The following is a 109893-nucleotide window of genomic DNA, read 5'->3' on the forward strand; positions in this document are numbered from 1 at the left end:
TTGTAAAGGCAATCACCCGGCTCGGTCAGCATCGGTGCACGCCGACAGGCGACCATACCGTTTTCGGTGAACGAGACCGGTTCGGGCACTTGCCACGGCTGATCGATGGCATGGATGACACCAGCAAGCTGGCCGGCCTGGACGACAGCGCCCAGTTCCGCTGCCGGTTCAAACAGCCCTTTACGCATGGCATAGACAAAGGCCCCCCTGCCCCGAACGCGCATGAATCGCGTTGGCGAGGCAGGATCGGCGATTGCGCCTGACAACAGACCATAGCGTTGCAGGACGCGTCGCAGCCCCTGCTCCGCGATCGCCAGCCCCTCCCGTGACAGCGCGGCGCCGCCGCCAAGTTCGGCGGTAAGTACCGGCACTCCAGCCCCCTGCCCGACCGCCGAGAATGTGGTCCTGCCACCGCCGCCGGAGCCGTCGCTGATGGAGGTTATCGGAGCGCCGAACGAGACCGCGAGCTCGGCAAGCTCCCGTTGCTCCTTCTCGCTTCCCCCGCTTCTGATCAGGGCGCATGGCACGTAGTCGCATGAGCGTCCGCCGGCGTGAAGATCGATGGCAAGGTCCGCCATGGCGAGGAGCACGGTGGCGACGTAATGCGCGATCATCGCCGTCGGGCCGCCAACGGGATCACCTGGAAAGGACCGGTTGAGGTTGCCTGCGTCCAGCGGGGAGACGCGCCGGCCGGCCTCGACGGCAGGCGCGTTGAGGCTGGGCAGGATGATGATCCGGCCCCTCACATCGGCCAGATCGATGTCCCGCACCAGCCCGGCAAGCGCGACCTGCCCTTCATATTCGTCGCCATGGCTGCCAGCCATGAGCAGGGCCGTGGGACCTGCTCCGTTCCGGATGCAAACGATGGGGATCGGCACCACGCCATAACCGGACAAGTCGGTCGAATGCGGCACGCGCAGCCAGTCGCATTGCTTCCCATCCGCCTCGAAGTCGAGCGGGGTCCAGACCTGCGTGTAACCCGTCATCGACGTTCTCTCAGTGCTTCAGGATCGTTTCCAGGAAAAGTCGGGAGCGGGGGTGGCCCGACGTGCCGAAAAAGTCGCGCACGGGAGCGCGATCGATGATGCATCCCCCATCCATGAAGACGACCTGATCGGCGACTTCCCGGGCGAAGCCCATCTCGTGGGTGACGCAGATCATAGTCATGCCGTCGCGGGCCAACGCGACCATGACGTCGAGCACCTCCTTGATCATCTCCGGATCGAGCGCCGAGGTCGGTTCGTCAAAAAGCATGATGCGTGGGTTGAGGCAGAGTGCGCGGGCAATCGCCACGCGCTGCTGCTGCCCGCCGGAGAGCTGGCCGGGATAGGACATGGCCTTCTCTGGTATCCGGACCTTTTCCAGATGAGCCATGGCGATGTCTTCCGCCTCGCCGCGGCTCCGGCCGGCGACGCGCCGCAGCGCCAGCGTGCAGTTGGACAGCACCGTCAGATGTGGAAACAGGTTGAAGCTCTGGAATACCATGCCGGTCTGGCGGCGCGCCGCGGCCGTTTCGCGGGCATTGAGACCGAGTGTCGTTCCGGCGAGACGCAGCGTGCCTTTCTGATAGCTTCCCAGGCCGTTGATGCAGCGGATGAGGGTCGATTTGCCCGAACCCGACGGTCCGCACACCACGACGCGGGCGCCGCTCTCGACCGCAAGGTCAACGTCGTTCAGCACGTGCAGCGCGCCGAACCATTTGTTGAGGCCTTGGATATCGACGATGGATTCCAATTGCGTTCTCATGCTCGACTTGGCTTTCGGTGAGTTATCGCGCGCCGACTGCAAGCAGGCGCCGTTCCAGACGCTTGACGCCATGGGAAATGACCAATGCGAGCAGCAGGAAGATGAGGCCGGCCACGACCAGCGGCTCGGTGTAGCGATAGGTTTCCGAGGCGATGTCGAAGGCGCGCCCCAACATTTCGGGAACCGCCAGCACCGCCAGATAGGGCGTCGCCTTGAGGATCGAGACGAAATAGTTGCCGAGCGGGGCCACGATGTTGCGCAACATCTGCGGCGCGATCACGTAGATGACGGCGTCGCGCCGGCTGAGGGACAGCGCCCGGGCCGCCTCCGACTGGCCCTTCGGGATGGCATCGATCCCCGCCTTGAAGACCTCGGCCAGATAGCCGCTGTAATAGAGGCTGAGGCCCATGACGCCGACCGTCATCGAGCCGAGGCGGATGCCGTAGAATGGCAGGGCGAAGTAGAGGAAATAGAGCCAGGCCAGCACGGGTGTCGACCGGATAAAGTCGATCACGAAGCCGGTCATGAGGCCGGCGACGCCACCGACGCGTCGCACCATCTCGAAGAGAAAGCCGATGGCGGCGGCACCGATGCAGCTCAAGAGCGCCACGTAAAGGGTCGTGCCGATCGCGCCGAGAATTGTCGGCACGCTGGACAAGGCGAAGACCAGATCAAATCCCACCGGAGCGGCTCCCGGGTGCGGCGACACGCGCCTCCAGCCAGCGTCCGGCCAGGGCGATCGGGTAACAAACGACAAAGAAGGCGAGGAGCAGCGCGGTGTAGATCGCGACGGGATTGTATTCGACCTGGGCGATTTCCTTGGCGCGGAACGTCATGTCGGTCAGCGTTACGAGCGATACCAGCGCCGTCGCCTTCACCAACTGGATGACGGTGTTGACGAAGGTCGGACTCATCGCGACCAACGCCTGTGGCAGCTCGATCAAGAGGAGGATTGCCGGGCGTGACAGACCAAGCGCCGCACCTGCCTCCTTCTGGCCGGTCGGAATAGCCTGTAGACCCGCCCGCACTGCCTGACTGGCATATCCGCCAGCGTTGAGACCAAGAACCATGGCGCTCACCGTGAGAGCCGACAAGGTGATCCCGACGACCGGCAGCGCGTAGTAGAAAACGAACAGCAGGATGATGACCGCGGAGCTGCGCCAGAACTCGATGACGGCTGTGACCAGCAGACGGGCGGGGCCGTGCGTGAGATATTGGGCGGCGCCGAACACAAGCGCAAAGGGAACGGCAAAGACCAGGGCGTAGGCGGTGACGGCGGCCGTCGTGCCGAGCCCCTGGAGAATGCCCAGCCAGATGTTGAGCAGGCTCATCGGTTCCCCCTCTATGGCTGTCGGTTGCAGAGGTCGGCGGTGGCGATGCCCGGCGGCACGGCTTCCGGATCGCCGAAGCCGTATTTCTTCATGATCGCAGCGAAGGTGGTGGTGCCTTTCAGCTTGGCCAGTTGCTCGTCATAGGTGGTGCGCAGGTCGACATCCTGCTTTCGGAAGGCGATCGCCGCGAAGTTGGTATGCGCTTTACCCACGTCGAACGGCGCCACGCGTTCGAGGCCGTCCGCACCTTTTCCGGCCAGAAGACCGATGACCGTCGGCGACGCCATCAGTGCTGTGTCAATCCGGCCGGCACGCAGCGCGGCGAGATTGGATTCGATGTCCGGGAACAGCAGCATGCGGCTCTGGGGCACGCCGGCCGCCGCGGCGTTAGTGGTGACGACGCTGCCGCGTCCGGCTCCCATGATGATGTCTTTTTGCACGGCGATGTCGGCATAGCCGTGGATCTTCTTAGGATTGCCTGCGAGGACAATGGCCGCGTCCGGGGCCTGGAGGTCCGGCGCGCCGAAGGCGACCTGCTTGCAGCGTTCAGGGGTGATCGAGAGACCCGACGCCACAGCGTCGAAACGGCCCGCCAGAAGGCCCGGGATGAGCGCTCCGAACTCGGTCACCTGGAACTCCAGGTTCTTGACGCCCAGATCGGCGAAGGCGGCTTTGAGAATATCGGGATGCCATCCAGTGGGTTCGCCTGTCTTCTCGTCGCGAAAACCCCAGGGCGAGCGGTTGTGGATACCGACGACGATCCTGCCTTCGCGCAGTATCCGTTCCTTGGTCGTTTCGGCAAACGCGCCGTTTCCGTTCGAGGTCAACAGCAAGGCAGCCGCCATCCCGAATAGCCCCATTGTTTTCACAGCCTGTGCGGCCATTTCACCTCTCCCGTTGGATGACTTGACGTTGCGCACGGAAAAGGTCGGTTCCGCCGAGGTCTTCGCGGTCGTCCTCCGGAGCCGGACCTGAATTGACGATCGTTTGGCCCGTCAAACGCCGGAGATCCTCCAATGCGGACCGAACTTGCGAGACTGGAAAATCCGTCAGGTCCGTATTGTCCTCCGCTTCGATCGCGATGACCGAGAGCTTCGCGGCGATCCCTGCAAGCGAGTTCGCGGGCGTCCGGGCAAGGCGCTCCAGCAGCTCTTGTTCGTGCGCACTTGCCAGTGCCTCGGCCGCCTTTGCTTCTGCGTAGGCCCGCCTCATGCCATCGCGACGCCCTGCCCTGCTGGCATGTTTTCCGTGGACGTTCTCCGAGGAACTCCTTCGCTCTAACAGTGCGGTCTCGAGCCGCTGTTGCTTCCGACATTGCTCCGCCATCGCGGCATGGGCCTCCGTCCATGCCAGTGACAACGCCAAGGCCGGGTCAGCCAACGTCGTTGTGTGAATTGGCTCGCAATCCGCAGAGCGAACTATCGGCGTCGTCCGACTCTTCCGTCCACGCGTGACGAAAGGCAAAGTCGTGGTATTGTCGGAATCAGCCATGATCCGAGCTCCAGACAGCTTGGTTTTGGTTAGGTCGAGCATGAGTGTGCAACCACCCTGCTCGACCGCCCACACCTCCAAAGAAGGCAGTTGGAGCGTGTGACATTGAAAGCCTACGAGAACGCAGAACGAAAAACAAGCCCTATGGCATCAAATGATACCTTTAGCGTAAATATCACTGGAGCACAGCTCCGTGCCGCACGGGCCCTACTGCAGATGGACCAAAAGTCGCTCGCGAAATTGTCGAACGTCTCTATCGCTACGATAAAGCGATTGGAGCCTGCGGCTGAACCAATCAGAGCCAATAAAGTGACGATTGAAGCGCTTCGGCGTGCCCTTGAGGCTGCAGGGATCGAGTTCATTGCTGAGAACGGTGGCGGCGTTGGCGTGCGCTTAGCCAAACGGTCCGATCATACTCAAATCGGTTGAGGCTTTCCGCCGGAGGATGTCGGGCGAAGTGGATGGCGTCATTGCGACCTGTTTCGGCCGCCCGGCTGACTTGCGGTCGGCCTAAGGGGACCGCATAGCCAAGCTTCACGCGTCGCGATCGTGAAGCAAGCCAGTGTAGATTTCCACCGTCGATGGTTGATCCGCGACGATTGGCCTTTGGCAGCGCGGCTACGTCAGGCTCTGCTCGCGCCGGCGGCGCGGGCCTGGGCACCCGCGCCTGGACGGTGCGGCTTCATCATTCGGAGGCTTAGGCGAAGGCCTTGGTTTCGGCGAGCTCACGGGTTCGTCGAATCCACGTCGACTTTCAAGCCACGTTGGCAGCCGACCCACGATGCGTGGGCAAGGCGAACCTAACGCATATGGATGGCATTTGACCAATTGAGAACATCGGACTCGCCTGCCACCTTGGCGTAGCCGCTACGATGCAAGCGCTGAATTGCTAACCGACATCATCGTCGCCGAAACTCTGCGCAAGCCGCTCCAAAATCGAACGCGCGTTTGAGAGCTCGGCATCGTCTAAGCCGCTGGCGCTCAGGTTAGCCGCCATCTCGTCAAATCCTGTTCTCTGCGCGACCTCGGTTGCCGACAGAACATCGCGCAGCTTGAAGCTTTCAGCCGGGAATCCGGGCTTGCGGCTGCCCAACGACAATGGTTTTCGTGAGCGCGTCTGAGCTGCCATCGCAATCTGCGATGGTCGCTCGGCCATGCCTGTAAACTCAGTCCGTTGCTCCAGTTCGGAGCTTTCGAGCTGCCGATAGGAAGGTGGGGATGGCGCTTTGCTCCCGTTGTCAAAGAGGTTCTGATTCTCCCGACGCGAAGCGCCAACCGCGGGTGCGCACTGTCCTGCGGCGTCAGGCTTATCGATCCAGGCCATTACAGTCGGCAATGCCGGCGCGCTTGCGGCTGAACGCTGAAGCCGCCGATATGGCTGATCTCGATAATGCCGGATCTTCGTGACCTCGAACGACCTCGAATTCTTGACCATCAGGATCGCCGTCCGAGCCGACATTTCGCGCAGCTCAACGGGCGAGCGCAGCGGCCGGGAGGTGTAGTGCGGTGCCCAGGCACGGGGCGCGAACAGCCCCTGCCCCGGCCGTGTGACGGGCGTCTTGTAAACTTGGGTCGTGTCGCCCAGCATTTCGGAAACAAACTCCGACGTCTCGAGATCGTTGATCTGGATGAAGAGCTTGATCTGCGAGCCCGACACGGTCGTGATCCGGGTGTTCTTGCCATAGAGCTCGTCGAGCTGAGCGAGGTCCTGCAGGATCAGGCACATGCGGAAGCCATAGCCGGCGCTGATCGTGATTTTTGAGATCAGCGCGTCCATGCGCCCGACATGGTAGAACTCGTCGAGCATGAGCAGCACCTGATGCGGCTCGTCGGAGCCAGGCAGCCGCGCCATCAGCATGTCGTGGATCTGCTGGAACAGGATGCGGATCAGCGGCCGGAAGATGGCGAGCTCGGCGATGGTGCAGCCGATAAAGATCGTCATCGGCGTGCGGCGCAGCTCACGGATGTCGAAATCCGACGTCTCGGTCGCCGCAGCAATCAGCCCGTTGTTCCAGAGCGACATCGCCATATTGAGATTGAACACGGCCGAGTTTCGGGTTTCAGGCTCGAGCGCGATGTACTGGTTGAAGCTGTCTACGACCCAACTCGGCAGAAGCGATTTTTCGGTCTCGACGATCGCGCGCAGGACGGACGAAATATCCTTGCCGGTGGTGGTCATGCGCGCGACCGAGCGCATGTGCTCCGCCTGCGCGGTGAGCGGCGAACTCAGCACATAGCCGATCAGAGCTGAGAGCAGCAGGCGCCCTGCCCCGGCCCAGGTATCGTCGGCCTTTTCGGGCATGATGAAGGAGGCGACGACGAGGCAGTCGGTCGCCATCAACTCGTCGCGGCGGACGAAGTCGAGCGGATTGTAGCGATGGGTGTCGCGCGATCCCGGGGAGAACATGAAGACCTTGTTGCCCATCCGCTCGCGATGGCCGGCCAGCGCCTCGAAGTTTTCCCTCTTCGGATCGAAGAACACGGCCGAGCCTTGCCAGAGATAGCCGTTGGGCAGGACGAAGCCGGTGCCCTTGCCGGAGCGTGATGGCCCGACGACGAGAACATGGGCGGGCTCGTCGGATCGGATTGTGACGCCGCCCATCGTGCCGAGGATGATGCCTTGCTTTCCCGTCAGGCCCTGTTTTGCCGCCTCGATCAAGGTGCCGAAGCGGGCCGCGCCAAAGGGCATCTGGCGGCGATTGGTATGGCCAAACAGCCAGCCGCCGAGCCCGAGCGCGATGACGCCTCCGGCCGCGATCCCCGCACGAATAAGCGCTTCACCTTGCGTGGCCGGATAGTTGAGCCGCGCCTGAAAATGGTTCCAGGCGATCAGGGCGAAGCCGGCCGAGCGATCGGCGTTCTGCATCCGAAACAGCGCCCAGCGATTGCTGCCCTCACTTGGGAATCTGGATGGCGCCCAGCGCCAGGCGACTACGATTTCGTAGGCGAGGCTCCAAAGCAGGAAGAAGGCGAGCAGCGCGAATGCGGCGACGCCAGCCCTATAGAGATGGACGCGCAGCACGGGCGCCTCCCCGCTGCTTGCGCTTCGCCTGCCATTCCGCCATCCGCGAAAAGTAGATCGCCGACATGCCGCGCCAGCCGCCGATCTTGGTCTGCTGGATCACGATCGGCAGGACGGACTGGATATAGGCGACGATTTCGTCGCGCCTCAAACCCAGCCCTGCCTGCATCACCATCAGCGCGAGCTGCTCGAAGGCGCCCTGCGGACTATCGGCATGGACAGTGGTGATCGAGCCGGGATGGCCGGTGTTGATGGCGCGCAGGAAGGAATAGGCTTCCGGCCCGCGGATCTCGCCGAGGAAGATGCGATCAGGTCGCAGCCGCATCGAGGCTTGCAGCAAGGTCTCGACCGTGACGCGGGCCTCGCCCTGATCACCCTTGGAGGCGACGAGTGCGAGATGGTTGGCCTGGATCGGGCGAACTTCACGCGTATCCTCGATCGTGATGATCCGCTCGTCGACGGGCACCTCCTTCAGGATCGCGTTCAGGAAGGTGGTTTTGCCTGACGAGGTGCCGCCGGCGAGCAGAATCGAATAGCGACTGACGACCGCGAGCCGGATGAAATCTTCGATCTTGCCACCGTCGAGAAGTGCACAGAGCTCGCGATCTACGTCCGACAATTCGTTTGCCTTCGCGACCTTCACCCGGTCGAAGGAGCCGAGCTTGCGATAGTCGCCAAGCCCCATCTCCTTGATTACCTGCTTGCGGATGGCAAAGGCGCCGCCACCCGTCGTCGCCGGCGGCAGCACCCCTTGAAACCGCTCGCCGGTTGCCAGTGCCGCCGAGAGCAGTGGATGCTCCTCATTGACGCTCTGGCCGGAATGGCCGGCGACGCGTTCGTTGAGATGACGGATCGCGCCGGTCGTCAGCTCAGGCAGGGCGTGGCGCTCCATCGCGGCTTGCCCGAAACGCTCGACAAAGATTTCGCCGGGACCATTGGCGCAGATTTCGACGACCTGGTCGTCATCGAGCCAGGGACGTAGAGGCGCGAGCGCCCTATCGAGGAAGACGGGTCGATGCAGGCTGATTGCGTTCACGACGAAGCTCCCTCAGCGCCTCCTTGACCGGATCGGGGTAGAGCGCGGCAAAATCGAGATCGCGCCGCACGAACACGGTGATCCGCGTACCCTGGTCGAGATGGATCGTGGGTGGAATGTTGATCGAGTTCTTCAGTGCCTCCTGGGCGATGTTGGTCAGGGTCTGCGATACGTTTTGCGCCGCGATCTGGCGCGCCTGCAGCAGCTGGTTCGTGCCGCTCGCACCGATCTGCGTGGTGGTGGTGGCGCCCGTAAGGGGATCGGTCGTCGTGATCGTCGAGCCGTTGCCGTTGTTACTGTCGGACTGTCCGTAACCGCTGAGGAACTGGGAGACACCCCCGACGAGGCTCAGCACGACCGCGGCGCCGAAGCGCTCGAGATAGTGGTTGTCGACGAAGCCGGTGTTGCCGGCGCGGCCGAGCTCGTCGGCGCCGTTGGAGCCGAGCTGAACCGAGACGCCGTCGGAGCGCAGTAGTCGCGTCCAGACGATGAAGACGCGGGTCTGGCCTTGAGCGAGCCCGGATTTGTATTCTCCGACGAGCCGGCTGCCGGCCGGAATCAGGACGCGACGGCCGTCGAACGACCAGACATTTTCCGCCGTGACGGCGCGGACCATGCCTGGCAAATCGCTCTGCACGGCTGTCTCGAGTACGCCGCGAATGGTCGTCCCTTGCGCAATCAGCGCGTCGATGCGGTCGTTCTTCGTTGCCTTCGCAGTTTCGACGCCCGCGCTGGCGACGGAAGCCAGAAAGCGCCGGTTGGGATCAGTCTCCTGATCGGCGCCCGCCCGCCCACCGTTGCCGTCGGCTGCTGGACCTGTGGCGGCGTTGCCGCTTGCATCGGTAATGACCTGCGGCGCGCGCAGCCGCTCCCATTTGCGGCGCTCCTCCTCAAGGCGTTGGCGTTCGAGTTCTGCGAGGCGTCGGGCCTCGTCGTCATTGGCGATGCTGGGCGGAAGGAACTCCGGCGTCGGTGGCGCCGGCAGGGCCTGCGGCGGCGCGACCGGCGGGGGTGGGATCGACGGCTCCGGCGTCTCAGGTGCCTGCGGGATCACGATCGTTCCCTGCCCTGTCTGGGGCCGTGGCGTCTCGAGCGAGGGTGCTGGAAACTGCGTGGTCCGAAACTCTTCGGTGTCCGGCGCTGTCATGTTCCGGGGACCTTGCCGGAACGAGGACGAAATCATCCAGGCCGCCAGCACCAGGGCTCCAACCGGAACCCCGATTTTCAGGAGATTGCCGAGCGCGGTCGGGGCCCGTGCGACGGCGGTTGCGGCGGCGGCCTCCAGCTCGATCGAGCGATATTCATCGGGTCTCGGCATATCTCCTCCCCTTCACCGCCTGGCCTGGCCGACGCGCTGAGGCGCAAAGGGCTCGAGGCCCGTCGGTTCGCGGAGATTGCTGGTGCGGCGGTTGAACAGGCAGGTCGATTCCTGGCCATTGCGCAGGGTCCATTGCGCGGCGACCTTGTCGACGACCACGAACGGCCCTTCGATGCGATGATTGACCAGAGCTTCGTTGCGCTCGCCATCGACGCTGTAGATCGCCGGCGTCTCGCCCTCGAACCGGAACCAAGTTTTGTTGCCGTCGTCGAAGACCGCCAGCGGCTTGTTCACCGACGAGCCCTTATAGGCATAGTCGCTGTTGGCATTGGCGATGTTCAGATCCCTGAGGTTTGGATTGGCGGCGCGCTCCTTTGCGACTGAGAGCAAGCGCGCATCGGCCTCGTCATCGGGAAAGCGGAACCGGACTGTGTAGAGCTGGCCTTTTGGCGGCCGCTCGTTTGAGCGCAGCACGAAGGAATAGACCCGCTTGTCTGTAACGATATTGAGGTTCGACTGCGCGTTCTTCTCGACCGGCTTCAGGAAGATGATGTTGCCCTTGCGGTTGGGCTCGACCTTCCAGGCAATCGAGTCGCCGATCGCCAGGGTCTCGATCTTCTCGCTGTCCTGGAAGACGATCATGGTCGAGGTGCCATAGGTCGCGTCGATCGCCGTGACATTGTCGCGGCTGTAGACGATGTCGCGAATGCGCGGATCGGTTCGTCCGGGCGCCGGCACGGCCTCCGACCAGGCCGGAGCGTGCGAGGCGGACAGCCAGACCGCGGCCAGGAGGCCGCGCGAGATCACACGGAAGTCCATCACGATCGGGGCGATCCGACGGTTCCGGGCGACGGTGCGGTTTCCTGATCTCGGCGATATTCCAGCGCCTGGAAGCCGAGCGGATTGTCGAACCGGTACTCGTTGCGCATCGGCGACGCCGTGTAGCGGAAGCGAAGCAGCGAGACCCAGTTGCGGGTGGTGATCGAGGTGGCCGACTTTTCCTCGGTCGAAAAGCGCACCAGCGCGGTGCGGTTATTGGGAAACGTCACCGATTTGATCGCAACGTAGATCACCGTGTTGGTGCCAAGCAGCCGAACGGGATTTTGCGGGTTCGCCGGCGAATAGATCTCGGTCAGTTCGCGGGCGGCATCGCCTGTCGCCAGCAACTGCGCGAGGTCAAAGTTGTCCTTCAGGGCCTTTGGATCATAGGTCTCGCGCGCCTTCACGTAGCGCACGACGTTGAAGGTCGTGACGGCCTCGTCCTGGCTCAAGGGTCCTTCGGCCATCGGCCGCTTGACCTCGACAAAGCCGGTCGTCTTGTCGACGACGACCATATAGGGCTCATAGGTCTTGAGCGGCACAAGCAGTGCCAACGTGCCGAGCGAGGCCAGCGCGACAACGGTCATGATCGTCGCGACGATCCAGGCGATGGCGCGTGAATTGCGGTTGCGGCGAGCCAGATCATGTTCCCAGGTGATGCCATCCGCGAAATAACGCGGATCGAGCTTCGCTGCGGGTTCGTTGGAAGTCGGATCGCTCATGAATTGGCCTTCGTGCTTGGCCGAGCACCGTTCTCGGGATTGCTGATCTGCGCGGCCAGGCGCTGGAATTCAGGCGATTGCGCCCACTGGTTTGAGCGCAGGCCGACACGGGCGCGCTGACGGGCCGAGAGTTCCTCCCGCCGCGACAGCGAGGCCGGGTTGAACGGGTTACGGACAGCTGCGCCTTGGGCATGGGCCGCGCGCGCGGCGCGGTAGCCTGTTGCGTTGGCATAGAACGCGCCAATCCGTGGCGCTCCTATCGGAAACCCGCCCGCGATTGCAGCCGCGACATTGTTAATCTGGGCAAGCAGCAGGATGCCGATGATGGCCAGCAGCACGACGGGCCCGATCGTCGCCCAGGTCGCATTGCGCGAGGCCGCGACGCCGTTCAGCGCGTCGACCGATTGCTGGATCAGCGAGACGTAGAAGGCCAGAAACGCATAAACCAGCACCTGCACCACGAAATACTGCACCAGCGCGCTCATCCAGCCGCTAAAAAAGCGGCTCGTGACGCCAAACAACAAGAGCAGGATGAAGACCGGCGCCAAAGCCAGCAGCAGCCACATGAACAGCTTTGAGAGCACGATCAGGAAGAGCGCGAAGCCAATCAGGATCGCCATCACGACATAAAACACGGCGGCGAAGATGTAGGGGCCCCAGTTGGTAATGCCGGCATTCTGCAGGAAGGCTTCGGTCGCGTTGTTCGTGGTGTTCCACATGTTCTGCAGCGCGTTCTGGACGCCGTTGACCGAAGTGAGATTGGCGGACAGGCCCGTGCTGTTGGCGGAGGTCACGGCGCTCAAGAGCGCATTGCCGATTGCGGACGGGCCGTCGTTCATCAGCCGATAAGCCAGCGTTTGGAAATCGCTCCAGCTCGTCGCCATGGCGTAGATCAGGAAGGCGCGAAACAGCCGAAAGGCATGGTCGGCTGGACCGCCCGTCGCCGTACCCTGCCAGATACCGACACCCCACAGAATGACGTAGAGCGTCAGCAGGAGGCCTGCGACGCTGGTTGCGCCGCCTTGTGTCGCCGCGTTCGAGAGCGCCTGATAGGCGGTCGAGACGTAGTTCTGGCCGATCTGATCGACCTGCGACAGCAGCGTTGTGATCGAGAAATTGCCCATGCCGACGGCTCAGATCGGCCGCATCGGACCGCACGGGTCGCTCGATGCGAACGGCTCCGGCAGGGAGGGCGCGGCGGCGTAGGCCAAGGGCTGCCCGCCCTCGTCTGGACCGCATGGCGCCTTCAACGGCTTGTAGGCGCAGCCCGAGAGAGTAAGGCCCAGCGCAATTGCGCTAAGGATGACGGCCGGCCGCCGCTTCATCGCGAGCCATCTTTCGGGGTTGAGAACGTCATGGCGCGCGAGGCCGCCTCTGAATCGCCCTGCGGCGAGACCTGCGCGACAGGCTGCTGCGGCCTGACAAGCCGACCGATGGTCACTAGGCAAGCCAGCGCTACGACCGCCAGGCTCGATGCTACGACGAAATAAAACATGGGCCCGCGACCGAACATGGGGCTGCTCCCGCTCAGCGTTGCGAAAAGACCATCGCGCGGGCTGCTGCCGATTCCGACGCGATCCGATCGAGGTTTTGCTGGTTCGCGGCGGCCGCTGCGTTGTTCACCACGCCGGTGAGCTCGTTGATGGTCTGCCCGGTCTGGATCTGAATCTGCGTGTTCTGATCGACGCTGCCCTTCAAATCCTTGGCCTGGCCGATCTGCTGCCCGCCTTGAACGAAGGCGCTCGAGCGCGTTTGGATCGCGCCTTGGGTCGAGTCGATCAGTCCCGACAGTGTCGCTGCGACATTGACCGCATTGGAATAGGCCTTGTCGGAGGGATGCGACTGGCCGCCGGTCAAGCCGGTGATCGTCTTGACCAGTTGCAGTCCGTTGATCAGGCCCGAGACGATGTTCTGCGAGGTCGAGCCCATCCCTGTGAAAGAGAGCGCACCGCCCGAGATCACGGAGCCGAGCGAAGGCGCTTTCGCCATCGAGAAACCGCCGCCGAGCGCCATCTGGGCGAGACTGCCCTGAGCGTCCGACGTCTTGTCGCCTGTCACAGCCTCCAGGGTTTTCTTGGTGAACTGCAGGATGTCGCGATCGGCCTGCAGAATCTGCTGGGTGTGGGTCGCGATCTCCTGCGCCTTGGCGAGGTTCGCGTTGTCGATGACCGGCACCCCCTGGGCATGGCTCAGGCTCGGGCCGAGGATGACGATGCTCGCAAGAACTGCGATCCGCATGACAATCTCCTATCGGTTTGGGGAAACGATGGATTGGAGCGCTGCTGCGACGTCGCCGGCGGTTATGGCCGAGCCTGACGCGCCGCTGCCAGAAGGAGTCGCGCCAGCCGGGACGTCGATTTGGCCCGCGTTCTGCTCCTGGCTTTGCGCCAGGTAGAACAGGACGTTGCCGCTGCTATCGACAAAGCGCGCGCTGACGCAGGCCGGATCTGGCGTTGCACCGATCGGCGTCGTCGAGCAGGTCGAAGCGCTGCGGCAGGGATCGGCGACCGTGCCGCTGCCGATCATACCGACCGGGCAGACCTTAACGCTCGACGCGAGCCCACCGCCCATCTTCAGGCCGCCAGCACCGCGGCTGCGATCGCTGGTCCGCGCGAGATTGAGCGCGTTGATCGCCGTGACCCAAATGTTCGTGGCATTGGTCGCGCCTGTCCAGGCGAGGCCATTCTGGCTTCGAGCGGCACTGTTCATATCGATGGCAGCCATGACGGTCTTGGCTGTTCCGACCTCCTGACCGGCTTGCCGAAAAGCGCTTTGGGCGCTCGTCAGGCTGGTGCGGCTGGCCTCGAGCCCGCCGACGACATCGCCGGTCGTCTTGAAATGGTTTTGGCTCGCGAGCGTTCCGCCCTTGGCGTCGGCCGCTGGGGTCGCCGGCATCGTGGGCGCATAGGCCTGTATCGTCTTCGCGCCTGAGCCAGCCTCGGCCCTGCTCGCCGGATCCTTGACCTCTGCTTTCTTGCCGGAAGTGACGGCGCATTTGACGCCGTCATTGGTGGTTTTGCGCTGGGTCGTGATAGGGACGAGCTTGATCGTCGTGCCGGAGGTGGCAGCTTTCTCGTCGAGCTGCTTGGCGTCATTGGTCGGGATCGCGGCGAACGCCGGCGCAATGCCCAAGAGGCCGAAGACGATCAGGCATGGTCTGATGATCCCAATCATGCGTCGCTCCTCCCCATGAAAATCGGCAGCCAGTCGGCCGGATCGTCCCCGACGCGGGCGCGCAAAGCCGCGAGCTCGGCGACGGTCTCGGTACGACCCGACAGCACCTTGATCAGATCGGGCATGCCGGCGAGGTTGAGTTTCGCGACGACGCTGTCGCGGCCATGCTTGATCAGGAACGAGCGGCTTTCCGGGACCGTGTTACGGATCCAGGCGACCTCGCGCTCCGACAGCCGAAAGGCCTGGGCGTAGCTTTCGTCATCGGCTTTCGGGTTCGGGAAGAAGATGTTGGTGGCGGTTTGCTCGATGAGCGTGTTGGCGGATTTGGAGCGGACGATGTCGGCGGCCGATTGCGTGCCGAAGCCGATGATGCCGTTCTGCTTCCGGATGGTCTTGAGCTTGTCCTTGATGAAGAAGGCGAAGACCTCGTCGTCGAGCAACCGCCAACCCTCGTCGAGGAAGATCATGACGGGGTCGCCGTTCAACAGTTCTTCCGTCCGATGGAAAATATACATCAGCGCCGCAGTGCGGATGACCGGGTCATCGAGCACGCGCGTCATGTCGAAGCCAAAGATGCGCGACAGCGAGAACTGGTCCTGCTCGTTGTTGAAGAGCCAACCGCGTTGATCGGGCCGCATCCAGCTTTCGAGCCGCGCCAGCAAATCGCCTTCGCCAGCCCGGATGCGGCCGCGTAGAAGGGTCGAGAAGGCTTGCAGCGTGCGCCCGTCCGGTCCCGCTGCCAGCGCCGAGCCGATGGCGTTGCGGATTACCTGTTCTTCCGAGGCGCTCAGCGCGCCGCCATTGGCTGGCCGCAGCATGAAAGCGAAGAGCTGGAACAGGAATTCGCGGTTGGGCGCGGTGTCGGGCAGCGACAACGGATTGAAGCCGGTTGGTTCGCCCGGAGTCAGCACCTCGTATTGACCACCAAGCGCCCGGATAAAAATCTCGGCGCCGCGATCCTTGTCGACGAAGAGCAGTTTTGGCCGCGGCATGACGCGCTGCGACTGCGCCGAGATGAACGAGAGAAACACCGTCTTGCCCGATCCCGACGGGCCAACGACGGTGAAGTTGCCGAGGTCGCGGATGTGATGGTTGTAGTAGTAGGCGGTCTGCGAGGTCGTCTCGAACACCGAGATCGCCGGCCCCCAGTGATTATTGTCAGGCCGACCGCTTGGATAATTGTGGAGCGAGACGAAGCCCGCAAAATTCTTCGACGAGATAATCGACTTCCGCGCAATGTAGGGGAAGTTGCCGGGTAGCTGGGCCCAGAAGGCCGGCTCGCAATTGAGATCCTCGCGGGTCCAGATCACGGAGCGGTCGGTCAGAGCCGCGCCGACGGCGGTGACCGTCGCACCAACCTCGGCCATGCCGCGCCCAAGGCACATCACGCTCATATGGTGCTCGCCATAGATCGCCTCGGAAGCGAGGAGGTCGTCCCTGGCTTCGTCGAGCTGGTCGGCGACGATCGAGCCAGCCTCGTCGGACATGTCGACCTGGCGCGAGACGCGGTCGATCTGCTTGGCGGCTTCCGGCCGATCGACGATCGCGAAACTCTGGGTCGCGATGAACTCGTGGGGAACCCGCAGCAGGTTGTCGAAGGAGCCGGGGCCGGTCTGGGCGGGGTATTCGCGGATCGAGATCATCGCCCCAAAGCGCGTGTCGTCAGGCGATGCGCCACGGATCTCGACGGCATTGCGGCCGAAGAAGATGCGCTTGAGCGACAACGCCTCCGCGAGCTTCATCCGTGGCAGATGCATCGGCCGCGGCAGGCCGCCGTTGACGAGTTGGACCAGGAACTCCAAGGCTTCCGAGAACCAGACGCCATCGCGCGAGACGACGCCGAGCGGGCGGGCGCCGTAAGCCGACAGCGTTTCGCGGACGGCGGTGGATGCGTCGCGCAATTCGCTGAGCGCGGTCTGCATCGCCACCGTCTCGCCGCCGGCGTCCTTGCGGCCAAGCAGACGCGACAGCGAGCTCTCGAACGTGCCGGCCTGCCCCTGGAGCGGCCGGCGTACGATTGTCAGGTAGAGATCGTTGACGAACATGCGGCGCGTCGACAGCGCCGCCTGGTAGCGTTCGTCGATCTCCCGGCAGAGCGCGTTGTCGAAGGTCCAGGGGATCGAGGGTTCGACCTCGCGGCGGATGATGTGGCTGACGAGGGCGAAGCGGGAATTGGCGAGCGTGCGCACAACGTCGTTGCGCGCCAGCAGCCGCGAGTTGACCGCGCTCATATCGGCGGTCTCGAAGGAATAGCCCTCAAGCTTGAGGATCGTCATGACGAGGCCGTCGCGCGTCCTGATGACGTGATCGTCGACATGACGGGTATAGGGAATATGCGCCGCGACCGGCCGCTCCCGGCGGGAAACCGATCCATATGTCAACTCATCGAGGAGGGCGCGCGCGACCATTTTTTTTGGGCCTCACACGCGATAGCTGTCGGCGCCCCAGAAGGCGCGCGAGCGCGGCGGGCAGCGCGAGGATTTGACGAAGAGGATCTCGAAGATGCGGTCGTCGCGAAGCGTCAGCACATAGCCGAAGAGATGCAGCGGGATCGCGACCAGCAGCATGAGAAGGTTGTGCGAGACCAGGAAGCAGACCGACGAGGCGACGCCGTTGAACATGAAGTAGAGATACGGCACGCCCATCAATGTCGGCGCCCGCGTCAGGGCCTTGACCAGAGGGGTGATCAGCGGCTGTTCCAGATTGCGCCCGCTCATTGCCCGACCGCCGACTGGAAAAACTGGACGATCTGGGCCGAGCCGAAGACCAGTACGATGCCAAAGATCACCGAGCCGGCGACGCCCCAGGTCAGGCGGCCGGCCCAGGCGAAGAAGCCGCAGGCGATAACGGCGAGCGTCGCCAGAGCCGTCGAGATCGGACCAGTGAGCGCCTGAACGAGCTGGTTCAGGGTCGACTGGACCGGCTGCAGCGTGCCAGATTGCGCCTGCGCCTCAATGCTCACCAGCAGCGACAATGTCGCGCTGGCAGCGCGGAAAAGGTTTCTCGAAAGCAGCATCGGCAGCGTCCTCATTCGACATGCATGACAAAGTCGGCCGCCAACGCCGGCCGTTTGGCAGGCGTGGAACGACCTTGGGTAGGGAGAGTCTTGGAAGGCGGTCCATGGGAATCAGTGCTGCTGCGCGACCGGCTCTCATCACCCTCGACGCCGGGCCAACCCTGAAGGTCGTTCATGACCGCGGCGACGAAGCGCACGGTCTCCGGAAACGGCGGCACGCCGCGATGCGCGATAAGCGTCTGCTCGCCGGCGTTGTAGGCAGCGAGCACATAGAACGGATTGCCGTGGCGTGACTGGAGGTGCCGCAGAAAGCGTACGCCGCCGCGGACATTGCCCGCCGGATCGCAACGATCGACCTTGAAGCGCTCCCCCGTATCGAGCGTCAGCTGCATCAGGCCGTAGGCGCCTTTTTCGGAATGTGCTGTGGAGATCAGGCGGCTTTCCGCCTTGGCGACGGCCACGGCGAAAGCGGTGTCGAACTGCTCCTCCGCCGCGATCTTTCGCACGAGCGCCTCGGCCTCCCCTGCGGGCAGCTGGACGCCGGTATTGCAGGTTGGATCCGGGATGCGCTCGCCGATGACGTCGACGGCGGATGGCCGTTGCGAAAGCGGCAGGACTCGGCCCGACGCATCGAGTGTCGCCGTCGGCTGCGGCAGCTTGTCCTGGAACTTGGCAGGCGCCCTCGCCTCCTCCGCGAAAGCGCTTCCTGCCAGCATCACCATTATCACGCTCGTCGAAAGCGGCAGCCGCATCGCAAATCGCCTCTCGCCAAATTCGTCATTGGTCAGTATATTGACCTTCTGACAGTTGGCAACAGCCGGAAACACGATGTCACGATCAAAGCGTGCGAGGACGTCCCCGATAGCGCGCCGGCTGAGAGCCGTAAGCTTGGCAATTGGCCTCGGCGTCATCCCCACTGCGGGCGTGGCTCAGGAAGCCTCCTTCGGCTGCAAGGTTCTCCTCTGCGCTGCGGCGACCGCGCCGAGCTGGTCGGGCATCCCCTATTGCGTGCCGGTAATGCAGCAGCTCTTCCGCCAGCTGGCCAAGGGCGGCGGCTGGCCGGCATGCCCTGAAGGTCAGACCAGCGGCCTCGGGCACGAACCCTACCTCCCCTGCCCTGCCGGCTGGACGCAGTCTGACAATGCGACCCAACGCGAAACTTCGGCCGCAGCATCCTCGCAGAATGGCAGCCTCTGCGTCGATCTGTCGAAACCAACGCGTGATTGCAGCTCAGGCTCAGAGGGCGGCTGCGAAATCAGCTATCCCAGCCAGGCGCGGCAGGCTCGGGACGAGCCTTATTTCGTCGACATCACCACGGGCAATGGCCAGCAGCGCTTCTATTTCGCGCTACGAGGCTACTGATCATGCGGGCCGTCGGCATCCTGATCGCAGGCTTTGTCAGCGTTGGCGCCTCGAGCAGCATGGCGCAGGACGCTGCCACTGCGCGCTGGTTCGCGATCTCACCGAACTCTATATTTGAGACCGGCGACAGTTGGACGGACCGCAATGTGGTCCATCGCCTCTATGGCGTTCAGGCCTGTCTGCGTGGAACGAGCTTCACCAATGGCTCCGGTGTCCGACGCGACTGCGGCGAGGCATCGCTGGCGATGCTGGTCGCGCTGATCCGCGATCTACAGCCGCAATGTCATCAGGCGGCTGCACCATCACAATCTCGAACCGTCTTCGTCTTCTGCGTCGCAACGCGAATTGGAGGTTCGGGAGCCGGTTCTCGCATTGATCTCGGCACTGCCCTGATCGCGTCGGGCTTCGGCTTTGCCTCGCTCGCCACCGACGGTCGACCGGTGCATCAGCCCTACTTCGTCGCTCAGCTGGTCGCGGCGCGCGCGAAGGCAGGCCTATGGGCCTATCCCGACACGCCTGAGCCCAACGCCATCATCCTGCGCAGCTTGCGCGACGTCGGTTCGCCCGGCTCGCCGAATCTGGCGGTGCCGCGATGATGCGTACTGGTGGAGTGGGAAGGCGCACTCGCGAGACCAACCGCTTGTGGTGGACCGGCCGTTTGGGCGCTGCGGTGCTGATGACGGTCGCGGCTGATATGAGCGCCGCGGCTGGGGCTGATCAATCCACGACGCCGGAACAGCAGGGCTTCTATTCTCCCAAAGGATCCCAGCAATCGCCGCCCTTGCGGGTCGAGGTGATCGAGGGGGTCAGGTTCCGCGATATAGAAACGGGCGATGTCTACCGACTCTATGGGATCGACGCTTGTGCGCCGGCGCAGCGCGCGACGCTCGGCCGACAGCCCTGGCCTTGCGGGGTGATGGCGACAGCCTGGCTCGTCTCGGCGACGCTCGGCAAATGGGTCGCCTGCGCCAGGGTTCATGAAAGCGATGGTGTCGTCCATGCCCGTTGCGCCTCATCGCAGCACGGCGATCTGGGCGCCGCGATGCTGCGCGAGGGATTGGCCGTTGCCGTCCCCGTCGAGCCGCCACTCAGGACCTATGCGGCGCTCGAGCAGGATGCGCGAAAAGCCTATCGCGGGCTCTGGGCGAGCCGCTTCCAGATGCCGGGAGAGTTTCGGCGAAGTGCCCCGGCGTCCTCTGCCGAGGTCGAGGGTGGCCGGTGATGATTGGGTGTCGCATCGAGAGAGAGGATCGGATTGTCGGGCGCTGCGGCGTCGCCGTGGTGACAATCTTGCTGTCGGCTTGCAGCCAGGCGCAGCAGGGTGTCGTCCTGGAAAACCGACCGCCGACGACGGACGCACTCTACCGCGCCGATCCCGTGACACCGGGCCGCCTCGCCTATTCGCCCGATCGCGAAACCTTCGCTCCGGTGCTGACAGAGCCCTTCACCTATCCCACACAGAGGCAGGCCGATCATGCCTGGCGACGTGGCAGTTTCAGCCACATCGCTGTCGGGAAAGCAGGGACGAGCCCTCCCCCCATCCGACTGTTCGGATGCAAGCCCGGCGCGCTCGACAGCTTGACCGGACGCATCACGCGCTATCGCGGCCCAGTCGTGCATTGCGCGGTGGAATTTGAGCTGACGCTCGGACAACCGCTTCGGCGTGAGACGGTGAATTTCTATCACCACGGTGGCGTCTGGCGCCTGCTCAGGACCGAGCCACCGCGCGCGCCGGTTGCTTGGCTCAATCGCGAAGAATCACAGCGCGATCTCTGGCGGTTTCTGCCGTGGCGGGAACGCTACGAATGACGGCGACGCGGATCAAGAAAGCGCCGGCGGCAGCGCTCAGGTCGTGGAGTAAGCGCAGATGCCGAAGCGCGGCACTTCGTGTCGTGCCGACCGCGGCTTTCCTTTTCTGGCAAGGCTTTCACCTGGAGGTCAGCGCTCAGCAGCACACGCCAGATCCCGGCGCCTGGCGACCGGTCTCCTACTCAGATTTGACGAAGCCCTCGCCCTCGACCGCGACCTTTGCCGATATCTGGAAGGATGAGATCGAGGCCAACAACAAGGCCTATCGAGAGACAGGCGATTTTCGGTTCACTGGCGGCAATGCGCCCGCGACCGAGGCGCATTTCGTGATCTGGAGCCCGACGAAATCCGTCGTGCTCTCGATCCTCAACACCGCGACCGGGTGTACGTCGAAGCAGGTTGACGCCGGCGCGCGGGTAAAACTCTGCCCCATGCGTCTCGTGATCTATGAGGGCATCCGGGCCCGGGTTCTCGACGCCGATCGGGGCTGCTTTCTCGAGTTGGATCCCACAGTCGCTCAGGGCACAGCGACGGCTACGGCATATGCCGCGTACCACGTCCCCGCGCGCTCCGTGAAAACCGGAGTGGTGATCAAGGGCCAGGCGGTCGATGGCTGCTCCCATGGCATTCCGGTGCCGCCGTGACCGTGCCGCAGCTCATTGCCCAGCCCGGAGAGCCGGCATTTCCGGCCGCGCGATCGACTGCCCTCCCCCGTTTTTGTCAAAAAGGAGCAAGCCATGAAGACCGTTTTGCACCGAGCCATCGCGCTCTGTTCGATCGCCATCGCGGGCACCGCGGCTGCGCAGCCGGAGGCGGGTCCGACCTGGCGGGCGATGACGTTCCATGATTTTCGGCAGCCGTCGGCTAGCGATGTCCTGCAGTCTGTCGTCTGGCCCGATGTGATTGCGTCCGCAAATGCCTATGCCAAGAACGAGCTCAAGCGTCCCCTCGATGGTCGAAATGCTCTCGTCACGGCGTTGTCCTCAACCTATCAGCTCGGCGATCGCACCGTGATCATCAGCACGGCGCTGGTACGCGGCTGCGACAGCGGCGCGAACTCCAGCGGCGCCGAGATCGAGGCGTCGATCTGCCCGCTCCGCATCGTCGTGATGAAGGATGGAAAAGTCGTCTCCTCCAAGGCTGAGAGCGGCTGCTACGTCGATCATGCCGACAAGGATCTCCCCGCAAAGAACCGAGCGGACAGCTCCTACACGCAATTCGATCCAAAAACGGGAACGATCGCGTTTCGCACGATCGTCGGCGGTAAGGCGATTGCGGCCTGCCAGCGCACCTACGCCATCAACTAAGCGCGGGAGATGCAAATGCCAAAATCGACGAAAGCCTTCGTCGCCGTCGCTCTGGCCATCGGGCAAATTGTGACTTCCGACGCCTTCGCCCAGCGCGGGCAATATTGCGAGCGCACGAACTACTCGGCCCAGGACATTACCGACGCGGTCAGGAACTCGTCTTTGCGAGACGATCTGAAATCGACATCGTGCTCGCTCGGCGGACTCGGTCGCTACGAATCCGGTGGCAACAAGGGCGTCTATAACGGAAGCTGCTGCACGGGCATCTTCCAGCTTAACAACGCCAACGTCCGAAAATATGCGGGCACCGATCGCGAGGGCTATGGCTGCCTCTCGCTCCAGCAACAGGTCAATGCCTGGGCCAACCTGACCAATGACGGCTACAATGCCGGTGTGGTGCGGCAACTTGCTTCAATACAGACCTTCGACGGCCAGAAGGTCGATGCCGGCTTCCTGTCGTCCTGCATCCAGCTTGGCACTGGGAACTGCCAGAAGATGGTCAGCTCTGGCCGCTGCTCCGGCTTCGCCGACATCAACGGCACCACGATTTGCGACATGGCGCGTTCCGCACGCTCGATGGCCGATCCGAACTGCAAGGAAGGCGAGGCGTCGTGCACTCAGGGGCCGGGAGATTTCCCGACGAACATCGGCGTTGCTGCGAATCCACCGACGGCCGACATGGCGAACGTCGTCGTGGGACCAGCGGACGTCTGATGGTCTCGTCAGTGGTTTCCGTATGGATCCGGGATGACGATTCCGGAAAGCTGGGCGATTGGCGACGCGGCATCGCCATCGAATGCCGCGCCGCGATAGTGCGCATGAACGAAAGCCCAAAAAAGCACGACGGCCGAATTGCCTGCAAAAAGGGCCTTGGTCATGCATTGACCGATGAGCGTGATCGCCTGCAGTGGTTCGTCGTAGCGCTCATGCAGTTTTGCGGCCATTACCTTCGCGCTGGCCTCGCAAGCCATCATACCGTCTGCCCCACGTAATGGTTCTGTTCGCGAGTGGCGGGAGAAGTCCAGTGCTTGGATTTGGCATCTTGGATGGGGAGCAGTCCCGCTATCGCCATTGTTGAACCAATCCTACGAGGAGAGCCCAAGCGCGTGAGCGGCCAGTTGGCGCGGCGCAGGATCCGCTCCATACGTAAATCAGTTACGGTTGCGATGAACGCCAATCCCCTCGCCTCGCCCCAGTCTCGCATCGCTGCGAGCAGTAGCAGTGTCGCGCGGCGCAGTCCCCCGTCGCTGGTCGCGTCAGAAAGCTCGGTATCGACGCAAAAACGCGAGCTCTCGGCTATTTTGTCGGAGCGCGGCGCGGTTTTCCCGTCCAGCAGTTCTGGAAACGTGTCAGCCAGCATGTTCGGACCGGTCGTCGGCAACAACCTCACGCAACCCAGCACGTCACCGTGATCAACGATGACAAGATAGCTAGCGTCCAGCGTGTCGTACCGATCGATTTCAAGATCCCCCGTCGTCGACACCGACCAGTCCAGACGATCCTTGAAGACCTTCCGCCGCAGGCGATGCATGCCCATCAGAAGTGTGAAGTTGGCGCCATAAACGGCGCGGCTGATCTCGATAACCTGCATGTCCCGCTCCCCACCGCGTTGGTCTGAAGCCAATGAAGCAGGTACGGCTCTTTGTAGAACCTGTCAGATGTGACAGGGCGAATTCACTCCGAAGTTGCGGCCGTGATCTCAGCTCATCTTTCCGGCAGGCCTTTTGCATTCAACGAATAGGATTCTCAGGCGCGTGAAACCGGCGCCCCAACTTCGGAGGCCCCATGAGATTCGTAGAAATCGCCTATCAGGAACTGGTCGACGGCTTGCACTCATCAACGGTGGAAGCAGAGTTCGGGCGCGTCGGCCAACGAGCCGCCGAGAGCATGGGCTTCCGGTATTTTGCCTATCTCGGCTTTGGCGAGGCTGATCCGGTGTTGATCTCGTCGTATCCCAAACGCTGGAGCGAGCATTATTTCACGGAAAGCTACCAGGACGTCGATCCCGTCGTGGCCTTTGCCAAGAGCCAGCGCTCCACAATGCAGTGGACCCGGGAAGCCGCCCGTCAGTTTCCGCTGCGTGCCCAGAAGCGTCTCTTTGACGACGCCGACGAGTTTGGCATTCGCCATGGCATCTCGGTTGCGGTCGCCGGCGGCTTCAATCGGTTCGCCGCCTTCACCTTCGCGGTCGACGAGGTCAGTGCAGCCCATGGGAAGATGGTCACGGAAGCAAGCGACATTGTCCAGTTGATCGGATTGACATTCCACGCTCACGCCGATGCGAAATTGGGGCTGCATTCTCCGCGCTACGAGGCTGCGCCGCTGACCCAACGCGAACGGGAATGCCTTACATGGGCTTCACGCGGCAAATCAATGGAAGCCACAGCGATTATCTTGGGCATTACGCCTCGGGCGGTGAAGTTCCACCTCGATAATGCGCGGGCGAGCCTCGGCGCTGAGACGCTGCCGCAGGCGGTGGCGATTGCTCTTCGTGGAAGGACGATAACATGAGACTCGCTATGCCGCTGGGTTGCGGATCTGCACTGTCGGCGATCTGAGTCGGAATTGTTCCCGGAAAGCTCACGACTGTGAGCGCTCGGCCTGGTGACCCGCTTTCTCAACGACTTTTCATAGCATACTAGGAGCATCAAGGGGGATCAGCAGGCTCCTAGTATGCTGATTTTGCTAAAGGAACTCAAAAGCAATTTTGCGTTCGCGATGCCGCGTGGGCTCGTGTGTTAAGATTCTGTTAACCTCATTTTTGTTGTGCGAGCGAGAGAATCGGACATACTGGCGCCAAATCGGCAAAAGACGCCGAATTGGCGCTATTTGGTCCAGGCATCCGAAATATGAACGCTCTCGCTCCGTTCGAGTTTGACGACAAAATTCTCCAACAGGGCGCGGAGATCTCGCGCAAGCTTAATCAACTTCGCCAGGAGAAATTTCCGCCCAACGCCCAGAAGACGCTGAGGCGTTTTCCCATGGCGGAGGTCGCCCACTATCTCGGCGTCAGTCCCAACAATCTCAAGCGTCTGCATCTTGAAGGTAAGGGGCCGGAGCCTTCGACCGGGGCCGGCGGGCGTCGTTTCTATACCGCTGAGCAGATGCTCGAGCTGCGGCAATATCTCGACAAGAACGGCCGGTCCGAGGTCAAGAAATACGTCCCTCACCGCAAGCCAGGTGAGAAGCTGCAGGTCATCGCCGTGGTCAACTTCAAGGGAGGCTCGGGCAAGACCACAACGGCGGCGCATCTGGCGCAGCACCTTGCACTGACTGGGCATAGGGTCCTCGCCGTCGACCTTGATCCGCAGGCCTCACTGTCGGCGCTGTATGGATTTCAGCCGGAGCTCGACAAGAACCCCTCGCTTTATGACGCAATCCGGTACGACGATCAGCGCAAGTCCATCCGAGACGTTATCCTGCCGACGAACTTCCCGTCACTGGACGTCATTCCGGCAAATCTCGAGCTTCAGGAGTACGAATACGACACACCCTTGGCGATGCAGAACTCGGCGGAGGGCAAGCGCTTCTTTACGCGCTTCGGCAATGCGCTCAAGGAGGTCGATTCCTCCTATGATGTCGTCGTCGTCGATTGCCCGCCCCAGCTCGGCTACCTGACGCTGACGGCGCTGATCGCCGCGACATCGGTTCTCATCACAGTTCATCCGCAGATGCTGGATCTGATGTCTATGAGCCAATTCCTGCTGATGCTCGGGAATATCGCCAAGACCATCAAGGACGCCGGCGCCGAGGTTCGCATGGACTGGCTGCGCTATCTCATCACCCGCTTCGAGCCGACGGACGTGCCGCAGGTCGAGATGCTTGGCCTCATGCAGAGCATGCTCGCGGCGGAAATGCTCAAGGCCCAGATGGTGAAGTCGACCGCGATCTCGGATGCCGGTTTGACTAAGCAGACGCTCTATGAGGTGGAGCGCGCGAACTTCACGCGCGAGACCTATGATCGCGCGATCGAGTGCATGGATGCTGTCAATTTCGAAGTGCAAGGGCTCATTCATCAGGCATGGGGGCGGCTGTGATGTTGACCGCCGTAAAAACGGATGAAAACGGCTTCTATTTCAACGGCATGCGCCCGATGAGGAGGCTACGGAGTGGCTCGTAAAAATCCCTTCGCAAATCTGCTGGCCAACGATGCTCCGTCCGAGGAGCAGCCCGCGCTCGACTATGCGGTCAAGGGTGCGTCGAAATCCTTCCTGAATTCGCTCAACGAGATCACGGCGCGCGCCGACAGGCTCATGGAAGGCGAGCCCATAGTCGAGCTCGATCCCGATAGCGTCGATCCCTCTTTCGTCAAAGATCGTCTCGAGGAGAACGAGCAGGACTTTAACGAGATCCTGGAAGCTATCCGCGCGCGCGGACAGGACAGCCCGATTCTGGTGCGCCCTCACCCGGCTTCGAGCGAGCGCTATATGGTGGTCTTCGGCCATCGCCGCCTGAAAGTCGCCAAGCTCCTCGGCCGCAAGGTCCGGGCCGTCATCAAGGAGATGAAAGACCGGGAACATGTCGTTGCCCAGGGTCAGGAGAATTCGGCCCGCGCGAATCTCTCCTTCATCGAGAAGGCGTTGTATGCCTCCGAACTGGCGAAGCTGCGTTATGACGAAGACAACGCCATCGTCATGACCGCTCTTGCCCTGGACAGGTCGACCCTTTCGAAGATGCTCGCCGTTGCGGGCCTTCCAGAGAAGGTGCTGCGGGCAATCGGACCAGCGAAGGGCATCGGCCGCGATCGCTGGTATGAGCTGAAGCTGCTGCTTGAACGCCCATCGCATTACGATGCGGCTATCGCCGTGATCGAAGGCGAAGGCTTTGCAGAACTTCCCACCGAAGAGCGCTTCGCTGCGGTTGAACGCCGTCTGAAGGCGAAACAGAGCCGCAGCCGCAGCGAGCCCGACAGGCAAAGTTGGGCACCGCCCGACGGGGCCGTCGCGGCAGAGATGCTGGCCGAGGGGCGGAAATTCACTTTGGCCATCAAGGCCAAAGGACCGGATGCCAAGGCGTTCGGCCGTTATTTGTCCGATAATCTGGATCGTCTGTACGATGATTTCAGGCGTCGGGCGGGTGCAACCACAAACGGAGATTAGCCCGCAAAAGAAAAAGGCCCCCGAAACGACGTTCCGGAAGCCCTTCTCTGTGTCCTAAGCAAACACAGAATCGCACTTCCTCGAATCACCGTCAAGAGTCTCGTGTGAGATTCAGCGCCGTTTCGGCGAGCAGTTTTCCTTTGCCCAAAACAAGGCAGGGATCATGGAATCACGACTCTCGACGACGCCGTTCGGGCGGCGATCGCTGACGCTTGCCCATGTGGCAAGCCAGGCGAGCGCGAAAACACGGCCGCCGGAGAAAGCGGTCCACAAATGGAATGTCTTCCGCGCGATCTGCACGGCCAAGAACAGCCTCGGCGTACCCGAGCGCGCCTTGGCCGTCCTGGACGCGCTGCTGTCCTTCCACCCGGAAACCGTCCTGACGGGCGAGGGATTGATCGTCTTCCCCTCGAACCACCAACTTGGCCTGCGCGCCCACGGCATGCCGATGGCGACGCTTCGGCGCCATCTCGCGGCCCTGGTCGATGCCGGACTGATCGTCCGGCGCGACAGCCCCAATGGCAAGCGCTACGCCCGCAAGGGCAGGGCAGGGGAGATCGAGATCGCCTTCGGCTTCGACCTGGCCCCGCTCGTCGTGCGAGCCGAGGAATTCGTCGCCCTGGCGGAAGAGGTCGAGGCGGAAGCCCAGGCACTGCGCCTGGTCCGGGAGCGCATCTCGATCTGCCGGCGCGACATCGTCAAGATGATCGCGACGGGGCTCGAGGAGGGCGTCGCGACCCAGCAAGCAGGGCAGGGGCCGGCCGACTGGGCTGAGATCCACCAGCTCTATCGCGGCATCATGGCGCGGATTCCACGCAGCCCGACGCGCCTGGCGCTGCAGCCGATCGCCGACGAGCTCTCCCTGCTTGCCGACGAAATCCTCAACCTGCTGGAATCTCATATCAAAACTCAAAATATGAGCGGCAATGAGTCTCAGAATGAGCGTCACATACAGAATTCAAATCCAGACTCCCCTATTGATCTTGAACCTCGCTTTCCAGAAAGCAGGGGGGCTGGTTTGGAGATCATGCCGGAACTGAGGCGGATGCCGGAGGGGGCCTTCCCGCTCGGCATGGTTTTGGACGCCTGTCCCGACCTGATCGACTATTCAAAGGGCGGGATCACCAACTGGCGCGACTTCCTGGCGACGGTTTCGGTTGTTCGCCCCATGCTGGGGATTAGCCCGAGTGCCTGGGAGGAAGCGATCGGTGTCATGGACGAGGTCCAGGCCTCGATCGTCGTGGCGGCGATCCTGCAGCGGGGCGAGGCGATCAGCAGCGCGGGCGGCTATTTGCGGGAGCTGACGCGAAAGGCGCAAGCAGCCGAGTTCTCGCTCGGGCCGATGCTGATGGCGCTGATCGGCTGCCGACGGCGCGAGAAGAAGCGGGCCTGAGGGTGATGCAGCACGGCCACGCTCTGTCTGGATGTTCGGTTGAAGGAGATCATGGCCTTGCAAGAGACTTTGCGAGGGCTTGTGATGACCGGCATGGCAAAGCTGTCCCGCGCGATCCTCACCGTACTGCTCTCGGGACGCCACGCGGCCCTCGGCGGGCGGACTTCGCGTGACAGAGCAGCCAATCTGGCGCGGATCACGGCGGCCTATAGCCGTGTCGAGCTCGAGCAAGAGAAAGGCATTGGCCCGGCGCGCGCGGTGGAAATCGAGCGCTGGCTGCTCGGGCAGGGGTTGGCGCTGAGGTGTTCGGTGTCAGCGTTGGGTTTTGCCGAGGGAATGACGACGGGCGGCGCCGAGCGCGTGGCCGGTTCGGAATCCCGATGATGGATGCCACCTTCTGCCCGGCGACAATGTGTCCGCTGTTCGCTGTAGACGGGTCAAGGTTTAGCGGAGCGGTCAATGCGCCCTGCGAGCGTGAGGCGTGCCGCTGGTTCGATGGCACAATCTGTCAGGCCGGGCGCGTGGCAATCGGCGAGGTGGCGATGGCGTCAGCAGGCGCGAGTGGTTCCTGGCCGCGGTTGAATGATCCGATCCGTCGTCGCGCTTTTGATTGCCCGCGTGAACACGAATGCTCCTGGCAGCAGCAGTCGCCCGGCGGCTTGTGTGCTCCGCGTCGTGCCCTGGCGCATGGGCTCGATCCTCGGCACTGCCGATAGAGGCTACCGGAGAGGGTTCGGGGACCGCTGTTCCAGGCGCAACATGGCCGCGGCTCGCCGCGCCTTTTCCTCCTGCCAGCGCGCTCCGACCTGGTCGGCAATGAGATCCCGGTCGATGATGACGATGCGCAGCATTCCGAGCTTGAAGGAGACCTCCGACAGGAGCGACAGCTCGTCCTCCGACAGGTCATAGGCGCCGCCGTCGAACACTGGGGCCAAGGCCGCCTTGGCCGCGTCTCTCGTGGATTGTCGGGAAGCGTGCAGGCTGTCGGCCCCAAAAGGAAGCTCAGATCGCCAGCCGTGCGGCCTTGCCCAATGCCTGGTCGGCGTCGTTGTAGTAGCGCGCCGCCTGCTGGACCGAGCGATGCTGCGACTGGCGCATGGCGGCGGGCAGGGCGACCCCGTTGCGGGCCGCTTCCGTCAGATAGCCAGAGCGCAGGCCATGCGCGGAAAACTCGACGGGATCGAGCCCTGCCATGGCGCAGCGGCGCTTCAGGATCAGGTTGATCGCTTGGGGCGTCAGCGCGCGATCGTCGATCGCCTCCCAGCGGTCGATCGCCCGGAACACCGCCCCCTTCTTGATGTCGGCGCGCTCGATCCATTCGCGCAGCGCCGCCACGGGCGATCCGATCAGCAGCACCCGGGCGTCATCCTCGGCTTGAGCGGTTTTGGTGCGGCCGAGCGCGATCGCCAGGCAGGGCAGGCGCGGGGAGTCTTGATCATCAGGATCGAGCGGGACATCGGCCTCAATGCTGAGCTGCTCGAGGCGCAATTTTGCGACCTCGCTGCGCCGGCGCCCACCGGAGGCGAAGGCGACGAGCAGGATGGCGAGATCGCGGCTGTCGGCGAGGCGGTCGGTCTGGCAGGTCGCGATCAATCGGTCAAGGATGTCGCGCGTGACCGCGCGCCTGCTTTTGCGCCGGCGCGGCCGGGCGCTGGCTCGGACCGCTAGGCGCATACCGGTCCGGATCGCCGGCGTGCCGAGCGGGCTTTCTAGTCCCTTCCAGCGATGCAGTGTCGCCCAATGCGCCAGCCGGCGCTTTACGGTGGAGCTCGCATGAGGACCCTCACAGCGCAAATGGTCGCCGGCGCGCAGCGACGCCTCGACGTCGAGCGGCATGCCGTGGGCGGCATCCTCGGCCCGTCGCGCCGGATCCCAGAGATGATGGGCGACAAATTTCAACACCAAACCTTCGGGCGCCGGCCAGGGTAGGGCAGACCCGGTCGAAGCAACTGACCAAGCCTCAAGATAGGCCAGGTCTGAAGCGAGCGCGCGCAAGGAATTCTCCCCCATGCCCTCCTTGGCCAAATGCCGCAGCGTGGCGACATCGTCGTCGGTCAGGATTTGCGCCAGCTTGTCGCGGCGCTCCATTGGCAGGATCGAGGACAGCGCGTCGAGCTGCAGGGCCCGGCGGGTTTCGGACACGGCCGCGAGCAGGGAGGTCGAGGCCATGGTCGCTCCTGGTGCGGCTCGCAAGGACCGATTTCGTCGACCGGAGCCCATCTGGTGGCCGCTGCCGGCGTTTTGGAGCGCCAGAATCGCCGATTTCCGCGGGTATGTCCATCACTATCGATAAGAGGTAATTATCGATAGTGATTGGTGCATTCAAGGTGATGTCGATGTGAAACAAGCGAATGGCTATTTTGATTGGGTATGATAGATTTTTAGAGGTGAGTTCAATCCACTATGACCTTTCGCGCGGCGAGCGCCAAACCCTAGTTTCGGACTGCGCCGCAGCCGCCGAAACCGCGGCGATCGCGCTCGCCCGTTTTGACGAGCGTTTGGCCCGCGCAAATCCCGTCCTGGCCGAGGGCGCGCGCCAGCGCGGCCACGCTTTTGAGGCCCAGGCGCTGATCGGGCTCACGGGCGGCCTCTGTCCGCTCGAGGATCTGTGCCTGCACGACGCCGGCATGGATGTGCGCAGCCCGACGCGCGAGATCGCCCGGGCCGCCGCCATGCTGGACGAGCGCCGGCGCCTGGCGCGGCGCGAGCCGGCCGAGGTCCTGAGCGAGAGTGCCCTGCGGCAGCGGCTCGGCATCACGCCGCCGCCGGAACCCGGTCGGCCGGACAGGGTGACGACCTCGGTGCCCGCGAAACAGGTCGCGGCGCCCTGGGACCGGATCGGACGGGACGACGATGAGGACCAGGCTGGCGAGGAGGAGTTCGACATCGAGGAGGAGGACGATTCCGCTGACCCAGCCTTCGCCGAGATCGACGCGCTCTTGGTACGCACGCGAAAAAGGCTCGACGCCTGGAACGATTTTTCCTCCGACGAGGGACGGAAAAACCTGATTTTGCGCGATCCCGGCTATGACGCCGCCGGGCGGTTCGAACGCTGGCAACAAATCCTGAAGGAGGGCAGCGGCCTTCCGACGACCCTTGCGGCCGCCCTCGCGCTCGATGCCTGGCTTTGGCTCGAGCCGTCGGAACGGGCGGGCGAACTCGGGTTCGCGCTCGCGGCGACCCTGTTGCGGCAGCGCGGGGTGGCGGCGGCGCATCTGCCGGGCATCGGGCTGGGGTTGAGGCGGGGAAAGTTCCGGTGGAGCCCGCACCAGGCGCTCGGTACCCGGATTGAGGGACTGCTCGGCGCCTTTGCCGAGGCGGCCGCGTTTGGGCAGGGGGATCTTGACCGGTTGACCTTGGCTCGAGTTGTGATGTTGCGGAGGTGTGAGGGGAGGAGGGGGAATTCGAAGCTGGCCGAGCTGGTCGATCTGTTCGTATCGTCACCGCTTTTGACGGTGCAACTGGCGGCGGCGCGCCTGCAGGTCTCGCCGCAGGCGGTCGAGGCGATGCTGAAAGAGCTCGGCGGCAGCCTGCCGCGCGAGCTGACCGGCCGAAAGCGCTATCGGGCCTGGGGGGTGCTCTAGATTATCAAATAACGTTTAGGCTGCGCGTGCGCCGGCCCTGAAGGATCTAGAGAAGGCATTGCACTTTTTCGGCTTCCATGAGGAGCAGTCAGACTCGGCCCCTGCCTACAGGCTCGCGGCAAGGCCCATCGAACAGGCAACCTCGCAGTGAAGCTCCATGCGGAAAGGTAAGGAACTGCGCCCGTGCAGCAGACGTGTACCGATAGGTGGGGGCACAGGTGTGGACGGCCGCATCGATTTGCGTTCTTGTTTTGTTCTAATTTAAAGGCTATTTTTACTGCGATTTGGCATAGCGCGAGCGGGTGAGCCGCGCCTGCTGATTCGATTGTGTGGATAGCAAAACGAGACCGCATAGGCCTGCAAAGGCTGAGGGGATATAAGCGCAAGATAGAGAGAGTTTCAGTGACCAACACAAAGCAAATCCTGGCCCTGCTTCGTAGCCGTGCCGAAGGCGATGATGACGCCTTCTATTCGATTGCTTTGCAAGTCGCTGCCTCCGAAGCGCGTCAGGGTCACAAGACCACCGCCGAAGAGATGCGCGTTGAGATCGAACGTGCTCGCGCACGTCGTCCCCGTGGCCCATCCATCCCCATTGCGTTCAATCAGCCCAGGGGCAATCTCGAAGGCCTGATAGAGGTCCGTGAACCGAGATTCCGGATGAAGGACGTCGTGCTCGCGCCGAAACTGGTCGAGCGCATCGACGATGTCGTACTGCAGCAGCGCAAGCGTGAGTGGCTGCGCGAGCATGGCCGTGTTCCGGGGCGCAGGCTCTTGTTCGTGGGCCCGCCCGGTTCCGGCAAAACGATGTCGGCCGAGGCGCTCGCCGGCGAATTGCATCTGCCGCTGTATGTCATCCGCCTCGAAGGGCTCATCACGCGGTTCATGGGTGACACCGCGGCGAAACTGCGCCTCGTGTTCGATGAATCGGCAAAGCGGCGCGGCGTCTATCTGTTCGATGAGTTCGATGCGGTCGGGGGGCATCGCACGGCGCCCAACGACGTCGCTGAGATGCGCCGTGTGCTCAATTCCTTCCTGCAGTTCATGGAGGAAGAGAGTGCGACGGACAGTCTGATCGTCTGTGCGACCAATCATCCCGAGCTGCTCGATCGCGCCTTGCTGCGCCGCTACGACCAGGTGCTCGAGTTCGCAGCGCCGTCGCGCGAACAGATACGTGAGATCGTCACCAACCATTTGCGGCCGATGAAGGCTGCACGGGTCGTATGGACGAAGGTGGTCGAAGCGGCCCAACATCTCAGCCAATCGGAGATCGTCCGCGCGACCGATGATGCCGTAAAATCCGCCATCCTGGCGGAGCGTAAGTCGATATCGACCGATGATCTGGTCAAACGCCTGACGGAGCGGCAGGATATGCGCGTGAGCTTTACCGAGAGGCGAATCACCTAGCGCATGGCGTCCCGCTTCACCCTTCCCCACATCGACATTTCGAAATTCCGTTCCTCTGGAGAGTACACGGGGCAGGGGAGCGGGGGATCAAGTGCCGTTCGTATCCGCGAAGAGCACGGCGCCAAGCTACTGCACGAACTGGAAGCCGCCTTCGCTGCGGCAGATGCATCCCGCCTGACCGATGCAAGGCTGCCGGATCCAACGGGCAGCTATATCGAGGTGGAGTTGCGCCGGGGCACCGACGCCTACGATCTTGAGCGTAAGACAGAGGGCATTCGCCCGCGTGCGGTCAAGGAACATGCCGGCGGCCGTTCGGTCGCGCTATTCGTGCCGGATCATGCACGTATTGCGCTTCAGCAGATCCTTGAGGATTACCGGGCCGGGCCGCTATCGGCCAAGGGCAAGGCACCTCGGGAATCGATCGTAGGCCCCATTGAAGCCTTCCGGCGCGCACGGCTCGAGGTGCTATGGACGGATGATCCTGCGGCGTTGCCGACCGAGCCCCAGCACCAGATGTGGTGGTCGATCTGGACGTTCCGGGAGATGGAAGCTGAGCTTGAGGCGCGATGCCAGTCACTGGGACTGCGCACCGCCGGCGCGGATCGCCGGCTCTATTTCCCCGAGGCGGCTGTCGTCCCGGTGCTTGCGACGCGTGCTGCGATCGAACTTTTGATGTTCGCGACCGGCGTCATCAGTGAGCTCCGGCGCGCCTCCGACAATCCTGTGTTCTTCATCGAGGATGAGCGCGACACTCAGCATGCATGGAGCGACGATCTCGCTGAACGTATCGAATGGCCCGGCACGGACGTTCCCGCGGTGTGCCTGCTCGATACTGGCGTGAACCGTGCGCATGCCTTGCTGGAGCCTGCGGTCGCGCCGACGGACATGCATAGCTACGAGCGGGACTGGGGTACGGACGATCACGCCGGGCATGGCACCTCGATGGCAGGCATCGCACTGCATGGGGACCTGGTGGCCCCGCTTGCCGATACCGAACCGCGCAGGCTCACGCACCGGCTGGAATCGGTGAAGATACTGCCTCCGAAGCCGACCGACCCCAATTCGCCGAGTGCGTACGGTGCGATCACACAGGCTGCGGTTGCGTTGCCGGCGATCGAGCAGAGCGAACGGCAGCGCATCTTCTGCATGGCTGTTACCAACGGCGACGTTTCCGGCGCTCGCCCGACGACCTGGAGCGCGGCGATCGACCAGATCGCAGCGGGCACCATGCCAGGTGACGAGGAAGACGCGCCGCGTCGGCTGTTCGTAATATCGACCGGCAACTCAAGGCCGGTCATGAGGCTTGCCGAGTGGCCCGGGCCGGACGCCTATCCGGTCGAAGACCCTGCGCAGGCCTGGAATGCGCTGACGATCGGCGGGTACACCGACGCTATCCATGTGTCCGACCCCGGCTACGAAGACTGGACACCGTTATCCGGGGCGGGGGAGCTCAGCCCGCATAGCCGGACCAGCACGGGATGGGGTCCCGGGCGGTCGCCTTTCAAGCCTGAGTTGGTGATGGAGGCTGGCAACCGGGCGGTCTGTCCAGCAGGGCGAGATCTTCTCACGCTCGATTCCTTACGTTTGCTGAGCACCGGGCATGAGGTCGATCGCTTACCCCTGGTCGCGTTCGATGGCACCAGTGCAGCGGCGGCACAGGCGGCTCGGATGGCGGCGCGTATCTCGGCCGAACACCCCGACTACTGGCCGGAGCTCACACGCGCGCTGATGGTCCATAGCGCGGAATACACCTACCCCATGCAGGTCGCTTTCGCGGCACATCCGCATTTGAGGGACCGCTACGGTCTGGTGCGGCAGTTCGGCTATGGCGTGCCTGACTATGAGCGTGCTGCTGCGTCCGCTCGCGACCAACTGGCGTTGATCGCGCAGTCAGAGATCCAACCGTTCCGATTGAAGGGCAACCGGCAATTCAACGAGTGCCACTATTACCAGCTGCCTTTGCCCAACACGGTGCTGGAATCGCTTGGCAACGAGTTCGTCGACATGAAGGTGACGCTGTCCTATTTCGTCGATCCAAGCCCGGGCGTATCCGCGAATGTCGACCCGCAGCGTTACCAGTCTTTCGGTCTGCGCTTTGACCTGCGGCGCAAGGGCGAAGGGGTCAAGGCGTTCCGCCAGCGTGTGAACCCGTCCGAACGGGAGAACCCCCGTCAGGGTCCTCCGGCGCATCCCGATGATAACCGATGGCTGCTCGGACCGGACAGCATGTCGGCCGGATCGCTGCATTGCGATACGTGGAGCGGCCCAGCCGTCGATCTGCTGGGCAGGGACATGCTGTGCATACGCCCGATCGTTGGCTGGTGGCGCGAGCGGTCAAGCCCGGCGATCGTCAATCGCCAGACACGCTATGCGCTGGTCGTCACATTGAAGGCGCGCCGCACGGACATCGATCTTTATACGCCGATCTCGACGCTGGTGACGCCAGCGGTCGAGACGCCCATCGACCTATTTGGCGGGCTTTAGAGGTGGGTCGGACCAAGCGCGCGCTGGTTCAGCACCCAACAGCTACCGTGCGCGGGTTCTTTGCACGGAGTGATTGTCTGGACCGGATGGCGTTGCGCCCGCTCAGCCACATTGCGGGCGCGTGGGATGCATGTTGGGACGATGCGACGGGTCTGTATGAGCCGGAAGAGGACAGCTTCGCAGAGGATTTGAACTTCGTCATCGAAACCATCGCGAGCATGCCGCGCCCGGTAAAATACCATGACGACGAGGATGTGCTCGCGGAGAATCTGCTGCGGGAATTGCGCTGGCCCATCCAGAAGAAAGGGGGCCGCTGGATAGGCGGAGATTACGCCGCAATCCTCGAACAGGGCTCCTTCAGCGACTATGGCCAGAAACGTCTTCTGAGCGCGGCGACGGGCAGGGCCCATGCTGCGCTCGATTTCGGGCAGATTCATTTCGATGAGATGGAAGAGGGCCACATGAACATGCTGGCGCAACTCATCGTCATCATCCTTTATCACCGCTACAACACGATGACCTCGCTCTTCCGGGATGAAGCGTGGGCAGAGTCGACCTGAGCGCTCGCCGCAGGCGGCAGTTTTTCGGCCCCTCATAGGTGGCCGAAAAAATGGGCCGGACGATGGTCCGGCCCCAGTCGGCAAATAGCATTCGCTTGCGAGAACTGACGCTCACGCTGCTTCGGCGTGGGTTTCGGCAGGCGAGGGGGATGCGGTGCGCAGAGTCAGGGGGAACAGTCACGCGCCCTACAAGGACTATATCGACGACGCTGATCCCCGTTGATTTCTGGCGGGGCGCCCTTGGCCGGGAGCGCCCCGTCATCTCCACATGAGCCGCGTCCGCTGCGACAAAACCTGCATCAGGGATGGAAACGGCCTTGCCGCCGAAACCGCCCTCTGCGGGTCCGATCCATGACAGCCCGACCGGCCTCCTGGCTGGGTTGCCGTCGATTTCCCGCTTGCGAATGCCCCCACGCCGGCAATGATGATGGCGCTGGGGCAATGGAATGACGGATAGTTTCGACGATCGGACCCTTGAGAGGGATATTAGGCAGTTAGAGCAGGCGATCGAGGCCTGGGCCCTTACGCACGACATTTGGTCCGACTGCGGCTTCACGACCTATGCCAAGCACGTGAAGGCCGAACCCGGCGACGAACCGGTCGTGACCATCCTCTATTTGGGAAGCGATTTTGAGCCCGCTGTGATCGGGGATCTTGACCTCGAATTCTGGGAGCTCGTGCACTCCTACGGGTTTCACTACGAGCAATCCTGGGGAAGCCTGCATTTCTATCCGGCCGAGGGACCGCGCTGCGAAGCGTTCGCCCGCTACTTCCGCTGGCAGTGGATCTGCAGCCTGGTGCAGCAGGATTTCGCGGATGTGCATGAGGAGCTGTACGGGCATTTCGCCGCGCGTCCTGACGATCTGCACCGGTTGGACTGGCGCCAGTACGAAATCCTCATCTCGCGCATCTTGCAGACGCAGGGCTTCGAGACGGAGCTTGGCCCAGGCAGGGGCGATGGCGGGGTCGATATCCGCCTCTTGCAGCGTGATCCGCTCGGCGACATCCTGACGCTGGTGCAGTGCAAGAATTACGCACCGAAGAACCGGATCGGGCTCGATGCGGTACAGGCGCTGTTCGGTGCATCGACCGCCTATGGCGCGCAGCATAGCATGTTCGTCACGACCTCCTCCTATGAGCCGGTAGCGAGGCGCTTCGCCGCACGGGACACGGTGACGCTCGATCTCTATGAGTCGAGCCACGTCGCGGAATGGTGCCGCACCGCCGAGCACGGCATCATTCGGGACAAGTCTCGCCTAGTCGCGCCGGAAGCCGTTGAGCGACTCATCCGGGAGATAGGGCTGGGGGCGCATCCGCGGCTGCTACATGCCAACGCCGGCGCCACCATGATCATGAACGACTTCTCGCTCGTGCTGAAGGAGACGAAGCACGCAGCCTTGCTGATGAACGTGCCAGCCATGACGCTCTCCGACGATGGCTATGGGCAGCGCGGCGAAGAGATCCCTAAACTGGGCGCCAGCGCCATGGCGGGCTTGAAGGCGGACACGGTCAAACGCGTCATCCGATCGATCGATGAGGCCGGAAGGGTCTCCTATTGGGACGGCAACCATCTCCATTATGCCTGGGACGGCACGCCGCAGCATTTCGATCTATGTGACTAAACATATTCTGCTGGCCATTGCGTAACGGTATGGCAGTCTGGCTGCGCTGGGGCAGTTATGACGGACGCAAAACCGAAGACGAAAGAACCGAAGGGGCCGGATATCGGGCTGCGCCAGGCGCGCAAGCTATGCCAGCTGCCGCCCGGCGAACGTCTGGATTTTATCGCGGAAGGCCTGCCCATCATCCTCGCCAGCGCGCAGGGGTTTTGGCATGCTTCGCAACAACTCGGCGACCATCCGCGCGAGGCCCGCGTGTTGCAGGGCTATGCGGAGGAGGAGGCGGCGAAGATCCTCATCCTGATGGACGCGGTGCGCTGCCCGCCGAAGCTGCTGCAGGAGAAGCTGATCCGGATCATCGGCTGGTTCTATAACCATCTTGCGCGGCTCATTTACGCCGATGCGGTGGCCTGGAAACCGATGAACCTGTCGGACCTTCGGACCTATGTCGATAATCATCGTCGGGGCCATTACCTCGAAGGCAACGCCGGCGAGTACATCATGCCGAACTGGGCGGTCTATGAGCGCGAAAGCCGTCTCTACGCCGACATTGAGGCCCATGAAGGCGGCGTTCTGGGATGGAACGCACCACGCAATCCGTTCACGGGCGGAATCCCCACCTGGTCCTTCCAGCCTCCAGCCTTGAGGGTGGCAGAGGCGATGCAGCATTTCGGGCTGTTCACGCCAGCGGGACTGCGGGTGACATCGGAGATATGGGGCAGTGTCGAATACAGCGACACGGAGGACCATCACGATGCCTACCAGCTGACGGAACGCCTGCTCGAGCGGCTCCATACGGAAGGGCTGATCCTCGAAACGGCCACACGCGAGCACGCCTCGACGCTCTACCATCAGTGGCAAATCCCCATGTACAATCTCGATTTCAAGCTCATCCCGGTCACGATGGAGGAGCTGAAGGCGGAGCAGGAGAGGGAATACTGGGCGATGGTGGGGGACCCCTACTGACGATGGATCGCCTCACCCTCAACTATGTCTGGAAGCAGGAGCAAGTGCCTGTGATCCTTCGCCGGACAGGGGAGGGGGAAAAGCATCGCGTCCGGTTGCCATTCAAGGAGGGCAATCGCGCCTGGCTGCAGACGATCGGGAAATCCAAGCCGGTCTGGTTCGGCAACAAGGAATCCTATTGGGAGATCCCGAAATCCTGGTTCAACGATTTCGTCGAAGAGGCGCTTAGGCGGTACGGCAAGGTCTATATCATCCAACCATTTCGCGAGCAGGAGAAATGCTCGTCGTCGTGCCAGAATGCGGTCGGGCACGAATGCCAGTGCTCGTGCATGGGCGAACATCACGGTGCCGGCAACGACGGCAGCTGGTTCGAGGTATCGGACGCATTCTCTACGCGCTGGAAGAAGCGCGAGCTGGCCTGCCGCCTGCTCACGGCGACCTCATGAGCACCGGCGACGCAGTGGATCGGCCGACGACCATCATTGACGTCAACCTGTTTCGCCGCGGTGCCGCGGCGCTGCATGAGCTGCAAGGCCTCGATGAGGTCTATACCTTCTACTACGACGAGACGAACAACCATCGGCGCATCCGGATTCGCGATGATGGCCTGAACACCACAGGTCGGTCCGGTCGAACCATAAGCGCCTATTCGACCGAGGACTGCTACTGCCGCAGGGACACCTTCCGGCGAACCTGGAGATACTTCTCGTGCCTGGCATCGTCGCGTTCGTGAACGTGCATTTGCCCGTTGGAATACATGCGGTGCCTATCGGCGGCGTCGTCACGGACCAGAAGCGTCTCGCGCGCATAGCTGACCGACTCGCGCCGGGAGAAGCTGATGGCTGGGAAAGCCAATGGCTACCACCTACCATTGTCTAGTGAAGGCCGGGGCCTCTCGAGTTCGGCAGGCTTTGCGCATCTAACCTGGGGCGTTGGCATATTAGCCACCCCTGAACGTTGGGCCATCGGTCTAAAAGGAGGGGCGCAGCCTCTCCGCTACACGTGGGTCACCTGTCAACGGCAATTCTGCATGCAGTCTTCGGGCGTTGGTACCTGCCGTGGTCCGCGACTGCGCCGGCGCCGTAGGCGATCCGAAGCCTTGACTGAAGGCACTCGTCGGACGATGCGAACCGTGTTGGCAGACGCTTTGCGCTCCATCACCGATCCGCCTCGGCACAGAGCGTGATAAAGCAACTGAACACGATCGCCGGCACAAGCGTCTCGCAGTCGAACGCGACTCTTGTCGAGGTCGACCAGGGATGGCGCTGGGTATGCTGTCGATTAGAATGGAGCGTCGGGAACGGTCGCCATCGCAGGCACGTTCTGGTGCAGATCAACTTTGATCGGATTGGTCGTCTCGACGATCGTCTTGGCTTGCGCCATTTCGACAGCCGGCCCGTGCGCCACGATGAGCGATCCGTCAGCCTTCAGCGCATCGCCGTACTGAACGACACTCTTCATTGGCAAGCCGATGGCCTCGAAGGCCGACCCGAGCACGCCGAACCTGCCCGCCACGGCAGGGCCTTCGAAAGCTGCGAAGACAATGCCGGCCAAATGGCCCACGACGACAACAGGACCTATCGGCGAGATGCCGACTATCATGCCGCCGAAGAACACCCCCCAAAGATCGCCCCAAATAGACCCCTGATGCCCCCAAAATTGTATTAAACCACCTGCACTGTTGAAGCTGATAGCCGTCTCTTCCGTGTGATGGTCTTTCTCGACAATGCTGAAGTGCTTCATGTCTATTCTGGCCGCATCCAGTTTGCGGATGGCCACCTCGGTGTCGCAGTGACGGGAGAATGTGGCGACCAGGGCATCATTTTGCATCGGCATCTCAACTCTCCTCGCGCTCATGCCGTGGACGGAGAGACGTGCTTCATCGGCAACGTCCCTTGGCAGCGGTTTCTTCTCTTGTTGTGGTCGTTATCGGCAGCCACATTTTCAGATCGACGTCGCAGTCAATGAGAAACAGAATCAAAAATAAATTCTATTTTTCACTTTAATATCAGTTATCGCAAAAATACGTTTGGTATATAAATTTGCATATCTCAATATAAGCCGGATGTTGATTGAACAATTTGTGATTTGAACGTTACATCTTCGGCAATTTCTGGTAGATCGCCCGAACGAGATCCCCGACGTTCGACAGCTTCTCGATTTCGTTGCTGCCGAGCTGCACGCCAAAGCGGCTTTCCGCGGCAACGATCATGTTGATGTTATTGAACGAGTCCCATCCATCGACGTCTTCCGCCGTCGTTTGAGGTCCCAATACGATAGACTGGTCGCCGAACAGGTCGCGGAAGATGTCGGTCAGGCCATCGTAAACTGTTCGCTCGTCCATTCTGGTTTTCTCCCGATGATCGCGATCGGTATCGACCTCTGCTCGTAGGAGGTCACGTCCAGGCGCCAGCTTGTCGCCTCGCTGCCGCAATCTGGGCGAGGAGCGAAGCCCAGCTTGGAATAGTGATCTCGCACCATTCCGTTCTTCTCGGTCGGCACATATCGACCGATAAGGGCCTGAAAGCCGCGCAAACGCGCCTCACCAACCAGCACCTCGAGGACCGCGCGTTCGACCCCACGCCCCAGAACCCGGCAGCTCATCAGCCAATTCTCGATGACAAATTCGTCGTCTTCGGATTCACGCCCCATCACGACGGAGATGATCCCGTTGTCGCCGAATTTGTCGGCCAGACGGAAATGGAGCCCGAGACATGCGCGATCCTCCCCGTAACGCGCCACATCCCCCTCCGAGCAGCGCAGGGTCGTCAGATTGAATTGGTTGGTCTTGTTGATCAGCTGCACGACGCGCTGGAGGTTGACCTTGTCGAAGGGCGCCCAGACGAGCTTCATGTCCAGATCGCGGAGATAGCCCTCCATATCGGTGGCCATCGAAGCTGACTGCGCCCGGGCGCGATTGGCTTGATATTGTTCGGTCTTGCGCCGGTCCTCCTCCGTCACGATCACGCCCTCGAAGTACCCGGCATCGCTCAGGCAGCGCGGGATCAGGGCAGGGTCGGCCGGAATTTCGGGAACCGAGACCATCGGCAATCTCGAACGCACGAAATCCCGCTCAACCGGATTGTCATCAACGAAGACGATGCTATCCAACCCGATGTTGAGCTCATCTGCGATGGCCCGGATGTTGGTCGCCTTGTCCTCCCAGTTGGCGGAGAAGGCCGCGATATCGCCCATTCGCAACACCATCTCGGGGTGCCGCTCGAATGCGGCCACCGCAACCGCCTCGTCGTTCTTGGAGCAGACGGCCAAAATAACCCCTCGACGGCCGAGATCGCGCGCATAGCCCTGCATGGCCTGGAACGCTTCCCCCATGGCGCTTCCCGGCCCGAGAACGATACCGTCCAATCCGTCGTCCCCGATCACGCCACCCCATAGCGTGTTGTCCAGGTCGAGCACGAGGCACTTGGACGAACGGCCATGACGGGCGGCCAGCAGCCGTGCAACCAGGTCGCCGTAGATCGGCGCCGCCAGAGGGCTGATTTCCTGCTTCGCCTTGTTCCAGAGCACGGGGTCATGCCAGCTATGCAAGCCATCCTCCGCAGCGCGTGCATCAGTGGCCAGCAGGTCAAAACCTTCTTCCTCCGCCAGATCCCGCAGCCTGTTGTTCCAGTCCGCGATGGCCTGCCAAGGAGAGCCCGGCAGGCGATGCTCGTTGTTGCCGAGCCGGGCTGGAAAGACCGGCAGCGCGGTCTGCACGATGATCCGGCAGGACATGCGACTGGCGATGGTTCGGCAAATCCCTCTCAGGTCATCGATCGCGTCGCCAAGAACGGCATCGGCCTCGTCCCGCCCCGCGGCAATGTCCAGTCCGCGGACGACATGGCGTGCATCGAGGGCCAGGAGAACAAAGTCCGGCGCGAAGGCCCAAAGCTCCGACGCCTCGTCGGCCAACTCTTGCCGATATTGCCCGAAGTCAGGTTCGTAGGTTTCGACCCGCAAATTGCGTCGCAACGCCGCCACCCGGATGCCTGGGAGTAGATGTGTCGTCGTCGATGATCCCAGGAGCGCCAAGCGCAGCGACGCGCCCGCCGGCCTTACCGCCCCGCCCTTGCTTGAAAGCGCCTGGATCAATCGATCCAGTTGGATCGTTTGAACGAGGTCGAGATTCTGCCGGGCCAACGCCGCAAGGCGATCCCAGCTGCCGTCGTCGAGCGGTTCGCTGCTGATCGCCGCAAGTCTCGCTCGCCAATCGGCCGGCTCGGGAAGCCAGTGAAGTCCAGACCGGCCTGGACCACTCATGGCCGCCTCTCCGCCAAGCTGGGGGCGGAAGGAACCTTCCGCGACTTTCGATCCTGGCCGATCGCGTCTGGGGCTGTGCCCGGCTTCATGACACCATTGGGAACGCCGCGTCCGTTCGTCGCCTGGGATGTCAGCCGCTCGACCAGCGCCTTGACCGACGGATTGGAGGCGTTGTCGCGCGCAAGATCCCTGGCGAGCGCCAAGGCCTCCGGAATGCGTTGCTGGCGCGCAATCGCGGTGGCCAACTGGATCTTGGAGCCGATTTCGTTAGGAGAGAGCTCGACCGCCGACCGAAACGCCGTCTCGGCCTCCGCATATAGTCCGAAGCGCATGCGCAGCACGCCCAGCCCAGCCTGGGCATTCCCATCGCCCGGATTCGCGTCCGCCAGGGTCTTGTAGTTCGCAACGACATCGCGCCTCACTTGCAGTGTCAGGACGTCCGCCAGTTGCCAGTGCGGTTCGGCTGCCGCCGGCTTGACCGCGATCGCCTCCCTCAGCCTGCTCTCCGCTTCCTCCAGCAATCCCAGTTCGACAAGAATCTTTGCAGCCAGCAACAGCAGCGCAAGATCATGGGGGAAGCGCTCGAGGCCGTCCTGGACGACCTGACAGGCCTCCGGGAACCGCTCCTGGTCAACGAGCAAGCGCCCCAGCTCGAGGCTCGTATGCGGGGCGGACGGACCCAAATCCAACGCACGGCGGAAGGCTGCTTCGGCCTCAGCCGGATCTCCTGCCCGCGCCAGGCCGGCGCCCAGCGCGGCATGGCCATGATAATTCGCGGGTTCCAATGCGACCGCTGTTCTCGCCGCGGCCAGTGCGCCAGCGGCATCGCCGCTCCGAAGCGAGACATGGGAGAGAAATATATAGCCCGTAGCCGAGTTTGGCGCCGTCCGCAGACCCTCTGCCAGCCGGGAGCGTGCAAGCGCCGGATTCTGCCCGTGCGAGAGATAGATTCCCTCCGCCAGCGCCTCGTTCCAGTCGAAGGCCACGTAACGGCGTACGAACTCGGAGAATGTGAAGTCACCCTCGTGACGCAATGGATATCGTTGGTCCTCGGCAACCCACCGGAGGCCGAAATGGCGTGCGACAAAAGGGTGAACCGGCCGGCGGTCGGAAGCGAAGGGACTTGCCCGCAAGGTGGCGAGCACCCGATCGATCGTATCGCTCGAAAACCCCATTCGACCGAAAACCTGCCGCGCCAATGCGTTGAAAACCAAGAGGTTCGGGTGATGCGGGGTCAGAAAGACCTGTTCATCCCGGAAGCGGCTCGCGATAAGATCGACCATCTCGAACCCGGACGCTTGGTCGCGCCGCCGCTGCGCCTCGAACCAGAGTTCGAACAGGCGATCGAGGTTGGTGCGCTTCGAAAAGTCCAGGGTGAGATAGCGGTTGACGGCCTCATCGGGCTCCACGCCTTCCGCGATCAATCCGTTGAGGAACACGTCGCCCAGTTCGGGATCGAACGGCCCGTTAGGCGCATGCGGTAGTTTCTGGTTTTTGGGATGGGGTCTGCCCGCGAAGGGCCAGAGAAACATCGCGGAAATCAGCGGAACGACGATCACCTGAGTTGCGCTCGGAACGATTGACCGGTCGATCTTGTTGGTGGCGTCTGCGATCTGCCATATGACGCAGTCCGCCTCAGTCAGCGCCTGCTGATCCGCCGTCGTGAGTTCCAGTTGCGGATTGATGTAGTAGGCGGCGCCACGCAGTCCGGTCGTGAGTGCGCTTCGGTAAAGCGTGGACAGCTTGATGAACTGGCAATTGCCGACAAAGACAATCCGTTTCGTTGTCAGTTCCCGCTCAGCGCCCACTCGTTCCGAAATGTGCCGTAGGGCGGAGATGCGGGGCGCGGTATCGCCCTTTGGAGCTGGCAAAGTCGGCTGCATGGCGTGGCGCCTCGCGAATAGCCTAATGCGGAAACCGCATTCCTCCGAAGCCTAGGATAACCGCGACGGATTGCGAACACCCGCCGAGCCCAGCTTTTGTTACAAATTGTTACGGACCGGAACAGATACCGCTGTGCTCGCGTCTTCCTGGGATGGATCGACAACCGTTCCAGAGCGACCGGGAGAGTATGATGCAGCATAGCGATCCGAACATGCAGGCTTGCATCGACACCTGCCTACGCTGCTACCAATCCTGCCTCGGCATGAGCACTGGCCACTGCCTTGACTTGGGCGGCGAGCATGCCACGCCCGCTCATGTCAGGTTGATGCTCGCCTGCGCGGAAACCTGTCGCGCCACCGCCCATGTCATGATCATCGGCTCGCCGCATCACAAACATCTCTGTGCCGAATGCGTCGACATATGCGCAGACTGCGCCAAGGACTGCGAGCGTGTCGGCAACATGGACGATTGCGTCCGGGCCTGCCGCGCTTGCGCCGAAAGCTGCCGCAAGATGGCTGCGTAGCCCTCAGTCTCATCATTGCGTTCGATACAAGGCGACACCCGCTCTCGCACTCAAATTCCTGGAGATTTCACCATGAAACGTCTCGCACTGATTTCGTTCGCGTCCGCCCTCGCCATCGTGACTGCGGCGGCCCAACAGCCAGCTTCCAAGCCGGCGATGGACCCCGGCATGCAGATGAAGATGATGCAGCCCAACAGCGCCGATTCGACCTCCACCAAGGGCTATAAGGCCGCCATGATGAGCATGATGGGCGCCATGCCAATGAGCTACACCGGCGATGCGGACATCGATTTTATGATGCAGATGAAGGGGCATCATCAAGGCGCGATCGACATGGCCAAAGTTGTCTTGGCCAACGGCAAGGATCCCGAGGTCAAGACAATGGCCAAGGAGATCGTCGCCGCCCAAGAGAAAGAAATCACGATGATCAACAAGTGGCTGAAGTCGAAGGGAAAGTAGAACGCGCCCTGATATAACTCGATGGTCACTGGTAGCGCAAATCGCACTGATTGAATTTTCTCATGGACCATCACAGCGGCCACACGAAACAGGCAAGTTACATTAGATTTTGACTGGAGTTCGTGCTCGATTTTATCGTCATGTATCTTGTCATGTACACGATGATTGCGACACTGGCCCATTTCAGATTCAATCTGAACGACGCATACATGACGTTGATGATAGTTGCGCCGATGACGGTCATTATGCTCGTCTCAATGTTCCCGTCGCGCCGACTTAATGTGATCATCGGAGCGGCTGCCGTTGCGGTCTTCGTCATCAGCTTCGCCGGCATGCGCACTCAGGCCGGCGTCGGCACTGCCGAATTCCTCCGCTCAATGAGCCCGCATCCCTCCGGCGCGATTTTGATGTGCGAGCAAGCTTCCATAACCGATCCTGAGATCACGGCGCTCTGCCGCGAGATCGTTGCGGCACAGAAGAAGGAAATCGCCCAGATGGAAGCCATCCTCGCTCGTTACTAAAGGGCGGGCAGAAACTCCTCAGACCAGCGGCGTTCGGCGCAGCCGCAGGGCATTGGCGATGACGCTGACAGAAGACAGCGCCATCGCCGCTGCAGCAATGATTGGCGACAGCAGCAGCCCGAAGGCCGGGTACAGCACGCCGGCGGCGATCGGAACACCAGCCGCGTTGTAGATGAAGGCGAAGAACAGGTTCTGGCGGATATTGCTCATCGTCGCATGGCTGAGCTGGCGGGCCCGCACGATGCCTTGGAGATCGCCCTTCAGCAGGGTCACGCCAGCGCTCTCGATCGCCACATCCGTTCCTGTCCCCATGGCGATGCCGACATCGGCAGCTGCGAGCGCCGGAGCGTCGTTGACACCGTCGCCGGCCATGGCGACGATCCGCCCCTCGGCTCGAAGCTTGGCCACGACCCTGCTTTTGTCCTCCGGCAACACCTCCGCCTCGACTTCGTCAATGCCGAGCCGCCGCGCTACGGCCTGCGCCGTGGTCCTGTTATCTCCGGTCAGCATGACCACCCGCACGCCGGCCAGCTTGAGCGCCTTAACCGCCGAAGGCGTCGTCTGCTTGATTGGATCTGCGATCGCCAGCAGGCCACCGAGGCGGCCATCGACCGCAACGAAGATCACGGTCGCCCCCTCACCGCGAAAGGCCTCCGCCTCGCCCGTGAGAGCGGAGAGATCGATGCCGGCCTCGCCCATGATGCGGTAACTGCCGATGACGAGCGTACGGCCGTCGACCGTGCCGGTGACGCCCTTGCCAACCGGGCTGTCGAAGTCCTGGGCCTCGCCCAGCACCATGCCACGCTCCTTCGCCGCATCGACGATCGCCGCCGCGAGTGGGTGTTCGCTCGCCCGCTCCAACGTCGCCGCGAGCCGCAGCAGCTCTGCCTCATCGAATCCCCCAGCCGGCTTCAGCGTCGTCACCTTGGGTTTGCCTTCAGTGAGGGTGCCGGTCTTGTCGATGACAAGCGTGTTGACCTTCTCGAAGCGCTCCAGCGCCTCAGCGTTCTTGATCAACACGCCAAGACCGGCGCCACGGCCGACGCCCACCATGATCGACATCGGCGTCGCGAGGCCGAGCGCGCACGGGCAGGCGATGATCAGCACGGCGACAGCGGCGACGAGGCCATGGGCGAAGCGCGGCTCGGGACCGAAGATCATCCAGGCGGCGAAGGACAGGACCGCGATGGCGATGACGGCCGGGACGAACCAGCCGGAGACATCGTCGGCAAGGCGCTGGATCGGCGCGCGCGAGCGCTGCGCCTCGGCCACCATCTGCACGATCCGCGCGAGCATGGTGTCGCTGCCGACCTTGCCAGCTCGCATGACGAAGCCGCCGGTGCGGTTCAGCGTGCCGCCGATCAGCTTTGCGCCCATCTCCTTGGTGACTGGCATGGATTCGCCGGTGATCATGGATTCGTCGATCGAGCTGCGCCCCTCAACCAATTCTCCATCGACCGGCACCGTTTCGCCGGGGCGCACGCGTAGACGATCACCAACGGTCACAGCGTCGAGGCTGACATCCTCGTCGGTACCGTCGTCGCGAAGCCGGCGGGCCGTCTTCGGCGCGAGATCGAGCAAGGCGCGGATGGCGCCGCCTGTCTGCTCGCGGGCCCGCAGTTCCAAAACCTGACCGAGCAGGACCAGGACGGTGATCACCGCCGCCGCCTCGAAGTAGATCGCAACCGAGCCGTCGGCTGCCCGGAAGGTCGCCGGAAACATCCCCGGCGCGACCGTGGCGACGACGCTGTAGATCCAGGCGACACCGGTGCCCATGGCGATCAGGGTGAACATGTTGAGATGGCGGCTGACGAGCGAAGCCCAAGCCCGCTCGAAGAACGGCCAGCCGGCCCACAGAACCACCGGCGTCGCCAGCACGAGCTGGATCCAGTTCGAGCTCTGCGCGCCAAGCAGCATGTGCAGATTCGTGAGATGACCGCCCATCTCCAGCGCCAGCACCGGCAAGGTGAGGACGAGTCCGATCCAGAACCGCCGCGTCATATCGACAAGTTCGGCGCTGGGACCGGTCTCTGCCGTGGCGATCTCCGGTTCGAGCGTCATGCCGCAGATCGGACAGTTGCCCGGCCCAGGTTGGCGGATCTGCGGATGCATCGGGCAGGTGTAGATCGTGCCCTCCGCCGCCGGCGGTGGTGTGGGCGGGACGACCGCTTCCGCTACGTACGCAGCGGGGTTCGCCCCGAACTTGGCGTGACATGTCTCCGAGCAGAAATAATAGGTCTTCCCGTCACAATCGGCATGGTGCTCGGCCGTGGTCGGGTCGACAGACATGCCGCAGACCGGATCCTTGACCATCTGTGTTGGCGCGGGTCCGTCGCTAACGTGAGGATGTCCGGCATGGCCATGATGGTGGTGGCCGACATGGGCTTCTCGCTCAGCCATTGGCGGTATCTCCGGAATGGGCACTCGTGGCGCCGACGCGGTGATCGGGGGAGTTGGATTTCGGATCGATTGCCATCGTGTCGATCTCCTCAGGCGTCATAGCGACGAACGTCATCATGCCGGTCGCCATGTGGTAGAGGTGATGGCAGTGTAGCTGCCAGCGCCCAGGGTTGTCCGCGTCGAAGGCTAATGTCACGCTTGCCAGATCACCGCACTTTGCATGAGATCGTGACGTCCCAGGAAAAGGAAATCGCTCAGATGAAGGCTATCCTCGCTCGATACTGAATTCGGTCAGGCTCGTCTTCTGACGCGAGCGGCTGCTCGTTCCTTATATGCGAAATGAACTGCCTTGCGCGCGCGCAGCAGTCGCCGCCGAAGAAGGCCTGCGGAACCGCCGTTTCCTGGATCGCGCCGTCGGCCATGAAGACAATCCGGTCGGCCACGGCTCGCGCAAAACCCATCTCATGGGTCACGCAAATCATGGTCATGCCCTCATGGGCCAGGGACATCATCACGTCGAGCACCTCCTTGACCATCTCCGGGTCGAGGGCCGACGTCGGTTCGTCGAAGAGCATCAGCTTCGGGCTCATCGCCAGGGCGCGTGCGATCGCAACCCGCTGCTGCTGGCCGCCTGAGAGCTGTGAGGGGTACTTCCGCGCTTGATCGGCGAGCTTGACGCGCGACAAGAGATCCATCGCGCGATGCTCGACCTCCTCGCGGCCGACACGGAGAAGCTTGCGTGGGCCAAGAGTCACATTGTCGATCACCGAGAGATGCGGGAACAGGTTGAACGACTGGAACACCATTCCGACTTCGCGTCGGACAGAAAGCAAGCTGTCGCAATCGGCATTCACCAGGCGTCCTTGCAGTCTCACCTCACCTGTCTGATAGCGCTCCAGCGCGTTGATGCATCGAACCATCGTCGACTTGCCGGACCCCGACGGACCACAAACGACGATCCTCTCGCCGGCCGTGATGCTGAGATCGATGTCGCGCAGCGCATGCATGGCGCCGAACCATTTGTTCAGGCCCGCGATCTCGAGGATCGGCCGTTGCTCTGCCAACACCATCACGCGCGCTCCGCCGATCTCATGTCGCGCTCCAGCCGTTGACTGTACCGTGACATGCCAAAGCAGAGGGTCCAGAAGACGACCCCCACGAAGATGTAGCCTTCCGCATGCAGACCGAGCCAGTCGGGGTCGGCCGCGCCTGCCGCCACGATGTTCAAGACTTCGAAAAGGCCCAGGATCACCACCAAGGTCGTATTCTTGAGGAGAGCGATGGCATTGTTGACGATGCCGGGAACAACCACGCGCAGCATCTGAGGCAGCGCGATGTAGATCGCGGTCCGCCAGTATCCGAATCCGATGGCCGAGGCGGCTTCGACCTGGCCTTTGGGAATGGCCTGGAGCCCGCCGCGAAAGACCTCCGCCAGATAGGCGCTCTCGAACAGGATGATGCCGACCACGGCGAGTGCCAGAGGGTCAAATTCCGTGCCCGGCGGGAATGCGTAAGGAAGCAGGATACGCGCCATGAACAGCACGGCGATCAGAGGCAGACCGCGGCAGATCTCGATATAGCCGACGCTCGCCCATCGCAGCACCGGCATCTCGCTTTGGCGCCCGAGCGCCAGAACGATGGCGATCGGGAACGAGACCACGATCCCGGCAACGCCGAGAAGAATGGTCAGTGAAAGCCCACCCCATTTCTCGGTCGTCACGCGTGCCAGACCTCCGATACCGCCGTGTAGCAGCACGTAGGACAGGATCGGGAAGACGAGAATGAGGAAGATGGCCGCTGCCTGCTTGCCCGGTAGCCGCCGGTTCAAGAGCACCACGAGCGCCAACGCGAAGGCGAGAAAGACAAGATTGACGCGCCAGCGTTCGGCGGTCGGGTAAAAGCCATAGATGAATTGGCCCGAGCGATTGATGATGAAAGCCCAGCAGGCCGCGTCCGGCCGGCAATCGGCGCGGGTGGATCCCTGCCAGGTCGCATCGAGGATCGCCCATGGCAAAACGGCCCAGATCAGGGCGATGGCTGCGAGGGCAATTCCAGAGGTGAGGACGACGTCGATCGGGCGGGCGAACAGGTTGGTGCGCACCCACGTGACGAGCGAACGGGCGTGATAGCGGCTCGGGCCACTGTCAGGCGGGTTCGGATTTGTGATCGCGCTCATCGCTCGACGATCCTGATGCTATGGCCGTAGAGGTTGCTAAGGCCGGTGATGATCAGGCTCAGGCTGAGATAGACCAGCATGGTCATGGTCATGATCTCGATTGCCCGGCCCGTCTGGTTGAGACTCGTGCCGACGAAGACGTTGACGAGATCCGGGTACCCGATGACCGTTGCGAGCGACGACGCCTTGACCAGATGAAGGTACTGGTTCGTCAGCGGCGGCACGAGCACGCGCATGGCTTGGGGAATGATCACGAGTTTCAGAATTTTAGCGCGGTCGAGCCCGAGCGAGGCGGCCGCTTCGCGCTGGCCCTTGCCGATGGCTTCGATCGACCCGCGCACGAGTTCGGCGATGAAGGAGGCGTTGTAGATCGCAAGCGCGATCACCAGCGCCGCGAGCTCGGGCGAGAGCGCCATGCCACCCGAATAGCTGAAGCCCTGCAGCGTCGGCCAACTGATCCCGGCGCCGCCCCATGCCGCGATCCCGAGGCCGGCCGCGGCCAAGACCAGGGCGACCGGAACCGCAACAGCCGCACCCTGCCCGGTCTCGTCGCGACGGCGACGCGCATGGCGAAGGATGGCAACCACCGAGACGGTCGAGGCGCCCGCGACGATGGCGAGTGGCCCCCAACCCAGGCCGATTTGAAGCGACGGAACGAAGATCCCGCGGTTACTGAGGAAAATGCTGTCGAAAAAGCCGAGCGCCTGCCGGGCCGGCGGCAAGGATCGGATCGCGACGTTATACCAGATCAACACGTGCAGCAGGAGCGGCAGATTCCTGACCGTCTCGACATAGACCAAGGCAGCCTTGGCGACGGCCCAGTTGGGTGACAGGCGCGCGATGCCGATTACAAAGCCCAAGATCGTCGCCAGGACGATGCCGAGGATCGACGCCAGGATTGTGTTGGCGAGACCGACCAAAAAGACCCTGAGATAGGTGTCAGTCTCGGTATAGGGGACGATCGTGAAGGGGATGCCGAAGCCAGCCTCCTGCCCGAGGAAATCGAACCCCAGCGCAAGCTTGCGCGCGGCGAGATTGGTCTCGACATTCTGCCATGCGGCCCAGAGCAGCAGGCCGATCGCGAGTAGAAAAGCCACCTGGTAGGCGAAATGGCGACGCTGCCGTCCGGTCAAGGCCCGCGACGGAGCTGCCGGACGCTCGGTTACCCTTGAGGGAAACAGGCCTGTCAATGTCATGGCCGAAGGTCCCGGCTGGGCACCCGGCGAGGCCGGAGCCTCGCCGCTTCACCGTTCAGCGGAAAGGAGGGCTGTAAAGAAGCCCGCCATTGCTCCAGAGCGAATTCAGGCCGCGCGCCAGCTTGATCGGGCTGCCGTCCCCGAGATTGCGCTCATAGAGCTCGCCATAATTGCCCGTCGCGGCGATCACTTTGGCGGCCCAATCCTGTTCAAGGCCGAGCATCTTCCCGAACTCCCCGGTCTTGCCGAGCATGCGCTGCACTTCCGGGTTCGTCGATGTCTTCGCGAGGTCGGTGACGTTGGCCTTGGTGACGCCGAACTCTTCCGCCGCGATGATGATGTTCAAGGTCCAGGCGACGATGTCGCGGAAACGCGAATCGTCCTGGCGGACCGTTGGCCCAAGCGGCTCCTTCGAGAACACGTCCGGCAGGATAACCCAATCGTCCGGGTTCTTCATGGCGGTGCGACTTGCCGCAAGACCACCGCGCTCGTTGGAGTAGGCATCGCAACGGCCGGCTTCGAGGTTCTGCTGGTTCTGCTCGCGCGTCGATCCGGTGATCGCTGTGAATTTGAGGTTGTTCGCGCGAAAATAGTCCGCGAGATTCAGCTCGGAGGTCGTTCCGGCCGAGACGCAGACCGAGGCTCCGTTCAGATCCTTGCCGCTCTTGGCGCCCAACTTCTTGGCGACCATGAAACCTTGGCCGTCATACATATAAACGCCGGCCCAATCGAGGTTCAGCGACGTGTCGCGCGAATAGCTCCAGGTTGCGGTCCGCGCCAGGATATCGGCCGCGCCTGACTGGAGCGTGGTGAAGGCGACCCTGAATTCGAGCGGGACGAATTTGACCTTGGTCGCATCGCCGAGCACCGCCGCAGCCAGTCCGCGACAGAATTCAACCTCCATGCCCTTCCAGTTGCCCTGATTGTCGAGCGTCGACATCCCCGTCGAAACCCCTGTCGAGACGCCGCAAAGTATTTCGCCGCGGGCCTTGATAGCCTTGACCGTATCCCCATCGGCAGCGTCGGCGCTGTGACTGGCTGCACTGGCCAAAGCCAGTACAGCCAGACCGATCGTCAGCTTCTTCATCATTGATCCCCTCTGTTGTCCGAGCTGACGGTCTTTCAGGACAGAGAATGCCTGGCCCGCGCCGCCTTTACCCGCGTGAAGTCGATTAGGCTGAGGCAGGCGCAGCGCTCGGCGTGTAGCCGGCACTGAGGACGATCGACTTGATTGCGGCGTAGTCACCAAATCCCTGGACGGTCACCAGCTTGGAGGCGGGATCGGCATTCACCGTCGTCCCCGGCAAAGTGGTCTCGATCGCCTTCTTGATGGTGCCGGCGCAGTGACCGCAGGTCATGTCATCGACCCGGAAACTCACGCCATTATCCAGCGGCTTCACCGCGGTCTCGGTCGTGGAATTGGAATGTTCTTGGCACGAGCACATAGTTGCGGCCCTCCTGTTCAGTTGGCAGTGAACTGAGGCTGCAGCTTTCCACAGTGGTAAGGTCAAGAGCCTTTTTCGTGGCTCGACGCCCTTCGAAATTTCCCCTCTGATCGACGTGAAAGCTCTTGACCTTACCATTATGGGAAGGGGCATATCCGTTGCCATCACAGTTTGGAGAGACGTCATGTCGACTGCAACGATGGCAAGAAGCGCGGGCACGCCCGCTGCCCATCTCGATATTCCTGTGGCCGGAATGACCTGTGCCTCCTGCGTCGGCCGCGTCGAGCGCGCGGTGGCTGCGGTGGAGGGCGTGACATCGGTCGCGATCAACCTTGCTACCGAACGGGCCCGGGTCACGCTGTCGGACACAAAGGTCGATGTTGGCCCGATCGCTGAAGCGATCCGCAATGCGGGTTACGAGCCGGCCGAGAGCACGATCGAACTGAAGATAACCGGTATGACTTGCGCGTCTTGTGTCGGGCGGGTCGAGAAGGCGCTTAAGGCTGTGCCCGGCGTCATGGAGGCCAGCGTGAATCTGGCAACCGAGCGCGCGACAGTGCGCGCGCTGGGGAGCAGTGATCTGAAGGCACCCCTCATAGCCGCTGTCACGGCGGCCGGATACGAAGCCGAGTTGGTTCAGTCCGGGATCGACGCGACCGATCGCGAACAAAAGGCGCGCGAGGACGAACAAGCGAAACTGAAGCGCGCGGTTACGGTTGCTGCGATCGCGACGGCTCCGCTCCTCGTCTTCGAGATGGGCATGCATCTCTCCGAGCCGCTGCACCATTTCCTGGCCGGCCGATTCGGCGAACTCAACGTCAAGCTGGCCTCGTTCGTGCTGGCGAGTTTCGTGCAGTTCGGTCCCGGCTTGCGCTTTCTCCGGAAGGGCTGGCCGGCGCTGCTGCGTGGCGTGCCCGACATGAACTCGCTGGTGATGCTCGGCACCAGCGCCGCCTATCTCTATTCGACGGTCGCAACTTTCGCGCCCAGCTTGCTGCCGGACGGCACGGATTACACCTATTTCGAGGCCGGCGCGGTCATCATCACGCTGATTCTGATGGGGCGCTGGTTCGAGGCCCGCGCCAAGGGGCGGACTAGCGAGGCCATCCGACGGCTGATGTCGTTGCAGGCGAAGTCGGCTCGCATCCTGCGCGACGACGCCGAGATCGACGTCGCGATCGAGCTCGTGGTTCCCGGCGACGTTGTCATTGTGCGGCCAGGCGAACGCATCCCCGTCGATGGCGAGGTGATCGAGGGCGTCTCCTATGTGGACGAGGCGATGATCACCGGCGAGCCAGCCCCGGCACGCAAGGAACAGGGCTCGGGCGTCACCGGCGGCACGATCAATGGCACTGGCGCATTCCGGTTCACGGCGCAGAAGGTCGGCGCCGACACGCTGCTGGCCCAGATCGTCCGCACGGTGGAGGCGGCGCAGGGGGCCAAGCTGCCGATCCAGGCTTTGGTCGACAAGGTGACAATGTGGTTCGTCCCCGCCGTGATCGCGCTGGCGCTCGTCACCTTCGCGGCCTGGCTCGCCTTCGGGCCGAGCCCGGCTCTCTCCTACGCGCTCGTCAACGCGGTCGCCGTTCTGATCATCGCCTGCCCATGTGCCATGGGCCTAGCGACGCCGACCTCGATCATGGTCGGCACCGGCAAGGGCGCCGAGCTCGGCATTCTCTTCCGTCAGGGCGAGGCACTTCAGTCGCTGAAGGATGCGAAGGTCGTGGCGTTGGACAAGACGGGCACCCTGACCAAAGGCAGGCCCGAACTGACCGATATCGCGGTCGCAACCGGCTTCTCTGAGGTTGAGGTGTTGCGTCTGATCGCTTCCGTCGAGACTCGCTCGGAGCATCCGGTCGCCGAAGCGATTGTGGCCGCGGCGCGCCAGCGCGGTCTTGTGCTCGTCGAACCGACGAACTTTGCCGGCGAGCCGGGCTTTGGAGTAAGCGCCACAGTGGAGGGCCGGAAGATCGAGATCGGCGCGGATCGGCTGATGCGCCGCCTGGGACTCGACCTCGCACCCTTCGCCGACGCGTCTGTCCGTCTCGGCGATGCTGGCAAGACACCGCTCTTTGCCGCGATCGATGGCAAGCTTGCCGCCATCGTCGCCGTGGCGGATCCAATCAAGGAAACGACGCCTGAGGCCATTGCGACGCTGCATGCCCTCGGCCTGCGCATCGTCATGATCACCGGTGACAACAGCCGCACGGCGAACGCCATCGCCAAGCGGCTCGGCATCGACGAAGTCGTCGCCGAGGTGCTGCCGACAGGCAAGGCCGAGGTCGTCAAATCCTTGCAGGCCGGCGGCGCGAAGATCGCCTTCGTCGGCGACGGCATCAACGATGCGCCTGCGCTGGCCCAGGCCGATGTCGGCATCGCGATTGGCACCGGCACCGACATCGCGATCGAGAGCGCCGACGTCGTGCTGATGTCGGGCGACCTCAACGGCGTAGCCAAGGCCATCGCGCTCTCTCAGGCGACGATCACCAACATCCGGCAGAACCTGGTCTGGGCCTTCGGCTACAATGTCGTGCTCATTCCGGTCGCGGCCGGCGCCCTCTATCCGACCTTCGGCATCCTGATGTCGCCGATGTTCGCAGGCCTCGCCATGGCGCTCTCAAGCGTCAGCGTGCTTACCAACGCCCTGCGGCTAAAACGCTTCGGCGGGTCAGTCCCAAAGACTCAGGAACCGCACTTGCGGCCGCGACTCGCCGCTGCTGAATGAACCGAAGCTCCGACTGCAAGGAAAGATTCCATGAACATCGGACAAGCCGCCACCGCATCAGGCGTAACCGCCAAGATGATCCGCTACTATGAGAGCATCGGGCTGATCGAGGCGCCCGTGCGTACCGAGTCCGGCTACCGCGTCTATGCGGGCGATGACATCCACGCCTTGCGCTTCATCAAGCGGGCGCGGACGCTGGGGTTTTCGATCGACGAGGCGCGCGAATTGCTGGCCCTCTGGCGCGACAAGAGCCGGGCCAGTTCCGACGTGAAGACGCTCGCCATGAAGCACGTCCGGGATCTCGAGACGAAGATCGCCGAGCTTCAGGCCATGTCGCGAACCCTCAGGCATTTGGCCCAGACTTGTCATGGCGACGAGCGCCCGGATTGTCCCATCCTCGCCGACTTGGCCGACCCCACTGTGGCGCTCAATTCAGCCACCAGAAGCCTGACCCGCAAGGAGCAGCATGATTCCGAATGCACCTGCGACGACGTGGAGGCATCAGCCGGTGCGCAGCACTGAAGCGACTGGCCGATGCCCGATTCGCAAATGAACCAGCCTCTCGACATCGACGCCTTGCGTGCCGATACGCCGGGCGCCGCCCACCGTGCTCACTTCAATAATGCAGGGGCTGCGCTGATGCCTTTGCCGGTCATTGCCGCAATGAAGCAGCATCTCGATCGCGAGGCGATGCTAGGCGGCTATGAGGCCGCGGAAGCCGAGGTCGACGCCATCTCGGGGGTCTACGGCTCCGTAGCTCGCCTGATCAACGCCGATATCGACGAGATCGCCTTGACCGAGAACGCTACCGTCGCCTGGCAGATGGCGTTCTACGCGCAGAGCTTCAGACCAGGCGACCGCATCCTGACAGCGCGGGCGGAGTATGCGGCCAACTACGTGGCCTTCCTTCAAGTCGCGCGGCGTACCGGCGCAACGATCGAGGTCGTCCCGGACGACGAGACCGGGGCCTTGGATCCAGCCGCCCTCGACGCCATGATCGACGAGCGCGTCAAGCTGATCGCCATCACCTGGATCCCGACCAATGGCGGACTGATCAACCCCGCCGCGGCCATCGGCAAGATCGCTCGCCGGCACGGCATCGTCTATCTCCTCGACGCTTGCCAGGCGGTCGGCCAGATCTTGATCGATGTCGCGGAGATTGGCTGCGATATGCTGACGGCGACTGGCCGCAAGTTCCTGCGCGGACCTCGCGGCACCGGCTTTCTTTATGTCCGGCGCGCGCTCCTCGATCAGCTCGAACCAGCCATGATCGACCATTTCGGCGCGCCTTGGGTCGAGCCAGATCGCTATGCGCTGCGGCCCGACGCGCGCCGCTTTGAGACCTGGGAGAAGAACTACGCTTCGAGGCTCGGGCTGGGAGCAGCTATCGATTATGCGCTCGCGCTCGGACTAGAGCAGATCGAGGCTCGCTGCCGGCTGCTCGCCGACCGCATCCGAACCGAACTCGGCGCCATCCCGCGCTTGACGCTTCACGATCTCGGCCGGGATCGGGCGGCAATCGTCAGCTTTTCCATCGACGGCTACGCGGCCGAGGCCGTTCGAGCCGCGCTGACGGCCAAAGGGATTAGCGTCAGCGTCTCCAAGCCCAGCAGCACGCTCCTCGATGCAAGCCTTCGCGATCTTCCGGTCATCGTCCGCGCCTCGCCGCACTACTACAATTCAGATGACGAGCTAGACCGGTTTTTTGAGGCCGTTTGCGAACTGGAGCGTTAGTCAAGACTTATGGCTGAAGACCTTGGGGCGGCTTCAGGATGGGGTTCGTTGAAGCGCTCGACGAGAACTCTCCGCCCCTAAACGTGGCGCGAATCAGGGCCGCGCAGATGTTACTGCGTCTACGGTTGCGACACCGTGCGGTGCTCGTGCTGCTTACGCCACCCGCGCCGGGTCATGCCCCGCGGCTTGTACACCGACAGCGCCACGGGCACGAGCAACACCAGCAGGCCGCCAGTGGCGTGGATCACGAGAGATTTTCTCGCCCCGCTGAGATCGGCACTGGACAATGTCGTCACTGCCGCAACGCCTGCCAGGTAGCTGATTTGCTCCATCTGCAGCAGCAAGACGATAGTGACAATGACGGTGGCCAAGAGTTTCACCAGAACCCAATAGTGCCGCAACAAGCCCCATGTGGTGCCCAGCGACTGCACAAGACCGGTGAGCAGCGAGGCGAAGACCAACGGGACAATGACAAATCTGGTAGTCAACTCCATCGCGAGATAGGCGGCACGCGCCATCTGCGCATCTTCACTGTTCAGGCCGGCGACGGCGAGAGCCAGGAAGCCAGCGACCGCGCCGAGCAAGCCGACCGAAAAAGTGACATGCGCGGTGAGTGCGAACTTACGGAGGCCGGGTGCCATGATCATGGCCGTTGCACGCGGGGTTCTGCGATGCTGGAGGGTGATATGTGGCGACCGGGGCCGTGGCGACTGGGGCCGCCGCTGGCGAATATCAGGATGGCGACAAGCAGCAGCAGGACACCGCCGATGATCCCGGACACCTTCACCCAGCGTGGTGCGCCGGGGTAACGAGGCGGGTCGGCCATGTGCATCTCCTCGATCGCGTGTTGAGAGGGTTCTGATGGCGGCGATAATTTATCGAGACATGATGTCTATATCAAGTCGCCATGTCTCGTATCTCGACATCAACGTCACGTCGCGTATATTGGGTTGATGCCGAAGCTGTGGAACGAGACGATCGAGACGCACCGCCGCGCGGTGCGCGACGCGACCCTAGACATCACTGCAGCCCTGGTGACCGAGCGCGGGCTGCGGGCGGTGACGATGTCGCAGATTGCAGAGAAGACCGGCATCGGACGTGCGACGCTGTACAAGTACTTCTCAGATGTCGAAGCGATTCTGATCGCCTGGCACGAACGTCAGGTCTCCGGCCATCTCAAACATCTCGCCGCAATCCGGGATCAAGCTGGCGACGCTGTCGAGCGACTTGAGGCTGTGCTTGAGGCCTACGCGCTCATTTGCCACGAGCACCACGGTACCGAACTCGCGGCAAGCCTGCATCGTGGCGAGCACGTCGCCCGCGCACAACAGCATCTCAGCGACTTTATCCGAGATCTGGTGTCAGAGGGCGCCGAGAAGGGCGATCTCCGGGATGATGTCGCACCCGCCGAACTCGCGAGCTATTGCTTCCACGCCCTCACAGCAGCCAGCAGCCTGCCGTCCAAGGCCGCGGTCGGCCGATTAGTCACAGTCACTCTCGCCGGGTTGCGCCCCACACGCTGACTCGTTCTGATGCCGCTAGCTAGAGCCTGAGGCGCTCCTCCTTCACTCCGTGGGTGGTCTGGACTGCCGCGGGCGGCGTCTAGGGCGTGTGTCTTGTTCCTCGACGTTCCAGATCTCCGCGAGCGCCTTCTTCGTTCCATGGGCGCGCCGATTTCGGCAGCGTGCCGAGCATGTCAGCGATCTTGCGGAATAAGCGGTGCTGCTCCGTGGCCTGCGGAAGTTCCTCGCGGCTAGTCAAATGCGACGCTTCTGGCTCTACGCTTTGCTGCATCACCAACGGCCGCGGCGCCGGTTCCAAGCGTAGAGAAGATTGGCGAAGCGGTCATAAACGAAGCGTGTTATGGGTCGGACGACCGAGTTGCCCGCCCATGCTGCAAGCCAGCCTTCACCCGGCGTTCGGCGCCAGACTTCAATGACGACATCGGCGCCGACGAGCAGTCGACCGTTATCGGTCGCATGAAGGCGTCGACGCACATCTTCGAGCGTCGCGCCATATTTTGCGAGTGTTTCCGGCTCCAGATTGACGTCACGAAATTCGATGTCTCCGGCTTTCGCCGCGTCGAGAAGCTTGTTCCGCTGACGGCCAATTCCGGCGTCGCAGACAGGACAGCGCGTGTTGTACCAAACCACGAGACTCATGGTCGGCCCTCGCCTATCCCGGGAGCGTCAGCTCGCGGCTTCTTCTGTTCAAAGGCACCCCGCCGCGCAGTCCCTCGGCCAAACAGCATTCCCTGTAAGATTCTGTCTCGGAACACGAGGGCCTGCACGAGAACCGCGCCCACATGAGCGACGACAAGACCAAGGAAGATCCATACGAGGCTGTAGTGAACCAAGGCGAAGCTGCGCGGCGAAATCGGCGGGTACCTAGGAGCGATCGGCATCGAAATTGAGCCAAAGAGAAGCGCCGGACGCATCAAAGGGCTCGGCCTGTAAGCAAGCCAGCCCGTGACGACCAGGGTTAGAATAAGCAAATAAAGACAGGCGTGGACGACCGATCCGATCATCCTCACGGTGGGCGCCAACGGTCGGACAGCCGCGTTCTCGAAGGCACGCCATGAAATCCGAATGAGAACGATCGCAAGAATCGCCAATCCCAACGACATGTGAACCGGGAGCCATCGCACCGTGGTCGTTCCCGGCCCGCTAAGCACCGTGAAGGCGAGCGCTACCTGGATGACGGCGAGGCTCGCGGTCAGCCAATGAAGCAGTCGGACGACAAGGCTCCAACGGTGTTTCACATCCAGGTTGTCGTTCATAGGTATGGTTGGCCCTTCGGGGACGAGCCGGCCGCAAGGGCTAATGGAACTGACGAGCTGACGGTTCTTCCGTACGGTGGCTGCCGCCAAATTCCAAAGGGGCGTGTTCGGTCTACAGAAGTAGCGCCATGTCCAAATGGCCTGTCGCCGCTCTTCGAGACCGATGATATTCGGACCCGCTGATCGATGGATGTCTTCTCGGATGTCTTTCCTGACACCTTGTATCTCTCGGGAGCGCTATTAGTTTTTAGATGTTGCTCAACGTGCCATCAAGCTCGTTGCTTTTCGACCGACGCTGAAGTTGCGATCCGCCTCCAGAATAGGCCATTGTTTCGAGCTGGTCATCCTTTCGCCAAGCCCACGACAGATGGGACGCCGATTATGGGAGGAAGCCATGAACTCTGCCCGATTTGCCGCCGTTCTAGTCGGTTGCTCACTCACTATCGCCACTTCGGTTGGACCAACTCAAGCCCACCCGGCCGGCACCTCGCTAAGCGCCGGCGAGGTCGCGCTTGCGATCAAGGGCAAGATATGCACGACGAAGACTGGAGCAAAATTCTCATTCAGCATGGATGGGAGCTATATTTACGACGGCCTGTGGCAAAGCAGCGGAATCTATAGCATAGATTCCGACACTATAATCGTAACGTTTGCCAGTGGACTTAGACGTTCCTTCGTGATCTCGATCAGAGATGGCGTTTACTATATGGAACAAACCGCTCTATCATGCGACGCGGGAAGCTGAACGCAACGCACTTTCTCTGGTGCGAACGCTTTGAGCGGCTATCGACCGAAACGACGGCTTTCGGCGCCTGCAAAGGTTGACCAAAACCGCCCCATGCTTGCACTCGCCGGCGGATTTTGTGAGCCGTTGGGCCACGCAGCCGATACGCCTACCCTTGCGCTCATCAATGCTTGGTCCCATGCTCGCCATAGGCGGCGGGCGTGGTGCTGCCGTAGCCGCGCAGGGCGTCATATGCGCTGATCTGCTCCGGCGAGAGCAGTGCTGCCGTCTCGATATGCGCCTCCAAGTGGATCGCCCGCAGCGTACCCTGTCTTGCGCCGATCCGCGCCGTCAGGTCGTGCAAATGGGCCGAGTCGATCCCGCGCCGGGCGAAGGCCGTATCGAGATCGCGCTCCAGGTCCAGGATCTCAGCCCCGAGCGCCTTCGCCTTCGCGCTCATCCGCGACCTGGAGGCTTCCACCCCCCTGCGCTGTTCGGCCGAGAGCTTCATCTCCTGCGCCAGTTCGAGCGCATGGATCGGGCCGGGATAGCGGTTAAGTTCAGCCGCCTTCGCCAAACCCATCCCGCGCGCTTGAACGAGGTCGTCGACCTCCTTCGCCGATAGAGCCTTGATCTCGCGGCTCTGCTCGCCGGCATAGGGGCTCGCGGTCTGTGCCAAGGCTACGGCAGGCACCGTGAAAGAGCCGAGCAGCAATGCGACGCAGGAGTGTTTGGTCATGGCAATCTCCTTTTTTAGCGTTATGGCGCGGCAAGAAGGCAGCTGACATGATTGCGATCATGTCAGCGTGATGCTGCCCACCCTGCGCCGAATCGCTCCCTCGGAATCGAGTTGCGCCAGCGCCCGATAGAATGCCTCTGGCGTCAGGCCGATTGCCGCGGCGACATCCTTGCGACCCGATCGGCATGACGCGCTCGAGGTTTTTCGCGCCCATCATCATTTTCCCTCTTGAACCTGAAGTGGCTAGAGATCGCATCTAGGCGGTCTGGAAGCGCCCGCAAGCGGAAAGACCATGAAAATGACCTCTGAAGCCGAGCCCACGACCCTGAGCTGGAAGGTCGGCGGGATGGACTGCGCGAATTGCGCGGCGACCATCCGCGGCGCCGTCGAGCGCCTGCCGGGCGTCAGCGACGTCAAGCTGTCGGTGATGAGCGAGACGATGACGCTGGCGCTCGACGAGAACCAGACCACCCGTGATGCGATCGAGAAGCGGGTCTCCAGTATGGGCTACAGCACGACGCCTATCGTCCCGAAGGCTGCCCCCCTCCGGAAGCCTGCCGAGACAACGGATGAAAGCTGCGGTTGCTGCGGACATGATCACGGCGGTCATGCACGTCACCCCGGAGGCAAGGGGCAAGCTCACGACGACAACAACACGTCCTCGGCCGATGCCGGGCGTGACGCTCACGACCACGGCAGCCATGATGCTGCACTCCCCGGTGTCATAAACCGCGAACAAGGCGCCGACGCCGGCCATGGCGTACCCGGCCACGTCCATGAAACGACGCCCGACGGCGTGTCGTGGTATCAGACCGGCAAGGGTAGGCTGGTGTTGACTACCGGCATCTGCCTTGCTGCAGCCTGGGCTTCGAGCCTCGTCTGGCCGGCCGCCGCTCACTGGGCCTTCATCCTCGCTTGCCTGATCGGCATCATCCCGGTGGCGCGCAAGGCTTACGCCGCGGTCCGGGCCGGAATGCCCTTCACCATCGAGATGCTGATGACGATCGCCGCCACGGGCGCGCTTTTCATCGGAGCAGCCGAGGAGGCGGCGCTGGTTGTCTTCCTCTTCGCCGTCGGCGAGGTGCTCGAGGGCGTGGCCGCCGACCGGGCGCGGGCCTCCATCCGCGCGCTCGGCGATCTCGTCCCAAAGACGGCGATCATCGAGGAGAACGGCACGCCGCGCACGATCGATGCCGCCGCCCTGTCGATTGGCCAGACCGTGCTGGTGCGCCCCGGCGATCGCATTCCCGCCGACGGCGAGATCACGGATGGCATCTCCGGAATCGACGAGAGTCCCGTCACCGGCGAGTCGGTGCCGAAGACTAAGGGCGTCGGCGATCCGGTCTTTGCCGGCTCCGTCAACAGTGAGGCGGCGCTGCGTGTGCGTGTCACGAAGGCAGCTGAAGATAACACGATCGCGCGCATTATCAGGCTGGTCGAGGAAGCGCAGGAGGCGCGCGCGCCGACCGAGCGCTTCATCGATCGCTTCTCGCGTATCTACATGCCGGCCGTCGTCGGCTTGGCCGTGCTGGTCGCGCTCGTCCCGCCGCTGATGCTCGGTGGCGAGTGGATGGTCTGGACCTATCGTGCCCTCGCGCTGCTGCTGATCGGCTGTCCCTGCGCGCTGGTCATCTCGGTGCCGGCCGCGATCGCTGCGTCGCTTTCGACGGGCGCCCGCCAGGGCTTGCTGATGAAGGGCGGCGTCGTCATCGAAGCCGCCGCGAAGACCGGCCTCGTCGCCTTCGACAAGACGGGAACGCTGACGCAAGGGCGTCCGCGCGTCACCGAAATCGTGTCGCTGGGTCGTGCCGCACGCGATGTCGTCGAACTTGCAGCGTCCGTCGAGACCGGTTCGAGCCATCCGCTGGCGCTGGCGATCATCGAGCGCGCCAAGGCGCATATGATCCCCGTCCGCAATGCGGGCGACGCCAAGGCCATTGCAGGTCAGGGCGTCACCGGCACGCTGAACGGCGTGCCGATCTTCGTCGGCGCCCCTCGGCATGCCATCTCTCGGGCCACCTTCGATGATCAGGCCAAGGCCGCGATCAAGCAGTTGGAGAGCGCCGGGAAGACGGTCGCAGCGGTCATCGCCGACGGTACGTTGGCCGGGCTGATCGCAATGCGCGACGAGCCGCGAGAGGACGCCGCCGCCGGCATCGCCGAACTGAAGGCGCTCGGCATCCGGTCACTCATGCTGACCGGCGACAACGTGCGCACCGGCGCAGCCATAGCCGGCTCTCTCGGCATGGAGCACAAGGCCGAACTGATGCCCGACGACAAGGTCGCGGCGATCAAGGCGCTCTCTGCCGATGCCTCCGTCATGATGGTGGGTGACGGCATCAACGATGCGCCGGCGCTCGCAGCCGCTAGCATCGGCGTGGCGATGGGCTCGGGCACCGACGTCGCGCTGGAGACCGCCGATGCGGCCATCCTGAAGAGCCGCGTCCGGGACGTTGCCGCGATGATCCGGTTGGCTCGGGCGACCATGAGCAACATCCGGGTCAACATCGCCATCGCGCTCGGGCTCAAGGCGGTGTTCCTGGTGACCACGGTGTTCGGTTACACCGGGCTCTGGGTCGCGATTCTGGCCGACACCGGCGCGACCGTCATCGTGACAGCCAACGCGCTGCGGCTGCTTCGCTTCAACGCCGGCCGCGCGGCCTAGCAGAGCAGCGCGCCATGTCGGGCATGGAGATCGCGAGTTACCTGATGACTGTGGTCTACGTCATCAGTTTCCTGGCCCTGTCAGCCATTCTCGCCAGGGAAGCGGGACGGCCGATCTGGCTCTTCGACAAGGGGCGCGAGCGGCAGGCGCTGCCTGCAACGCTGTTCCGCCTCGCCTTCGCCGGAGCGGTGATCTGGCCACTCGCGCTGTCATTGGCCGGCAATCCGATCCAGGCGGACCCGCTCTCGAGCGCCCTGGACGGCCATTGGCTCGATGCCCTCGGTCATCTTTTCGTTGTGGTTGGCGCCTGCCTCGCGATCCTGTCCCAGCGCCAGATGGGCGTGTCCTGGCGCATCGGCGCGGCCGACGGCGAACTCGGGCCGATCGTCGATACCGGGCCGTTTGCGTTCTCGCGCAACCCGGTCTTCGTCGGGCAGGCCATGCTCTTCGTCGGGCTGTTCATTGTCCTGCCCAGCCTGATTCAGGCCGCGCTGACTCTCGCGCTGCTCGTCGCCATTGTCCTCCAGGTGCGCATCGAGGAGCGCGTGCTCGATGCGACCCTCGGTCAGCCCTACCGTGATTATAAAATGCGCGTTCGGCGCTGGTTTGGCACCCGCAGCATCCCGGAGAGCCCGTTGGCATGACCATCCAGAAGCGATTGGGAGAAGCCCTGGCCTGGGCGCTTGCTGCTGCAGCGCTGGACCAAGTCTCGAAATGGGTCATCCTGACCTATGTCATGGCGCCGTCGCGCGTGATCGAGATCGCTCCGTTCCTGAATCTTCGCCTCGGCTTCAACTATGGCGTCAGCTTCGGCCTGTTCCGGGATACGCTGGAGGCGTGGCCGGACCTGCTGGCTGCCTTCAAGCTCGTGGTCGCACTCGCGCTCCTGATCTGGGCGTCGCGGTCTTCGCTGAGATCTGAGCGGGTCGGGCTCGGCCTGATCGCGGGCGGCGCGCTTGGCAACGCACAGGACCGCTGGCGCCAAGGCGCTGTCACGGACTTTATCGACCTGCACTGGACCGGGTGGCACTGGCCAACCTTCAACGGCGCCGACATCGCCATCTCGGCAGGCGTTGGGCTTATCCTCTGGGCCAGCTTGCGGCCGCAGCCGAGACAATCCGTTGATTTAAACGCTTGAAGCGGGATTGGCGGACCGGCGGCCTAAAGATACGTTAGAACTGTTCGTATGTCTGGATCCTGAAGCGGAGTTTGTGCCGTGCTTAGATTTGGCGATCTGGCGAGCATCTGCGTCTTAAGTGCTTCCGCGATCGGGGCCATCCTGCTTCTAGGACCGGCGCCCGCGCTTGCCGAACAGCCCGCGCAGCAGGTCGTCAAGCAGGCCCGCCAGGGTAGCAAGCCATCTGTCCGGCAACAAGAACGGGTCGGTAAACAGTACTTCATCGAGTTCCGAGCACGCTATGCCTTGAGTTATGGGCACACGTTCCTCGTTCATGGTCGCCTGAACGCGAACGGCGAAGTCGGTCAGGTCACGAGTGAGCAGGTTGCCGGCTTGCACCCCGCTGGTGATGGACCGCAGTTGTGGTCTCTCGGGCATGTCATGTTCGTGCCGGCTGAAACGGGTGCCAGTGATGGCGATACGGAGGATCAATACATCTCTGCACGATTTCGTGTCGTGCTGAACGAGCAGACGTATCGCCGATACGCTGCTCACATTAGAAAGAAGCAAAACACATCCACGATGTGGCATGCAGTTCTGTACAATTGTAATACCTGGATTGGAGAGATTGCTAATTACATGGGTTTGGATGCCCCTAGTAACAATCTTCTCTATCCGGCCGATTTCATCAACACCATGCGCACCATGAACTCGAAAAAAGCTCCTGAAATGGATGCGCCCGCTAGCTTGATTCGAGATTGAAGACTTCCTTGGGTCGATAGCCCGACGCGAAACGTCAATGAAATCTGAATCTTAGGCAGACAATTTGGTGGCGCGATTTCGCGCGTATTCAACGCACCTAGCCTAGCAATGCTCTCGACAAGGAGAGCGTCATGAAACGGCTGGGCGTCGTCACCACTTTTGTTCTGGGATTGGCCACCGGGGTCTTGAGCACCCCGGTCTCGGCATCGGGCACAACCGACCTCGCTCATTTGCACGCCGGGGAACCCTCACGGACGCCGATCGGCTGGTCGCAGTTCTGCGCCGACAATCCGGGCGACTGTCGGACCCCGCGCTCCGCTGCAACGGTCATGCGTCTCGACGACAAGGCCTGGAGTGAACTCCTGACCGTCAACCTCAAGTTCAACCGGGCCATCGAACCCATCACTGACCAGGACCAGTTCGGCGTCGTCGAGAACTGGAGCTACGCGACGACCGGCAAGGGCGACTGCGAGGACTATGTCCTGGAGAAGCGCCGCGAGCTGGTCCGCCGCGGCTGGCCGATCTCCGCCCTCTTGATCACGGTCGTGATCGACAAGGAAGGCGGCGGCCACGCCGTTCTCACCGTCGTTACCGATCGCGGCGAGTTTGTCCTGGACAATCAGACCGACAAGGTTCTGCCGTGGTCCAAGTCCGGCTTGACCTTCATCCGACGGCAATCGCCGGAGAACCAGAACGTCTGGCAGGATCTCGGTCGCTTTCTCGGCCGCCCCGATGTCGTGACGGCTGCGCTGAAGGCGTCTCGCTAGGAGCGCCGGGCGCGATCAGCGCGCGGCAAGGAGGGGAGCGAGTACCCTGTCGAACTCCTCGATCGTCAAGGCTCCGGTCTTCTTTTCGCCGTTGATGAAAAAGGTGGGCGTCGAGTTGACGCCGAACTCCTTGGAGGCACGCTCCTGGGTCTTCTTGACGCCCTGGAACAGGTCCTCGCGCTGAAGGCAGGCCTCAACCCTCTCCTGGCTGAAACCCGCCTGTTTCATCGTCTGGGTGAGGGCGTCGAGCGGCTTCTGCGAATGCGCCCAGCCTTCCTGCGTTCTGTAGAGCATATCGACGACGGCGTACCACTTGTCCTCGTCGGCACAGCGCGCCAGCATGAAGCCCGCGGCCGATAGCGGGTCGAGCGGGAATTCGCGCGCGATGAAGCAGACCTTGCCCGTGTCGACATACTTGGTCTTGAAGGCCGGCCAGGTCTTGGTGTGGAAATTCATACAGTGGTGACAGGTGAGCGAGGCGTACTCGATCACAGTCACGGGCGCCGTTGGAGACCCGAAGGTTTTCTCCGGCAGTGGGCCGGGCTCCATCAGCTTGGTTACGGGTATAGTTTGGGCGGCAGCCGAGCGTCCGGCCAAAATGGCGGCAATGAATCCACTAGACAGATGAAGCAGCGAGCGGCGTGCGATCATGGAATCCTCCCTCGATCGCGCTGATCGCACCTGAAGCCACTTTAGGTTCAAGCGCTTTTTTCCTGCCCATGACAGTTACATGTTGACGGGCACGGCGCGCGATTGCGACACGCACTCTTCGTGTCAACCGTCCGTCATAGATATCACTAAAGTCTTGCTGCCTCATGCATCGGAGCAACTGAGAGCCGCCTGTCAACTGACACCTGCATCCCATATCTCAGCCTTAAGGTTCGCCATGACCGATCGCGTTGATGCCGAAGTTGACGCCCCTACCAAGAGCGGTTCCGTCTCGGAGGTATTCAAGGTCTTTTTGAAGCTCGGCCTGACCTCGTTCGGTGGCCCAATCGCCCATCTCGGCTACTATCGCGATGAGTTGGTCACTAGGCGTCGCTGGATCGACGAGACCGGCTATGCCGATCTCGTAGCCCTCTGTCAGTTCCTGCCCGGCCCCGCTTCGAGCCAGGTCGGATTCTCCCTCGGCGTGCTGCGCGCCGGCGGCCTGTGGGGTGGGCTCGCAGCCTGGATTGGCTTCACCCTGCCGTCGGCGCTGATCCTGATTGCCTTCGCACTGAGCGCCTGGGTCTTCACGGGACCGGCCGCGCTGGGCTTCCTGCACGGACTGAAACTGGTCGCGGTCGCAATCGTCGCCCAAGCGATATGGGGGATGGCGAAGAATCTGACGCCGGATCGCCCCCGCGCTGCGATCGCGTTGGCAGCCATCACGATCGAAGCTTTTATCGGCGGTTCACAAGGCCAGATTGGAGCGATCTTACTAGGCGCGTTAGCCGGCCTCTTGCTCTGCCGCGGCAAGGCCCCCCGCATGACCGGCCAACTCCACTTCCCCGTGTCGCGACGTGGTGGCATGGTGGCGCTTGGACTATTCGCCGCCCTGTTCGCGCTGCCGTCAGTGCTCTCGACAATCACCGGCCAACAGGGACTGGCGTTGTTCGACGCGTTTTACCGCTCCGGCGCGCTCGTCTTCGGAGGGGGGCATGTCGTGCTGCCACTCCTCCAGTCCGAAGTCGTAGCAACGGGTTGGGTCGACAAGGACGCGTTTCTGGCTGGGTACGGCATGGCCCAGGCGGTGCCGGGCCCACTCTTTACGTTCGCGGCCTATCTCGGAGCGATAATGGGGCCGCCGCCCAGCGGTCTGTCCGGCGCAACGATCGCACTCGTCGCCGTCTTCCTGCCGGGCTTGCTGCTGGTCTACGGCATGCTCCCGTTCTGGGACACTTTGCGGAGGCTGCCTACAGCGCAGGCGGCGATGCGAGGCACCAACGCGGCGGTCGTCGGCATCTTGGCGGCGGCGCTCTACAATCCGGTCTGGACAGGCGCGGTCCTGACCTCGCAGGATTTCGCGGTGGCGCTCGCAGGCTTCCTACTACTGACCGTCTGGTCGGTCGCGCCATGGATCGTCGTTGTGCTGCTAGCGGCCGCCGGGATGGGGCTCAGACTGATTTGAGACGCTGGCCTGCTCGCCGGGCCTCGCGGCAGCCGCTATAGCGTCCTGATGGACGCCCTCACGCTTTTCGGCCTCGTCGCAGTGACGCTCATGCTCGTAACCTACGCCTGCGAGGAGCGTAGCCGCTGGTTTGTCCTCGGCTTCGCCATCGCCTGCGCGCTGGGTTCCCTCTACGGCTTCCTGCAGGGCGCGTGGCCCTTCGGCGTCGTCGAGGCGATCTGGTCGATCGTAGCGCTACGTCGCTGGCTGAGTCGGTGCGCGAGTGCTGATGGAAATCCGAAAATTCCTGCTTGAAGCTCAGGTGGCATGAGGTTGTAGAGACCCGTTAACCACCCTCGTTCACGCTCCATCAGCCTCATTCCCGCAAAAGTTCTCGTATGCCCTTTCATGCTCTCTTCTCGATCCTGCGCCTTTCCCTCGCGCTCGTGCTCGGGGCGTTCGCGCTATCCGGCTGCATCGTGGCGGAGGGCGACGATCGCCATCTTCAGCCACTTCCGGCCAGGCTGGTCTCTCAGATGTCCGCCAAGGGGATGAGCCAGAGCGATCCGATCCTCGTGCGCATTTTCAAGAAGGAGAGCGAACTCGAGGTCTGGAAGCGCGACCGGAGCGGGCATTACGCGCTGCTGAAGACCTATCCGATGTGCAGGTGGTCAGGCCAGCTCGGCCCGAAGAAGCGCGAGGGCGACAGACAGGCGCCCGAAGGCTTCTACACGGTGACAGCCGACCTGATGAATCCGCGCTCGCAGTTCTACCTGTCCTTCAATCTCGGCTATCCCAACCCGCTGGAGCGGTCGCAGGGATACTCCGGCTCGGCGCTGATGGTCCATGGCGCCTGCACCTCTGCCGGCTGCTTCGCCATGACCGACGAGGGCGTCACGGAGATCTACGGCTTGGCGCGCGAGGCCTTTGCCGGGGGGCAGCGCAGCTTTCAGGTGCAGGCTCTGCCGTTCCGGATGACGCCCGAAAACATGGCGCGTCACCGCAACAACCCGAATTTCGCCTTCTGGCAGAATCTGAAGGAAGGCGTGGACCACTTCGATGCGACCAAGCAGCCGCCCAGGCTCGCCGCATGCGGACGGCGCTACGTCTTCAACGCCCGAGACGGCTCAAGCCCCCTGGTTCCGGGCGCAGCTTGCCCGCCGTACGAGATCGACCCTGAGGTGCAGCCGCTCGTCTCTCAGAAGCAGGAGCGCGATCAGGCGCGCTTCGCGGAGCTCGTCGGATCGGGCGCGGCGGCGATGAGCTACGCCCACCTCGATGGCGGCATGCACAAGAGCTTCCGCGCGATGCTGAAGAATCTCGGTCCCGAGCGGATGCAGCCGATGGTCGCCGGCAAGGTCGAAATCAGTCGGCCCGAAGCAGCCTTGGCAGACCCCTTCGAGGGTGATGATGGCCTCGGGCGGGCGGACACAACCGGGTCGCTCGCCAAACGCTAAGGCGGGCTTTTCGAGCCACGCGTACGCGCGAGGCAACGATGTCATACCCGAGATGGATTCCGTCACGATGAACCAACGACCCAACCTGCAGCTATCGAGCAGCTCCGATCGGCCTTTGCTTGCCCGCGACAGGGGAACAAGACGCCGCAACCTGATCGTGCTCGTCATGTTGTCGGCGTTCGTGGCATTCGCCTTCGCGCTCAGCTTCTCTCATGTGTCGCGAGAAGTCGGTGGCTCCAGCCGTAAACTCTGACCCTCGGATAAAGGCGTCCGCGATCTGACACCTGAGGGCTCTTAAGCAGGCGGCCTACGGCCTCCTACCCCGGCGCGGCTTTTTCCTGATCGTCCGCCCGTAGAGCACGAGACGATGCCCTGTGAGCTCGAAGCCCAGTTCCCGCGCAACGGCAGCCTGCAGCCTTTCGATCTCGTCGGACCTGAATTCCACGACGGCGCCGGTCTCGATGTCGATCAGGTGGTCGTGATGGACACTCGACGCCGGTTCGATCTGCGCGCGCCCACCGGCGAAGCTGTGACGTTCGACGAGGCCTTTGGCGGTAAAAACCTTGAGCGTTCTGTAGACGGTCGACAGCGAGATCCCCGGATCGATGGCGGCGACGCGCCGATGGATCTCCGGAACATCAGGATGGTCGTCAGCCCTGGCGATCACGTCGGCAATGATCCGGCGCGGACCTGTGATGCGCTGCCCTGCCTCGCGGCAATGTTCGATCAGTGAGTCTGCTGCTGACGACATCCGCTTCCTCCGTGACAGCATAATAATGCTAATGGTTCGCAAATGCATTGACAAAATGGCGCCCCCATCCGAAACTTGTTTTTGCAAACCAGTTGCAAGTGACGGAACGTGAGATGCTCGAAGGGATCAGGGCCGCCGAGAGTGGCTGGCGAAAGTCGCGCGGCGAGCCATCCCTGCTAGACGTCTTCCGCAGCATCGAGGTCAAGCCTGGCGCTACGTCCTGGCGCAAGTTTCTCGCGTTCTTCGGTCCAGGCTACCTGGTCGCCGTCGGCTATATGGACCCCGGCAACTGGGCGACATCGCTCGCCGGTGGGGCGCAGTTCGGCTACACGCTGCTCGTCGTCGCCCTCGTCTCCAACATCATGGCGATCATCCTCCAGGCGCTGTGCGCCAGGCTCGCCGTGGCCACGGGACGAGACCTGGCTCAGGCCTGTCGTGATGCGTATCCCCGGGCCGTCGCCTGGCCGCTCTGGCTATTGGCAGAACTCGCGATCTGCGCCACGGACCTGGCCGAAGTCATCGGCACCGCGATCGCGCTCAACCTGCTCTTCGGCATGCCGCTCGAAATCGGCGTCGTCGTCACGGCACTCGATGTCTTCGTGATCCTCTGGCTCCAGAACAAGGGCTTCCGCTGGATCGAAGCCTTCATCATCACGCTTCTCGGCGTGATCGCAATCTGCTTCGGTGTCCAGATCGCTCTGGCGGATCCCGACTGGGGACAGGTCGTGCGCGGCTTCGCGCCGACGACCCAGATCGTCACCAACCCGCAGATGCTGTACCTCGCGCTCGGCATCATCGGCGCGACCGTGATGCCCCATAACCTCTACCTGCATTCGGGCATCGTCCAGACGCGGGCCTACGGAACAACACTGCCGGAAAAGCGCGACGCTCTAAAATGGGCGACCGTGGACTCCACCGTCGCTTTGATGTTCGCGCTCCTGGTCAATGCATCGATCCTGATCCTGGCGGCGGCGACCTTCCACAAGACAGGCCAGACCGAGGTCTCCGAGCTTGGGCGTGCCCATGAGCTGCTCGCGCCGCTTCTGGGACTCTCTATCGCGCCGACCCTGTTCGCGATCGCGCTGCTCTGCTGCGGCCTGAACTCGACGGTCACGGCGACGATGGCGGGCCAGATCGTCATGGAGGGCTTCCTCGACATCAAGCTGCCGGCCTGGGTGCGTCGCCTCGTCACCCGCCTCGTCGCGATCATACCGGCCATCCTGGTGACATGGCTGTACGGGGCGGGCGAGACCGGCAAGCTCCTGATCCTGAGCCAGGTCATCCTGGGTCTCCAGCTTCCCTTCGCGATCGTGCCGCTGGTCATGTTCACGGCATCCAGGAGCAAGATGGGCGGGATGGTCGCACCGAGATGGCTGACCGCCGTCGCCACCCTGATCGCGGCAATCATCATCGTGCTGAACATCAAGCTCCTCTTCGACCTGGCCACAGGCTGATCGGACGGCACGCAATGTCGCATTGCGAGGACTGCCAGCCCTCGCTATGCCAGCGGCGTGGTTGATCGCTCACCCAGAACCCTCATCACACGGGCGCTGCTTGCGCTGACGTTCGCCTATGTCCTGATTCTGCAGGGGCTGTTCGCCAACGCCGCCGCCAGCGCGCAGATCGCCCGCGCCATTGACGCGACGGGCATCGCGCGCACTCTGTGTTCGGGCGCGCTGGTACCGGGCGAGGCAGTCCCGGACGACAATGGTCACCACGGCGCGGCGCAGTCGTCCTGTTGCACCTGGGGCGCAGCTGCCGCACTTGACCCAGTGGATCCGCCCAGCGCCGCGGCCGTACCCTTTGCTTATCGTGCTCGGACAAGCTGTACCGTCGAGTTCGGGCAGGTGAACCAGCCCGCGATCCTGTTCCGCGTCGCCACGACACAGGGTTCCCGAGCGCCACCCGACCTCGCAGCGTGACCCGAGCGCCGGCCCGAGCCGGCACCGTTACGTTTTCGAGGATCAATCCATGACGCGATTCATAACCGGCGCCCTCGGCGTCGCTCTGTCCCTTGCCGCCTACGCTGCTATTCCAGCCCGCGCGCACGACTATGCCGTAGGCCCGTTAAAGATCGGCCATCCTTGGACCAGGGCGACGCCGCCGGCAGCGAAAGTCGGCGGAGGCTATCTCAGCATCGAGAATACCGGCTCGACGCCCGACCGGCTGGTCGGAGGTTCGACCGAAGCGGCGGCCCGCGTTGAAATCCATGAGGGCAGTCTCAGCGACGGCATCATGCGGATGCGTGAGAAGGCGGACGGTATCGTTGTCCCTGCGGGTGAAAAGGTAGAATTCAAGCCGAGCGGCCTGCACATGATGCTCGTCGACCTGAAGAGCCCGTTGAAGCAGGGTGACAAGATCAAGGCGACGCTGGTGTTCGAGCGAGCAGGGTCTGTGGCCGTCGAATTCCAAGTCCAGGGCGTTGGCGCGCCTCAGCCGGCGCCTGCCGGCCACTCCGGCCATTAGGCGCGCCATGTCCGCCCTCAAATGGATCCGCTACGGCGCCTGGGCCGGAGTCGTTCTCTTCGTCCTCATCGGCGCTGCTCTCACGCTTGGGTGGTGGCAGGTTGATGGCCCAGGCCGGCCGGCGTCAGATCGCGCGGCCATGCAAGGCGTGCCTGCGATCGGTGGGCCGTTCACGCTTGTTGACCAGACGGGCAGGACGGTCACCGACGGCGATTTTCGCGGCAAGCCGATGGCGGTGTTCTTCGGCTTCACGCACTGCCCCGAGGTCTGCCCGACCACCCTGTTGCAACTGACCAACCTGACAAGGCAGATCGGCGCCGAAGCCGACCGCCTGCAGATCCTCTTGATCACGGTCGATCCCGAGCGCGATACGCCGGAACAGCTCGCGCTTTACCTCCAGTCCTTCGATCCGCGGGTGGTCGGCTTGACCGGCTCTCGCGTGCAGGTCGATGCCGCCCTTGCCGCCTACAAGGCCTATGCGAAGAAGATCTCGACCGAGAACGGCTACACCATGGACCATTCGGCCTCGGTCTATCTGATGAAGGCCGATGGCAGCCTCCGGACGATGATCGACTACCACGAGGAGGAGGCCTCCGCTCTGGAGAAGGTCCGGATGGTGCTCCGATGAGCTCCGGTCGCCGCCGGCTTGTCATCGCCGCGATGTTGGCGGCGATCCTGATAGGCGCGGCGTCAGGCATTCTCATCGCCACGCGACGAGGCCAGCCGGCAGCGCCGACCCTGGCCGGGCTGACGATCGAGACCGCTGACGGACTTCGGCTGTCAGGTGAGACTTTTCGTGGCCGCTTCGTCCTGCTCAACGTCTGGGCGACCTGGTGTCCACCCTGCGTGAAGGAAATGCCGTCGCTTGACCGACTTCAGGCGTTGAAGGGCGATAGCGGGTTCGAGGTGGTGGCGTTGTCGATCGATCGCCAAGGGCTGGAGGTCGTGCAGCCGTTCTTTCAGAGGACAGGCCTTACCCGCCTGGCGATCTATCTCGATCGCGAGGCCAGGAGCATGTCGGCGCTGAAGATCACCGGACTGCCCACGACTTTGCTCGTCGATCCGTCGGGCCGCGAAATCGCGCGTTGGACGGGCGCGCGGGAGTGGGACCAACCAGCGACGGCGGCGGAAATCGACGAGCACATCGCCAAGTCTCGGGCGACGACGCCATGACCAGCGTCAACGCACGCCGGGGTGGTCAACAGAACGCGAGGGCGTCGTGTCGCGATTGCTCGCTCCCGACCGCCTGGGCTATTCTCGGGTCATGACGTCGACTGGCACATTACGGGATTTGGGGCGCGGCCTTTTGGCCGCCGCCTGCGGCCTCGTGCTGATGTTCCAGTTGATGGCAAGCGCGCTGGCCGGAAGCTCCCATCTTGCCGTCAAGTTCGACGCGGGAGAGATCGCCCTCATCGAGATATGCGGCACCGCACCGGATTCGAAGCGTGACCGAACGGCCCATGTCGAGGGCATCAATACCTGCTGCGTCTGGGCAAAATCGGTCGCCTTGGCGCCGCTGACACCCCTTGGCTCGGTTTCTCTGATCGCCGAACGTGCCGAACCGGCTACGACGATCTTCGTCCTGGTCGCGGAGGCATCGCTCTCGTCCCGTCCGCAGGGGTCCCCGCAGGCCACCGGTCCACCGCACCGAAGCTGAAGGGCGAGCCTTCCTTGCGGCGTGCGGCATCCTTGCGCGCAAGTCCTCCATTCCACATCCGCCGACGCCGGCCGTGAGCGTGGACGCAGCCGATACGGGCCTGCGCTCTATGACCTTTCGCTTTTGAGGCCCGAGATTGATCGGACCAGCGCCCAGAGTCAGACAGCTAGCGCTGTCGGCGTTCGCCTTGGCGACGCTGGCCGCAGCCGTCGCCTACGTCGTTGTCGCCAAGACGACGCCGCACTCAGCGAATGTCGATGCGCTCGTGTCCCAACGGCTTGACGGCAGTGCCTCCGACCTCGGCAGCCTTCGCGGGCAGGCCGTTCTTCTGACCATCTGGGCGACATGGTGCTGGTCCTGTCGCGAGGAGTTGCCGGCGCTGGCGCGTCTCCATCGTGACTTGGGCGGACGGCCTCCAGCCGTGGTCGCGCTCTCCGTCGACCGCGATGGCGCCGAAGTCGTCGAGCCGCTCCTGGAGCAGTTAAACGTCAAGGACCTGCCGGTCTTCCTCGATCGGACGGGTGCGTCTGTTGGTCGGCTGGCGATCTCGGGACTGCCCACCACGATTCTGTTCGGCCCCGACGGCTTCGAAAGGGGGCGATGGTTCGGCGTCAAGGCATGGGACCAGAAGCCCATGATGGACGAGATTGCGGCGCTTCTCGCCGATCGCCCGGGAAGGCAGGAACGCTGATGGAAATCGCCAATATCGGCATCTGGGCGGCGCTCGCGGCCGGTGCGGTCTCGTTCTTGTCGCCCTGCGTCCTGCCGCTGGTCCCGGGTTACGTGTCGTATATCGCCGGAGGCTCGGCTACGGCCCTCGGTCCGGTCTCGCGGGCCTCATCACGATTGAACTCCGTCGTGATGAGCATCTGGTTCGTACTCGGCTTCTCGACGGTCTTCGTCCTGCTCGGGGCAGGCGCCAGCGCACTCAGCCACGTCCTTCTCGCTTATCGCTACGAGTCCGGCATTCTCGGAGGCGCGATCATCCTCATCTTCGGCGTATTCACGACGGGGCTTCTGCGCTTTTCCTGGCTGGAGCGCGAGCTGCGGGTTCAGGCGCCGATCGCCGGTGGTCGGCCGGCCGGCGCCTATCTGCTCGGCCTCGCCTTCGCCTTCGGCTGGACGCCCTGCATAGGGCCCATTCTCGGAGCCATCCTGACGGTCAGCGCGACCTCGCCATCAGCCTCGACCGGCGTCGCGCTGCTGAGCATTTATTCGCTCGGTCTCGCAATCCCCTTCCTGCTGACGGCACTGTTCGCCGACGCCATGACGGCGAGACTGCGCCGTCTGCGCGGCGCGGGACGCGCTCTGCAGATCGTCGCCGGCATCACCATGATCGTGATGGGCCTCGCCATGATGTCGGGCCAGCTCTCGACGCTCGCCTTCTGGCTTCTCGAAACTCTCCCCTTCCTCGCGAAAATCGGATGAAAGGCATCCTTGCCAAATGACCAGAAGCGACAGCGCCGCCAGCGGAAACGACCGCTGGCTCTATCTCTTCATCGCCTGGATCGTCGCGGTCGCGGCAACCCTCGGCGCTCTCTTCATCGGCGAGGTCGTCGGCCAGGCCCCCTGCAGCCTGTGCTGGCATCAGCGCGCCTTCATGTTCCCGCTCGCGGTCCTGCTCGCAGTAGCGAGCTTCCGGGGGGACACGGGTGCGTGGCTTTATGCGCTTCCCCTGGCCATCATCGGCATGGCGATCGCCGGCTTCCACAGCCTCCTCTACGCCGGCTTGATCCCCGAAGGCATCCAGCCCTGCTCGCAAGGCCCCTCCTGCGCCAGTGCCGACATGACGGTCCTGGGCATGATGCCGTTGCCCTACCTGTCTCTTGCGGCCTTCCTCGCGATCGCCGTCGCTCTCATCTGCTCCAGAACAAGGGCCGCGTCATGAACCGCCGTGCCATCGTCGTCCTCACCGGCATCTTCGCCATCGCGATCTTTTCCGGCGCGACCGTCTTCCATCAGAACGAGCAGGCCAAACGGGCGCGCACCATCGCGGCTTCGCGCGCAGAGGCATTGGTCCGCGATCATTCGCCGATCATCGGCCCTGCGAACGCCCCCGTCACGATCGTCGAGTTCTTCGACCCGTCCTGCGAGGCCTGTCGCGCCTTCTATCCTCCGCTCAAGCAGATCCTGGCTCTCTTCCCCAACGACGCGCGGCTCGTCATCCGGTACGCGGCGTTTCACGAGGGATCCGACGAGGCCGTCAAAATCCTCGAAGCGGCGCGGCTTCAGGGCAAGTTCGAGCCCGTCCTCGCGGCGCTGCTGGAGTACCAGCCGGAATGGGCGGATCACGACAAGCCCGACCTCGAAAAGGCATGGACACGCGCAAGAGATGCCGGCCTTGACATCGAATTGGGCAAACGTGACGCAACCCGTCCGGAATTCCAGATGACGCTGGAAAAGGATGGGGCTGACGCGAAAGCGCTTGAGGTGAGCCGAACGCCGACCTTTTTCGTGAACGGCCAACCCCTCACCGAGTTCGGCCCGCGCCCACTCTATGAACTGGTCAAGCGCGAAGTCGAGAAGGCGCGCAAATAGAACCGTTCGTCCCCCTGAGTTCCACGGGCGGACGGTTGCCTGCGGTGATGGCGATCGGTGAGCCGCGGTCTTGTGCCGCGCTCAATGCTTGCCATGAGATCCATGAACGGCGGCGCCTGTGCGGGCGCCGGCATAGCCGCGCAGGAGATCATACTGGGCGATCTGCTCCTTGGACATCACGGCCGCGGTCTCAAGATGAGCGGCGAGATGGACCGCCCTCAGGGCTCCCTGCCTGACGCCGATGCGCTCCGTCAGCCCCCTGAGGCGCTGCGCGTCGATCGTGCGCGCGGCGAAGCCTGCATCTAGCTCGCGCTCGAGGCCCAGAAGCTCCGCGCCCAGGACCTTCGCGTCGGCACTCATCCGCTCCATGATCGTCTTTAGCGCCTGACGCTGCTCGACGGAGAGCTTCAGCGACTCGGCTAGCTCAAGCCCGTGCATCGGCCCGGGAAAGCGGTTGAGTTCGGCGGCCTTCGCCAGGCCCATGCCCCGACCTTGCACCAGATCGTCGATCTCCTTGGTCGAAAGCGCCTTGATCTCGCGGCTCTGCTCGCCGGCATAGGGACCGGGCATTTGCGCCCATGCGATGCTGGTCGGCGCGAAGGCCGCCAAGATCAGAACGAGTGCGGCTGTGAAAGCGATGCGGGTCATCGGCGGTTCTCCTTCGCGCCGACCATGCCGGGAACACGGAGGCATCGACATGATCGGGATCATGTCAGGAGGATGTGGCCGGGCTCCCGTTCGATCGCGCCCTCCGCTTCGAGCTGCGCCAGCGTTCTGTACAAGGCCTCGGGGGATAGGCCGATCGCGTTGGCAATCTCCCGCAATGAGCCATCGACGACGATCGTGCGTCCGTCGTCGCCGGCTTCCGCGACCAGGAAGGCGAGCACCCGCTCGCGCGCAGAGCGGATGTCGCGCAGAGTCAGGCGCGCGCGCAGCATCATCACCTGCCGGGCGAGATCGGCCGTCAGACCGAGGCGCGTTGGCGCATCGGCGCCCTGTCGGGCGAGCCAGGCGGTCTTCGAATGGCACGCAACGACGGCATCGCTGACGGCGATGGCGTCACAATGGTAGTGCTCGGCGAAAAGCGAGGCCTCGGCGAAGCGTTCGCCCGGCCCGGCCGTGAACAGCGCGGTCTCGCGGCCTTCACTGCCGAAACGCACCAGCCTGACGCGCCCCTTTCGCACACTGAAGAAGCCGCGCGTCTCGTCGCCAGCCGCAAACAGCGTCTCGCCCGCATAAAGGCGTCGGATGACCGGGTCGACCTCCGATAGCGGGCTCACGCCTATCCCGCCCGACCAAGATGGGGCCAGGCGGGGTGCTCCCGGTCGATCACGAATGCGTGCCGATGCCGTCGGCCTGCGCCCGCCAGATGCGGATGATCGGACGCGAGCGCGGGATGCTCATGCTCGATTTCTTCGGGATCGCCCGCCGGCCAGACGCGCGCGGCGATCGTCAGCGCCAGTCCGGCGATGGCGGCCATAGCCGCGAAGGTCGCGGGAAGACCCAGCTTGGCGCCGAGCCAGCCGGCCGCCGGGTAAGTGATCAGCCAGCAGGCATGCGAGAGGGCGAACTGCGCGGCGAACAGGGCTGGCCTGTCCTCGGCATGGGCAGAGCGGCGCAGCAGGCGGCCCGACGGGGTCTGGGTCAGGCTGTAGGCGAAGCCGAGTGCGAACCAGAGCGGCAGCAGGGCGGCGAAGCCCGAGACGAGCGTTCCCAAGAAGAGCAGGGCCGGAAGGGCTGCGCCGGCCGCCAGCATCAGTCGACGATCGTCGAGCCGGTCGAGCAGGCGCGGCAGTGCGAAGGCGGCCGTCATCGAACCCGCTCCGAACAGGGCCAAAGCCAGTGCGGTCGCCTGCTGCGTCAGGCCATAGCTGGACTGGACCAGGACTACGGTGTTGACGATGACCATCGATCCGGCCGCCGACACGGCCAGGCTGAGTGCCAGCAATCCGCGCAGGCGCGGCGTCGCGAGATAGATCCGAAGCCCCTTCGTCGTGCGGTCGTAAACGCCGCGCGGCTCGCCGGGCCTGGGGCTCGGCAGCATCACCGACGCGACCAGCGCCGCCGAGGCGAGAAATCCGACGACAGTGCCGGCGAAGAGGTTGTGGAAGCTGATCACGGTCAACAGCAAAGCCGCGAGCGCCGGGCTCAGAAGACTCTCCAGATCATAGGCCAGCCGCGAGAGCGAGAGCGCCTGAGTATAATCCTTCTCGTCGGGCAAGATATCGGGGATCGTCGCCTGGAAGGTCGGTGTGAAGGCCGCCGAGGCCGACTGCAGCACGAAGATCAGGACGTAGACCTGCCAGATCTCCGAGACGAAGGGCAGCAGCAGCGCCACGGCCGCGCGCACCAGATCCAGGCCCACCAGCATCGTCCGGCGTGGCAGACGGTCGGTGAAGGCCGAGGCGATCGGCGCCACGCCGACATAGGCGATCATCTTGATCGCCAGCGCCGTGCCCAGGACGATGCCGGCGTCCGCGCCTGCCAGATCATAGGCCAGCAGGCCAAGCGCGACCGTGGCAAGGCCCGTGCCGACCAGGGCGATGATCTGCGCGAGGAAGAGGTGGCGATAGGTCCGGTTGGAAAGGATGGCCAGCATGGACGTTCTGTTCCTGAGCGATCGGCCCAACGATCGGCTAAAGGTATTTCGCGATGGCCTTGAACGCATCGACCGCCACGCGCTGCTCGCGAGGCAACGGCCCGACGACTTCGTCCAGGCAGTGGTCGAGATGATCCTGGATCAAGGTCTTCTTGGCCTGCCCGATCGCACTCTCGACCGCCTGCAATTGCTGGGCGATCTCTAGGCAGGGACGGCCGGCCTCGATCATCTCGATGACCTTGCGGAGATGCCCGTCGGCGCGCTTCAGCCGCTTGACGATGGCCGGATGGGACACATGGATGTGGGGCACGGGCATGACTTTCCGTATCCTCCCGGGTAGGATACGTCAACGGCGGGGTCACCTGACGATTCGGACGCTGCCGTCAAACTTTCGTTAAGAATGAGGTCCTTACCTGACGCCCATGTCGCGCCGCAGCTTCAGAGCCTGGTTCAGCCTAGCCATCGCCTTCGCGATGGCGTTGGGCGTGCTGCTCTCGGCGGTCCACGTGGCTGCCGGGCACAATGCATATGCAATCGCGCAGGCCGAAGCCGTCCGCCACGCGGAGCTGGCCGCAACGATCGCCGAGCATGGACATGCGCACGACGAGGGCGAGCCGTCGGAACAGCTACCGGGGCATGTCCACGGCCACAACGCAGCCGATCACCTCCATGAAACGGCCGACCGGCTCACCGTGATTGCGCTCGTTACGCCGGGCTTCGCCCGCACCAGCGCAGCACATGATCCCATCATGGCCGATCCCGGCCATCCCGACGGGCTGGAGCGTCCCCCGAGATCCTTCGTCGCAGCATGAGCCCGGCCGCCTCGGCGGCCATCCATCCTCGACGAACCATCGGACATTCCATGAAACGACCTTCAATCGGAGGGCGATGCCGGCTGCTTTCAGCAGCCGCGCACGCATCGCTTCCACTGTTCCTGCTGCTCGCGAGCCTCGCGCCCGCCATCGCCCACGGCGTCGCCGAAGGTGACAAGGGCTATATCCAGGAGATCAGCGGCATCAACCTGATGCCCTTCGTCTATCTGGGCGCTAAGCACATGATGACGGGCTACGACCACCTCCTCTTCCTGTTCGGGGTGGTGTTCTTCCTCTACCGGATGAAGCACGTCGCGCTTTATGTCAGCCTGTTTGCGCTCGGGCATTCCACCACGATGCTGCTCGGCGTCTATTTCAACATCGGCATGAACGCCTACATCATCGACGCCATCATCGGTCTCTCGGTGGTCTACAAGGCCCTCGACAACATGGGCGCCTATCAGCGCTGGTTCGGCGTCCAGCCGAACACCAAGGCGGCAACGCTGATCTTCGGCCTGTTCCATGGCTTTGGCCTCTCGACCAAGATCCTCGACTACAACGTCGCTGCCGACGGCCTCGTGCCGAACCTGCTCGCCTTCAATGTCGGCGTCGAGCTCGGCCAGATTCTCGCGCTGACCGCGATCCTGATCGCCATGGGCTTCTGGCGGCGCACACCCAGTTTCCTTCGCCACGCCTACACTGCCAACACCGTCATGATGACCGCCGGGTTCGTGCTGATCGGCTATCAGCTCACCGGCTTCTTCCTCCCCCAGACCTGAAGGACAGCCCATGTACAACTCCGACATCCCGACCCGCGCCGAACTGCCCTCCTCGGCGCAGCTCCTGCGCTCGACCGCCATAGCCATCGTCGCGGCCGCCGGCATCCTCGTCACCATCGTCCTGCCGGCCGAGTACGCGATCGACCCCACCGGCATCGGTCGGATGCTGAAGCTGACCGAGATGGGCGAGATCAAGACCCAGCTCGCAGCCGAAGCCGAGGCCGACCGCCTGAAGGGCAGTTCGGCTACGCCGGTTCAACCGGCCCCGGACAAGCGCTCCGGCCTGCTGACCACGCTTGCCGGGCTCTTCGTCTCGCCGGCGCAGGCCGGGGAGCGGATCGATCTCACCCAGGCCGAGAAGACAGACGAGACCGTCATTACGCTCGATCCAACCAAGGGTGCCGAATACAAGCTCACCATGGTGAAGGGTGCGAAGGTCACGTTCGACTGGAGCGTCAAGGACGGCGTGGTGAACTACATCATGCACGGTACGCCCGGCCCCGGGGCCAAGGAGACGACCTACAAGGAAGGGCGCGCCGTAGGCGGCGACCAAGGCGTGCTTACCGCCGACTATGACGGCGGACATGGCTGGTTCTGGCGCAACCGCGGCACGAAGCCCGTCACCATCATCCTGCGGACCAAGGGCGCCTATGCCGAGATCAAGCGCATGAGCTGACGGCGTCTCGGCCGGCCCGCTGGACACGGGCCGGCTTGCAGGACGCGAACCGAAAACAGGTCGCTTGAGGCGGATTCAGAATCCGCCGGCGGGCTCAGTTCGAGCCCGCTATCCGAGCGCAGCAGGCGGCCGCCGACGGCTGTCCATCGGCGGCCGCCTGAATTGGCGGACAAGGTTCGTCGCCATAGGAGCAGAACACGCAGCAATCGCCTTCCAGTGGTCGCAGCAGCACGCCGCAGCCCTTGCATTCGTAGAAAAACCAACAGGCGTCGGTCGGCATCGTTTCGGTCGCCTGATGGGCGCAGTGAGGACAGGTCAGCGTCGATTCAAGTTGCACGGAGTCACCTCGCCAGCTTGAGCAAGAGAGGTTCGACATAGGGCCCCCACACCAGCGCCAGCCCAACGACCAAAGAGCCAAAGCCAAGCAGCCATTTCGTTCGACCCGACACTCCTGGCCTAGCGCAAGTATCGCCATGACAACTCGGGCTGCGCTTTCGCCAGAAGAACAATGCCCAACCGCATGCCAACAGGACAGCCGAGCCAGCGATGAGGAGCGGGCGGATATCGGCCAGGAAGGCTAGGCCGCTGAAGATCGCGCCGGTCGCACCAAGTCCCGCGAGCGCGATTGGGAGCACGCAGCACGAGGACGCGATCAGAGCGCTGATCCCGATAACGGCGCCCGTCCCCGCCAAGAGGCCCGTCGACGGCGCGGGGAGAGGCTCCTCAGTTCCCGACTGTCCGAGTTCCGTGCTGGTCATGAATGGTGCTCCGCTTCGATCCATGTCACCCTGACTCCCGTAGCCACTACGGGATCAAGCCAAATATGCTCACAAGGGCGAGAGGCATCACGGCCGGACAGCTTGCCAAAGCCGCGGGCGTCAATCTGGAGACGATCCGCTACTACGAGACGATTGGGCTAATGCCTGCGCCGCCGCGCACGTCGGGCGGCCACCGCGTTTACGACGACGCCCACGTCAGGCGGCTCGCCTTTATTCGCCGAGGCCGCGACCTTGGGTTTAGCATCGACGACGTCCGCGCGCTCCTGATCCTGAATGATGCTCGACACGATTCCTGCGCAGAAGTGAAGAACTTAGCGATCACTCACCTGAACCAGGTGCGTCACAAGCTTGCCGACCTGACCAGACTGGAGAGCATTCTCTCCGCTTCGATCGACCGCTGCACCAGCGAGCCGCTCGGGCCATGTCCTGTATTGGACATGCTGGAACTGTAAAGCGTTGCATTTTGTAGGGAGGGCGAGGTTGCAAAAGTCAGTCAGCCCGATCCCGAACGAGGAGCCGACGCACATGAGTCCGCAACGTGGCCACTGGGACGACGTCTACACGGCCAAGCCGGCCGACACGGTAAGCTGGTTCCAGGACAATCCCACACCGTCGCTCGCCATGATCGCGCGCACAGGTCTGGGGGCTTCGGAACCGATCATCGACGTAGGCGGCGGCGCCTCCGTGCTGATCGACCGGTTGCTGGATCGCGGCCATGCGAACCTGACCGTGCTCGATATCGCCCAGGCCGGTCTCGCCGTCGCACAGAAGCGCCTTGGCGAGAGCGCCGAGCGCGTGTCATGGATCGTGCAGGACGTCACCGCCTGGCGGCCCCCGCAGCATGCCTTCTCGATCTGGCACGACCGGGCAGTATTCCATTTCCTCGTCGACGAGGCGGATCGCTTGGCCTACATGCATGCCCTCGATCGCGGCCTCAGGGCTGGCGGCTTCGTCATCCTCGCGCCCTTCGCGCTCAGCGGGCCGGAACGATGCAGCGGGCTCCCCGTCAGGCGCTACTCGGCGGAGATGCTGCGAGCGGAGCTTGGACCGGGCTACCAACTGATCGATCAGCGCTCGCAGAAGCATGTGACACCCGCCGGAAACCGCCAGGACTTCATCTGGTGCCTGTTCAAAAAGACGCCGACGCGGGCGTCAGGCGAGCCATGATCGATCACTGCGACACGCCTGCGCCCGTACTGGCCATCAAGCACCACTCCGAAGCATCAGCGTTCCAGCCAGGCAACCTGCTGCGCGAAGCGCGTCGTCAGAAGGGCCTCGGCGTGCGGGAAATGCCGGCGATCTGCGTGCTCGACCCCGACGGCGATCTCGCCCGGCGGCTGCGCCAGGACGGACGCGCTACATCTGACCCAGACTGGGCCTGCTATCGCAGCGAACTCGATCGCTTCGTCGAAAGCATGTCGAATTTGGCATCGTCAGCTGCGTCGTCGGTGCGTCCTTTGCCGTGCTGGTGGCGGAACATCTCTTCGCTTCCGGTTGCCAGCTTCTGATCAGCGTGACGTCTTCGGGACGACTGCAGCCCATTCGGCCGCCGCACTATTTCATTTTGATCGACCAAGCCCTGCGCGACGAGGGCACGAGCTACCACTACCTGCCGCCATCGGAATTCACCCAAGCCGAAGCTGGCGTCATCGCAGCGCTGGACGGCGCCTTCGACGGACTGGGCGAATCATGGGGCATTTGGGAGAAGCTGATTTCCGCTCCCGACCGATCTGAGACATTAGAGCGTCCGCCAACCGATGACAGGAGTTGGCCTGGGAGCCAACATTCCGCCTCACGCCATGACTCCGAACGTTGAGTATCAAATCGATTTTGTTGAAGAAGTCGGTGTTGCTGGGAGCTTGAGGTTCTGATTCAGTCGTCCTTGTGGAGGGCGGCGCGATGATGGGCGAGCGGACGGTTGCGCAGGAGGCACTGTTCTACGAGTTCAGCCTTGAGCGGCACGTTCCGGCGCATCATCTGCTGCGCGCCATCGACCGCTTCGTCGATCTTTCCGGCATTCGTGCACATCTACGTCCCTACTACAGCGACACCGGCCGTCCCTCGATCGATCCCGAACTGATGATCCGGATGCTGATCGTCGGCTACTGCTTCGGCATCCGCTCCGAGCGCAGGCTTTGCGACGAAGTCCATCTGAACCTCGCCTATCGCTGGTTCTGCCGGCTTGGCCTGGAGGGCGATGTGCCCGACCATTCCACCTTCTCGAAGAACCGGCATGGCCGCTTCCGCGACAGCGATCTGCTGCGCGAGGTCTTCGAGACGACGGTCAGGCGCTGCATGGCGGAAGGGCTGGTCGGTGGTGAGGGATTTGCGGTCGATGCCAGCCTGATCAAGGCCGATGCCAATCGCCAGAACGGCGTGCCCGGCAAGGAGGGGTTGGCGCCCGAGGCCGCCAACCATGCGGTGCGCGAGTATCTGGCCGTGCTGGACGATGCCGCCTTCGGCGCGGCGACGCCGGTCGTGCCCAAGTTCATCTCGCCGGCCGATCCTGCCGCACGCTGGACAGCAGCCCATGGCGGGCAGGCCTTCTTCGCCTATGCGACGAACTATCTGATCGACCTGAAGCACGCCGTCATCATGGATGTGGAGGCGACGACGGCCGTGCGGCAGGCCGAGGTCGGCGCCGCGCGAACCATGATCGAGCGCACACAGGACAGATTCGCCACCTGGCCCGAGAAGCTGGTCGCGGACGCCGCCTATGGCTCGGCCGAAAACCTCGCCTGGCTGGTGCATGAGCGCGGGATCGAGCCGCATGTCCCGGTGTTCGACAAATCCCGGCGCCGGGACGGCACCTTCAGCCGGTCCGACTTCGCCTATGATCACGATCGCGATCTCTACATCTGCCCGAACGGCAAGGAGCTTCGGCAGTTCCGCCGGCCCTTCGCGGTGCCGCGCGACGGTATCGATCCTGAAGGTCTCATGCGCTACCGGGCGATCAAGCGCGACTGCGGCGCCTGTTCCCTGAAGCCGCAGTGCTGTCCGAAAGATCCTGCTCGCAAGCTTCTGCGCTCCATCCACGAGGGCGCCCGCGACATGGCGCGCGACATCGCCGCCACCGATGCCTACGTCACCTCGCGGCGCGAGCGGAAGAAGGTCGAGATGCTGTTTGCGCACCTGAAGCGCATCCTCAAGCTCGACCGCTTGCGATTGAGAGGACCATGCGGCGCCCGCGACGAGTTCCTCCTCGCAGCCACCGCCCAGAACCTCAGGAAAATGGCGAAGCTGATGCCGCTGGGAGCGCTGCCCCTGGAGGCATGAGGGCGAACACCCCTCTCACAATGCCATCCAGCCCAGCTCGATAGCCAAGCCACGGCCGACTTCTTCAACAAAATCAAATCGAAAGCTGACCTTGGCTGGCGACAAAATTGCCGCAGCGAGCAGGCGGGTCGGATCGAGAGCACGGGATCGACCTCGAGGCCGTGATTGCCTTCCCGGGCGGGCTCGAGGCCTGCCCCTGCCGGCTCAGCGCAGCACGCGCCGGATCAGCCCATTGGCCAGTTCGATCAGAATGACGAAGGCGACGACGACCAGGGTGAGCGTCGCGACCTTCTGATACTGGAAGGTCCGGACATAGACCTGGATGTAGAATCCGATGCCGCCGGCGCCGACGATGCCGAGAATGAGCGATTCACGCAGGTTCATCTCGAAGCGGAACAGCGTATCGCGCACGATGTCGGGCGCCATCTGTGGCCAGGCACCGAAGCGCAGTTTCTGTAGGAAGCTGGCGCCAGCGCTGTCCAGCGCCTCCATCGGGGCGCGGTCGATGCCGTCGATCGCCTCGGCGTAGAATTTCGCGAGCATGCCGGTGGCGTGAAACGCGATGGCGAGGATACCCGGTAGTGGGCCTAAGCCCACCGCACCGACCATCAGCATCGCGACCAGGATGAGCGGAATGCCGCGGATGGTGGCGAGGCACCATTGCACCGGCAGATGCAACCAGCGCGGCGTCAGCGTCTCGGCCGCAAGCAGGCCGAAGGCGATCGAGAGCAGCACGCAGCCGAGCGTACCGAGCACGGCGATGCGCAAGGTCTCGGCCGAGGATTCGAGCACGACGGGCAGCACCGACAGATCGGGCGGCAGCATGCGCGCGAGAAAATCGGCGATGCGCCCGCCGCTGCTGGCGAGCCGCTCCAATTCGATGTCGCTGCCGCTCCAGGACCAGACGATCAGCGCTGCCAGCGCCAGCGAGAGCAGGAATGGCGCGTAGGAGCGGGAGCGCTCTCCGCGGTCGCGGCGTGGCGCGGTGGCCCTGGCCGGAGAAACGGCGAGGCTGTCCTGAGCGCTCATCAGACGGGTTCCGGAACCGGTCCGGCCTCCTCGTAGATGCCGGCCAGCGTGTCGTCGCACAGCGCCTCGGGCGGCCCGTCGAAGGCGACGCGGCCGTGATCGAGGGCGATGAAGCGGTCAACGAAAGGGGCGATCAGGCGCGGCTGGTGCGAGGAGACCAACAGGGTCGCGCCGCGGCGCGCCGCACAATCGTGCAACAGGGCCAGGATCGCTTCCGCCGTTACCGGATCGAGGTTGCTGATCGGTTCGTCTGCGAGCAGGAGGGCGGGATCCTGCGCCAGGCAGCGCGCGATGGCGACCCGCTGCCGCTGACCGCCGCTGAGGCGATCGACTCGCTTTTCAGCGAGTTCGGCAATGCCGACATCACCCATCGCCCGTTCCACCGCGTCGTGGTCGTCCTCGCCAAAGCGCCCGAAGAGGGATTGCCAGGGATGCGTGCGCCCGAGCCGTCCGTTCAGCACGTTCTGGCGCACGCATCCCTGCTCGACCAGTGCAAATTCCTGGAAGACGAAGCCGGTGTCGCAACGCCAGGCGCGCGGCGGTGACCTGGCCGGATCGAGCGTCCGACCGAGCACGCTCGCTTGCCCGCGAAAGCCGCGCAGGCGGCCGTCGAGCAGCCTGAGCAGGGTCGACTTGCCGGCGCCGGACGCGCCGATCAGCGCCACCTTCTCGCCGGCTCCGATCCGCAGTTGCGCAATGGCGAGGCTGCCCCGATCCTCGCCCTTGTAGCGAAAGGACAGATTGTCGAGCGCGACGGCGCTGCCTGGCATGGCGGTGCCCCTATTTCATCAACCCGTAGGCTTTCGCCAGCTCCCTGACGCCATCGAAGCTCTTCGGATCAGCCTCCACATAGCCGTCCGGGCTGTAGACATGCTTCAGCAGCGCGACGTTCTGCGGCTGATTGAGCTTGAGCATGGCGGCGACGAACTTCGCCTTGAGCGCCGGATCGAGATCCTTACGGGCGATGACGACGTGCGAGGGGATCGGCTTCGACTCGGCGATCCATTTCACCTGCGGTTGCTGGTCTGGCGTCAGCAGCAGATCGGCGTATTGGCTGACGCCGGCGGCGTCGACCAACCCGGCCTGCATCGCCTGCATGGCCTGTTGGTAGCCGCCGGCGAAGTAGACCTTGCCGAAGAAGCGCTTGGGATCCTCGCCACGCTGGAGCTGGCCGTTCTCGACGAAGATGTCGAGCGGGTAAAGGTAGCCCGATTCCGAGATCGGATCGGCGAAGGCGATGGCCTTGCCCTTGAGGTCGGCGAGCTTTTCGATCGCGCCGTCGCGGCGCACGAAGATGCGCCCGGTATAGGCCGGGCTTCCGCGATAGACCTCCGCCAATACGGCGACCGCGCCGGTCTGGGCATTGGCGATGACATAGGGCAGCGCACCCATGAAGGAGATGTCAGCGTCGTTGTTGCGCAGCGCCTCGACCGCAGCGGCGTGATCACTCCCGACGAAGCCGCGCACCGGCACGCCAATTTCCTTGGCGAGCCAAGCCGAGATCACCTTGATGTCGCCCTGAAGCTTTTCCGGGTTCTCCTGCGGGATGAAGGCGAGAACCAGTTCCTTGCGCTTCTGCGCCAGGGCCGGGGCAAGAGGCGCCGCCGCGACGGCAAGGCCGGCCAGCATGAGCGCGCGGCGATCGATCGTCAGACGCGTCATCTCAATACATCTCCTCGTCGTACTTCGCCTGAAACTCCTTGAACCGCGCCCAGCTCTTCTCGGCCGCCGCCCAGTCGTCGACGACGATCGCCTTGCGCATGTCGCTGAGGTATCCGGCGACTTCGTAGACCTTGGGCTTGGCCGCCGCATTGACCATGCCGCTGGCATCGGCCGCGAGATCGGTCGCGACCGTCTCCAGCATCAGGTCGGCGTGCTTGGCATCACGCTTGGGCAACAGCGCCTCGAAGGTCGAGGCGAAGGTGGTCAACTCCTCCCAATCGAGCCGGAACTTGGTCTTTTTGCCCTCGAACTTCTGGTAGGGTTCGTTGGCGTCGCCGATGGTCTCGAGATAAGCGGTCAGGTCCGCCAGTTCCGACTTGCGAAGCTTCAGCTTGTAGCGGTCGTTGAACCAGTCGACGACGCTGGCCAGCGTCGGCAGCGAGCCATCGTGGAAATAGGGCGCCGTGAACTTGGCGCCGAGCAGGGTCGGCGTGTCGAAGGCGCCGTCGCGGCCGCCCTCATAGCTCGGCCTGGCCGAGCCGATGTCGTGCGCCTGCCGGTCGAGGAAATTGGCCGAGGGGATGTGGCAGGTGGCGCAGGCCTTGCCGTCCATCTGCGGGAACGGCTTGCGGAACAGTTGTGCGCCGCGGACAGCCGAAGCCGAGGCCTTCTCGGTGAGGCCACCGCGCTTGTCGAGCTTGTCATTGGGCAGGAAATCGAATTCGAGCAGATAGGCCACCATCGCATCGAGCATGAAGGGCGTCGGCTCGTTGCCGGCGAACTCGCTGACGATGACGTTGCGGGTGAAGTCGCGCAGGCTGCCGAAGCGGCCGTCGCGGCCGTAAGGGGCGGTGAAGCGCAGGCCGCGCAGCGAGGGAATGTCGAGGCTGCCGCGCCGGCGGTCGTTGAAGAGCGGGTTGAAGAACGAGCCGCGCGTATCGATGGCGCCCTTCTGGTGGCTGATGCCGGGGATGAAGAAGGTCTGGTTGACGTCGCTGCGGTTGTGGCAGGACGAACAGGCAAGGCCGAGCGAACGCGCCGGCTCGCCGAAGATGAGCGGGCTGTCGAACAGCATGTCGCCATAGGCGACGAGCGGCAGATCGATCTCCTTGATCTCGCGCTCTTCGAAATTCAGCACGAGCTTGGGCAGCGGATCCTGGTCGTTGAGATTGCTGCCCGGCGGCAGCCAGGGAGTGACCTTGACCTCCCCCTGGGCGGCGACGACGCTTTCCGGCAGCGGCGTCAGGCCCTCGCGCGCCTTGAAGCGCTCAGGCTCGAAATTGGCGGCGAGATAGTCCTCGATCGCCTTGCGCGCTCCGGCGAAGACTTCGAGCTCAGGTGCGACCGCGCCGATGCCGAGCACGCCCTGCGAGCCGACGCTGCTGGTCAGTTCCAGCCAAGCGCGACCGAGCCGCTTGCCGGCTTCCGGATCAGCCTGATCGATGAATTCGCCGAAGGAGCGGTAGAGCGTCTGCGCCTCCAGCACCTTCTGATGTGCCTTGCCGGGCGCAGCGAGGCTATCGGCTGCCTCGGCAAGCGTCTGGCGCGTCAATTGCGAGGTTGCGCGTGTCGCGGCCTCGTAGAGCGCCTGCCGGTCCTTCGCCGTGATCGCCTTCTCGATTGCGGTTGCGGCATTCCCCTTCAGGCTCTCGAAATAGACCTTGGCCGGGCGCGAAATCGCCGCCGCCGGATGAGGGCTCTCATAAGCGGCACCGATCTGGTCCCAGACCACGGGCTTGAGATCGCCGAAGAAGATCATGCTGCGATAGGCGGCCGCGGCCGGGTGCCACGGCGTCTCGACCCCGATATCGGCCCGTGCCGGCGTCCCCTGGCCCAAGGCCGCCGCCAGCGCCAATCCGGTCCACGCAAGAAGGCGGCGCCGCATCATCTCGATCCTCCAACTTGCGACTGCGATCCATTCGCAGAAAGCGGAGCGGAGCATAGCCCCGTCTCCGATGGAGTCAATGCAACTGCAACTTATTCGCAATACGGCCGAGACAGGACACGCTCTACCCGTCGGGCCTCGATGTGCGCCGCCCATAGAGAACGAGCGTGCGGCCGATCAACTCGAAACCGAGGCGCTCGGCGACCTCCGCCTGCAGCCGTTCGATCGCATCGGATCGGAACTCCACGACCTCGCCGGTGTCGACATCGATCAGGTGGTCGTGATGGCGCTCCGCAGCCGGCTCGATCTGCACCCGCCCGCCCGCGAAACTGTGGCGCACGCGCTTCCAGATCAGATCGCGCACAAAACCAAGAAGATGCAGTACGAGATCGTATGCGTGCTGGGTTTGCTCGCAATGTTTACCCACGTCCACGCATTCTGGATCGCCGGGCTGTTACTGGTCATGATCGACATTCCTGATTTCAGTGGTCCCCTCGGAAGAATGGCCGACGCGCTTGAGCGGATAGCCGCCAATTGGCGAAACAGAACGCTGGGTCGCGAGAACAGTGACGCTCGCAACCGGGTGACCGCGATCCCGCGGTCACCCGCACAGCTAGAAAGCGAGCGGCAGAGCGACAGCGCTGCTCCGTAGCGGTATTGGCCGTAGTCGCTTCGTCGCTAGCCTGATTTCAATGCTTGAGCTGCGTTGTCAGCCCGCATGGCTCATGATGTGCTGCAGCCCCCGATACCGCGCAAAGACGTTCTGCCTGCCGGCAGAAAAGATGACGACCTCATAGGTTTGCGGCGCCTGGCCCGGAACCTCCATCCCAGGTGAGCCAACCGGCATGCCCGCGACCGCGATTCCAGTTGCCTGCGGGCGCTCGACCAGCAATCGCTTGATCGCCTCGGCCGGAACATGGCCTTCGACAACATAGCCGCCAATCTCGGCCGTGTGGCACGACACCAAGGCATCGGGCACGCCGAGCCGGACCTTGAGCGGCATCACGTCATCAACCTTGTCAAATCGGATTGAATCGCAGCCCCCTGATCGAGTTGAAGGCAAGCCCCCCTGAGGCTTGCGCCGACGTGCCGGGATCGCCTCCATATAGCGTCGTCTTCGCACGCGAGAGGCCATGGCGGCACCATATGCCATGGCCTCCGCCGACTATCCCGCGAGCGGTTATGGCTGTCGCTCAAGCCATGCCGTCGCGATCTCCGGCTCAACATCCGCGACTTCGATCAACCTGTCCGGATCGAGGATCCGAAGCCGGCGATAGTGAAACTCAACGATCCGTTCCTTCCGCAAGCCGCTGAGGACCCGATTGACGTGAACCGACGTCAATCCAGTGGCGTCGCCGATCTGCTCCTGCGTAAGCGGAAGTGGCATTTCCTCGATACGGTTGCCTGGCCATTGCGCGCGATAGCGGGTGAACAACTCCAGGAGAAGGTGGGCCACTCGCTCCCGCGCGGACCGACGCCCGATGCTCGTCAGGTGATCGAACGCCAAGCTGCAATCGCGAGCGAGCGACCGTGCCAGACGCATGTTCAGCTCCGGTTCGTCGCGGGAAAGCGTCGCCAGCATCGACGTCGGAATCACCGAAACTATCGCGTCAGTCAGCGCCAGCGCCCCAAACGTTGCCTGCGATCGCTTGGATGGGAGGATGCCGAGGATGGCACCAGGCAACGCGAACTGAACGATTTGGCGCCTGCCATCCTCGAGCTGAGTGTAGAGGGCCACCCAACCATCGATCAGATTGAAGATTGGGTTGCCTGTCGACCCTACGCTGAACAGGTCGCGCCCAGCTTCTATTTTTCGATCGCCAGTCCGGTAGCCTGGTACCAGCCGATGCGCCTCGATTGACGAGGAGACGATGACGGGGCTCCGTGGCTTGCCATCGGAGGTCACTGGGCTATGGCGCGGACGTCTACTCAGATCCCCAATCGACGCACCCGCACTGTCGGCTAGTTCGCGCGATAGCGAACCACGAAAAGTTGATCCCTTCGCTCCGCGCGCGATATTTTCCCAACCGTCGCGGCGGAGCGACCGGGCTGTCTCGTCTATGAAAGACGCTTGATCCAAATTCATATTGCACCTCCCGGGCGTTCCTGCCCGTTGGGGGGTGGCTGCCTGGGCAACCCATTGGTACTCCGGATGAAATCCCAAATGCCTTGCTCAGCGAACCAGGCGTTCGGTCGGCACGACAGGACTCACGAACAAGCACCAGTCAGCCTGCCTTGGCAGGCGGCGCATCGACTGCGAGCACGGCGGCCTAACGGAGATGGGCCTTGGGAACGGGCGGATCACGACCGATTATGACCGAGCGCACCTCATCCTCACTCGCGAACGCAATATTTGAGGATGTAAACGGCGCTCGGGTGACATCGCTGCCAAATGCGAGCCGTAACAACTGACACTGCGCGCAGACCGTTCTGCAGCAGGCGCGCCCCGGTAAGCAAGCGTTCTCACTTGCAGGCGTCACGATGACGTCCGAATTCAGCACCTGAGCTACCGAGGCGGGCTGCTGCACCGGATGATTGTCGTGCGCCGACGATGCCCCGCCCTGCATAAGCAGCGTAACCGCACAGACAAACACCAATGACAGATACCTGAACACCAGCACCCCGCCGCCCAAAGTTGGTTGCGCCGAACGTCAGCCGCGGATCTGGAAGTTGAGAAGTCCAGATACGCGTTGCGAAAAATCCCGCTCGGCCATTTCACTATGGCAGGGTGCTTGCCGCTTTGATCGAGGTCAAAACCGCGTTGGATCTTCGCGGCTACATCGGAAGTGCCGCCGAGAGCCGCGATTGATCGAGATTAAGGTGCTGCGCGGACGATCGTGCTGATCTCTCGAGGCGTAGAAGGTAATTTCCGCGGGCCAAAGATGGCACCAATAGCCCTGCCCAGAATTGATCGGGCGCACCGGGTTGCAGTTCTCGTTGCCCGCGGGCGACGCGAAGCGATGCTAAGCCCGTTCTTCGCCAAGTGCGACGGTGTGCTCCTGATCGATCCTGACGACGCACAGAAGTGCGAGTACCGCGCGAACAGCGAGCGGACCGGCGACGCCACTTGTGACCTCGTCCTCGCAACCGGTAGCACCAAGCTTATTTGCGGCTTCATTGATGAAGCCGATCGCAGCCGACTTTCAGCGCTCGGCGTAGATGTCCGGCTCGGCTCCTGTTCGCGACCTGTGAGCCTGCTGGCGCGCGAATTCGACATCCTGCCGAAGGCCTGATGGCCTTGCCGCGGAAGCGCAGAGTCGACTTGAACATCTTAGCCCGGGCGAGCCGTATCGGGGATTCCGGAGCGCCAAGTCACTTCGCCGCTTCAACTTAACCGAGATCAAGGATTCGCGCCCTCGTTCGCCTCATCTGTTGAGCCAAGATCACGCCACCGCACGCCTAAGGCTCCCACGGCTCGCCCAATTGGGACCCGACGACGATCCGCGGGAGCGGTATCTGCCCTCGATGGTCTCCAACTCGGATGCGAGCTCATGGAACACAGTGCGGACCACCCCAACGGCCAGGACCAGCAACCGAGCAGATCGATCGCGGTAAAGATCGCTCTCTTCGGATTTCTCGCCGTCGCGGCCTTCTATCTGATCACGGAACATCGCGCTCATCTTCTCGGCTGGCTTCCGTGGCTGGTGATCCTGGCCTGCCCGCTGCTTCACGTCTTCATGCACGGAGGACACGGGGGTCACGGAGGCCAATCGAACGACTCATCTTCGCGCGGGCGGCAACCTCCGCACCAGCACTGACCAGCCATCCGGAGCGCCACCATGCACGACAACGTTCCCGCATACGGCCTCTGGTCGCTTGTCCTTCTGAACTCGGTCGTCTTCATCTTCTTCGCGTTCAGCTTCTTCAAGCCGACATCACCGCGCGATTGGCGCTCCTTTGGTGCTTTCAGTGCCTTCATCATCGCCCTCTTCACGGAGATGTACGGCTTCCCGCTGACGATCTATCTCCTGTCCGGTTGGTTGCAGTCTCGGTATCCGGAGGTGAACTGGCTCTCCCACGATGCCGGCCATCTTCTCGAGGAACTCTTTGGCTGGCGAGCGAACCCCCATTTTGGTCCCTTCCACCTGTTGAGCTTCGTGTTCATCGGTGGCGGCTTTACACTGATCGCAGTAGGTTGGAAGGCGCTCTACGAGGCCCAGCGACGCGGCACGCTCGCCACCACCGGTGTCTACGCCCGGATCAGGCACCCGCAATACATTGGCTTCGTCCTCGTGATGTTCGGCTTCCTGCTGCAATGGCCCACGCTGCTGACAGTCGCGATGTTCCCCATCCTCGTCTTCATGTACTGGAGACTCGCACGACGTGAGGAGCAGGAGGTGCTCGCCGAGCACGGCGATGCCTACGTCCGCTACATGCGAGACGTGCCCGGCTACTTCCCTCGGCTGTTTTCCAGGCCGGCCAAAACGGCCAGTCGCTGAACTGTATCGAGCTTAAGCGGGGCTTATGACGGAGGTCTGACCCGATCCTCACCCTCATCGGATCGCAGATCGTCGTCGAGCAAACAGATCGAAGAGACCGCCGTTCAGACCATAGCGGATGCGCCTGCACTACGCGGAGACCCTCACGCACCAGCGAGAGCGGTTCCTGGCGCTGCACGCCGAGGCAATGGAGCTGTACGACGAGCGCTTCCCAGGTCTCTGGGAGTCCTGCCTTACTGTCTCGGAGATGGCCTTCCGTCATCAGGGAATGATGGTGTTCCAGCTACAGGTGCGAAGCGCCAAGATGCGGTCCCGCTCCCGCGCCCCGATATCGGCGCCGAAGGGACGCGGCCACGGCAGGATGAACTTGGCCGGGGCAAACGCAACTGCCTTCCCAACGATCACCGATACCGGTGCTGCGGAATGGGCGGTGAGCAGCTATCGATTGTCGCTGGAAGTTGCCGTCAGGAACCGGGATCGAGAACGCACCCGGCTCCGCCTAACCGCGGGCTCAAGCTATTCACTTGAGCTGGCCTATTGGCCCTTCTGACGCAGCCAATCCTGAATTGCATCGATCTCCGCCTGCTGAGCATCGATGATCGTCTGCGCCCAGGAGCGCACCCGCTCGTCCGATCCCAACCGCTGCGCCGCGCGCGCCATCTCGATCGTCGCCTTGTGGTGAGACACCATCGCCTTCACGAACGCTACGTCGGGATTGCTTATCTGCATCGCCTCCATCATCGGAGCGTGCATGGTCATCATCGCGCCCATATAGGCACGCGATGCCTCGGGCAGCCCGCTCATGCAGCTCGACATGCGCTCTCCCATGGCACCTTGCATCATCTGCATCATTGAGCCGCAGCCTTGCATGGGCGCGGTCGACCCCGGCGGTGGCGCAGCGCTTGGTGCCGGCGCCGTGCTCTGCGCGGGGGGCTGCCCTCCCGCCGCGGTGCCGGGGTGGTGCGGATCGCTTTGGGCTTCGGCGAGACCGGGCGCCGCACTCAAGATCAAGGCCACAGCCAATCGTGCGAGAAGTTTCATGGGGTCGTTTCCCTGTTCCGCCCGGTCCCTTGGCGAGCCCCGTCTGCGCGAAGCTGGCCCGCAGTCTTGCGGAAGAGCCGAACCAGGCGACGGCCATTCCTTTTAAAGGCTATTCGAAGACCGACGGTCGGCACTTAACTTGGATCAAGGAGCAGCATCCGCACTGCTGCAATTATTGAATCCGGATTGTTGAGGTGGCGATCAGCGTGCCGTTGTCCTTGGCGAAGCGCGGAACTTAATTTGGATCAAGGAATCCCGGCCTCGAAATGACGACCTTCGCGGCGACCGATGAGCTTCCCGCGGTGCCTGGCGCCACAGGTTGGCGATTCCACGCGATCGTTACGACCGTGACAAGGAACGGAAAATGAGTTCGCCCCATTCTGATCATGGCCATCACGGCCATGAGGGACACCATGCGAGCCGGCAGCCGGTCCATGACCGTCACAGCGCCCCGAAGGTCGTCATGGCAGCTGGCTCGAGCCATGCGGAACACGCCGGTCATGGTGGGCACGATCATGGTGCCATGGTCGCCGATTTTCGGCGACGCTTCTGGGTCACGCTGATCCTGACGCCGCCGGTCCTGCTGCTATCGCCGATGATCCAGCACTGGCTCGGCGTTGCCGAAACTCTCGCCTTCCCAGGTGATGAGTATGTCCTCTTTGCGCTGTCAACGGCGGCCTACCTCTACGGCGGCTGGCCGTTCCTGACGGGCTTCGTCTCAGAGCTGCGCAAGGGGCAGCCCGGAATGATGACCCTGATCGCACTCGCGATTTCGGCGGCCTATTTTTTCTCTGCCGCCGTCACCTTCGGCTTTCCCGGAGAGGCCTTCTACTGGGAGCTCGTGACGCTCATCGTGATCATGCTGCTCGGGCATTGGGTGGAGATGCGCTCCGTCATGGGCGCCTCGCGCGCCCTCGAGGAACTGGTGAGGCTCCTGCCGGACAGCGCAATCAAGATCGAAGCGGACGGCAGCACGCGCGAGGTCCCGATCTCCGCGCTCAAGCCCGGCGACCGCGTGATCGTTCGGCCAGGTGCCAAGGTTCCCGTCGACGGCAGGATCCTAGAGGGCTCGTCGGGCTTCAACGAGGCCATGCTCACGGGCGAATCCAGGCCCGTCACTAAGACGGTCGGCGCGACGGCGATCGGCGGCGCCATCAACGGCGCCAACGCCGTGACGATCGAGGTGACCGCGACGGGCGACTCGACCTACCTCGCTCAGGTCATCGACCTGGTGAAGAAGGCCCAGGCGACGCGCTCGCGCACTCAGGACGTCGCTAACCGCGCTGCCGCCTGGCTGACTTACATCGCCCTCATCGTCGGCTTCGGAACGCTCTTCGTCTGGTGGGTGGTCCTGTCCGCTCCCCTCGAATTCGCTCTGGAGCGGATGGTCACGGTTATGGTCGTGGCCTGCCCGCATGCACTCGGCCTCGCCGTCCCGCTCGTGGTCGCCGTCAGCACCTCGCTCAGCGCCAGCAATGGGCTGCTGATCCGCGACCGCGCCGCCTTCGAGCGCGCGCGCAATCTCGATGCCGCTGTCTTCGACAAGACGGGCACGCTGACTGAGGGCCGCTTCGGGGTCAGCGACATCGTGCTGCTCGGCGAAAGCAAGATCGATGAGGAGTTGGCCTTCGCGGCCGCGGCCGAAAGCCAGTCCGAACACCCGATCGCCCACGGCATCGTCGCCGAGGCGAAGGCTCGGAACATCGTGCTGCCGAAGGCGACTGGGGTCAGCAACATCACAGGCGAGGGCATAGTTGCCAAGGTCGGAGATCAGGACGTGCGCATCGTCAGTCCCGGCCATCTCGCCCGGCAGGGCAAGCCCATCGAGCACCCGGATCTCAAGCGGCTGGAGGCCGAGGGCAAGACCGTGGTCGTGCTTGTCCGGAAAGGGGCACCCCGGGCTCTGTTTGCGCTCGCCGACATCGTTAGGCCTGAATCGAAAGAGGCGATCGCCGAGCTCACCCGCCTCGGCATCAGGTCAGTGATGCTGACGGGAGACGCAAAGGGCGTCGCAGAAACGGTCTCGAAGGAGCTGGGAATCACCGAATTCTTCGCAGAAGTATTGCCGGACCAGAAATCGCAGAAGATCAAGGAGCTCCAGGCTCGCGGATTGTCCGTCGCCATGATCGGCGACGGCGTCAACGACGCGCCAGCCCTCGTGCAGGCCGATCTGGGCGTCGCCATTGGTGCCGGGACCGATGTTGCCGTGGAATCGGCCGACGTAGTCCTCGTCAGGAGCGATCCGCGCGATGTCGGAGCGATCCTGGGCCTGTCGCGCGCGACTTATCGCAAGATGGTTCAGAACCTGATCTGGGCGACCGGCTACAACACCATCGCCATCCCGATGGCCGCCGGCATCTCCTTCGGAACAGGTTTCTTGATGACCCCCGCCGTGGCCGCCGTCTTCATGTCCGCGAGCACCGTGATCGTCGCCATCAATGCGCAGTTCCTCCGCTTCTACAGGCGCCAGACATGACTTCGATAGACCGACAGGAAAGCGTCCCGCTATGCGGCTGATCCTTCCACTGCCCGGCAACGAAGCCTTCGCGCAAAGGCTGGCAAGTGCCGGAGGATGGGAACTAGGCGCGCTCGAAACGCGCCGCTTTCCCGATGGCGAGAGTTATGTGCGCCTCGTGTCGGACGTCGCGGACAAGTCGGTCGACCTCGTCTGCACGCTAGCCAATCCCGACGAGGGCTTCCTGCGACTAGTCTTCACCGCTGATTCGGCGCGCTCGCTCGGGGCGCGGACAGTGACGCTGGTCGCACCTTACCTCTCCTATATGCGGCAAGATCGCCGTTTCCGGGCCGGAGAGGCCGTGACCTCGCGCAGCTTCGCGCGGCTCGTCTCGTCGTGCTTCGACAGACTGGTCACCGTCGACCCGCACCTGCACCGCTATCCGGCGCTTTCCTCCCTCTATTCCATCGCCGCGAACACGCTGCATGCAGCCCCGCTTCTCGCCGACTGGATCGCGGCGGCGGTCCGCTCTCCCCTCATCATCGGCCCGGACGAGGAGAGCGAGCAATGGGTCTCGGCGATTGCCGCGCGTGCCCGCGCGCCCTGGACAGTGCTTCGCAAGATAAGACATGGGGATCGCAGCGTAGACGTCGATGTGCCCGATCTGTCCGGATGGCGCGGGCTCCAGCCCGTGCTTGTCGACGACATCGCCTCGTCCGGACACACCCTCATCGAGGCGGCGAGTAAGCTCCCGCTCCAAGGGTTTCCAAAGCCCATCATTGCGGTCGTCCATGCCCTCTTCGCGGAGGATTCCTACCCCCGCCTGCTCACCCTGTCCGACAGGATCGTCTCCACGGACGCCGTCGAACACGAGAGCAATGCCATCGGTCTTGCCTCGCTGATCGCGGGTGAGCTGTCAGCAGCGGAAGATGCAGCGGAGCAGCTTGTACGGCGGCGCAGACCACCCGAACCGCGAGATAAGGCCGAGCGAGCCGGATACGACTCCTTTCCGGCCAGCGACCCGCCATCCTGGACCTCTGGCCGATGAAACCTCCCACGCACATCGAGGTCCCGGGCGGACCGAATGGGGGGACGAGCGCGAGGCTCAAGCGATCCGAGTTGGCCGCCACATTCGGCGCCGGTCTGTTCGGTGGCGGCCTCGGATTGTTGGTCGCCCGCTACGTTGCCGACCTTGCGGTTCCTTTACTGCTGACGGGAGCCCTGATGCATGCCTGGGGAATGTACGACAAGCACGCGATCGAGCGGGACCTGGGACGGCCGGAGGCGCCGTGGATAAGGGCATTGTACTGGCTGTGCTGGCTCGTCCTGGCGGGCGTGGCTGCCACGATCATCCTGAGAGCGCTCTTCTAGGCGGCTCCGTTCCAGGTGCCCGCTTGCGCAGCAGCATTCGCCCCCCTCTCCCGAGAGCAATCCGTGCAGAAAGGTCGAACGAGTGAACCAAGATCCATCGCCCGAATCTCTGCGTTGGGCCAAGGGCTACGGCGTCATCGAGCACTCGCCCGAAACCAGGGAGCGCGTCCAAGCCCTGGCAGCGCGGCTGATCGCTGCGGGCCGAATGACCGAAGTGGACGCATATTACCGCTTGCTCGCGGCGGCGGACCGCCTCGCGTCGGCCGCCATGTGGGCCGTGGTCCACATGACCTATGCCAGAAGGATGGACCTCTCCGGCGCGCCGCTGCCGCCGGAGGCCTTCAAACCCACGCCTGAGGGACATACCGGCGGCTCGCTCAACATGGTCCCCGCCTTCGTCGGCTATCTCGTCGCTAATGCGATCAGCGCGACCACGCGCTCCTGGCTCATGGGACAGGGGCATTGCGTGGCCGCCATTGAGGCCATCAATGTCCTAACCGGCGACGTCTCCGCGGCCAAGAAGGGCCGCTACGATCGCAGCGAGGGCGGGCTCTCGCGGCTTGCCGCCGACTTCTACTCCTATGCGATCGACCCGAGCGGACATTCGGCGGTTCCGCTTGGAAGCCATGCCGGCCCCAATACGGCCGGTGCGATCTCGGAGGGAGGGTACCTCGGCTTTGCCGAGGTTCAGTACGTTCACATGCCGCTCCCGGGCGAGCGCCTGGTCGCGTTCCTGAGCGACGGCGCCTTCGAGGAACAACGCGGCTCCGATTGGACACCGCGCTGGTGGCGCGCCGAGGATTCGGGCATCGCGGTCCCGGTCATGATCCTCAATGGCCGCAGGATCGAGGAGCGCGCGCAGATCGTGCAACAGGGTGGCTCCGAATGGCTCGCTTCCCATCTGCGCCACAACGGCTTCGACCCCTTCACGATCGACGGGCGAGATCCGGCAGCCTTTGCGTGGGCTATTCTCACGGCAGAGGAGAGGGTGGAGCGATTTACCGCTAGGCCGGACCGTCGCTATCCCGCGCCGATCCCCTACGTGATCGCTGAGACGGTCAAAGGCTTTGGCTTTCCGGGATCAGGAACCAACGCGTCACACAATCTTCCGCTCGCGGGTAATCCCTCGCGCGATGAGTCCGCCCGGCAAACGTTCAATGACGCAGCACGATCGCTCTTCGTGCCGCCGGACGAACTCGACGCCGCCATCGCCACGTTGGCGGTTCATGCGCAACAGAACCGCCCGCTCGAAAGCCGGCACCCGCTCGCACTGCGTTGGCCGCCATCGCTACGGCTTCCCGAGCCCGACTGGACCGTGGCCGGCAGCCCGCCGGATTGCGCTATGCACGCGCTCGATCGGTGGTTCGTGCGCCTTGTCGACGACAATCCGGAACTGAGACCCCGCGTCGGCAACCCCGACGAGTTGCGATCCAATCACATGGGCGCCACGCTCGACCGCCTGCGCCATCGTGTGAACGTTCCCGAACCTGGGGTTTCCGAGGCCGTCGACGGGGCGGTTATCACCGCCCTGAACGAGGAAGCGGTGGCTGGCGCCGCCCTCGCCAACAAGGGTGGGATCAACCTCATCGTCAGTTACGAGGCCTTCGCCATGAAGATGCTCGGCGGCTTGCGACAGGAAATCGTCTTTGCCCGCCGTCAGCGCGAGACTGGAGGGCAACCCGGCTGGATCTCGGTCCCGCTCATTGTCACCTCCCATACCTGGGAGAATTCCAAGAACGAGCAGTCGCACCAGGATCCCACGATCGGCGAGGCGTTGCTCGGCGAGATGTCCGACACCGCACGCGTCCTGTTTCCGGTCGACGCCAACACCGCCATGGCGGCCTTGCGCTCGGTCTATGATGGTCGCGGTCAGGTTGCCTGCCTGATCGTATCCAAGCGCGACATGCCCCCCAGGCTTGGAGCCGAGGCAGCCGTTCGGTTCGTTGAAGACGGTGCAGCCCATTTCGATGGCGAGCCCGGCGCGGCCGAATTGCAGATCGTCGCAATCGGCGCCTATCAGCTCGAGGAGGCGCTCAAGGCCGCCGATCGGCTCAAGCGACACGGCCGTCGTGTCCTGGTTACCGGAATCTGCGAGCCGGGTCGCCTTCGCCAGCCGCGCGATCCTGTCGAGGCAGCCTTCACGGCAGCCGATAACGCCGTGGCGGCCCTGTTCCCGCCTGGTCTGCCACGCGTCATCGTCACTCATACCAGACCCGAACCCATGCTGGGCCTGTTGAGGCGGCTCGACGATGGGCCAAGACGGACCGCTGCGCGCGGCTACATCAGCCGCGGCGGTACGCTCGACGTGCCCGGCATGCTCTTCGCCAATCGTTGTTCCTGGGCGCACCTGGTCGATGCGGCGGCGCCGCTCGCCGGCTGGTCCCGAAGTGAGTTTCTTACCCCTGCCGAGCGCAATGCTGTCGATGGACACGGCGACCCGGCTGACCTGCTGTTCTCAACAACCTGAAGGGCCGTCATGCTCACGCTAACTTCAATCGGCGGCGCCGGTACCGTAACCGGCTCAAAGCATCTCCTCGCCAGCGGCGACACCCGCATCCTGATTGATTGCGGCCTGTTCCAGGGCCTCAAGAACCTGCGTGAATTGAACTGGGAACCGCTGCCTATCGACCCATCGAGCATCGATGCGGTAGTGCTGACGCACGCTCACCTCGATCATTCCGGCTACCTGCCGAAGCTGGTCCGAGAAGGCTTTCGCGGCAAGATCTTCGCGACGGCGGCCACAAGCGACATCGCTGAACTGATCCTGATGGACAGCGCCCACCTCAACGAGAAGGACGCCGAATATGCCGACAGGAAGGGCTTCTCGAAGCACAAGCCGGCCCTGCCGCTGTACGGAAGCCATGATGCCGAGCGCGCTCTCGAATTCTTCACATCGGTTCCGTTCGGCGACGTCGTCCGGCTTCCCGGCGGCGCCACGCTGCGGTTCCGACACGCCGGACACATTCTGGGTGCCGCCACCGCCGATATCGAATGGGGCGGGTGCCGCATCGCCTTCTCCGGCGACATCGGCCGCTATGACGATCCGGTGCTTCCCGATCCGGAGATCGTGCCGGAAGCGGACTATGTCCTCGTCGAATCGACCTACGGCAACCGCGTCCATGACCCGGCTGATCCCACCGAGGCGCTCGGCGCCATCGTCAAGAGAACGGTCGAGCGGGGCGGCACGCTGGTGATCCCGGCCTTCGCGGTCGGGCGAGCCCAATCGCTGCTCTACCACTTGTGGAAGCTCAAGACGGACGGGCAGCTTGCCAACATCCCGGTCTACCTGGACAGTCCCATGGCGATCGATGCGACCAATCTGCTGCACACCCATCGCGCGGACCATCGGCTCCCTGCCGAGATGTGCGCCGCAGTCTGTGGGGTCGCGACCTATACCCGGGACGTAGAGGGTTCCAAGGCTATCACGGCCAGCCCCTATCCCAAGGTGGTGATCTCGGCGAGCGGGATGGCGACCGGCGGACGCGTCCTCCACCATCTCAAGGCATTTGCCCCCGACTCGAAGAATACGATCCTGTTCTCCGGCTTCCAGTCTGCGGGCACCCGAGGCCGCGCCATGCTGCAAGGCGCACGCGAGACCAAGATCCACGGCGAGTGGATCCCCGTCCAGGCGGAAGTCGCCGAGTTGTCGATGCTTTCGGCCCACGCTGACGCGAACGAATTGATACGCTGGTTGTCCGGCTTTCGGCGCGCGCCCAGCCGCGCCTTCATCGTTCACGGCGAGGATGACGCTTCGGAGGCCCTGCGCGTGCGGATCGGCCGCGAGCTCGGGTGGAACGCCACCGTCCCCCGCATGAACCAGTCCTTCGAACTATGACGATGCCCAGCGATCCCCCCCTCACCCAGCCGACATTGCGCGCCAGGCGGCTGCACCTGCACTCGCAGCACCAGGCGGTCGTTGTCATGCGAACCGACTGCCACGTCTGCCGCTCCGAAGGATTGGCCGCCCGATCCCAGGTCTTGCTTTCCTATGGTGAGCGGCATGTCCAGGCGACGTTGTTCCAGATCGAAGGTGACTCGCTCCTCGCCCTTGATGAGGCAGGACTTTCGGAGACGGCCTGGGACCTTCTCGGCGTCACGGAGGGTGAGGCGATCAGCGTCAGCCATCCGCCCGCCATCTCGTCGCTGGCAAGCGTGCGCCGGCGCATCTACGGCAACCGGCTCGACGCGCAGGCGTTCTCCAATATCGTCGGGGACGTGGTCGCCGGCCGCTATACCGACGTCCATCTCGCAGCCTTCCTGACTGCCAGCGCCGCCCTGCCCCTGAACGAGGAAGAGACGGCCGATCTAACGGATGCGATGGTCAAGGTTGGCGACCACTTGCGATGGGACGCGCCAATCGTGGTCGACAAGCACTGCATCGGTGGCCTTCCCGGCAACCGCACGACCCCTATCGTCGTTGCAATTGTTGCCGCGAACGGCCTGATAATGCCTAAGACCTCCTCCCGTGCCATCACCTCTCCGGCGGGAACGGCCGACACCATGGAAACGCTCGCCCCCGTAGATCTCGACATGACGACCCTCCGGCGAGTGGTCGAGGCCGAGGGAGGCTGCGTGGCGTGGGGCGGTGCCGTACACCTGAGCCCAGCTGACGACATTTTTGTGCGCGTCGAACGCGAGCTCGACGTCGACACCGAGGGCCAGCTCATTGCATCAGTCCTCTCGAAGAAGATCGCCGCGGGCTCGACACATGTCGTCATCGACATCCCCGTCGGGCCGACCGCCAAGGTACGCAGCGGCGAGGCTGCCGATCATCTCGCGGATCGCATGCGCGCGGTCGCGGCTCGCTTCGGGCTCAGCGCGACATGCCTCCAGACCGACGGCTCACAACCCGTAGGACGCGGCATCGGCCCCGCCCTCGAGGCGTTCGATGTCCTCGCCGTGCTCCAGAACGCGCCCGATGCCCCCGACGATCTGCGCCACCGCGCTGCCATGCTCGCGGGCGCCGCCCTGGAGATCGGCGGCAAGGCCGAACAAGGGCGCGGCGTCGTGGTCGCCCTCGAAACGTTGAGCAGCGGCAAGGCGTGGACGAAGTTCGAGGCGATCTGCCGGGCGCAGGGTGGGCTGCGCACACCGCCAAAGGCATCGAACGTCCACACGCTGGTCGCCCCGAGCGCCGGTCGCGTGGTTCATATCGACAACCGCAAGGTCGCCAAGCTTGCCAAGCTGGCGGGAGCGCCGGAGGCCAAGGCCGCGGGCGTACATATGGAGGTCCGACTGGGGGCGACGATCGACAGAGGACAGCCGCTCTTGCATGTGCATGCCGAGACGGCGGCGGAACTATCCTACGCCCTGGATTACGCCGCGCGTGCCGGGGACATCGTCAAGGTCGAGCCGTGACTGGCGAGCCACGGTTCTCAGGCGTTCAACGTCTAACAACGAGCGATGCATTGGACCATGCCGATTCTTTGCCCCATCCAGGTGCCAACGGCTTGGGCGATCCAGCGCATCCATATGGGGCATGGCTTCCTCAAGCCTGCCAACATCGACTTGCTGCTGCATCAGGTTCACGCTTGGAGCCGATGGCGGATCCTACCAATGGCGCTGCTGCAGGTTTTTATCCACGTCACTGCCACACTCTGGCACCACCTCTATCGCCGCGACGACGTCTTGCTCAGAATGTTCAAGGGCTCATGAGGCGTGCTGCAGCCAAGAAGCGGGCGTCGGAGATCGGCTCCAGAGCGGACGCGACATGGACTCATTGATCCCGCAGCTCGGCCTCGCACTGGCCATCGGCCTGCTCGTCGGGCTGGAGCGCGGCTGGCGAGAGCGCGACACGCCTGATGGTGGACGGACGGCGGGTATACGCACCTACGGGATCTCAGGACTGCTGGGCGGCGTCGCCGCGGCCCTCAGCCTCAGCCTGAACACGCCCGCGGTCCTGATCGCCACGTTTTTGGCCTTCACCGCCGTCTTCGCGTGGTACCACGCGCGCGAATCCATGCACGACAAGAGCTTCAGCGTGACGGGCGTTATCGCCGCTCTCGGCGTGTTCGGACTCGGCGCCCTGGCGGTAACGGGCGATCAGCGCGTCGCGGCGGCGGGCGGAGCCGCGCTCGCGGCCGTTCTTGCCAGTCGCGATCTCCTGCACGGACTCCTCAGGAGGATCTCCTGGATCGAGCTGCGGTCGGCACTCGTGCTCGCCGTAATGACCGCGATCGTCCTGCCCCTCCTACCTGCGCGCACGATTGATCCGTGGGGAGGATTCAACCCGCAACAGGTATGGCTCTTCACAGTGCTGACAGCCGCGATTTCCTTTTTCGGCTACATCGCCGTCCGGGCCCTCGGCACCGCGCGGGGCGTCCTGGTGGGCGGCCTGGCGGGAGCGATCGTCTCCTCGACCGCCGTCACCGTGGCACTGGCGCGAACGGCGGCAGCGGGAGGAAGCCCCTGGCCGCTCGCCGGAGCGGCCGCGCTCGCGGCGGGCGTTTCCGTGCTTCGCGTCGCGGGGATTGTCACCATCGTTGCGCCATCGCTGCTCGGCGTTTGCGGCACCGCGATGCTTGCTGCGATCGTCGGCTTCGCGGCCTCCGGCGCCCTCGTTCTGACACGGGGCCGAGTGGACGGAGACGGTACGGAACCGCCCCGAAATCCCTTTGAGTTGGGCCCGCTTCTCGCCTTTGCCGTGCTCTTCGCCATCGTTTCGACGATTAGCGCGGTGCTATCGATTGGAAGCAGTCGCGGAATGATCGCGACCTCGGCAATTTCGGGACTCTTCGACGTTGACGTCGCCGTCCTGAGTGCACTCCGGCTCCTCGGGCCTTCGGCATCGCCCGAGGCCGTTGGCCACGCCGTCCTGCTGGCGCTCGCGAGCAATGCGGTCGGGCGCATCTCGGTCGCGATCGCAACCGGACCTATCCGCTTCTGGATGCCTTACGTTGGAGCCACAGTCGTAGCGGCAGCGTTGGGCTACACGGCATTCGTCACCCTGCCGCACTTCAACTTGGTGGGTGTGTTGGGCACTCCGAATCCTTGATCCGGGTTAATTCGCGACGCTTCGATTGTAGTGACGTTTGACAGCGGACTTCGTCGGACTTTTGCGATCTCGACGGGGACCGCGCGCTGTACATGGAACAAACGCGTGTCTCGTGTGCCTCCAGAGGTTGACGACGGCTCTCCCATCCAGGCGAAGGCTCGTGAGCTTCGCTTTTCGCAGTTGACGCCGAATTTGGATTTTCCTGAGTTTCGATCCCGAGGTAGCATCCTCTTTGGCCGATAGGTCTACAAACCAACTACGTCCAAGGTTGCCTGCATTCGCTTATGGCCCGCGTGGTCCAAAAATGTCCGGAGGCCTCAGTTGACTCCTTCCGTTCATCCACTGGCGTCGCAACCGCTCCCTGCCTTTATGCCGTCCCCGGGAAGCCCGGATTATTTGCTGATCGGCGCGGCGATCTTCCTGATCGCTTTCGTGCTCGCGATAGGTCACCTGTATCTGAGGTTGCACGCGCTTCCAGATCAGATCGCGCACAAAACCAAGAAGATGCAGTACGAGATCGTATGCGTGCTGGGTTTGCTCGCAATGTTTACCCACGTCCACGCATTCTGGATCGCCGGGCTGTTACTGGCCATGATCGACATTCCTGATTTCAGTGGTCCCCTCGGAAGAATGGCCGACGCGCTTGAGCGGATAGCCGCCAATTGGCGAAACAGAACGCTGGGTCGCGAGTACAGTGACGCTCGCAACCGGGTGACCGCGATCCCGCGGTCACCCGCACAGCTAGAAAGCGAGCGGCAGAGCGACAGCGCCGCTCCGTAGCGGTATTGGCCGTAGTCGCTTCGTCGCTAGCCTGATTTCAATGCTTGAGCTGCGTTGTCAGCCCGCATGGCTCATGATGTGCTGCAGCCCCCGATACCGCGCAAAGACGTTCTGCCTGCCGGCAGAAAAGATGACGACCTCATAGGTTTGCGGCGCCTGGCCCGGAACCTCCATCCCAGGTGAGCCAACCGGCATGCCCGCGACCGCGATTCCAGTT

120 protein-coding genes and 5 pseudogenes (2 of these 125 only partly in view) are annotated in these 109893 nt (G+C 63.4%); 70 read left to right on the forward strand and 55 right to left on the reverse strand.

Annotation, left to right across the window (positions count from 1 at the left end):
• On the forward strand, positions 1-6 hold the end of the coding sequence (locus tag AC1RMY_RS22400) for a GNAT family N-acetyltransferase (protein WP_492868307.1). 519 nt of this gene lie to the left of the window's left edge; only the last 6 of its 525 coding nucleotides appear in the window; its start codon lies beyond the left edge, outside the window; the stop codon is at positions 4-6.
• On the opposite strand, the gene AC1RMY_RS22405 is transcribed toward AC1RMY_RS22400, so the two are convergent.
• The 6 genes in view from AC1RMY_RS22405 to AC1RMY_RS22430 are tightly spaced (at most 22 nt apart) and all read right to left on the reverse strand, a layout consistent with a single transcriptional unit that may run on beyond the window.
• On the reverse strand, positions 1-986 hold the 5' portion of the coding sequence (locus AC1RMY_RS22405) for a succinylglutamate desuccinylase/aspartoacylase family protein (RefSeq protein ID WP_492868308.1). The gene continues 28 nt to the left of window position 1, outside the view; only the first 986 of its 1014 coding nucleotides appear in the window; its start codon is at positions 984-986; its stop codon lies off the left edge, out of view. The two genes, AC1RMY_RS22400 and AC1RMY_RS22405, sit on opposite strands and share 34 nt — an antisense overlap.
• Positions 987-996: 10 nt before the next feature.
• On the reverse strand, positions 997-1746 hold the full coding sequence (locus AC1RMY_RS22410; RefSeq protein WP_492868518.1) for an amino acid ABC transporter ATP-binding protein: 750 nt from the start codon (positions 1744-1746) through the stop codon (positions 997-999).
• Between the two features lie 22 nt (positions 1747-1768).
• Complete coding sequence (locus AC1RMY_RS22415; protein ID WP_492868309.1) at positions 1769-2428, reverse strand: amino acid ABC transporter permease; 660 nt, start codon at positions 2426-2428, stop codon at positions 1769-1771.
• The gene (locus AC1RMY_RS22420; RefSeq protein ID WP_492868311.1) at positions 2418-3077 is read right to left on the reverse strand and encodes an amino acid ABC transporter permease; all 660 of its coding nucleotides are present in this window, start codon (positions 3075-3077) and stop codon (positions 2418-2420) included. Before AC1RMY_RS22420 ends, AC1RMY_RS22415 begins: the two co-directional genes overlap by 11 nt.
• An 11-nt stretch (positions 3078-3088) precedes the next feature.
• Positions 3089-3961 (reverse strand): ectoine/hydroxyectoine ABC transporter substrate-binding protein EhuB, encoded by an 873-nt coding sequence (ehuB, locus tag AC1RMY_RS22425; RefSeq protein WP_492868313.1) that lies wholly within the window; start codon positions 3959-3961, stop codon positions 3089-3091.
• Between the two features lies 1 nt (position 3962).
• Complete coding sequence (locus AC1RMY_RS22430) at positions 3963-4568, reverse strand: hypothetical protein (RefSeq protein WP_492868314.1); 606 nt, start codon at positions 4566-4568, stop codon at positions 3963-3965.
• Between the two features lie 105 nt (positions 4569-4673).
• On the opposite strand from AC1RMY_RS22430, the gene AC1RMY_RS22435 reads away from it, so the two are divergent.
• The gene (locus tag AC1RMY_RS22435; RefSeq protein WP_492868316.1) at positions 4674-4997 is read left to right on the forward strand and encodes a helix-turn-helix domain-containing protein; all 324 of its coding nucleotides are present in this window, start codon (positions 4674-4676) and stop codon (positions 4995-4997) included.
• A gap of 460 nt (positions 4998-5457) precedes the next feature.
• Here AC1RMY_RS22435 and AC1RMY_RS22440 read toward each other — a convergent pair whose 3' ends face one another.
• The 12 genes from AC1RMY_RS22440 to AC1RMY_RS22495 all read right to left on the reverse strand — a co-directional run bounded on the left by AC1RMY_RS22440 (position 5458) and on the right by AC1RMY_RS22495 (position 18502).
• On the reverse strand, positions 5458-7590 hold the full coding sequence (locus tag AC1RMY_RS22440; RefSeq protein WP_492868318.1) for a type IV secretory system conjugative DNA transfer family protein: 2133 nt from the start codon (positions 7588-7590) through the stop codon (positions 5458-5460).
• Entirely contained in the window at positions 7568-8626 is a 1059-nt protein-coding gene (gene virB11 / locus AC1RMY_RS22445; protein WP_492868320.1) for a P-type DNA transfer ATPase VirB11, read from the reverse strand. Before virB11 ends, AC1RMY_RS22440 begins: the two co-directional genes overlap by 23 nt.
• Positions 8586-9944 (reverse strand): type IV secretion system protein VirB10, encoded by a 1359-nt coding sequence (gene virB10 / locus AC1RMY_RS22450; protein ID WP_492868322.1) that lies wholly within the window; start codon positions 9942-9944, stop codon positions 8586-8588. Before virB10 ends, virB11 begins: the two co-directional genes overlap by 41 nt.
• A 12-nt stretch (positions 9945-9956) precedes the next feature.
• The gene (virB9, locus tag AC1RMY_RS22455) at positions 9957-10763 is read right to left on the reverse strand and encodes a P-type conjugative transfer protein VirB9 (RefSeq protein ID WP_492868520.1); all 807 of its coding nucleotides are present in this window, start codon (positions 10761-10763) and stop codon (positions 9957-9959) included.
• Complete coding sequence (locus AC1RMY_RS22460; RefSeq protein ID WP_492868324.1) at positions 10763-11485, reverse strand: VirB8 family type IV secretion system protein; 723 nt, start codon at positions 11483-11485, stop codon at positions 10763-10765. The genes virB9 and AC1RMY_RS22460 overlap by 1 nt, the downstream gene beginning before the upstream one ends.
• Positions 11482-12609, reverse strand: a complete 1128-nt coding sequence (locus tag AC1RMY_RS22465; RefSeq protein WP_492868326.1) for a TrbL/VirB6 family protein — start codon at positions 12607-12609, stop codon at positions 11482-11484. The genes AC1RMY_RS22460 and AC1RMY_RS22465 overlap by 4 nt, the downstream gene beginning before the upstream one ends.
• Before the next feature lie 403 nt (positions 12610-13012).
• Positions 13013-13723, reverse strand: coding sequence for a type IV secretion system protein (locus AC1RMY_RS22470; protein WP_492868328.1), 711 nt, complete (start codon positions 13721-13723; stop codon positions 13013-13015).
• A gap of 9 nt (positions 13724-13732) precedes the next feature.
• Positions 13733-14617, reverse strand: coding sequence for a hypothetical protein (locus AC1RMY_RS22475; protein WP_492868330.1), 885 nt, complete (start codon positions 14615-14617; stop codon positions 13733-13735).
• 38 nt (positions 14618-14655) lie between these two features.
• Entirely contained in the window at positions 14656-17067 is a 2412-nt protein-coding gene (locus AC1RMY_RS22480; RefSeq protein WP_492868331.1) for a VirB4 family type IV secretion/conjugal transfer ATPase, read from the reverse strand.
• 12 nt (positions 17068-17079) lie between these two features.
• Positions 17080-17376 carry a VirB3 family type IV secretion system protein gene (locus tag AC1RMY_RS22485; RefSeq protein WP_492868333.1) on the reverse strand — a complete coding sequence of 99 codons (297 nt, stop codon included), beginning with the start codon at positions 17374-17376 and terminating at the stop codon, positions 17080-17082.
• The gene (locus AC1RMY_RS22490; protein WP_492868335.1) at positions 17373-17675 is read right to left on the reverse strand and encodes a TrbC/VirB2 family type IV secretion system protein; all 303 of its coding nucleotides are present in this window, start codon (positions 17673-17675) and stop codon (positions 17373-17375) included. Before AC1RMY_RS22490 ends, AC1RMY_RS22485 begins: the two co-directional genes overlap by 4 nt.
• Before the next feature lie 11 nt (positions 17676-17686).
• The gene (locus AC1RMY_RS22495; RefSeq protein ID WP_492868337.1) at positions 17687-18502 is read right to left on the reverse strand and encodes a lytic transglycosylase domain-containing protein; all 816 of its coding nucleotides are present in this window, start codon (positions 18500-18502) and stop codon (positions 17687-17689) included.
• Between the two features lie 61 nt (positions 18503-18563).
• Between AC1RMY_RS22495 and AC1RMY_RS22500 the strand changes: the two genes are divergently transcribed.
• From AC1RMY_RS22500 to AC1RMY_RS22530, 7 genes are all read left to right on the forward strand, one after another.
• Positions 18564-19037 carry a hypothetical protein gene (locus AC1RMY_RS22500; RefSeq protein ID WP_492868339.1) on the forward strand — a complete coding sequence of 158 codons (474 nt, stop codon included), beginning with the start codon at positions 18564-18566 and terminating at the stop codon, positions 19035-19037.
• A gap of 2 nt (positions 19038-19039) precedes the next feature.
• Positions 19040-19633, forward strand: a complete 594-nt coding sequence (locus AC1RMY_RS22505; RefSeq protein WP_492868341.1) for a thermonuclease family protein — start codon at positions 19040-19042, stop codon at positions 19631-19633.
• An 80-nt stretch (positions 19634-19713) separates the two neighbouring features.
• The gene (locus AC1RMY_RS22510) at positions 19714-20259 is read left to right on the forward strand and encodes a thermonuclease family protein (protein ID WP_492868343.1); all 546 of its coding nucleotides are present in this window, start codon (positions 19714-19716) and stop codon (positions 20257-20259) included.
• 59 nt (positions 20260-20318) lie between these two features.
• Positions 20319-20846 carry a hypothetical protein gene (locus AC1RMY_RS22515; protein ID WP_492868521.1) on the forward strand — a complete coding sequence of 176 codons (528 nt, stop codon included), beginning with the start codon at positions 20319-20321 and terminating at the stop codon, positions 20844-20846.
• Positions 20843-21490: a hypothetical protein gene (locus tag AC1RMY_RS22520; protein ID WP_492868345.1), complete on the forward strand. Its 648-nt coding sequence runs from the start codon at positions 20843-20845 to the stop codon at positions 21488-21490. The genes AC1RMY_RS22515 and AC1RMY_RS22520 overlap by 4 nt, the downstream gene beginning before the upstream one ends.
• A 15-nt stretch (positions 21491-21505) precedes the next feature.
• Positions 21506-22153, forward strand: coding sequence for a hypothetical protein (locus AC1RMY_RS22525; protein WP_492868347.1), 648 nt, complete (start codon positions 21506-21508; stop codon positions 22151-22153).
• A 15-nt stretch (positions 22154-22168) separates the two neighbouring features.
• A complete protein-coding gene (locus AC1RMY_RS22530) occupies positions 22169-22867 on the forward strand; it encodes a hypothetical protein (RefSeq protein WP_492868348.1) in 699 nt (232 codons plus the stop codon).
• 8 nt (positions 22868-22875) lie between these two features.
• On the opposite strand, the gene AC1RMY_RS22535 is transcribed toward AC1RMY_RS22530, so the two are convergent.
• Both AC1RMY_RS22535 and AC1RMY_RS22540 read right to left on the reverse strand, forming a co-directional pair.
• Positions 22876-23097, reverse strand: coding sequence for a hypothetical protein (locus AC1RMY_RS22535; protein WP_492868350.1), 222 nt, complete (start codon positions 23095-23097; stop codon positions 22876-22878).
• Between the two features lie 26 nt (positions 23098-23123).
• The gene (locus tag AC1RMY_RS22540; RefSeq protein ID WP_492868351.1) at positions 23124-23744 is read right to left on the reverse strand and encodes an acyl-homoserine-lactone synthase; all 621 of its coding nucleotides are present in this window, start codon (positions 23742-23744) and stop codon (positions 23124-23126) included.
• A 194-nt stretch (positions 23745-23938) separates the two neighbouring features.
• Between AC1RMY_RS22540 and AC1RMY_RS22545 the strand changes: the two genes are divergently transcribed.
• The 5 genes from AC1RMY_RS22545 (at position 23939) to AC1RMY_RS22565 (ending at position 29029) form a co-directional block, all read left to right on the forward strand.
• The gene (locus tag AC1RMY_RS22545; protein WP_492868353.1) at positions 23939-24664 is read left to right on the forward strand and encodes a LuxR family transcriptional regulator; all 726 of its coding nucleotides are present in this window, start codon (positions 23939-23941) and stop codon (positions 24662-24664) included.
• A 338-nt stretch (positions 24665-25002) separates the two neighbouring features.
• Positions 25003-26190, forward strand: a complete 1188-nt coding sequence (gene repA, locus AC1RMY_RS22550) for a plasmid partitioning protein RepA (protein WP_492868355.1) — start codon at positions 25003-25005, stop codon at positions 26188-26190.
• Positions 26191-26262: 72 nt separating this feature from the next.
• Positions 26263-27252: a plasmid partitioning protein RepB gene (repB, locus tag AC1RMY_RS22555; protein ID WP_492868356.1), complete on the forward strand. Its 990-nt coding sequence runs from the start codon at positions 26263-26265 to the stop codon at positions 27250-27252.
• Positions 27253-27415: 163 nt separating this feature from the next.
• Positions 27416-28645: a plasmid replication protein RepC gene (gene repC / locus AC1RMY_RS22560; protein ID WP_492868358.1), complete on the forward strand. Its 1230-nt coding sequence runs from the start codon at positions 27416-27418 to the stop codon at positions 28643-28645.
• A 39-nt stretch (positions 28646-28684) separates the two neighbouring features.
• Entirely contained in the window at positions 28685-29029 is a 345-nt protein-coding gene (locus AC1RMY_RS22565; RefSeq protein ID WP_492868360.1) for a hypothetical protein, read from the forward strand.
• A 335-nt stretch (positions 29030-29364) separates the two neighbouring features.
• Here AC1RMY_RS22565 and AC1RMY_RS22570 read toward each other — a convergent pair whose 3' ends face one another.
• Both AC1RMY_RS22570 and AC1RMY_RS22575 read right to left on the reverse strand, forming a co-directional pair.
• Positions 29365-29571, reverse strand: coding sequence for a hypothetical protein (locus AC1RMY_RS22570; RefSeq protein ID WP_492868362.1), 207 nt, complete (start codon positions 29569-29571; stop codon positions 29365-29367).
• 76 nt (positions 29572-29647) lie between these two features.
• Positions 29648-30814, reverse strand: a complete 1167-nt coding sequence (locus AC1RMY_RS22575) for a tyrosine-type recombinase/integrase (protein WP_492868363.1) — start codon at positions 30812-30814, stop codon at positions 29648-29650.
• Between the two features lie 182 nt (positions 30815-30996).
• Here AC1RMY_RS22575 and AC1RMY_RS22580 point away from each other — a divergent pair, with 182 nt between their 5' ends.
• The 8 genes from AC1RMY_RS22580 (at position 30997) to AC1RMY_RS22615 (ending at position 39995) form a co-directional block, all read left to right on the forward strand.
• A complete protein-coding gene (locus AC1RMY_RS22580; RefSeq protein WP_492868365.1) occupies positions 30997-32229 on the forward strand; it encodes an RHE_PE00001 family protein in 1233 nt (410 codons plus the stop codon).
• A gap of 402 nt (positions 32230-32631) precedes the next feature.
• Positions 32632-33633: an AAA family ATPase gene (locus tag AC1RMY_RS22585; RefSeq protein WP_492868367.1), complete on the forward strand. Its 1002-nt coding sequence runs from the start codon at positions 32632-32634 to the stop codon at positions 33631-33633.
• 3 nt (positions 33634-33636) lie between these two features.
• On the forward strand, positions 33637-36117 hold the full coding sequence (locus AC1RMY_RS22590) for a S8 family peptidase (protein WP_492868369.1): 2481 nt from the start codon (positions 33637-33639) through the stop codon (positions 36115-36117).
• An 86-nt stretch (positions 36118-36203) separates the two neighbouring features.
• Positions 36204-36677 carry a hypothetical protein gene (locus AC1RMY_RS22595; RefSeq protein ID WP_492868371.1) on the forward strand — a complete coding sequence of 158 codons (474 nt, stop codon included), beginning with the start codon at positions 36204-36206 and terminating at the stop codon, positions 36675-36677.
• A 446-nt stretch (positions 36678-37123) separates the two neighbouring features.
• Positions 37124-38299, forward strand: coding sequence for a restriction endonuclease (locus AC1RMY_RS22600; protein WP_492868373.1), 1176 nt, complete (start codon positions 37124-37126; stop codon positions 38297-38299).
• Between the two features lie 57 nt (positions 38300-38356).
• The gene (locus tag AC1RMY_RS22605) at positions 38357-39262 is read left to right on the forward strand and encodes a hypothetical protein (RefSeq protein WP_492868375.1); all 906 of its coding nucleotides are present in this window, start codon (positions 38357-38359) and stop codon (positions 39260-39262) included.
• Positions 39263-39264: 2 nt separating this feature from the next.
• A complete protein-coding gene (locus AC1RMY_RS22610) occupies positions 39265-39708 on the forward strand; it encodes a hypothetical protein (RefSeq protein WP_492868377.1) in 444 nt (147 codons plus the stop codon).
• The gene (locus AC1RMY_RS22615) at positions 39705-39995 is read left to right on the forward strand and encodes a hypothetical protein (protein WP_492868379.1); all 291 of its coding nucleotides are present in this window, start codon (positions 39705-39707) and stop codon (positions 39993-39995) included. The genes AC1RMY_RS22610 and AC1RMY_RS22615 overlap by 4 nt, the downstream gene beginning before the upstream one ends.
• Before the next feature lie 548 nt (positions 39996-40543).
• Here AC1RMY_RS22615 and AC1RMY_RS22620 read toward each other — a convergent pair.
• The 4 genes from AC1RMY_RS22620 to AC1RMY_RS22635 all read right to left on the reverse strand — a co-directional run bounded on the left by AC1RMY_RS22620 (position 40544) and on the right by AC1RMY_RS22635 (position 45405).
• Complete coding sequence (locus AC1RMY_RS22620) at positions 40544-41098, reverse strand: hypothetical protein (RefSeq protein WP_492868380.1); 555 nt, start codon at positions 41096-41098, stop codon at positions 40544-40546.
• Positions 41099-41357: 259 nt separating this feature from the next.
• Complete coding sequence (locus AC1RMY_RS22625; protein ID WP_492868381.1) at positions 41358-41606, reverse strand: acyl carrier protein; 249 nt, start codon at positions 41604-41606, stop codon at positions 41358-41360.
• The gene (locus AC1RMY_RS22630) at positions 41576-43522 is read right to left on the reverse strand and encodes an HAD-IIIC family phosphatase (RefSeq protein ID WP_492868382.1); all 1947 of its coding nucleotides are present in this window, start codon (positions 43520-43522) and stop codon (positions 41576-41578) included. The genes AC1RMY_RS22625 and AC1RMY_RS22630 overlap by 31 nt, the downstream gene beginning before the upstream one ends.
• Positions 43519-45405: a WcbI family polysaccharide biosynthesis putative acetyltransferase gene (locus AC1RMY_RS22635; RefSeq protein ID WP_492868384.1), complete on the reverse strand. Its 1887-nt coding sequence runs from the start codon at positions 45403-45405 to the stop codon at positions 43519-43521. The genes AC1RMY_RS22630 and AC1RMY_RS22635 overlap by 4 nt, the downstream gene beginning before the upstream one ends.
• A 191-nt stretch (positions 45406-45596) precedes the next feature.
• Between AC1RMY_RS22635 and AC1RMY_RS22640 the strand changes: the two genes are divergently transcribed.
• From AC1RMY_RS22640 to AC1RMY_RS22650, 3 genes are all read left to right on the forward strand, one after another.
• Positions 45597-45929: a four-helix bundle copper-binding protein gene (locus AC1RMY_RS22640; RefSeq protein ID WP_492868386.1), complete on the forward strand. Its 333-nt coding sequence runs from the start codon at positions 45597-45599 to the stop codon at positions 45927-45929.
• Positions 45930-46001: 72 nt separating this feature from the next.
• A complete protein-coding gene (gene copM / locus AC1RMY_RS22645) occupies positions 46002-46388 on the forward strand; it encodes a CopM family metallochaperone (RefSeq protein WP_492868388.1) in 387 nt (128 codons plus the stop codon).
• A gap of 122 nt (positions 46389-46510) precedes the next feature.
• Positions 46511-46909 (forward strand): DUF305 domain-containing protein, encoded by a 399-nt coding sequence (locus AC1RMY_RS22650; protein WP_492868390.1) that lies wholly within the window; start codon positions 46511-46513, stop codon positions 46907-46909.
• 18 nt (positions 46910-46927) lie between these two features.
• On the opposite strand, the gene AC1RMY_RS22655 is transcribed toward AC1RMY_RS22650, so the two are convergent.
• The 8 genes and pseudogenes from AC1RMY_RS22655 to AC1RMY_RS22690 form a co-directional block, all read right to left on the reverse strand.
• Positions 46928-49309: a heavy metal translocating P-type ATPase gene (locus AC1RMY_RS22655; RefSeq protein ID WP_492868392.1), complete on the reverse strand. Its 2382-nt coding sequence runs from the start codon at positions 49307-49309 to the stop codon at positions 46928-46930.
• Positions 49302-49427, reverse strand: a complete 126-nt coding sequence (locus AC1RMY_RS22660; RefSeq protein WP_492868394.1) for a hypothetical protein — start codon at positions 49425-49427, stop codon at positions 49302-49304. The genes AC1RMY_RS22655 and AC1RMY_RS22660 overlap by 8 nt, the downstream gene beginning before the upstream one ends.
• Positions 49413-49514 (reverse strand): annotated as a pseudogene (locus AC1RMY_RS22665) (multicopper oxidase domain-containing protein); the annotation flags it as partial. The gene AC1RMY_RS22660 and the pseudogene AC1RMY_RS22665, both read right to left, overlap by 15 nt.
• Before the next feature lie 124 nt (positions 49515-49638).
• Positions 49639-50379 (reverse strand): annotated as a pseudogene (locus tag AC1RMY_RS22670) (amino acid ABC transporter ATP-binding protein); the annotation flags it as partial.
• Entirely contained in the window at positions 50379-51485 is a 1107-nt protein-coding gene (locus AC1RMY_RS22675; RefSeq protein ID WP_492868396.1) for an amino acid ABC transporter permease, read from the reverse strand. The gene AC1RMY_RS22675 and the pseudogene AC1RMY_RS22670, both read right to left, overlap by 1 nt.
• A complete protein-coding gene (locus AC1RMY_RS22680) occupies positions 51482-52582 on the reverse strand; it encodes an amino acid ABC transporter permease (RefSeq protein ID WP_492868398.1) in 1101 nt (366 codons plus the stop codon). The genes AC1RMY_RS22675 and AC1RMY_RS22680 overlap by 4 nt, the downstream gene beginning before the upstream one ends.
• 154 nt (positions 52583-52736) lie before the next feature.
• Positions 52737-53768: an amino acid ABC transporter substrate-binding protein gene (locus AC1RMY_RS22685; RefSeq protein ID WP_492868400.1), complete on the reverse strand. Its 1032-nt coding sequence runs from the start codon at positions 53766-53768 to the stop codon at positions 52737-52739.
• An 85-nt stretch (positions 53769-53853) separates the two neighbouring features.
• On the reverse strand, positions 53854-54081 hold the full coding sequence (locus tag AC1RMY_RS22690) for a heavy-metal-associated domain-containing protein (RefSeq protein WP_492868401.1): 228 nt from the start codon (positions 54079-54081) through the stop codon (positions 53854-53856).
• A gap of 244 nt (positions 54082-54325) precedes the next feature.
• On the opposite strand from AC1RMY_RS22690, the gene AC1RMY_RS22695 reads away from it, so the two are divergent.
• From AC1RMY_RS22695 to AC1RMY_RS22705, 3 genes are read left to right on the forward strand one after another with little or no spacing between them, the layout of a single operon-like run.
• Entirely contained in the window at positions 54326-56851 is a 2526-nt protein-coding gene (locus AC1RMY_RS22695; RefSeq protein ID WP_492868523.1) for a heavy metal translocating P-type ATPase, read from the forward strand.
• A gap of 30 nt (positions 56852-56881) precedes the next feature.
• Positions 56882-57373 (forward strand): Cu(I)-responsive transcriptional regulator, encoded by a 492-nt coding sequence (gene cueR / locus AC1RMY_RS22700; RefSeq protein WP_492868403.1) that lies wholly within the window; start codon positions 56882-56884, stop codon positions 57371-57373.
• A gap of 27 nt (positions 57374-57400) precedes the next feature.
• Positions 57401-58585, forward strand: coding sequence for an aminotransferase class V-fold PLP-dependent enzyme (locus tag AC1RMY_RS22705; protein ID WP_492868405.1), 1185 nt, complete (start codon positions 57401-57403; stop codon positions 58583-58585).
• 119 nt (positions 58586-58704) lie between these two features.
• On the opposite strand, the gene AC1RMY_RS22710 is transcribed toward AC1RMY_RS22705, so the two are convergent.
• The gene (locus AC1RMY_RS22710) at positions 58705-59232 is read right to left on the reverse strand and encodes a hypothetical protein (protein WP_492868407.1); all 528 of its coding nucleotides are present in this window, start codon (positions 59230-59232) and stop codon (positions 58705-58707) included.
• 306 nt (positions 59233-59538) lie between these two features.
• Here AC1RMY_RS22710 and AC1RMY_RS22715 point away from each other — a divergent pair, with 306 nt between their 5' ends.
• Positions 59539-60108, forward strand: a complete 570-nt coding sequence (locus AC1RMY_RS22715; RefSeq protein WP_492868525.1) for a TetR/AcrR family transcriptional regulator — start codon at positions 59539-59541, stop codon at positions 60106-60108.
• Positions 60109-60378: 270 nt separating this feature from the next.
• On the opposite strand, the gene AC1RMY_RS22720 is transcribed toward AC1RMY_RS22715, so the two are convergent.
• The 4 genes and pseudogenes from AC1RMY_RS22720 to AC1RMY_RS22735 form a co-directional block, all read right to left on the reverse strand.
• Positions 60379-60747, reverse strand: a complete 369-nt coding sequence (locus AC1RMY_RS22720; protein WP_492868409.1) for a thiol-disulfide oxidoreductase DCC family protein — start codon at positions 60745-60747, stop codon at positions 60379-60381.
• Positions 60744-61364 (reverse strand): cytochrome b, encoded by a 621-nt coding sequence (locus AC1RMY_RS22725; protein ID WP_492868411.1) that lies wholly within the window; start codon positions 61362-61364, stop codon positions 60744-60746. The genes AC1RMY_RS22720 and AC1RMY_RS22725 overlap by 4 nt, the downstream gene beginning before the upstream one ends.
• Positions 61365-62272: 908 nt before the next feature.
• The gene (locus AC1RMY_RS22730) at positions 62273-62827 is read right to left on the reverse strand and encodes a periplasmic heavy metal sensor (RefSeq protein WP_492868413.1); all 555 of its coding nucleotides are present in this window, start codon (positions 62825-62827) and stop codon (positions 62273-62275) included.
• Between the two features lie 57 nt (positions 62828-62884).
• Positions 62885-62992: pseudogene (locus tag AC1RMY_RS22735) on the reverse strand (hypothetical protein); the annotation flags it as partial.
• 127 nt (positions 62993-63119) lie between these two features.
• On the opposite strand from AC1RMY_RS22735, the gene AC1RMY_RS22740 reads away from it, so the two are divergent.
• The 5 genes from AC1RMY_RS22740 to AC1RMY_RS22760 all read left to right on the forward strand — a co-directional run bounded on the left by AC1RMY_RS22740 (position 63120) and on the right by AC1RMY_RS22760 (position 68138).
• Positions 63120-65492, forward strand: a complete 2373-nt coding sequence (locus tag AC1RMY_RS22740) for a heavy metal translocating P-type ATPase (protein ID WP_492868414.1) — start codon at positions 63120-63122, stop codon at positions 65490-65492.
• Positions 65493-65506: 14 nt separating this feature from the next.
• Positions 65507-66136, forward strand: coding sequence for a methyltransferase family protein (locus AC1RMY_RS22745; RefSeq protein ID WP_492868416.1), 630 nt, complete (start codon positions 65507-65509; stop codon positions 66134-66136).
• A complete protein-coding gene (gene lspA / locus AC1RMY_RS22750; protein ID WP_492868417.1) occupies positions 66133-66630 on the forward strand; it encodes a signal peptidase II in 498 nt (165 codons plus the stop codon). The genes AC1RMY_RS22745 and lspA overlap by 4 nt, the downstream gene beginning before the upstream one ends.
• A gap of 78 nt (positions 66631-66708) precedes the next feature.
• Entirely contained in the window at positions 66709-67371 is a 663-nt protein-coding gene (locus tag AC1RMY_RS22755) for a hypothetical protein (RefSeq protein WP_492868419.1), read from the forward strand.
• A gap of 131 nt (positions 67372-67502) precedes the next feature.
• Positions 67503-68138, forward strand: coding sequence for a transglutaminase-like cysteine peptidase (locus AC1RMY_RS22760; RefSeq protein WP_492868421.1), 636 nt, complete (start codon positions 67503-67505; stop codon positions 68136-68138).
• A gap of 15 nt (positions 68139-68153) precedes the next feature.
• Here AC1RMY_RS22760 and AC1RMY_RS22765 read toward each other — a convergent pair whose 3' ends face one another.
• Positions 68154-68789: a DsbA family protein gene (locus AC1RMY_RS22765; RefSeq protein WP_492868423.1), complete on the reverse strand. Its 636-nt coding sequence runs from the start codon at positions 68787-68789 to the stop codon at positions 68154-68156.
• Between the two features lie 235 nt (positions 68790-69024).
• Between AC1RMY_RS22765 and chrA the strand changes: the two genes are divergently transcribed.
• The 4 genes from chrA (at position 69025) to AC1RMY_RS22785 (ending at position 71940) form a co-directional block, all read left to right on the forward strand.
• Positions 69025-70251 (forward strand): chromate efflux transporter, encoded by a 1227-nt coding sequence (gene chrA, locus AC1RMY_RS22770; protein WP_492868527.1) that lies wholly within the window; start codon positions 69025-69027, stop codon positions 70249-70251.
• Between the two features lie 48 nt (positions 70252-70299).
• On the forward strand, positions 70300-70545 hold the full coding sequence (locus tag AC1RMY_RS22775) for a hypothetical protein (RefSeq protein ID WP_492868425.1): 246 nt from the start codon (positions 70300-70302) through the stop codon (positions 70543-70545).
• Positions 70546-70628: 83 nt separating this feature from the next.
• Positions 70629-71687: a L,D-transpeptidase family protein gene (locus AC1RMY_RS22780; protein ID WP_492868427.1), complete on the forward strand. Its 1059-nt coding sequence runs from the start codon at positions 70629-70631 to the stop codon at positions 71685-71687.
• A gap of 52 nt (positions 71688-71739) precedes the next feature.
• Positions 71740-71940: a hypothetical protein gene (locus AC1RMY_RS22785; RefSeq protein WP_492868429.1), complete on the forward strand. Its 201-nt coding sequence runs from the start codon at positions 71740-71742 to the stop codon at positions 71938-71940.
• Positions 71941-71994: 54 nt separating this feature from the next.
• Here AC1RMY_RS22785 and AC1RMY_RS22790 read toward each other — a convergent pair whose 3' ends face one another.
• Positions 71995-72438 carry a Fur family transcriptional regulator gene (locus AC1RMY_RS22790; protein ID WP_492868431.1) on the reverse strand — a complete coding sequence of 148 codons (444 nt, stop codon included), beginning with the start codon at positions 72436-72438 and terminating at the stop codon, positions 71995-71997.
• 113 nt (positions 72439-72551) lie between these two features.
• Between AC1RMY_RS22790 and AC1RMY_RS22795 the strand changes: the two genes are divergently transcribed.
• The 10 genes from AC1RMY_RS22795 to AC1RMY_RS22840 all read left to right on the forward strand — a co-directional run bounded on the left by AC1RMY_RS22795 (position 72552) and on the right by AC1RMY_RS22840 (position 79099).
• A complete protein-coding gene (locus AC1RMY_RS22795) occupies positions 72552-73892 on the forward strand; it encodes an Nramp family divalent metal transporter (protein ID WP_492868433.1) in 1341 nt (446 codons plus the stop codon).
• 57 nt (positions 73893-73949) lie between these two features.
• Positions 73950-74360: a hypothetical protein gene (locus AC1RMY_RS22800; RefSeq protein WP_492868435.1), complete on the forward strand. Its 411-nt coding sequence runs from the start codon at positions 73950-73952 to the stop codon at positions 74358-74360.
• Between the two features lie 49 nt (positions 74361-74409).
• A complete protein-coding gene (locus AC1RMY_RS22805; protein WP_492868437.1) occupies positions 74410-74904 on the forward strand; it encodes a copper chaperone PCu(A)C in 495 nt (164 codons plus the stop codon).
• Entirely contained in the window at positions 74861-75532 is a 672-nt protein-coding gene (locus tag AC1RMY_RS22810; RefSeq protein ID WP_492868439.1) for an SCO family protein, read from the forward strand. The genes AC1RMY_RS22805 and AC1RMY_RS22810 overlap by 44 nt, the downstream gene beginning before the upstream one ends.
• Positions 75533-75564: 32 nt before the next feature.
• Positions 75565-76077: a TlpA disulfide reductase family protein gene (locus AC1RMY_RS22815; protein WP_492868441.1), complete on the forward strand. Its 513-nt coding sequence runs from the start codon at positions 75565-75567 to the stop codon at positions 76075-76077.
• 46 nt (positions 76078-76123) lie between these two features.
• On the forward strand, positions 76124-76561 hold the full coding sequence (locus tag AC1RMY_RS22820; protein ID WP_492868443.1) for a hypothetical protein: 438 nt from the start codon (positions 76124-76126) through the stop codon (positions 76559-76561).
• Between the two features lie 187 nt (positions 76562-76748).
• A complete protein-coding gene (locus AC1RMY_RS22825) occupies positions 76749-77252 on the forward strand; it encodes a TlpA disulfide reductase family protein (RefSeq protein ID WP_492868445.1) in 504 nt (167 codons plus the stop codon).
• Positions 77252-77989, forward strand: coding sequence for a cytochrome c biogenesis CcdA family protein (locus tag AC1RMY_RS22830; protein ID WP_492868447.1), 738 nt, complete (start codon positions 77252-77254; stop codon positions 77987-77989). Before AC1RMY_RS22825 ends, AC1RMY_RS22830 begins: the two co-directional genes overlap by 1 nt.
• A 16-nt stretch (positions 77990-78005) precedes the next feature.
• On the forward strand, positions 78006-78449 hold the full coding sequence (locus AC1RMY_RS22835; RefSeq protein ID WP_492868449.1) for a disulfide bond formation protein B: 444 nt from the start codon (positions 78006-78008) through the stop codon (positions 78447-78449).
• Between the two features lie 125 nt (positions 78450-78574).
• The gene (locus tag AC1RMY_RS22840; protein WP_492868451.1) at positions 78575-79099 is read left to right on the forward strand and encodes a DsbA family protein; all 525 of its coding nucleotides are present in this window, start codon (positions 78575-78577) and stop codon (positions 79097-79099) included.
• Positions 79100-79180: 81 nt separating this feature from the next.
• On the opposite strand, the gene AC1RMY_RS22845 is transcribed toward AC1RMY_RS22840, so the two are convergent.
• Genes AC1RMY_RS22845 through AC1RMY_RS22860 form a run of 4 tightly spaced genes read right to left on the reverse strand, consistent with a single transcriptional unit; the run spans position 79181 to position 82014 of the window.
• On the reverse strand, positions 79181-79747 hold the full coding sequence (locus tag AC1RMY_RS22845; RefSeq protein WP_492868453.1) for a Spy/CpxP family protein refolding chaperone: 567 nt from the start codon (positions 79745-79747) through the stop codon (positions 79181-79183).
• A 59-nt stretch (positions 79748-79806) separates the two neighbouring features.
• A complete protein-coding gene (locus tag AC1RMY_RS22850; protein ID WP_492868455.1) occupies positions 79807-80379 on the reverse strand; it encodes a Crp/Fnr family transcriptional regulator in 573 nt (190 codons plus the stop codon).
• Positions 80380-80381: 2 nt separating this feature from the next.
• Entirely contained in the window at positions 80382-81698 is a 1317-nt protein-coding gene (locus AC1RMY_RS22855; protein WP_492868457.1) for an MFS transporter, read from the reverse strand.
• 37 nt (positions 81699-81735) lie between these two features.
• Positions 81736-82014, reverse strand: coding sequence for a metal-sensing transcriptional repressor (locus tag AC1RMY_RS22860; protein ID WP_492868459.1), 279 nt, complete (start codon positions 82012-82014; stop codon positions 81736-81738).
• A gap of 106 nt (positions 82015-82120) precedes the next feature.
• On the opposite strand from AC1RMY_RS22860, the gene AC1RMY_RS22865 reads away from it, so the two are divergent.
• From AC1RMY_RS22865 to AC1RMY_RS22875, 3 genes are read left to right on the forward strand one after another with little or no spacing between them, the layout of a single operon-like run.
• On the forward strand, positions 82121-82510 hold the full coding sequence (locus tag AC1RMY_RS22865; protein WP_492868461.1) for a hypothetical protein: 390 nt from the start codon (positions 82121-82123) through the stop codon (positions 82508-82510).
• A 50-nt stretch (positions 82511-82560) separates the two neighbouring features.
• A complete protein-coding gene (locus AC1RMY_RS22870) occupies positions 82561-83289 on the forward strand; it encodes a HupE/UreJ family protein (protein ID WP_492868463.1) in 729 nt (242 codons plus the stop codon).
• A 10-nt stretch (positions 83290-83299) separates the two neighbouring features.
• Positions 83300-83965, forward strand: a complete 666-nt coding sequence (locus AC1RMY_RS22875; protein ID WP_492868465.1) for a transmembrane anchor protein — start codon at positions 83300-83302, stop codon at positions 83963-83965.
• Between the two features lie 94 nt (positions 83966-84059).
• On the opposite strand, the gene AC1RMY_RS22880 is transcribed toward AC1RMY_RS22875, so the two are convergent.
• Positions 84060-84341: a GDCCVxC domain-containing (seleno)protein gene (locus AC1RMY_RS22880; protein WP_492868467.1), complete on the reverse strand. Its 282-nt coding sequence runs from the start codon at positions 84339-84341 to the stop codon at positions 84060-84062.
• Positions 84307-84747 (reverse strand): mercuric transporter MerT family protein, encoded by a 441-nt coding sequence (locus tag AC1RMY_RS22885; protein ID WP_492868469.1) that lies wholly within the window; start codon positions 84745-84747, stop codon positions 84307-84309. Before AC1RMY_RS22885 ends, AC1RMY_RS22880 begins: the two co-directional genes overlap by 35 nt.
• A 41-nt stretch (positions 84748-84788) precedes the next feature.
• Here AC1RMY_RS22885 and AC1RMY_RS22890 point away from each other — a divergent pair, with 41 nt between their 5' ends.
• The 5 genes from AC1RMY_RS22890 (at position 84789) to AC1RMY_RS22910 (ending at position 88020) form a co-directional block, all read left to right on the forward strand.
• Complete coding sequence (locus AC1RMY_RS22890; RefSeq protein ID WP_492868471.1) at positions 84789-85196, forward strand: MerR family transcriptional regulator; 408 nt, start codon at positions 84789-84791, stop codon at positions 85194-85196.
• A gap of 73 nt (positions 85197-85269) precedes the next feature.
• Positions 85270-85911, forward strand: a complete 642-nt coding sequence (locus tag AC1RMY_RS22895; RefSeq protein WP_492868473.1) for a class I SAM-dependent methyltransferase — start codon at positions 85270-85272, stop codon at positions 85909-85911.
• Positions 85908-86252: a hypothetical protein gene (locus AC1RMY_RS22900; protein ID WP_492868475.1), complete on the forward strand. Its 345-nt coding sequence runs from the start codon at positions 85908-85910 to the stop codon at positions 86250-86252. Before AC1RMY_RS22895 ends, AC1RMY_RS22900 begins: the two co-directional genes overlap by 4 nt.
• A complete protein-coding gene (locus AC1RMY_RS22905) occupies positions 86213-86560 on the forward strand; it encodes a hypothetical protein (RefSeq protein ID WP_492868529.1) in 348 nt (115 codons plus the stop codon). The genes AC1RMY_RS22900 and AC1RMY_RS22905 overlap by 40 nt, the downstream gene beginning before the upstream one ends.
• A gap of 83 nt (positions 86561-86643) precedes the next feature.
• Entirely contained in the window at positions 86644-88020 is a 1377-nt protein-coding gene (locus AC1RMY_RS22910; protein ID WP_492868477.1) for a transposase, read from the forward strand.
• A 204-nt stretch (positions 88021-88224) separates the two neighbouring features.
• Here AC1RMY_RS22910 and phnE read toward each other — a convergent pair whose 3' ends face one another.
• The 4 genes from phnE to AC1RMY_RS22930 are packed head-to-tail and all read right to left on the reverse strand — an operon-like array spanning position 88225 to position 92599.
• Entirely contained in the window at positions 88225-89049 is an 825-nt protein-coding gene (gene phnE, locus AC1RMY_RS22915; RefSeq protein WP_492868479.1) for a phosphonate ABC transporter, permease protein PhnE, read from the reverse strand.
• On the reverse strand, positions 89049-89819 hold the full coding sequence (locus tag AC1RMY_RS22920; protein ID WP_492868481.1) for a phosphonate ABC transporter ATP-binding protein: 771 nt from the start codon (positions 89817-89819) through the stop codon (positions 89049-89051). Before AC1RMY_RS22920 ends, phnE begins: the two co-directional genes overlap by 1 nt.
• Before the next feature lie 10 nt (positions 89820-89829).
• Positions 89830-90711 carry a phosphate/phosphite/phosphonate ABC transporter substrate-binding protein gene (locus tag AC1RMY_RS22925; protein ID WP_492868482.1) on the reverse strand — a complete coding sequence of 294 codons (882 nt, stop codon included), beginning with the start codon at positions 90709-90711 and terminating at the stop codon, positions 89830-89832.
• A 1-nt stretch (position 90712) separates the two neighbouring features.
• The gene (locus AC1RMY_RS22930) at positions 90713-92599 is read right to left on the reverse strand and encodes a cytochrome c peroxidase (RefSeq protein ID WP_492868483.1); all 1887 of its coding nucleotides are present in this window, start codon (positions 92597-92599) and stop codon (positions 90713-90715) included.
• Positions 92600-92675: 76 nt separating this feature from the next.
• Here AC1RMY_RS22930 and AC1RMY_RS22935 point away from each other — a divergent pair, with 76 nt between their 5' ends.
• The gene (locus AC1RMY_RS22935; RefSeq protein ID WP_492868485.1) at positions 92676-93248 is read left to right on the forward strand and encodes a hypothetical protein; all 573 of its coding nucleotides are present in this window, start codon (positions 92676-92678) and stop codon (positions 93246-93248) included.
• A gap of 57 nt (positions 93249-93305) precedes the next feature.
• Here the strand turns inward: AC1RMY_RS22935 and AC1RMY_RS22940 are convergent.
• A pseudogene (locus tag AC1RMY_RS22940) lies at positions 93306-93602 on the reverse strand (DUF411 domain-containing protein); the annotation flags it as partial.
• A gap of 174 nt (positions 93603-93776) precedes the next feature.
• Entirely contained in the window at positions 93777-94502 is a 726-nt protein-coding gene (locus tag AC1RMY_RS22945) for a Crp/Fnr family transcriptional regulator (protein ID WP_492868487.1), read from the reverse strand.
• A 1054-nt stretch (positions 94503-95556) separates the two neighbouring features.
• Between AC1RMY_RS22945 and AC1RMY_RS22950 the strand changes: the two genes are divergently transcribed.
• The 4 genes from AC1RMY_RS22950 (at position 95557) to AC1RMY_RS22965 (ending at position 97585) form a co-directional block, all read left to right on the forward strand.
• Positions 95557-95829: a hypothetical protein gene (locus tag AC1RMY_RS22950; RefSeq protein ID WP_492868489.1), complete on the forward strand. Its 273-nt coding sequence runs from the start codon at positions 95557-95559 to the stop codon at positions 95827-95829.
• A gap of 258 nt (positions 95830-96087) precedes the next feature.
• On the forward strand, positions 96088-96354 hold the full coding sequence (locus AC1RMY_RS22955) for a DUF2933 domain-containing protein (protein ID WP_492868491.1): 267 nt from the start codon (positions 96088-96090) through the stop codon (positions 96352-96354).
• A gap of 21 nt (positions 96355-96375) precedes the next feature.
• Positions 96376-97035, forward strand: a complete 660-nt coding sequence (locus tag AC1RMY_RS22960; protein WP_492868493.1) for a methyltransferase family protein — start codon at positions 96376-96378, stop codon at positions 97033-97035.
• Positions 97036-97153: 118 nt separating this feature from the next.
• Positions 97154-97585 carry a class I SAM-dependent methyltransferase gene (locus tag AC1RMY_RS22965; protein ID WP_492868495.1) on the forward strand — a complete coding sequence of 144 codons (432 nt, stop codon included), beginning with the start codon at positions 97154-97156 and terminating at the stop codon, positions 97583-97585.
• Here the strand turns inward: AC1RMY_RS22965 and AC1RMY_RS22970 are convergent.
• Positions 97570-98076: a DUF305 domain-containing protein gene (locus AC1RMY_RS22970; RefSeq protein WP_492868497.1), complete on the reverse strand. Its 507-nt coding sequence runs from the start codon at positions 98074-98076 to the stop codon at positions 97570-97572. The two genes, AC1RMY_RS22965 and AC1RMY_RS22970, sit on opposite strands and share 16 nt — an antisense overlap.
• Before the next feature lie 523 nt (positions 98077-98599).
• On the opposite strand from AC1RMY_RS22970, the gene AC1RMY_RS22975 reads away from it, so the two are divergent.
• The 9 genes from AC1RMY_RS22975 (at position 98600) to AC1RMY_RS23015 (ending at position 109676) form a co-directional block, all read left to right on the forward strand.
• Positions 98600-100552 carry a heavy metal translocating P-type ATPase gene (locus AC1RMY_RS22975; protein ID WP_492868499.1) on the forward strand — a complete coding sequence of 651 codons (1953 nt, stop codon included), beginning with the start codon at positions 98600-98602 and terminating at the stop codon, positions 100550-100552.
• A 31-nt stretch (positions 100553-100583) separates the two neighbouring features.
• Positions 100584-101579, forward strand: a complete 996-nt coding sequence (locus AC1RMY_RS22980; protein WP_492868501.1) for a ribose-phosphate pyrophosphokinase — start codon at positions 100584-100586, stop codon at positions 101577-101579.
• A gap of 71 nt (positions 101580-101650) precedes the next feature.
• Positions 101651-101902: a hypothetical protein gene (locus tag AC1RMY_RS22985; RefSeq protein WP_492868503.1), complete on the forward strand. Its 252-nt coding sequence runs from the start codon at positions 101651-101653 to the stop codon at positions 101900-101902.
• 82 nt (positions 101903-101984) lie between these two features.
• On the forward strand, positions 101985-104369 hold the full coding sequence (locus AC1RMY_RS22990) for a phosphoketolase family protein (protein ID WP_492868505.1): 2385 nt from the start codon (positions 101985-101987) through the stop codon (positions 104367-104369).
• A gap of 9 nt (positions 104370-104378) precedes the next feature.
• Complete coding sequence (locus AC1RMY_RS22995) at positions 104379-105737, forward strand: MBL fold metallo-hydrolase RNA specificity domain-containing protein (protein ID WP_492868506.1); 1359 nt, start codon at positions 104379-104381, stop codon at positions 105735-105737.
• Positions 105738-105739: 2 nt separating this feature from the next.
• Positions 105740-107260 carry a thymidine phosphorylase family protein gene (locus tag AC1RMY_RS23000; protein ID WP_492868508.1) on the forward strand — a complete coding sequence of 507 codons (1521 nt, stop codon included), beginning with the start codon at positions 105740-105742 and terminating at the stop codon, positions 107258-107260.
• Between the two features lie 57 nt (positions 107261-107317).
• On the forward strand, positions 107318-107557 hold the full coding sequence (locus tag AC1RMY_RS23005) for a hypothetical protein (protein WP_492868510.1): 240 nt from the start codon (positions 107318-107320) through the stop codon (positions 107555-107557).
• A gap of 55 nt (positions 107558-107612) precedes the next feature.
• The gene (locus AC1RMY_RS23010; protein WP_492868512.1) at positions 107613-108896 is read left to right on the forward strand and encodes an MgtC/SapB family protein; all 1284 of its coding nucleotides are present in this window, start codon (positions 107613-107615) and stop codon (positions 108894-108896) included.
• 321 nt (positions 108897-109217) lie between these two features.
• Positions 109218-109676, forward strand: a complete 459-nt coding sequence (locus AC1RMY_RS23015) for a hypothetical protein (protein ID WP_492868514.1) — start codon at positions 109218-109220, stop codon at positions 109674-109676.
• A gap of 57 nt (positions 109677-109733) precedes the next feature.
• On the opposite strand, the pseudogene AC1RMY_RS23020 reads toward AC1RMY_RS23015, so the two are convergent.
• Positions 109734-109893 (reverse strand): annotated as a pseudogene (locus tag AC1RMY_RS23020) (DUF411 domain-containing protein); the annotation flags it as partial.

The sequence above is a fragment of the Allobosea sp. GW822-FHT03F07 genome (genome assembly GCF_058801345.1).

What these genes read in the sequence shown, in the direction of transcription:
- AC1RMY_RS22410 (WP_492868518.1), bottom strand. Translation starts at nt 1,746, where the DNA reads ATGAGAACGCAATTGGAATCCATCGTCGATATCCAAGGCCTCAACAAA.
- AC1RMY_RS22420 (WP_492868311.1), bottom strand. Translation starts at nt 3,077, where the DNA reads ATGAGCCTGCTCAACATCTGGCTGGGCATTCTCCAGGGGCTCGGCACG.
- ehuB (WP_492868313.1), bottom strand. Translation starts at nt 3,961, where the DNA reads ATGGCCGCACAGGCTGTGAAAACAATGGGGCTATTCGGGATGGCGGCT.
- AC1RMY_RS22430 (WP_492868314.1), bottom strand. Translation starts at nt 4,568, where the DNA reads ATGGCTGATTCCGACAATACCACGACTTTGCCTTTCGTCACGCGTGGA.
- virB10 (WP_492868322.1), bottom strand. Translation starts at nt 9,944, where the DNA reads ATGCCGAGACCCGATGAATATCGCTCGATCGAGCTGGAGGCCGCCGCC.
- virB9 (WP_492868520.1), bottom strand. Translation starts at nt 10,763, where the DNA reads ATGGACTTCCGTGTGATCTCGCGCGGCCTCCTGGCCGCGGTCTGGCTG.
- AC1RMY_RS22460 (WP_492868324.1), bottom strand. Translation starts at nt 11,485, where the DNA reads ATGAGCGATCCGACTTCCAACGAACCCGCAGCGAAGCTCGATCCGCGT.
- AC1RMY_RS22465 (WP_492868326.1), bottom strand. Translation starts at nt 12,609, where the DNA reads ATGGGCAATTTCTCGATCACAACGCTGCTGTCGCAGGTCGATCAGATC.
- AC1RMY_RS22470 (WP_492868328.1), bottom strand. Translation starts at nt 13,723, where the DNA reads ATGCGGATCGCAGTTCTTGCGAGCATCGTCATCCTCGGCCCGAGCCTG.
- AC1RMY_RS22480 (WP_492868331.1), bottom strand. Translation starts at nt 17,067, where the DNA reads ATGGTCGCGCGCGCCCTCCTCGATGAGTTGACATATGGATCGGTTTCC.
- AC1RMY_RS22485 (WP_492868333.1), bottom strand. Translation starts at nt 17,376, where the DNA reads ATGAGCGGGCGCAATCTGGAACAGCCGCTGATCACCCCTCTGGTCAAG.
- AC1RMY_RS22490 (WP_492868335.1), bottom strand. Translation starts at nt 17,675, where the DNA reads ATGCTGCTTTCGAGAAACCTTTTCCGCGCTGCCAGCGCGACATTGTCG.
- AC1RMY_RS22505 (WP_492868341.1), top strand. Translation starts at nt 19,040, where the DNA reads ATGCGGGCCGTCGGCATCCTGATCGCAGGCTTTGTCAGCGTTGGCGCC.
- AC1RMY_RS22510 (WP_492868343.1), top strand. Translation starts at nt 19,714, where the DNA reads ATGACGGTCGCGGCTGATATGAGCGCCGCGGCTGGGGCTGATCAATCC.
- AC1RMY_RS22520 (WP_492868345.1), top strand. Translation starts at nt 20,843, where the DNA reads ATGACGGCGACGCGGATCAAGAAAGCGCCGGCGGCAGCGCTCAGGTCG.
- AC1RMY_RS22530 (WP_492868348.1), top strand. Translation starts at nt 22,169, where the DNA reads ATGCCAAAATCGACGAAAGCCTTCGTCGCCGTCGCTCTGGCCATCGGG.
- AC1RMY_RS22535 (WP_492868350.1), bottom strand. Translation starts at nt 23,097, where the DNA reads ATGGCCGCAAAACTGCATGAGCGCTACGACGAACCACTGCAGGCGATC.
- AC1RMY_RS22540 (WP_492868351.1), bottom strand. Translation starts at nt 23,744, where the DNA reads ATGCAGGTTATCGAGATCAGCCGCGCCGTTTATGGCGCCAACTTCACA.
- AC1RMY_RS22545 (WP_492868353.1), top strand. Translation starts at nt 23,939, where the DNA reads ATGAGATTCGTAGAAATCGCCTATCAGGAACTGGTCGACGGCTTGCAC.
- repA (WP_492868355.1), top strand. Translation starts at nt 25,003, where the DNA reads ATGAACGCTCTCGCTCCGTTCGAGTTTGACGACAAAATTCTCCAACAG.
- repC (WP_492868358.1), top strand. Translation starts at nt 27,416, where the DNA reads ATGGAATCACGACTCTCGACGACGCCGTTCGGGCGGCGATCGCTGACG.
- AC1RMY_RS22575 (WP_492868363.1), bottom strand. Translation starts at nt 30,814, where the DNA reads ATGGCCTCGACCTCCCTGCTCGCGGCCGTGTCCGAAACCCGCCGGGCC.
- AC1RMY_RS22580 (WP_492868365.1), top strand. Translation starts at nt 30,997, where the DNA reads ATGGCTATTTTGATTGGGTATGATAGATTTTTAGAGGTGAGTTCAATC.
- AC1RMY_RS22590 (WP_492868369.1), top strand. Translation starts at nt 33,637, where the DNA reads ATGGCGTCCCGCTTCACCCTTCCCCACATCGACATTTCGAAATTCCGT.
- AC1RMY_RS22595 (WP_492868371.1), top strand. Translation starts at nt 36,204, where the DNA reads ATGGCGTTGCGCCCGCTCAGCCACATTGCGGGCGCGTGGGATGCATGT.
- AC1RMY_RS22600 (WP_492868373.1), top strand. Translation starts at nt 37,124, where the DNA reads ATGACGGATAGTTTCGACGATCGGACCCTTGAGAGGGATATTAGGCAG.
- AC1RMY_RS22605 (WP_492868375.1), top strand. Translation starts at nt 38,357, where the DNA reads ATGACGGACGCAAAACCGAAGACGAAAGAACCGAAGGGGCCGGATATC.
- AC1RMY_RS22610 (WP_492868377.1), top strand. Translation starts at nt 39,265, where the DNA reads ATGGATCGCCTCACCCTCAACTATGTCTGGAAGCAGGAGCAAGTGCCT.
- AC1RMY_RS22615 (WP_492868379.1), top strand. Translation starts at nt 39,705, where the DNA reads ATGAGCACCGGCGACGCAGTGGATCGGCCGACGACCATCATTGACGTC.
- AC1RMY_RS22620 (WP_492868380.1), bottom strand. Translation starts at nt 41,098, where the DNA reads ATGCCGATGCAAAATGATGCCCTGGTCGCCACATTCTCCCGTCACTGC.
- AC1RMY_RS22625 (WP_492868381.1), bottom strand. Translation starts at nt 41,606, where the DNA reads ATGGACGAGCGAACAGTTTACGATGGCCTGACCGACATCTTCCGCGAC.
- AC1RMY_RS22630 (WP_492868382.1), bottom strand. Translation starts at nt 43,522, where the DNA reads ATGAGTGGTCCAGGCCGGTCTGGACTTCACTGGCTTCCCGAGCCGGCC.
- AC1RMY_RS22635 (WP_492868384.1), bottom strand. Translation starts at nt 45,405, where the DNA reads ATGCAGCCGACTTTGCCAGCTCCAAAGGGCGATACCGCGCCCCGCATC.
- AC1RMY_RS22640 (WP_492868386.1), top strand. Translation starts at nt 45,597, where the DNA reads ATGCAGCATAGCGATCCGAACATGCAGGCTTGCATCGACACCTGCCTA.
- copM (WP_492868388.1), top strand. Translation starts at nt 46,002, where the DNA reads ATGAAACGTCTCGCACTGATTTCGTTCGCGTCCGCCCTCGCCATCGTG.
- AC1RMY_RS22655 (WP_492868392.1), bottom strand. Translation starts at nt 49,309, where the DNA reads ATGGCTGAGCGAGAAGCCCATGTCGGCCACCACCATCATGGCCATGCC.
- AC1RMY_RS22660 (WP_492868394.1), bottom strand. Translation starts at nt 49,427, where the DNA reads ATGATGACGTTCGTCGCTATGACGCCTGAGGAGATCGACACGATGGCA.
- AC1RMY_RS22675 (WP_492868396.1), bottom strand. Translation starts at nt 51,485, where the DNA reads ATGAGCGCGATCACAAATCCGAACCCGCCTGACAGTGGCCCGAGCCGC.
- AC1RMY_RS22685 (WP_492868400.1), bottom strand. Translation starts at nt 53,768, where the DNA reads ATGAAGAAGCTGACGATCGGTCTGGCTGTACTGGCTTTGGCCAGTGCA.
- AC1RMY_RS22695 (WP_492868523.1), top strand. Translation starts at nt 54,326, where the DNA reads ATGGCAAGAAGCGCGGGCACGCCCGCTGCCCATCTCGATATTCCTGTG.
- cueR (WP_492868403.1), top strand. Translation starts at nt 56,882, where the DNA reads ATGAACATCGGACAAGCCGCCACCGCATCAGGCGTAACCGCCAAGATG.
- AC1RMY_RS22705 (WP_492868405.1), top strand. Translation starts at nt 57,401, where the DNA reads ATGAACCAGCCTCTCGACATCGACGCCTTGCGTGCCGATACGCCGGGC.
- AC1RMY_RS22710 (WP_492868407.1), bottom strand. Translation starts at nt 59,232, where the DNA reads ATGATCATGGCACCCGGCCTCCGTAAGTTCGCACTCACCGCGCATGTC.
- AC1RMY_RS22715 (WP_492868525.1), top strand. Translation starts at nt 59,539, where the DNA reads ATGCCGAAGCTGTGGAACGAGACGATCGAGACGCACCGCCGCGCGGTG.
- AC1RMY_RS22720 (WP_492868409.1), bottom strand. Translation starts at nt 60,747, where the DNA reads ATGAGTCTCGTGGTTTGGTACAACACGCGCTGTCCTGTCTGCGACGCC.
- AC1RMY_RS22725 (WP_492868411.1), bottom strand. Translation starts at nt 61,364, where the DNA reads ATGAACGACAACCTGGATGTGAAACACCGTTGGAGCCTTGTCGTCCGA.
- AC1RMY_RS22730 (WP_492868413.1), bottom strand. Translation starts at nt 62,827, where the DNA reads ATGACCAAACACTCCTGCGTCGCATTGCTGCTCGGCTCTTTCACGGTG.
- AC1RMY_RS22740 (WP_492868414.1), top strand. Translation starts at nt 63,120, where the DNA reads ATGAAAATGACCTCTGAAGCCGAGCCCACGACCCTGAGCTGGAAGGTC.
- AC1RMY_RS22745 (WP_492868416.1), top strand. Translation starts at nt 65,507, where the DNA reads ATGTCGGGCATGGAGATCGCGAGTTACCTGATGACTGTGGTCTACGTC.
- lspA (WP_492868417.1), top strand. Translation starts at nt 66,133, where the DNA reads ATGACCATCCAGAAGCGATTGGGAGAAGCCCTGGCCTGGGCGCTTGCT.
- AC1RMY_RS22760 (WP_492868421.1), top strand. Translation starts at nt 67,503, where the DNA reads ATGAAACGGCTGGGCGTCGTCACCACTTTTGTTCTGGGATTGGCCACC.
- AC1RMY_RS22765 (WP_492868423.1), bottom strand. Translation starts at nt 68,789, where the DNA reads ATGATCGCACGCCGCTCGCTGCTTCATCTGTCTAGTGGATTCATTGCC.
- chrA (WP_492868527.1), top strand. Translation starts at nt 69,025, where the DNA reads ATGACCGATCGCGTTGATGCCGAAGTTGACGCCCCTACCAAGAGCGGT.
- AC1RMY_RS22775 (WP_492868425.1), top strand. Translation starts at nt 70,300, where the DNA reads ATGGACGCCCTCACGCTTTTCGGCCTCGTCGCAGTGACGCTCATGCTC.
- AC1RMY_RS22780 (WP_492868427.1), top strand. Translation starts at nt 70,629, where the DNA reads ATGCCCTTTCATGCTCTCTTCTCGATCCTGCGCCTTTCCCTCGCGCTC.
- AC1RMY_RS22785 (WP_492868429.1), top strand. Translation starts at nt 71,740, where the DNA reads ATGGATTCCGTCACGATGAACCAACGACCCAACCTGCAGCTATCGAGC.
- AC1RMY_RS22790 (WP_492868431.1), bottom strand. Translation starts at nt 72,438, where the DNA reads ATGTCGTCAGCAGCAGACTCACTGATCGAACATTGCCGCGAGGCAGGG.
- AC1RMY_RS22795 (WP_492868433.1), top strand. Translation starts at nt 72,552, where the DNA reads ATGCTCGAAGGGATCAGGGCCGCCGAGAGTGGCTGGCGAAAGTCGCGC.
- AC1RMY_RS22805 (WP_492868437.1), top strand. Translation starts at nt 74,410, where the DNA reads ATGACGCGATTCATAACCGGCGCCCTCGGCGTCGCTCTGTCCCTTGCC.
- AC1RMY_RS22815 (WP_492868441.1), top strand. Translation starts at nt 75,565, where the DNA reads ATGTTGGCGGCGATCCTGATAGGCGCGGCGTCAGGCATTCTCATCGCC.
- AC1RMY_RS22830 (WP_492868447.1), top strand. Translation starts at nt 77,252, where the DNA reads ATGGAAATCGCCAATATCGGCATCTGGGCGGCGCTCGCGGCCGGTGCG.
- AC1RMY_RS22835 (WP_492868449.1), top strand. Translation starts at nt 78,006, where the DNA reads ATGACCAGAAGCGACAGCGCCGCCAGCGGAAACGACCGCTGGCTCTAT.
- AC1RMY_RS22845 (WP_492868453.1), bottom strand. Translation starts at nt 79,747, where the DNA reads ATGACCCGCATCGCTTTCACAGCCGCACTCGTTCTGATCTTGGCGGCC.
- AC1RMY_RS22855 (WP_492868457.1), bottom strand. Translation starts at nt 81,698, where the DNA reads ATGCTGGCCATCCTTTCCAACCGGACCTATCGCCACCTCTTCCTCGCG.
- AC1RMY_RS22860 (WP_492868459.1), bottom strand. Translation starts at nt 82,014, where the DNA reads ATGCCCGTGCCCCACATCCATGTGTCCCATCCGGCCATCGTCAAGCGG.
- AC1RMY_RS22865 (WP_492868461.1), top strand. Translation starts at nt 82,121, where the DNA reads ATGTCGCGCCGCAGCTTCAGAGCCTGGTTCAGCCTAGCCATCGCCTTC.
- AC1RMY_RS22870 (WP_492868463.1), top strand. Translation starts at nt 82,561, where the DNA reads ATGAAACGACCTTCAATCGGAGGGCGATGCCGGCTGCTTTCAGCAGCC.
- AC1RMY_RS22875 (WP_492868465.1), top strand. Translation starts at nt 83,300, where the DNA reads ATGTACAACTCCGACATCCCGACCCGCGCCGAACTGCCCTCCTCGGCG.
- AC1RMY_RS22880 (WP_492868467.1), bottom strand. Translation starts at nt 84,341, where the DNA reads ATGTCGAACCTCTCTTGCTCAAGCTGGCGAGGTGACTCCGTGCAACTT.
- AC1RMY_RS22885 (WP_492868469.1), bottom strand. Translation starts at nt 84,747, where the DNA reads ATGGATCGAAGCGGAGCACCATTCATGACCAGCACGGAACTCGGACAG.
- AC1RMY_RS22890 (WP_492868471.1), top strand. Translation starts at nt 84,789, where the DNA reads ATGCTCACAAGGGCGAGAGGCATCACGGCCGGACAGCTTGCCAAAGCC.
- AC1RMY_RS22895 (WP_492868473.1), top strand. Translation starts at nt 85,270, where the DNA reads ATGAGTCCGCAACGTGGCCACTGGGACGACGTCTACACGGCCAAGCCG.
- AC1RMY_RS22900 (WP_492868475.1), top strand. Translation starts at nt 85,908, where the DNA reads ATGATCGATCACTGCGACACGCCTGCGCCCGTACTGGCCATCAAGCAC.
- AC1RMY_RS22910 (WP_492868477.1), top strand. Translation starts at nt 86,644, where the DNA reads ATGATGGGCGAGCGGACGGTTGCGCAGGAGGCACTGTTCTACGAGTTC.
- phnE (WP_492868479.1), bottom strand. Translation starts at nt 89,049, where the DNA reads ATGAGCGCTCAGGACAGCCTCGCCGTTTCTCCGGCCAGGGCCACCGCG.
- AC1RMY_RS22920 (WP_492868481.1), bottom strand. Translation starts at nt 89,819, where the DNA reads ATGCCAGGCAGCGCCGTCGCGCTCGACAATCTGTCCTTTCGCTACAAG.
- AC1RMY_RS22925 (WP_492868482.1), bottom strand. Translation starts at nt 90,711, where the DNA reads ATGACGCGTCTGACGATCGATCGCCGCGCGCTCATGCTGGCCGGCCTT.
- AC1RMY_RS22930 (WP_492868483.1), bottom strand. Translation starts at nt 92,599, where the DNA reads ATGATGCGGCGCCGCCTTCTTGCGTGGACCGGATTGGCGCTGGCGGCG.
- AC1RMY_RS22935 (WP_492868485.1), top strand. Translation starts at nt 92,676, where the DNA reads ATGCAACTGCAACTTATTCGCAATACGGCCGAGACAGGACACGCTCTA.
- AC1RMY_RS22950 (WP_492868489.1), top strand. Translation starts at nt 95,557, where the DNA reads ATGCTAAGCCCGTTCTTCGCCAAGTGCGACGGTGTGCTCCTGATCGAT.
- AC1RMY_RS22955 (WP_492868491.1), top strand. Translation starts at nt 96,088, where the DNA reads ATGGAACACAGTGCGGACCACCCCAACGGCCAGGACCAGCAACCGAGC.
- AC1RMY_RS22960 (WP_492868493.1), top strand. Translation starts at nt 96,376, where the DNA reads ATGCACGACAACGTTCCCGCATACGGCCTCTGGTCGCTTGTCCTTCTG.
- AC1RMY_RS22965 (WP_492868495.1), top strand. Translation starts at nt 97,154, where the DNA reads ATGCGCCTGCACTACGCGGAGACCCTCACGCACCAGCGAGAGCGGTTC.
- AC1RMY_RS22970 (WP_492868497.1), bottom strand. Translation starts at nt 98,076, where the DNA reads ATGAAACTTCTCGCACGATTGGCTGTGGCCTTGATCTTGAGTGCGGCG.
- AC1RMY_RS22975 (WP_492868499.1), top strand. Translation starts at nt 98,600, where the DNA reads ATGGTCGCCGATTTTCGGCGACGCTTCTGGGTCACGCTGATCCTGACG.
- AC1RMY_RS22980 (WP_492868501.1), top strand. Translation starts at nt 100,584, where the DNA reads ATGCGGCTGATCCTTCCACTGCCCGGCAACGAAGCCTTCGCGCAAAGG.
- AC1RMY_RS22995 (WP_492868506.1), top strand. Translation starts at nt 104,379, where the DNA reads ATGCTCACGCTAACTTCAATCGGCGGCGCCGGTACCGTAACCGGCTCA.
- AC1RMY_RS23000 (WP_492868508.1), top strand. Translation starts at nt 105,740, where the DNA reads ATGCCCAGCGATCCCCCCCTCACCCAGCCGACATTGCGCGCCAGGCGG.
- AC1RMY_RS23005 (WP_492868510.1), top strand. Translation starts at nt 107,318, where the DNA reads ATGCCGATTCTTTGCCCCATCCAGGTGCCAACGGCTTGGGCGATCCAG.
- AC1RMY_RS23010 (WP_492868512.1), top strand. Translation starts at nt 107,613, where the DNA reads ATGGACTCATTGATCCCGCAGCTCGGCCTCGCACTGGCCATCGGCCTG.